Origin of the sequence: Cellulomonas sp. 73-92 (genome assembly GCF_001898175.1) — a bacterium.
GTDB lineage: Bacteria > Actinomycetota > Actinomycetes > Actinomycetales > Cellulomonadaceae > Cellulomonas.
On sequence record NZ_MKTH01000016.1, the window covers coordinates 1 to 114,140 of the forward strand.

Sequence of the window (114,140 nt, forward strand, 5' to 3'; positions counted from 1 at the left end):
TCATCGGCCCGAAGGGCAAGATGATCAACCAGATCCAGGAGGAGACCGGCGCCGACATCTCCATCGAGGACGACGGCACCGTCTACATCGGCGCGACCGACGGCCCGTCGGCCGAGGCGGCGCGGGCCGCGATCAACGCGATCGCCAACCCGCACATGCCGGAGATCGGCGAGCGCTTCGTCGGCACGGTCGTCAAGACCACGACGTTCGGCGCGTTCGTCTCGCTGTCGCCGGGCAAGGACGGCCTGCTGCACATCTCGCAGATCCGCAAGCTCGTCGGCGGCCGGCGCGTGGAGAACGTCGAGGACGTCCTCGCCGTGGGCCAGAAGGTCCAGGTCGAGATCGGCGAGATCGACCCGCGCGGCAAGCTGTCCCTGCACGCGGTGGTTGACGAGGAGCAGAAGGCCACCGAGCCGGAGGGTGCCGCCGAGGCGGCCACCGAGCCGGCCGACGCCTGACCGTGCCGCTGGACCTTCCGCTCGTCCGCTCCGGGCAACCCGGGGCTGAGCGGTCCGCCGGGCAGAACGGCGACGCCGTCGTGCGTCGGTCCGTCCTGCCCGGCGGGGTCCGCGTCCTGACGGAGCGGATGCCCGGGCTGCGCTCGGCGACCGTCGGGGCGTGGGTGGGCGTCGGCTCGCGGGACGAGACCGACGGCCACTTCGGCTCGACCCACTTCCTCGAGCACCTGCTGTTCAAGGGCACGGCGAAGCGCTCGGCGATGGACATCGCCGAGGCCTTCGACGCCGTGGGCGGTGAGGCCAACGCCGCCACCGGCAAGGAGGACACGTGCTACTACGCGCGGATCCTCGACGCCGACGTGCCGATGGCCGTCGACGTCATCGCCGACATGGTGACCTCGGCGCGGCTGGACGGCGGTGAGCTCGAGACCGAGCGCGGCGTCATCCTCGAAGAGCTGGCGATGAACGACGACGACCCGAGCGACGTCGTGCACGACGAGTTCGCGGCCGCCGTCCTCGGCACGCACCCGCTCGGCCGGCCGATCGGCGGCACGCCCGCCACGATCCGCGCCGTCCCGCGCGACGCGGTGTGGGAGCACTACCGCTGGCACTACCGGCCGGCCACGCTCGTCGTCACCGCCGCCGGGGGCATCGATCACGACGCCCTCGTCGCGCAGGTCGGCGAGGCCCTGGCGGCGGGCGGCTGGGCGCTGTCCGACAACGCCGCGCCGCAGGCCCGCCGCGCCGGCGCCCAGCGCGCCCTGCCCGTCGGCACCGCCGGCATCCCGGCGGCCGGGGTCGAGCGCAGCGTGCGGCGCCCCACGGAGCAGGCGAACGTCATCGTCGGCGGTGTCGCGCTGACGGCGACCGACCCGCGACGGTTCGCGCTGTCCGTGCTCAACGCGGTGCTGGGCGGTGGGATGAGCTCCCGGCTGTTCCAGGAGATCCGCGAGAAGCGGGGCCTGGCGTACTCGACGTACTCGTTCTCGTCCGGTCACGCCGACGCCGGCATCTTCGGGCTCTACGCCGGCTGCACGCCGGCCCGGGTCGACGAGGTGACCGGCCTCATGGTGGCCGAGCTCGAGAAGCTGGCCGACGGCGGCGTGGGTCCCGCAGAGCTCGCCCGCTGCATCGGGCAGCTGTGCGGCTCCCTCGTCCTCGGCCTGGAGGACACCGGCTCCCGCATGACCCGGCTGGGGCGCGCGGAGCTGGTCCACGGCGAGCTGCTCTCGCTCGACGAGACCCTCGAGCGGGTCCGCTCGGTCACCGCCGTGCAGGTGCAGGAGCTGGCCGCGGAGCTGGCGGCCGCGCCGCGGTCCGTGGTGCGCGTCGGGCCGTTCGGCGACTGATCGGGGACCAGGCGACACCGCCCTGACGGGGCCGCCGCTCAGCCGCCGGACGGGTGGGCGACGTCGATCGGCCTGGCGGGAGCCAGGGCGGGAGCGAGGACTCCGCCGGACCAGAGTGCCGCCGGCCGCCACGACGCGATCGCCGCGCAGGCGACGGTGATGCCTGCCGGGACCCCCAGCCAGACGGGGACGAGAACCTGCGCCGCCATCCAGGACAGGAGCGGCGGGACGACCGTCATCGCCGTGACAACCGCCGCGAGCACGCCCCCCACGATCCCGGTGCCCGACAGGAGGCCCACGGCCACCAGGGCGAGGACGAGGGGCGCGGCGACGTCATGGAGCAGCTCACCCCCGTGGGTGCCCGCCAGCGGATCGACCACCTCACCCGTGGCGTGCCGCGCGACCATTGCACCGGCCGTCGCGCCCAGCGCCGGCAGGCCGACGACGACGAGTGCCGCCAGGGCGCCCACGCGTGAGACGGGTGCGACCGGGTGCGACGACGCGTCGTCGGGCCGGCGGCCGGCGTGGGCGCCGAGCACCGCGGCGGCCACGACGAGGGCGGCCAGCAGCAGCGGGAACCCCCACGCCGGGTGCAGGACCACCAGGTGAAGCGCCGTCGGGTTGTCCCACATGTCCTGGATGCTGTACGGCGTCGCGGGTCCCGGCCACAGGTCCGACCACGACGCGGCGCCGACGCCGAGCAGGGGCAGCGCGGTCCGCAGCCCGACGGCGACGAGCCCGGCCGTCGCCGGCAGCCACACGGTGCGCAGCTGCGCGCGGGCGCGCGTCGCGCACCAGCAGACGGCCACCCAGACAACGACGTCACGGCTCCACTGCCAGCCGGTCTGCGCGACCTGGCTCCACACGAACGGCACGTCGATCGGAGTTCCGTCCAGCCAGGTGTGGGCGGCGTACTCACGCTGCACCACCCGGGTGCAGGCCGCTTCGACGGCGGTGGCGCCCAGGAAGGCGACGACGGTGAGCGCAAGGACGTCTCGGACGGCGATCACCAGCGATCGCGATGCTGCCCCCATGCCCGGTCATCGTCGTCCGGGCGCTCCTGCTTGAGCCCAGGGCGCGCCGGTAGGGTGGCTGACCGTGGCTGATGACCTGCGGGTGGCCGTGCTCGGCGCGGCCGGGCGGATGGGGTCGACCGTGCGCGCGGCCGTCGAAGCGGCGCCCGGCCTCGAGCTCGTCGCGACCGTCGACGCGGACGGCGACCTGTCGCGCGTGAGCGACGCCGGGGCACAGGTCGCGGTGGACTTCACGGTGCCGGCCGTCACGGAGCAGAACGTCCACGCGCTCGTCGACCGCGGGGTGCACGTCGTCGTCGGCACCACCGGGTGGACCGACGAGGCGTACGCGCGCGTGCGTGACCACCTGGTGCGGGCAGCCGGGATCGGCGTCGTCATCGCGCCCAACTTCGCCCTGGGCGCCGTGCTGGCGCAGGCGTTCGCGGCGCAGGCCGCGCGGTTCTTCGAGACCGCGGAGGTCATCGAGCTGCACCACCCCGACAAGGTCGACGCCCCGTCGGGGACCTCCCGCTCGGCGGCGCGGGCGATCGCGGCCGCCCGGGTCGCGGGCGGGCTCGGCGCGATGCCCGACGCGACGACGACGTCCCTCGAGGGTGCCCGCGGTGCGCAGGTGGACGGTGTCCACGTCCACGCGGTCCGGCTGCGAGGGCTCGTCGCGCACCAGGAGGTGCTGCTCGGCAACCCGGGGGAGCTGCTGACGATCCGGCACGACTCGTTCGACCGCGTCAGCTTCATGTCCGGCGTGCTCATGGCGGTCCGGGCGGTTCCCGGCCTGCCGGGGCTCACGGTCGGCCTGGAGCAGCTGCTGGGCCTGGGGCGCCCGTGAGCGAGCCGGTCCCCGCCCCCGCACGGCGCCGGTACGCGGGCCTCGTCGGCGCCGTGCTCATCACGGTGCTGCTGGCGCTGTACGTCGGGCTCGTCGTCGTGCGCGCCGTGCAGCTGATCGGCACCGGCAACGGGATCGGTGTGGGCCTCGGGGTCGCGCTGCTCGTCCTGCCGCTCTTCGTCATCGGGCTGGTGGCGCGTGAGTGGTGGCTGGCGGTGGACGTCCGCTCGATGGCCGACGTGCTCGCCACCTTGGGCGAGCTGCCGATCGACGACCTGCCGCGGTCGCCGGGCGGGCGCATCGACCGGGAGGTGGCACGCGAACGGTTCGCCGCCGCGCGCGAGGCCGTGGAGGCCGCGCCCGCGGACTGGCGCGCCTGGTACCACCTGGCGTTCGCCTACGACGCGGCGGGCGACCGGAAGGCGGCGCGCGGGGCGCTGCGCACAGCCAGCAGGCTCCACCGCGGCAAGGGTGCGCCGCCCGCCTAGCTAGCCCGGTGCGGCCCGCCTAGCCCCGGTATCGGCCGGCCTGGTCGACGACGAAGTCCACGACGACGTCGGGGTAGCCGTCGACGAACGCCGTGCTCCCCGGCCGGGACAGCCGATGACCGCCGCCGGGCAGCACCGCGACGTGGAGCCACGCGGGGTCGACCGCGTCCCGCAGCGCCGCGACGCTCGCGTCGACCGGCACCACCTCGTCGTCCGCGCCGAGCACGGCGAGCAGCGGTACGCGCACGGTGCGCAGCGCGGGCACCGGGTCGAACCTCGCCAGGCGCAGCAGGAGGTCCCAGACCGGCCGCGGCGGCAGCTCGTCGCCGAACGTGCGGCTGACCAGGGCGACGTCGTCGGCACGCGCGGGGTCGCCCGCCCAGGCGAGCAGCTCGTCGTAGCCGGCGCCGCGCTCGGCCAGCGCGTACATGCCGTCGGTCGCGGCGTCGATGCGGGCGGCGTCGTCGGCCGGCACGCCGAGCCTCCCGAGCGCGCGGTGCGTCGCGTAGCGCTCCTGGGCGCCCATCGGCACGGCCGGGCCGGAGCTGGCGACCCCGAAGGCGACGTCGGTGGGGGCGGCCCGCCGCAGGGCCTCGAGCACCACCCAGCCGCCCTGGCTGTGACCGAACACGCCAGCCGGGACGTCTGCCACGGCGGCGCGCGCCGCCGCCACGCCGGCCAGCAGGTCGTCGGCCTGCTCGCCGATGCCGGCCTCGAGCCAGGAGCCGCCGGAGCCACCGACCCCGCGCTTGTCGAACGAGGCCACCGCGACCCCGCGGGCGAGGAGCGCCGCGCGGATCGGCGGGAAGTACACGTCGTTGTCGCGGTCGGAGGGGCCCGAGCCGGGGTGCATCACGAGGAGGGCCGAGGCGGGGGACTCGGGCAGCCACAGGCTGCCCGCCAGGTCGAGGCCGTGGGATCGGGCGACGAGCTCGGTGGTCATGGGCCGATCCTGCCGGGTCTAGATCAGGGCGGCCCAGCGGTGCTCCCGCAGCACCGTCTGCTCGCCGTCCGGCCCAGGTCCCGACGCCAGCTCCCGCGCCGCGCCGTCGGGCGACAGGCCGGCGCCCGCCAGGAACCGGACGCGCGCCTCGTCGCCATCGGCGACCCAGGTGATCACCTGGTCGGCGCCGTCGGACCGCAGCGTGTCGACCGCCGCGGCGAGGAGCCGCGAGCCGTGCCCCGCGCGCTGCTCGGCGGGCGCCACCTCGAGCGCGAGCAGGATGCCGCCCGGCGCCTGATCGGTGGCGTTCGGTGGCGCGGGCACGGGCGCGACCGAGACGAATCCGACGAGCCGCGGACCGGCCATGGCGACGAGGACGTGGAACGTGCGCGACGGGGGGGTGGTGATCGCCGCCCGCCACCGGTCGACGACCGCGGCCTCGTCGAGCATCGTCAGGGCGCCGGCGCCGAGCGAGTCGGTGTAGGCGGCGCGCCACGCGCCGAGCTGGACCGCGGCGATCGCTCGTTCGTCCCCCGGCACGGCGGGGCGGACGGAGACATCGGCGGTGGGGTGGGGGTCGAACGGCACCGGGTGAGCCTAGGCCGTCACGGCAGCCCGGCCCACCGCAGGAGGGCGGTGACGACGGCGGCGACGAGGACCACGACGACGAACGGCGCCTTGGCGACCAGCGCGACCGCCGCCGCCCCGAGACCCGCCAGGCGGGAGTCGAGCACGACGTGCCCGCCCCTGGTCGCCGCCTGTACGGCGACGAGCGCGGAGAGCAGCGCCACGGTCACCAGCGCCGCGACCCGCGCGACCTGCGGCTTGGCCAGCCAGTGGCGCGGGAGCAGGTGGCCGACGAGCTTGATGGCGAACGTCGCCACGCCCGCGGCGACCACGGCCAGCCACAGCACCGCGCCCTTCACGACCCCGGCTCCTCAACTCGTCGCACGGACGCCCCCTCGCTCTGGTGGGACGCGACCGCGTCCGTCACGGCTGCGGCGGGCCGGGATCGCCACAGGACGCCCACGAGCACGGCGACCGCCGCCGCCAGCAGCACCGGGACGCCGGAGGGCAGCACCGGGGTGGTGGACAGCGCCACGACGACGGCGGCGCCCGCCACCGCCTGAGCGGTGCGGTTGGACAGGCGCGGCCAGACGAGGGCGAGGAACGCCGCGGCCGCCGCCGCGTCGAGGCCGTAGCGCCGGGGGTCGCCGGCCGAGTCGCCCACCAGCGCGCCGACCAGGGTGAACGCGTTCCACAGCAGGAAGACGCCGGCGCCGGTCCACCAGAAGCCCGCCCGGGCGGCCGCCGGGTCGCGCTGCGCCGTGCCGACGGCGGTCGACTCGTCGATCGTCAGCTGTGCGGCGAGCAGCCGCCGCGGCCCGGTGACCTCGATGAGCGGGGCGACCTGCGGCCCGTACAGCGCGTTGCGCAGCCCGACGAGCGCCGCCGTCGCGATCGCCGCACCCGGCGAGCCGCCGGAGCCGGCCACGCCGATGAACGCGAACTGCGAGCCGCCGGAGAACATCACCAGGGACAGCGCCATCGTCTGCCACACGTCCAGGCCGGCGACCACGGACAGCGCCCCGAACGAGACCCCGTACAGGCCCGTGGCGAGCGCCACCGAGACCGCCTGGCGGACGGCCGACGACACGGCGGGGGCCACCGCTCGTCGTCGCACCGGCACAGCCTGGCACGGCGGTGCCGGTGGGCGGCCGGCCGGCCCACGGATCAGACCGCGACGTACACCGTGTCGAGGTACTCGGCGAGGCCCTCGTCGCCGCCCTCACGCCCCAGCCCGGAGCTCTTGACCCCGCCGAACGGGGCGGTGGCGTCCGAGACCATGCCGCGGTTGACGCCGAGCATCCCGGTGTCGACCGCCTCGGCCAGCCGGAGCGCCCGCGCCAGGTCGCCGGTGTAGGCGTAGGCGACGAGGCCGAAGGGGGTCGCGTTGGCCATGGCGATGGCCTCCGCCTCGGAGCCGAACGTCACCACCGGCGCCACGGGCCCGAAGATCTCCTCGGTGACCACGGGCATGTCCGGCGTCACGCGGTCGAGCACCGTTGGCGCGTAGAACCAGCCGGGGCGCCGTGGCCGCTCACCGCCGATGCGGACCCGGGCACCCGCGCCGGTCGCGGAGGCGACGAGCTCGTCGACCCGCTCGACGGCGGCCCGCTCGATGAGCGGACCGACGGTGACGCCCGGCTCGGTGCCGTGGCCGACGACGAGCGACGCGAACGCCTCGGTCAGCCGCTCGGTGAACTCGGCGGCGACCTTCGCGTGGACCAGGAAGCGGTTGGCGGCGACGCAGGTCTGGCCGGAGTTGCGCATCTTCGCGGCGATCGCCCCGGTGACGGCCGCGTCGAGGTCCGCGTCCTCGAAGACGAGGAAGGGCGCGTTCCCGCCGAGCTCCATCGAGGTGCGCAGCACGTTCTGCGCCGCGCCGGCCAGCAGCGTGCGGCCGACCTCGGTGGACCCGGTGAAGCTCAGCTTGCGCAGCCGCGGGTCGGCGAGCAGCGGCTCGCTGATGGCACGCGCCGACGACGAGGGCACGACGTTGAGCACGCCGCCGGGCAGGTCCCGGCGCTCCAGCTCCTCACGGACGATCTCGGCGACGAGGGCCGTCGTCAGGGGCGCGAGCCGGGCGGGCTTGACGACGGCGGTGCAGCCCGCGGCGAGGGCCGGGGCGACCTTGCGGGCGATCATCGCGATCGGGAAGTTCCACGGGGTGATGAGCAGCGCGGGCCCGACGGGGCGGCGCAGCACCACCTGGTGGTGCGTGCCGGCCGGCGCGCGCCGGGCGAGGCCGTCGAAGCGCAGCGCCTCCCCGGAGAACCACCGGAAGTAGTCGGCCGCGTACGAGACCTCGGCGCGGGCCTCGGGCAGGGGTTTGCCGCCCTCGGCCGTGACGAGGGCGGCGATGTCCTCGGCGTGCGCGGTGACGGCGTCGTAGACGGCGCGCAGCAGCTCCGACCGCGCGTAGGGCGGGGTCGTGCGGTATCTCGCGAAGGCCTCGTCGGCCGCCGTCAACGCCGCCACCGCGTCGTCGCTCGTCGCGTCGGCGACGTCGAAGAGCACCTCGGTGGTGCCGGGGTCGTGCACCGGGAACGTCGCCCCGCCGGAGGCGGGGCGCCAGCCGCCGCCGACGAGCAGCCCCGTGGGGACGTGCGCGGCGACCGTGGGCGGCAGCGATGACGTCATGGGGCCAGTGTGGCCCGCATCCGGCGGGCCGCACGCAGAGCGCGACGCACCCGGGAGGTGGGCGCCCGGCGCCCGGCCGCCGTGCCTAGCATGTCGCCCGTGACCGGTATCCCCACCCCGTACGAGGACCTGCTGCGCCTGGTGCTCGAGACCGGGACGCCGAAGGCGGACCGTACCGGCACGGGCACGCGGAGCGTGTTCGGCCACCAGATGCGCTTCGACCTGTCGGCAGGCTTCCCCCTGGTGACGACCAAGCGCGTGCACCTGAAGTCGGTGGTGTACGAGCTGCTGTGGTTCCTGCGGGGCGAGTCCAACGTCGGCTGGCTGCGCGAGCACGGGGTGAGCATCTGGGACGAGTGGGCGGACGCCGACGGCGAGCTCGGGCCGGTGTACGGCGTGCAGTGGCGCAGCTGGCCCGCGCCGGACGGCCGGCACATCGACCAGATCGCGCAGGTGATCGAGAACCTCAGGCGCGACCCCGACTCACGCCGCCACATCGTCTCGGCCTGGAACGTGGCGGACATCCCGTCGATGGCGCTGGCGCCCTGCCACGCCTTCTTCCAGTTCTACGTCGCCGGCGGGCGCCTCTCCTGCCAGCTCTACCAGCGCAGCGCCGACCTCTTCCTCGGCGTGCCGTTCAACATCGCCTCGTACGCCCTGCTCACGCACATGGTCGCGCAGCAGACCGGGTACGACGTCGGTGACTTCGTGTGGACCGGCGGTGACTGCCACATCTACGACAACCACGTCGACCAGGTGCGCGAGCAGCTGAGCCGGGCGCCGTACCCGGCCCCCCGGCTGGTGCTGCACCCCGCGCCGTCGATCGGCGACTACACGTACGAGGACGTCGAGATCGTCGGCTACCAGCACCACCCGGCCATCAAGGCGCCGGTGGCGGTGTGACGCTCGGCCTCGTCTGGGCGCAGACGCCGACGGGCGTCATCGGGCGGGACGGCGCGCTGCCCTGGCGCCTGCCGGAGGACCTGGCGCACTTCCGCGAGGTCACCGACGGACACCCGGTGGTCATGGGCCGCGCCACGTGGCTCTCCCTGCCGGACCGGTTCCGGCCGCTGCCCGGCCGGCTGAACGTCGTCCTCTCCCGCGACCCGGCGTTCGTGGCGTCCGGCGCACGCGTCGCCGCGTCGCTGGAGGCGGCCCTGGCGGTCGCGCACGACGAGGCGGCATCGGCGGCGGGCGAGGTCTGGGTCATGGGTGGCGCCGCCGTCTACGCGGCGGCCCTGCCGCTGGCGGACGTGCTCGAGGTCACCGAGGTGGACCTCGACGTGCCGGGCGACGCCTTCGCCCCGGACGTCGACCCCGACGGGTGGCGGACGGTCACCGGACCGTGGCTGACCTCCGGGACGGGCCTGCGCTACCGGTTCGTGCGCCGCACCCGACGCTGACGAGGCGCGGACCACCAGGTGGAGCCGTTCGTTCGGGCGGTAGCGTGACCCCCATGCCGCCCGCCAGCACCGCCGCGCGGCCCTTCGGGTCCGTGCTCACCGCCATGGTCACTCCGATGACGCCCGACGGCGCCGTCGACCTCGACGTGGCGGTGACGCTGGCGAAGCACCTCGTCGACGCGGGCAACGACGGCCTGGTGCTCAACGGCACCACGGGGGAGGCGCCGACCACGCACGCCCCGGAGAAGGCCGAGCTCGTCGCCGCCGTCGTCGAAGCGGTGGGGGACCGCGCCTTCGTCGTCGCCGGCGCCGGCTCGAACGACACCGCGCACGCCGTCCGGATGGCCGAGCAGGCCGCCGAGGCGGGCGCCCATGGCCTGCTCGTCGTGAGCCCGTACTACTCGCGGCCCTCGCAGGCGGGGCTGGCCACCCACATCGAGACGGTCGCGGGCTCGACCGACCTGCCGGTGCTGGTCTACGACATCCCCGGCCGGGCCGGCGTCCGCATCGCGCCCGCCACGTTCGCGCGGCTCGCCGAGCACCGGCGCATCGTGGGCGTCAAGGACGCCGCCGGCGACGTCTACGGCTCGGCGAAGGTGATGCGCGACACACACCTGGCGTACTACGCCGGCGACGACGGCCTGTTCCTCGCGCTGCTCGCGTGCGGCGGCGTCGGCATCATCTCGGTCGCCGGCCACGTGGTCACGCCCCTGCTGGCGCGGGTCGCCGAGAGCTGGTTCGCCGGCGACACGGCCGGCGCGCTGGCGGCGTTCCGCACGGCGGCGCCCGCGATCGACGCGCTCAACGGCGCCGGCCAGCAGGCCCCGACCGCGAAGGCGGCCCTCGAGATGCTCGGGCTCATCCCGAGCCGCGCCACGCGCCTGCCGATCACCCCGCTGCCCGACGACGAGCTGCCCGCGCTGCGCGCCGGGCTGGCGGCCGCGGGCGTCATCGACCTCGTCGCCGGCTGACCCGGCGTCACCACCCCACCGCTCGCCCTGGAGACCCGTGAGCCACCCGCACCCCGAGCTGACCCTGCCCCCACCCCTGGCCCCCGGCGCCCTGCGCGTCGTCGCGCTCGGCGGTCTCGGCGAGGTCGGCCGGAACATGTCCGTCCTGGAGTACGACGGCCGCCTGCTCGTCCTGGACTGCGGCGTCCTGTTCCCTGAGGACAACCAGCCCGGCGTCGACCTGATCCTCCCGGACTTCGACTACATCCACGACCGGCTGGCCGACGTCGAGGCGATCGTCCTCACGCACGGCCACGAGGACCACATCGGCGCGGTGCCCTACCTGCTGCGGCTGCGCCCCGACATCCCGCTCATCGGCTCGCAGCTGACCCTGGCGTTCGTCGAGGCCAAGCTCAAGGAGCACCGCATCACGCCGTTCACGTTCGCGGTGAAGGAGGGGCAGCGGGAGCGGTTCGGCGTGTTCGACTGCGAGTTCGTCGCCGTCAACCACTCGATCCCCGACGCCCTCGCCGTCGCGGTCCGGACCCCCGCCGGGACCGTGCTCGACACGGGCGACTTCAAGATGGACCAGCTGCCGCTCGACGGGCGCATCACGGACCTGCGGGCCTTCGCCCGGCTCGGCGAGGAGGGCGTCGACCTCTTCATGGTCGACTCGACCAACGCCGAGGTGCCGGGCTTCGTCGCCGGTGAGCGCGAGATCGGCCCCGTGCTGGACCGGGTGTTCGCCGAGTCGGCGAAGCGGATCGTCGTGGCGTCGTTCGCCTCGCACGTCCACCGCGTGCAGCAGGTGCTCGACGCCGCCGAGCTCCACGAGCGGAAGGTCGCCTTCGTCGGACGCTCGATGGTGCGGAACATGGCGATCGCCGCGGAGCTGGGGTACCTGCGGGTCCCCGAGGGCGTGCTGGTCGACCAGAAGGAGGCCGGCACGCTGCCCGACGACGAGGTGGTGCTCATGTGCACCGGCTCGCAGGGCGAGCCGATGGCGGCCCTCTCGCGCATCGCGAACAACGACCACAAGATCAAGGTCGGCCCCGGGGACACCGTCATCCTCGCGTCGTCGCTCATCCCGGGGAACGAGAACGCCGTGTTCCGCGTCATCAACGGCCTGACCAGGCTCGGGGCGCGCGTGGTGCACTCCGGCAACGCGAAGGTGCACGTCAGTGGCCACGCGTCGGCCGGCGAGCTGGTCTACGTCTACAACGTGCTGCGGCCGCGCAACGTCATGCCGGTGCACGGCGAGGTGCGTCACCTCGTCGCCAACGGCGCGCTCGCCGTGCGGACCGGCGTGCCGCCGGAGCGGGTGATGCTCGCCGAGGACGGCGTCGTGGTCGACCTCGTCGACGGCAAGGCCTCGATCGTCGGCGCCGTGCCGTGCGGCTACGTGTACGTCGACGGCTCGAGCGTCGGTGGGGTGACCGAGGCGGAGCTCAAGGACCGCCGCATCCTCGGCGACGAGGGGTTCGTGTCGATCTTCGCCGTCGTCTCGTCGGCCGACGGCAAGGTGCTGGCCGGGCCCCAGATCCACGCCCGCGGCGTCGCCGAGGAGGACGAGGTCTTCGACGAGGTGATGCCCGAGCTGACGAGCGCCCTCGAGGCGGCGGTGGCCGGCGGCACCACGGACACCCACCAGCTGCAGCAGGTGGTGCGTCGGGTCGTCGGCCGCTGGGTGGCGTCGCGGCTGGGCCGCCGGCCGATGATCATCCCGGTGGTCGTCGAGGCCTGACGGCCGCCGGCCCGGTGACCGGGCCGACGGGACGCGTCAGCGGACGGTGCTGGCGTGGCGCTGCCGCGCGAGGTGCAGCGTGCCGAGCACGCGGCCGACGGCACGCTCGTCGTGGTGCCGCGGCGCGGTCTGCTGCGCGCGTCGGCGCTGCAGGTCGATGCGGCGCTGGAGCTCGGCGGCGCGGTGCCGCGCGAGGGTCTCGGCGGTGGTGAAGTCGGTGAACATCTGGCTACCCCCTGGTGCCCGCTTCTCGATGACACCGAGGACACTGCTCGTAAGGCCCTCCTCAGCCATCGGGCAGATGCCCTAGCCGGGGCCTCATTTCGGGAGCGGCACGGCCTCCTCGTGCGGCCGGGGCACCTCAGGCGCGCCGCCGGGCATCGACCGCGGGGTCGCCGTGGTCGACAGCATGATCGGCACCACCTCGTCGGCCGGCAGCGGGTGGCTGTAGCGGAAGCCCTGCGCCAGCGCCACGCCCGCGCACCGCAGCGTCATCTCGTCGAGCGGCAGCTCGACGCCCTCGCCGACGATCTCGAGCCCGAACCGCTGCGACAGGCGCACGACGAGCGAGAGCACCTCGGTGTCCACGGGCTCGCGGGCGCCGGCGCCCACCACCAGGCTCCGGTCCAGCTTGATCGTCTCGATGGGCAGCCGGTCGAGCACCCGCAGCGTGTCGAGCGACGCGCCGAGGTCGTCCAGGGCGATCCGGACGCCGGCGGCCGCGATCTCGTGGAGGCTGCCGAGCGCCCGCGTCAGGTCCGGCACCCCGGCCCGCTCGGACAGCTCCAGCCGCACGCAGCCGCGTGGCAGGCCGCTGGCGTCGATCGTGGTGAGCACCGACTGCACCAGGTCGGGGTGGGCGAGCGAGTCCGCCGCGAGGTTGACGTGCACCGCCGTGGGCGCGGCGTCGCCCAGCTCGTCGCGCCACGCCACCATGTCGCGGCACGAGCGCTCGAGCACCCAGCGGTCCAGGTCGAGGGTCATCCCCGCGCGCGCCGCGTCGTCCAGCGCGGTCGCCGGTCCGTCGAGGCCGCCGTCGGCGTTGCGGTGCCGCAGCAGTGCCTCGACCGCGACGATCCCGCCGCCCCGCAGGTCGACGATCGGCTGGTAGACCACCTCGAGGTGCCGGCCCTCGGCCCAGGCGCGCGGCCGCGGCGCCTCCGCGCCGGCCAGGCACGCCTGGTTGCCGCCCGCCTCCTTCGCGACGTACATCGCCTGGTCGGCGGCGTGCAGCACCGCGTCCGACGACGTGTCCGCCGTCAGCGCCACCGCGAGGCCGACGCTGGCCGTGGAGTGGGCGGCGCTCGGCAGGCGCGGGTCCTCCGCGGCGACGGCCGCGCACAGGTCCTCGCCCAGCTCGAGAGCCAGCCGCTCGGCGTCGGCGACGTCGTAGGCCGGCAGGCAGCGGACCACCGCGAACTCGTCGCCGCCGAGCCTGCCGAGCAGGTCGGTGGCGCGCAGCCGGCTGCCGATGCGACGCACGACGGAGCGCAGCAGCGCGTCGCCCCAGCTGTGGCCGAGCGCGTCGTTGACGGCCTTGAGCCGGTCGAGGTCGAGGTAGGCCACGACAACGGCGCCGACGCTCGTGCCGATGTCCAGCAGCCGCGCGGCCAGCAGCCCGACGAAGTGGCTGCGGGACGCGCCGCCCGTCAGCCCGTCCGTGGCGGCCTGCTGCACGGCCAGGTCCGCGAGCGCCTGCATCAGCCGCAGCGGCCGGATGATGCCGAGCGGCGCGCGCTGCTCGTCCACGACGACGAGGTCGTGGTCGCCGTCCTGGTCCGTGCCGAGCAGGGCGACGGCCTGGGGGAGCGTGGCCGAGGCCGGCAGGGCCGCGAGCTTCCAGGAGGCGAGGTCGCCGATGGGCCGGCTGTCCCACTGGAGGCGGCCGTACCCGCGATGGCCGGCCATCGTCGCGAGGAACCGCGACCGGCTGACGAGGCCGGGGTCGCCGCCCGGCTGCGGGGAGGTGACGACGATCGAGGTGGACGTCCAGCGGTTCCGGAACGAACGCTCGACCTCGCCGCACGTCGTCGTGGGCGCGACGACCTTCACCGTCTCGACCAACCCGCGCAGCGCAGGGCCCACCCCTGAACGTTCGTCGCTCACGCCAGCGTGTCGGCAGGCGCGCCGCCATCCTGAGGAGATGCACCCCGGGTGGGGGTGCCAGCGCCCACGTGGGGCCGCTCCCCGACACGCGCCGCGCTCACCGGGCAGCGGCACGCCCCCCGGCTACCGTGAGGACCATGGCCACGCGTACGTCCTCCCCAGGCGCCGCGCGGACCCAGGCACGCGCCGGCTCGGGCTCCCGTCCGCCGGCGTCGCGACCCCGGTCCGCCCCGCCGCCGCGCCGTCCCGCCCTGCCGGTGCGGATGGTCAGGGGGGCGTGGATGGGCGTGGCGCACCTCGTCGGCGGCACCGCCCGGCGGGTCGGGCGGGGGGCGCGCGACCTCGACCCGGCGCACCGCCGGGACGGGCTGGCCTTCTTCCTCCTCGCGCTCGCGGTCGTCGTCGCGGCCCGGGAGTGGTTCGGGCTGTCCGGCACGGCAGGCTCCGTCGTCCACGACGCCACCGCGGGGCTCGTCGGGCGCGTCGGCGTCGTCGTGCCGCTCGTGCTGCTCTGGGCGTCGGTCCGCCTCATGCGCCACCCGGAGGACTCCGCCGCGTCGTCGCGCATCGGGATCGGTGTGTCGGCCCTGGCCGTCGCCGTGTGCGCCATCTGGGAGGTCGGCGCGGGCGTGCCCGCGACGGACGCCTGGGACCGGCTCCGCGCGTCGGGCGGGCTCGTCGGCTACGTCGTCGGGACCCCGCTGGCGCACGCCCTGACACCCGTCGTCGCGGTGCTGCTGCTCGTGCTGCTCGCGGTGTTCGGGCTGCTCGTCGTCACCGCGACGCCCGTCAACCAGATCGTCCCGAAGCTGCGGGCCGGGTGGGACAAGGTGTCCGGCCACCGCGCGGCCGAGGACGACGAGGACGGGCCGCTCGTCATCAACGCCGGCCACACGGCACTCCCGGAGCCGCCCGCCCAGCAGGCGCGGCGCGGGCTGCTGGGCCGGCTGCGGCACCGGGGCGACCAGCCCGAGGGTGTCGACGACGGGCTCGACGGCTACGACGGCGACGAGGCGTTCGAGCGGGCCCACCAGGTCACGCCCGCGTTCGGCGAGCCAGGGCCGGACGCGGCCGAGGCGCTCGCCGTGGCGCGCTCGGCGGAGACCGTGCCGACCACCGTCGTGTCCGGCTCGCACCGGATCGAGGCGCCGCCGACGCGCCGCGTCCCGGCCGGCGAGCAGCCCATGCTGGGCGGTGACGTGCTCTACCTGCTGCCCGACGAGGAGATGCTCGCCAAGGGGGCGCCGCACAAGGTCCGCTCGGCCGCGAACGACCGCGTCGTCGAGTCGCTGACCAGCGTCCTCGAGCAGTTCGAGATCGACGCCCAGGTGACCGGCTTCACGCGCGGCCCGACGGTCACGCGGTACGAGGTCGAGCTCGGTCAGGCCGTCAAGGTCGAGCGCGTCACGGCCCTCTCGCGCAACATCGCCTATGCCGTGGCCAGCGCGGACGTGCGGATCTTGTCTCCCATCCCTGGCAAGTCGGCCATCGGCATCGAGATCCCCAACACCGACCGCGAGACGGTCGCCCTGGGCGACGTGCTGCGGTCGGCCGCCGCCAAGCGCAGCGAGCACCCGCTCGTCGTCGGCGTCGGCAAGGACGTCGAGGGCGGCTACGTCGTGGCGAACCTCGCGAAGATGCCCCACCTGCTGGTCGCCGGCGCCACCGGCTCCGGCAAGTCGAGCTTCGTCAACTCGATGATCGTGTCGGTGCTCATGCGCTCGACGCCCGACGAGGTGCGGATGATCCTCGTCGACCCCAAGCGCGTGGAGCTGACGGTCTACGAGGGGATCCCGCACCTCATCACGCCGATCATCACCAGCCCCAAGAAGGCCGCCGAGGCCCTCGAGTGGGTGGTGCGCGAGATGGACGCGCGGTACGACGACCTGTCGATGTTCGGCTTCAAGCACGTCGACGACTTCAACGCCGCGGTGCGCGCCGGCAAGGTCAAGCCCCTGCCGGGCTCCGAGCGCAAGATCGCGCCGTACCCGTACCTGCTGGTCGTCGTCGACGAGCTGGCGGACCTCATGATGGTCGCCCCGCGGGACGTCGAGGCGTCGATCCAGCGCATCACGCAGCTGGCGCGCGCGGCGGGCATCCACCTGGTGCTGGCGACGCAGCGGCCGTCGGTCGACGTGGTGACGGGCGTCATCAAGGCGAACATCCCGTCGCGGCTGGCGTTCGCCACGTCGTCCCTGACGGACTCGCGCGTCGTGCTCGACCAGCCGGGTGCGGAGAAGCTCATCGGGCAGGGCGACGCGCTGTTCCTGCCGATGGGTGCCGCCAAGCCGATGCGCACCCAGGGCGCCTGGGTCACCGAGACGGAGATCCACGCGGTCGTGGCGCACGTCAAGGGCCAGCTGAAGCCGGTCTACCGGCCGGACGTCACCGTCGCGCCCGCCAAGAAGCAGGTGGACGACGACATCGGCGACGACCTCGACCTGCTGCTGCAGGCGGCCGAGCTGGTCATCACCACCCAGTTCGGCTCGACGTCGATGCTGCAGCGCAAGCTGCGGGTCGGGTTCGCCAAGGCGGGCCGGCTCATGGACCTGCTGGAGTCGCGCGAGATCGTCGGGCCCTCCGAGGGGTCCAAGGCCCGCGAGGTGCTCGTCAAGCCCGACGACCTGGCCGGGACGCTGGCCCTGCTGCGCGGCGAGCCGCCGCTGGACGACGACGTGGCCGAGGACTGGCACGACGACGCGGACGAGGACTGGAACGACCGCTGAGGCGGTGCGTCAGCCGGTCGGCGTGACGCGGGGGACGACGACCGGCGGCTGCCCGGTCGGCGTCAGCGGCGTGGTCCGCTCGGGTGCGACCGTTCCGGCCGCCGCCGCGACACGCGCGGTGCGCGCTGCGACCTCCGCGGCGGACAGCGTCGCGGTCCCGTTGGGGATGTCCGGCATCGCGTAGACCTTGTGGCCGCCGAGCCGGTCGACGGTGATCGGCGTCCACTCCATGCCCGTGACGTGCGCCGGGCCGGCCTTGCGGCCCTGCGCGGGGAAGGCCCCCTGGCTCGTGACGTGCACCGTCAGCAGGATCCCCGAGTCGGTGCGCGCGATCCCCACCGTGCTCTGGTCCTGGTTGGAGATGTAGTTGCCCAGCCCGTAGGCCACCCACATGCCCTGGCCGCCAGGCCCGCCGGCGAGCTTGGCGATCGGCTGCGGCACGTGCACGTGGTGCCCGATGACCAGGTCGATGACGCCGGAGTCCGCCAGCTGCTGGTCGACCTCCTGCTGCTGCGCGTTCGGCGCGGTCTGGTACTCGTTGCCGGCGTGCACGGTGGCGATGACGAGGTCGGCCCCGGCGGCCCGGGCGGCCGTGGCCTGCGCCACGATCCGCGCCACGTCGATGCGGTCCACCGACCACGGCTTGTCGGCGTCGACCGGCATGCCGTTGGTGGCGTAGGTCGAGGCGATGTCGGCGACCGTGATCGTCTGCCCGCCGCGCTGCAGGCGGTACAGCTGGGGCGACTGCTCCTCCGCGGCGCTGCGCGCCGTGCCCGAGTGCCCGAGCCCGGCCGCGTCGAGGGCGTCGAGCGTGGCCTTGATGCCGGCGAAGCCGCGGTCCACCGAGTGGTTCGACGCGGTGGAGCAGCCGTCCCAGCCCTGCGCCTTGATCGCCGGGATGATCTGCGGCGGAGCCGCGAAGACCGGGTACCCGCTCGGCGCGGTGCCCGGCGGGGCGACCGGGACCTCGAGGTGGCACAGCGCGAGGTCTGCGCCCTGGATCCAGGGGTCGAGCGGCGCCAGCTCGGCGGAGTAGTCGTAGCCGCCGCCAGTGGTCCGCGCGTCGGCGTTGACCGGACCGTGCATGAGGAAGTCGCCGGCCGCCACGATGGTGAAGCTCGCGTCCGGGTCGGCCGTCGGCGTGGGGCTGGGCGTGACCGGAGCCGGCGGCGTGGTCGTCGCCGTCGGGAGAGGCACCCCGTTCCCGGCGAGCGCGGGCCCGCCTCCGTCGAGCGCCCGGTGCGCGGCGTACCCGGCGCCGCCGGCCGCCCCGAGGGCGACGACGGTCGCGACGACCACCGACAGCACCGGCCGCGGCCGGGAACGCGCGTGCCTCACGCCCGGAGGATAGTGGCGACCCGCCGCCGATTCCTCGGACCATCGGCGGAGCGTCCGTCGGCCCGGACCCCGCGGCGGCCTGCCGGGGGCCGCACGCGCTCGCCGTGCCCCTAGGCTGGCGGCGTGGTCGACGCAGCCCCCTCCGCCTGGAACCCGGCGAACGTCCTGACGGTGCTGCGCATCGTGCTGGTGCCGGTGTTCGTCGTGGCGCTGCTGTGGGACCACGGCCAGGGCGTGGCGCTGCGGCTCGTCGCGCTCGCGCTGTTCCTCGTCGCGGCGGCGACCGACCGGTTCGACGGCTGGCTCGCGCGCCGCAACAACCTCGTCACCGACCTCGGCAAGCTCCTCGACCCGATCGCGGACAAGCTGCTCATGGGCGCCGCGCTGGTCTGCCTGTCGATCCTGGACGACCTGCCGTGGTGGGTGACGATCGTCATCCTCGTCCGCGAGCTCGGCATCACCGTCATGCGGTTCTTCCTGCTGCGCTACCTGGTGCTGCCCGCCTCGAAGGGCGGCAAGCTCAAGACGGTGCTGCAGACCGCCGCGATCGGCGTGTTCCTGCTGCCGCTGGGCCACCTGCCGGGGTGGGTCCGGGCCGTGGCGTGGGTGCTCATGGTCGTCGCGGTGCTGCTCACCGTCGTCACCGGCCTGGACTACGTGCGCACCGCGGTGCGCGTGTGGCGCGAGGCCGCGGCGCTGCGGGCCAAGGCCGGCGACCTCGGGCCGGCGGCCGGTGCCGGCGATGCGCCGTCCGGTCTCACGGGCGGGGCGGCGCCGGGTCCCGCCGACGAGGCGGCGCCCGGTGACCCCGCCCGGCCGGCGGGCGTCTGAGGTGACGGTCCCGGCGGCCGACGCCGCGACGAGCGTCGCGGCCCGCCTGCTGGCGGCGCTGGAGCACCGCGGCTGGACGCTCGCCGTGGCGGAGTCCCTCACCGGCGGCGCGGTCTGCGCCCGGCTCGTCGACGTACCGGGTGCCTCACGCGTGCTGCGCGGCGGCGTCGTCGCCTACGCGACCGACCTCAAGGCGGCGCTGCTGGGGGTGGACGACCAGCTGCTCGCGGTGCGTGGCGCGGTCGACCCGGACGTCGCCGCGGCCATGGCGGCCGGAGTGCGGGAACGGCTGGGGGCGGACCTCGGGCTGGCGACGACGGGAGTGGCGGGACCCGACCCGCAGGACGGCCGGGCGCCGGGCACGGTGCACGTCGCCGTCGCCACCTCTGCCGGGACCCGCGTCGCCTCGTGGCGCATCGCCGGCGACCGCGTCGCGGTGCGGGCCGCGACCGTCCAGGGGGTGCTCGAGCTGGCGCTCGCCGCGGTGGGGGAACAGGAAGCCACCCCGCCACGTTGAACCCGCCGTGATGGTCAACCGGCCGATGGGACGCCGCGACGGGGCACGTGTCACAGGCGCACGGTACGGTGGACATCGTCCGGTGGAGGCGCGAGCCGCCGTCGCGACGAGTGGACGGACGGGTGTGCCGGGCATGGTCCCGGCTCGTGACACGAAGGGGGGAGCCCACATGGTGGTCCTACGACACCACATCGGTGATGTGCTGCGCGACGCTCGGCAGCGTCAGGGGCGGACCCTCCGCGAGGTGTCGTCCGCGGCCCGCGTGTCGCTCGGGTACCTCTCCGAGGTCGAGCGCGGGCAGAAGGAAGCGTCGAGCGAGCTCCTCTGGAGCATCTGCGACGCGCTCGACGTGCCGATGTCGCTGGTGCTGCGTGAGGCGGCCGACCGGATCGCCGTCGCCGAGGGCCTGCTGATCCCGGACACCGTGCCGGCGGACCTCGCGTTCGACGGCTGGGGTCGTCGCCCGGAGCTCGCTCCCGTCGGCTGACGGTCAGCCGCGCGGCGCCGGCTGGCAGCGCGGGCACCAGAAGACGGGTCGCTGCATGGGTGGCCGGCGCGCCTGGCCGCGCGCGATCAGGCCGCCGCAGCGCGGGCACCGCAGGCCTTCCCTGGCGTGCACGCGTCCCGGCGGCGTGCGCAGCCGGATCGCCTCGGACATGAGCCGGCGGGCGGTGCGCAGCAGCCTCGCCGGGTCCGTCACCTGATCGGCCGGGGTCCACGGCCAGATGCGCTCGGCGAAGAGCGACTCCGCCATGAAGATCGTCCCGATCCCCGCCACGACGTGCTGGTCCAGGAGCACCTCCGCGACCGGCGTCGCCCCTCGGGCCGCCCAGCGCTGCCGTGCCTCGTCGATCCCGGGCCCCGGCGCCAGCAGCGGCATGCCGCCGGGAGCGTCGATGCCGAGCGCGCCGGTGCGGCTCGGCGGGATCCCGGTGGCCTGGCCGTCGCCGGGGTCGAACGTGTCGTCGAGCAGGTCCGGCCCCAGCGTGCCGACGAGCGTGTGCTCGTCGCGCGTCCGGACGACGTCGAGCATCCCCAGCAGCACGCCGACCGCGATGCCGACGTCGCTGGCCAGCACGGCACGCACCTCCGGCCGGCCGATGGGCACCTGCCGGGCCCCGGTGCGGCGCACCCGCCACATCCCGTCCATCCGCAGGTGGGTCCGCAGCGTGCGGCCGTCGTCCAGCCGGGTCAGCAGGTGCTTGCCGTAGGGGCGCGTGCCGAGGACGGTGCGCCCGACGAGGTCGACGCCGCCCGCCGAGGGCCACCGCAGCTCGGCCCGGGTCAGCTCCCGCCCCGCGAGGACGCCGTCGAGCGAGGCGGCGGTGCGCCGCAGGATGTCGCCCTCAGGCACCGGCGCCACCCGGGCCGGTCACGCCGGCCCCCTCAGCCGCAGGCCGCTCGGCGTGGGCGTGAAGCCCGCCGCGACGAGGGCGGTCCCCAGCGTGCCGTGCAGCGCGCCGCCCAGCACCGGCACGCCGTCGACCTTGTCGATCGTCAGCCTGCCGGTCCGCCCCGCCCGCACCGCCTCGCCCAGCGCGTCGGCGGCCGCGTCCAGCGCCGCCCGGTCGGGCGTGAACGTCAGCGTGGTGCGCCCGCCGCGCTCCACGTACAGCGCGGGCGCGCCGTCGACGAGCACGACGAGCGCACCCGCCTTCCTCCCCGGCCGGTGCCGGGGCTGCTCGCCCGGCGGCACCCAGGGATCCGGCCACGCGAGCGCGGCGCCGTAGGGGTTGGCCGGGTCGGACGCCGCGAGCACGACGACGAGCGGCCTGGCCCCCGGCGCGACGTCCGTGCCGCTCGGCGCCTCGAGGCGCCGCCGCGCCGTGCCGTCCTCGACCGTCCCGTCCGCGGCCGCGTCGGCCGCCCGTGCCACGGCTCGCGCGACGACCTGGGCGTCCGACCGCAACCGGTCGACGGCCCCCGGGAGCGCGAACTGCGACCCGCCGAGGTGCTCGACGAAGTAGCCACGGCGCAGCTGCCCGCCCTGCTCCAGGGCTGACAGCACCCGGTAGACGTCCCCGAACCGGCCGCCGAGCCCTTCGGACGGCGCGACCGCCCGTGTGACGATCCCGTGCCGGTCCAGCAGCTGCGCCGCCGTCGCGTGCGCCAGGAGGGTCGGGTCCTGCTCGCGCGTCGGCAGCAGCGACCACCGGCCGGCCCCGCGACCCGTGGCGGCGTCGGCGGCCGAGCCGGGTCGCGCGGCCGCTGTCGAGGGCAGCGCGCCCACGCCGCGCAGCCCGAGCCGGGGCCGCAGGGACCGGCCGCGTGGCGTCGTCGGGCGCGTGCGATGGGCGGTGGTGCCCGTGCCGAGCCAGGCCCGCAACGGTGCCAGGCCGTCGTTCGTCACCCGGCCGGCCCACACCAGCGCCCACAGCTCGTCCAGCACGCGGCCCTGCGTCACCGGGGCGTCGTCGTCCACCGCGCCCTGCACGCGGGCCGTGAGCGCCGGCAGGAACCACGCCCCGCCACCGGCCAGCGCCTCGAGCACGGCCTGACGCAGCGGACCGCCGGGTTCGTCGTCCGCGGGCGGAGGCAGCGTCAGGTCGGCGACGGACGCCGGGTGGAGGCTGACCAACCCGTCGTGCCCGGCCAGGGCGGCGTGCCCCGCCCAGACCACCTCGCCGGCGCCGGTCAGCTCGTCGAGCATCGCGGGGGAGTAGTCGGCGACGCGCGACGGCAGCACCCACGTCTCCAGCGCCGAGGCGGGCAGCGCGGCTCCTGCCAGCTGCTCGACGACGCGCGCCACACCGTCGAGGCCGCGCAGCCCGGCTGACGTCCCGCTGCGGGCCGGGCGCACCCCCTGCCACGCGGGCAGGAACACCCCCAGCGCCTGCGGCGGCACCGGCTCGACCTCCGCCCGCAGCGCGGCGAGGGAGCGGCGCCGCAGCATCCGCAGCACGTCCGCGTCGCAGTACTCGTCGCCGGTGCCGCCGAGCACGTCCGGTCGCAGCCGCCCCTGGACCAGCACCCCGCGGCCGACGAGCCGCGCCAGCACCTCCGTCACGAGGGCGATGCCGAGCCCGAACCGCGCGGCGACGGCCGCGGCGGGGAAAGGCCCGTGCGTGCGCGCATGCCGGCGCAGCAGGTCGCCCAAGGGATCGGGGACCACCTCGGTGAACGCCTCCGGCACCCCGACCGGCAGGGCCACCCCTAACGCGTCGCGCAGCCGGCCGGCGTCCTCGACGGCGGCCCACTGCTCCGCGTGGGCGGCACCGAGCCCGCCGATGCGGACCCGGATCGCCCGGCGCGCACGTTCGAGCTCCGCCAGCCACGCCGCGGCCTCGTCCCGGCGCTCCTCGGTCACCCGCCGCGCCAGCTCCGCCTCGGGCAGGGGTCCCTGCCGGCGCAGCACGTCGGCGAGCTCCTCCAGCGAGCGCGCCTGCCGGTCCGGCGCCAGCGCTCCCAGCTCCGCCTCGGTCCGTTCGACCGCGTTCGGGTCCAGCAGGTCGGCCAGCTGCGACTGCCCGCCCTGGCCGAGCAGCTCCGCGAGCAGCGTCGGGTCGAGGCTGAGGGCGGCGGCGCGACGCTCGGCGAGGGGCGCGTCGCCGTCGTAGAGGAACTGCGCCGTGTAGCCGAACAGCAGCGAGGCGGCGAACGGCGACGGGTGCGCCGTGGTGACGTCGACGATGCGCACGCGGCCCGCGGCGACGTCGCGCATCAGCCCGGCGAGGGCGGCGGTGTCGAAGTCGTCCTGCAGGCACTCGCGGGCCGCCTCCAGCAGGATGGGGAAGTCGGGGTACTGCGACGCGACCTGCAGCAGCTGGGCGGCGCGCTGCCGCTGCTGCCACAGGGGCTGCCGGCGGTCCGGGCGGCGGCGCGGCAGCAGCAGCGCGCGCCCCGCGGCCTCCCGGAACCGCGCGGCGAACATCGCGGAGCTGCCGAGCTCGGTGCGCACCTCGTCGAGCACCGTGTCGGCGTCCACCAGCAGGTCGGCGATGTCGACCAGCGGGTCGCCGGCGGGCCCGTCCGCCGGGTCGTCGAGCGCGGACTCCAGCACGTCCGGCAGCCGCAGCACGATCCCGTCGTCGGCGTGCATCACCGCCGCGTCGACCCCGTACCGCTGCCGCAGCCGCGCGCCGAGCACCACCGCCCACGGAGCGTGGACCCGCGCGCCGTACGGCGAGTGCAGCACCACGCGCCAGTCGCCCAGCTCGTCCCGGAACCGTTCGAGGACCAGCACCGTGTCGGTGGGCACCTCGCCCGTCGCCTCGCGCTGCTCGCGCAGGTAGGCGAGGAGGTTGTCCGTGGCCCACTCGTCGAGGCCGGTGGCGGTGACCCGCTCGCGCGCCGCCGGCTCGGGGAGCGTCATGAGCTCGCGCACCCATGCGCCCATCGCCCTGCCCAGCTCGGCGGGCCGGCCGACCGCGTCGCCCTTCCAGAACGGCAGCCGCCCCGGCAGCCCCGGCGCGGGCGTGACGACCACCCGGTCCGGCGTGATCTCGCGGATCCGCCACGTCGACGAACCCAGCGTGAACGTGTCGCCGACCCGCGACTCGTAGACCATCTCCTCGTCGAGCTCGCCGACCCGCTTGCCGCCGCGGACCCGCCCGCCGCTCCGTTCCGGGTCGACCGGCACGCCGGCGTCGACGGACCCGTCGGCGAGGAAGACCCCGTACAGCCCCCGGTCCGGGATGGTGCCGCCGGAGGTCACCGCCAGCCGCAGCGCGCCCGGCCGGGCGGTCAGGGTGTCCTGGACCCGGTCCCACACCAGACGCGGGCGCAGCTCGCCGAACTCCTCGCTGGGATAGCGGCCCGCCAGCATGTCGAGGACGGCGTGGAAGGTGGCGGCGCCGAGCCCCGCGAACGGCGCCGCGCGCCGCACGGTCGCAGCCAGGTCGGGCACCGACCAGTCGTCGACGGCGACCATCGCCACGACCTGCTGCGCCAGCACGTCGAGCGGGTTCGCCGGGACGACGAGGGCCTCGAGCGCCCCCTCGCGCATCCGCTGCGCGGTGACCGCGGCCGGCACGAGCTCGCCGCGGAAGGTCGGGAAGACGATGCCGTGGCTCACCGCCCCGACCTGGTGGCCGGCACGGCCGATGCGCTGCAGCCCGCTGGCCACCGAGGGCGGCGCGCCGACCTGGACGACGAGGTCGACGGCGCCCATGTCGATGCCCAGCTCGAGCGACGACGTCGCGACGACGGCGGGCAGCAGCCCGGCCTTGAGCTCGGACTCGGTGCGGGTCCGCTCCGCCCGGCTCATCGACCCGTGGTGCGCGCGAGCGAGGATCGTGGCGGCGTGGCGGGTGTCGACACCGGCCGACGTGCCCGACTCCCCGGGGGCCTGCGCCGGTTGTGCGGCGCCGACGTCCGGCACGTCCAGCCCGTTGCGCGCCGCCCACACCTCGTTGATGCGGCTCGTCAGCCGCTCGGCGCCGCGCCGGGCGTTGGTGAAGACGAGCGTCGAGCGGTGCGCCGCGACCAGGTCGACCACGCGCTCCTCGACGTGCGGCCACACCGAGGGCTTGGCCGTGGTGACGTAGCCGCTGTCGTCGGGCTCGCCGACCGGCCCGACGGTCCCCGGCTCCGTGAGGTCGGGCACGGGCACCACGACGTCCACCTGGATCCGCTTGTCCGCCGGTGGCTGCACGACGACGACGCGCCGCCCGCCGTCGTCGAGCGGCCGGCTGCCGGACAGGAACGCCGCGACGGCGTCCACCGGGCGGACCGTCGCGGACAGCCCGATGCGCTGCGCCGGCCCGGGCCCGCCGGACCGCTCGAGCATCGCGTCCAGGCGCTCGAGCGACAGCGCCAGGTGGGCGCCCCGCTTGGTGCCGGCGACGGCATGGATCTCGTCGACGATCACCGTCCGCACGCCCACGAGCCCGGCGCGCGCGGACGAGGTCAGCACCAGGTACAGCGACTCCGGGGTGGTGATGAGGATGTCCGGCGGCGTCCGCCCGAACGCCCGGCGCTCCTCCGGCGGCGTGTCCCCGGTGCGCATGCCCACCTCGACCGGCGGGAGAGCGCGGCCGAGCCGCTGCGCCGCCTGCCGGATGCCGACCAGCGGGGAGCGCAGGTTGCGTTCCACGTCGACCGCCAGCGCCTTGAGCGGCGAGACGTAGAGGACCCGGCACCGCTCGAGCGGGTCCGCCGGTGCCGGCTCCGTCAGCAACCGGTCGAGCGCCCAGAGGAAGGCCGCGAGGGTCTTGCCGGAGCCGGTGGGCGCGACGACGAGCGCGTGGTCACCGCCGGCGATCGCGTCCCACGCCCCGCGCTGCGCCGCGGTGGGCTCGTCGAACGCACCCGCGAACCAGGCGCGGGTGGGCTCGGAGAACCGGTCGAGGGCCACCCGCCCATCATCGCCGCCACCGCCGACACGTGGCGCGCCCCATGGCCGCCGCCTCGGGTCGGTGCTGTCGCCGCGGGGTGGCAGGCTGGTGCCGTGCGGTACAGCGAGTTCTGGGGACTGGTCGACGAGGTGCTCGGCCGTGCCCACGGCCGGGTCCTGGCCACGTCGCTGCGCCTCGGCTCGCTCGAGGACCGCACCGCCGAGGCGGCCCTCGCGGACAACGTCGACCCGCGCGACGTGTGGCACGCCCTCTGCGACGAGCTCGAGATCCCCGACTCCCGACGTTGGGGCGCCAACCCGCGCCGCACGGCCCCGCCGCGGCGCGCACGGGCGTGAGCGCCGGCCCGCCGCCCGTGGCACGGCGGCGATGGCCCACCCGGGCCGACCTCGCGGAGGCCGGCTGGTCCCTCGTCGCGACGACGCTCGGGCTGTCCGTGGCGATCGGCGTCGTCGGCGGTGTCACCGTGCGCACCTGGTGGCCGGTGCTCCTGGCCGGTGCGATCGTCGCGGCCGGCGCGCTCCTGCTCGCCCCCGGGCTGCGGCTCGTCGCGCGGCTCGGCGGTGCCGGCGGCGCGCTCGTGGCCGGCCTGGCGGGCCAGCTGCTCGTCGCCTGGGCGGCGCTGCGGTTCCTGCCCGGCGTCGAGCTGAGCACCCCCTGGGCGGTCGTCTGGGTGCTCGTCGTCGCCGGGGTCGTCATGGCCGTCGGGCGGTGGGTCTGGGCGGCGCCGGGCAACGGCTACGTCGTCGAGGCCACGCTGCGCCGCGCGCGGCGCCGGGCGCTGGCGGAGGGCCGGGACGCGGGCGCGCCCGGCCGGCCCCCGGGCGTGCTCGTCGTGCAGCTCGACGGGGTGTCGGCGCCCGTCCTCGACCTGGCGCGGGCCGCCGGGCTCGTCCCGACGATGGACCGCTGGCTGACGAGCGGGTCCCACACGGTCGAGCCCTGGTGGGCGCGGGTGCCCGCGACGACGCCGGCGAGCCAGGCCGGGCTCCTGCACGGCGACTCCTCGCGCGTGCCGGCGTTCCGATGGTGGGACCGTGACCTCGCGCGGATCGTCGTCGCCAACCGGCCGGCCGATGCGGCGCTCATCGAGGAGCGCACGACGACCGGTGACGGGCTCCTGTCCGGCGGCGGCGTCGCGGTGGGCACGATGCTCTCGGGCGACGCGAGCACCGCCTACCTCGTCATGAGCCGGGGTCCGCGCCGGGGGGTCGGGCCGGGCGCCGGGTACCTGAGGTTCTTCGCGGACCCCTTCGTGCTGGTCAGGGCGCTGACCGTCACGATCGGCGAGATGGTCAAGGAGCTGTACCAGGCGCGGCGGCAGCGTGAGCACGGCGTGACGCCGCGCATCCGCCGCGGCGGCTGGTACGTCCCGCTGCGCGCGCTGACCAACGTCCTCCTGCGCGACCTGTCGACGTCGATCGTCGCGGCGTCGCTCGAGCAGGGGGCGCCGGTGGTCTTCGTCGCGCTCGTCGACTACGACGAGATCGCGCACCACGCCGGGCCGACCCGGCCGGAGTCGCTGCGCGCGCTCGAGGGGCTCGACGGTGTGCTCGGCACGCTGGAGCGCGTGCTGCCGTGGGCACCGCGCGAGTACGAGGTCGTCGTCCTCTCCGACCACGGCCAGACCCTGGGCGCACCGTTCTCGCAGGTGGCGGGTGCGAGCCTGCTCGACGTCGTCCGCGACCTCATGGCGGCGCCAGACGCCGCAGGCCTCGCGAGCGGTGGCGGGGAGGACTTCGGACAGCTGGACGCGCTGCTCACAAGCCTCTTCGGCCGGTCGTCGGCGAGGCTCCGGCGGGCGGGCACCGGCCGGGCGGAGCGAGGCCGTGACGACCGGGCGCACGACGAACGGGCGGCCGAGTCCGACGGCCCGCCGGAGGTCGTCGTCGCCGCCTCGGGGAACCTGGCGCTGGTCTGGTTCCCGCGGCTGGCGCGCCGGCCGGTGCTCGAGGACCTCCAGGCGCTGTACCCGGGGCTCGTCGCGGGGCTCGCCGCGACGCCGGGCGTCGGCCTCGTCGTCCTCGACACCGCCGACCGCGGTCTCGTCGTCGTCGGCCCGCGCGGCGTGCGGACGCTGGAGCGCGACGAGCCCGTGGAGGGCGACGACCCCCTCGCCGGCCACGGGCCGCGGGCGGCGGCGGACCTCGCCCGCGCCGCGCGCCTGCCCGACGCGGGGGACCTGCTGGTGGTCTCCGCGGTGACACCGGAGGGGCAGGTGCACGCCTTCGAGGGGCAGGTCGGCTCGCACGGCGGCCTGGGCGGCGACCAGAGCTGGGCGTTCCTGCTGCACCCGTCCGCCTGGCAGGTGCCCGACGACGCGCGCGAACCCGTCGCCGGCCGGCCCCTGCTGGTGGGCGCCGAGGCGGTGCACGAGTGCCTGCTGGCCTGGCTGCGTGCCGCGGAGCTCCGGGCCGAGGGCGCGGCGGGCGCCGCGCAGACGCACGGCGAGCAGGCGCCGGGGCAACCGACGCGGCACGACCGGGCGCAGGACGAGGGCACGCCGGACCGCTCCCGGCGGCCTGGCGACAGCCGTGACAGGGCGCCGTCACCATGACCGACGGACGCGTGACGTGGCTCGGGCACGCGAGCGTGGTCCTCGACGTGGCCGGTGCCCGGCTGCTCACCGACCCGCTGCTGCGCGAGCACGCCGGGCTGCTGCGGCGCCGGGGCGCGGCGCCGGACCCGCGGTCCTGGCGCGACCCGGACGCGGTGCTGATCTCCCACCTGCACTACGACCATGCGGAGATCGGCTCGCTCGAGCTGCTCGGGAGCACGCCCGTGGTCGCGGCACCGGCGAACGCGCACTGGCTGCGCGGGCACGGCATCCCGGGTGGCGTCGCGCTGCCGGAAGGCACCTGGTGGACCGTGCCGACCGCCCGTCACACGCGCGCGGTGCAGGTGCGGGCGATCCCGGCGGTGCACGGCGACCGGCCGATGCGGCGCCGTCCGAACGCCGCCTGCGGCTTCGTCGTGCGCGCCGGCGACCTGCGGATCTGGTTCGCCGGCGACACCGGCCCCCACCCCGCGATGGCCGCCGTCCCCGACCTGCTGGACGGGCGGGTGGACCTCGCGCTGGTGCCGGTCGGCGGGTGGGGCCCCCGGCTGTCCGGTGGGCACCTCGACCCGGTGGAGGCCGCGCGGGCGTGCCACCTCGTCGGTGCGCGCGCGGCGATCCCGGTGCACTGGGGCACCCTGCACGCGCCGGTGTCGCGGCGCCTGCCGCCGGGCTGGATGGACCGGGCGGGTCCGGCCTTCCTGCACGCCGCCCGGCACGAGGCCCCGGGGTGCGAGGTCGTCCTGCTGGCGCCGGGGGAGTCGGCCGTCGTCTCGTCGGCGGCCTGAACCGGGACGCGACACGCCCGGCACGAAGCGTGCGTCGAACACGTGTTCGGCCTACTGTGGCCCGCGGGCGACCAACCGCCCACAGCCCGTCCCGGGAGCGCCACGGCGCACCCGCCGCGGGAGGCGAGCGGTCGTGTCGGTGGTCGGACATACGGTCGCCCACGACGAGAAGACCAGCCCCAGCCGGCGCAGCGCGCACGCTGCTCGAGACGAACGAGGGAACCATGCCCGCAGCACCCCAGGATCGCGCGAAGGCCCTCGAGGCCGCGTTGAGCCAGATCGACCGTCAGTTCGGCAAGGGCTCGATCATGCGCCTCGGCGACGAGGGGCGTGCCCCCGTCGAGGTCATCCCCACCGGGTCGATCGCCCTCGACGTCGCGCTCGGCATCGGAGGCCTGCCGCGCGGCCGCGTCATCGAGATCTACGGGCCGGAGTCGAGCGGCAAGACGACGGTCGCGCTCCACGCGGTGGCCAACGCCCAGCGCGCCGGTGGCATCGCGGCGTTCATCGATGCCGAGCACGCCCTGGACCCCGAGTACGCCAAGAAGCTCGGCGTCGACACCGACGCGCTGCTGGTGTCCCAGCCGGACACCGGCGAGCAGGCGCTCGAGATCATGGACATGCTCATCCGGTCCGGCGCGATCGACATCGTCGTCGTCGACTCGGTGGCCGCCCTGGTGCCGAAGGCGGAGATCGAGGGCGAGATGGGGGACAACCACGTCGGGCTGCAGGCCCGCCTCATGTCCCAGGCGCTCCGCAAGATCACCGGCGCGCTCAACTCCTCGGGCACCACCGCCATCTTCATCAACCAGCTCCGGGAGAAGATCGGCGTGTTCTTCGGCTCGCCGGAGACGACCACCGGCGGCAAGGCGCTGAAGTTCTACGCGTCGGTGCGCCTCGACATCCGCCGCATCGAGACCCTCAAGGAGGGCCAGGAGGCGGTCGGCAACCGTACGCGGGTCAAGGTCGTGAAGAACAAGATGGCGCCGCCCTTCAAGCAGGCGGAGTTCGACATCCTGTACGGCGTCGGCATCTCGCGTGAGGGCAGCCTCATCGACATGGGCGTCGAGCACGGGTTCATCCGCAAGTCCGGGGCGTGGTTCACGTACGAGGGCGACCAGCTCGGCCAGGGCAAGGAGAACGCCCGGTCGTTCCTGCGGGACAACCCCGACCTGGCCGACGAGCTGGACAAGAAGATCAAGGAGAAACTCGGCATCGGCGCGAAGGTCGACAGGCCGGCCGACGACGCGCCGGTCAACTTCTGATCCGTGCCCGGCCGTGACGCAGCCGCCGGGGGTGGCGTGTCGGTGAGGACAGCGAGGAGGACGGGGTGAGCGGCGCCGGTCAGGGGCGGCTCCGCTCACCCGCCTCCGAACCGCCGCCCACCGGTCCGGCCGCGATCGACCCCGAGCCGGACGCGGAGGAGGTCGCACGGGCGATCCTGCTGCGCCTGCTCACGGGCGCGCCGCGCAGCCGCGCGCAGCTGGCGGAGGCGCTGGCGACGCGCGACGTGCCCGAGGCGGTGGCGACCCGCCTGCTGGACCGGTTCACCGACGTCGGACTCATCGACGACGCGGCGTACGCCGAGATGCTCGTGCGAACCCGGCACGCGGAGCGCGGCCTGTCCCGGCGCGCCCTGGCGGTCGAGCTGCGACGCCGCGGCGTGGACGACGCGACCGCCGCCGAGGCGCTGGAGCAGGTGGGGGACGACGCCGAGGTCGAGGCGGCCCGCCGGCTCGTGGAGCGGAAGCTGGCGTCCACCCGTGGGCTCGACGCGGCGACGCGGCAGCGCCGCACCCTGGCCGCGCTCGGACGCCGGGGGTACGCGCCGGGGCTCGTCGCCCGCCTGGTCCGAGAGACGCTGGGCCGAGAGGGTGAACCGGACGACGCCGAGGTCGTCGGCGTCGGGTGGGACGACCGCTCGGACGAGTGAACCCGTGCGCCGGAAAGGTGCGGGAGGTGCCGTCACGGGCGTGGCACCCCGTCGGCATCCCCGGGAGGGCCACAATGGGCGGAGGTCTGCCCGGCCGGGCGTCTGGAGGTGTTGATGAACTGGGCGCCCGTGCTCACGATCGTCGGGCTGCTCGGCGCCTGCCTGGTCGCGCTCGTGCTGGTCCAGCTCGCTCGTCGCGAGGCCGAGGCGGTGCGCCGCCGGGCCACCGAGGACGTCGCCACCATCAAGGAGGAGACGCGCACCAAGCTGGCCGACGCCGAGCGCCGCGAGCAGCGGCTCGAGGAGCGGGAGCAGGTGCTGGCCCAGGACCGCGGCGAGCTCGAGTCGCTGGAGCGCCGGACGCGCGAGCGCGTCGACGCGCTCGTCGCCGCGGAACGGAGCGCCGGGCGGGTCGTCGCCGATGCGGAGCGCTCGGCGGCCCGGACGCTGGCCGAGGCGGAGGCGAAGGCCCGGGCCGAGCTCGAGTCGGTAGCCGGCCTGTCGGCGGAGGAGGCGCGAGCCCAGCTCGTCGAGCGGATGACCGCGGAGGCGCGCAACGACGCCGCGGCGCAGGTGCGCCGTGCGGACGCCCAGGCCCGCCGCACGGCCGAGGCCCGGGCGCGTCGCATCGTGGCCACCGCGGTGCAGCGGCTCGCGGTGCCGACCAGCAGCCAGTCGGCCATCACCGTGGTCCCGCTGCCGTCGGAGGAGATGAAGGGCCGGATCATCGGCAAGGAGGGGCGCAACATCCGCTCCTTCGAGTCCCTGACCGGCGTCAACGTCCTCGTGGACGAGACGCCGGACGCGGTGGTGCTCTCGTGCTTCGACCCCGAGCGGCGGGAGGCGGCGCAGGTCGCCCTCGAGGCGCTCATGGCGGACGGCCGCATCCAGCCGCAGCGCATCGAGGCGGCCTACAAGGAGGCGCTGGCCGCCGTCGAGGAGCGCACGGAGGCCGCCGGCGGCGATGCCGCCGAGCGGGCCGGCGTGCGGGGACTGCACCCCGACCTCGTCCACACGCTCGGACGGCTGCGGCTGCGGACGTCGTACGGGCAGAACGTGCTGGAGCACCTCGTCGAGACCTCGCTCGTCGCCGGCGCGATCGCGGCGGAGATCGGCGCCGACGTGGACGTGACGAAGCGCGGGGCGCTGCTGCACGACATCGGCAAGGCGCTGACCGCCGAGCAGCAGGGGACGCATGCCGCGCTGGGTGCCGAGCTGGCGCGCCGGTGCGGGGAGTCGGCCGCGGTGGTCAACGCGATCGCCTCCCACCACGACGAGGTGCCCGCCGAGACGGTCGAGGCGGTGCTGGTCCAGGCGTCCGACGCGATCTCCGCCGCGCGTCCCGGCGCCCGTCGCGAAGAGCTCGACCAGTACGTCGAGCGCATCGACAAGCTCGAGGCGCTCGTCGCCGAGCACCCGGGCGTGCGGCGGGCGCTGGCGATGTCGGCCGGGCACGAGGTGCGGGTGGTCGTCGAGCCGAACGAGGTCGACGACGCCGCGCTGCCCGGCCTGGCGACGGCGATCGCGCGGCACATCGAGCAGGACCTCACGTACCCGGGCGAGATCAAGGTGACCGTGGTGCGCGAGCTGCGGGCGAGCGCCACCGCCGGCTGAGACGCGCCACTGCCGCCGCCCACGGGCGGAGCCGGCGGCGGGGACGCGCGGGGCGCAACGTACGCTTGACGGCGATGTCCGCACAGCCGACCGCGCCGCTCGTCGTCCCCGCCGCTCCCGGGCCGGACGGCGGGGGCCCACGCACCTACCTGGTCAAGACGCTCGGCTGCCAGATGAACGTCCACGACTCCGAGCACATGGCCGGGCTGCTCGACGCGGCCGGCTACGTCGCGGCGGGGCCCGACGAGGTGGTGGCGGAGGACGCCGACGTCATCGTCATCAACACGTGCGCCGTGCGGGAGAACGCCGCCGAGCGCCTGTACGGGACGCTCGGGCGCCTGGCGGCCGCGAAGCGTGCCCGGCCCGGCCTGCAGATCGCCGTGGGCGGCTGCCTGGCGCAGAAGGACCGCGCGGGCATCGTCGAGAAGGCGCCGTGGGTCGACGTGGTCTTCGGCACGCACAACCTCGACGTGCTGCCCGTGCTGCTCGAGCGCGCCCGCCACAACGCCCGTGCCCAGGTGGAGATCGCTGAGTCGCTGCAGGTGTTCCCCTCGACGCTGCCGACGCACCGAGAGTCGGTCTACGCCGGCTGGGTGTCCATCAGCGTGGGCTGCAACAACACGTGCACGTTCTGCATCGTCCCGTCGCTGCGGGGCAAGGAGCGGGACCGCCGGCCGGGGGAGATCCTCGCCGAGGTCGAGGCCCTCGTGGCCACGGGTGCCATCGAGGTCACCCTGCTCGGTCAGAACGTCAACTCCTACGGCGTCGAGTTCGGTGACCGCGGGGCCTTCGCCAGCCTGCTGCGGGCGGTCGGGGCGATCGACGGCCTCGAGCGCGTGAGGTTCACCAGCCCGCACCCCGCCGCGTTCACCGACGACGTCATCGCCGCGATGGCGCAGAACCCGGCCGTCATGCCGGCGCTGCACATGCCGCTGCAGTCGGGCTCGGACCGGGTGCTGCGGGCGATGCGCCGCTCGTACCGCAGCGAGAGGTTCCTCGGCATCCTCGACCGCGTGCGCGCCGCGATGCCGGACGCGGCGATCACCACCGACGTCATCGTCGGCTTCCCCGGCGAGACCGAGGAGGACTTCGCGGACACGCTGCGGGTCGTCGAGCAGTCGCGGTTCGCCAGCGCCTTCACGTTCCAGTACTCGCCGCGCCCGGGCACGCCGGCGGCCACGCTGGCGGACCGGGTGCCGAAGGCGGTGGTCCAGGAGCGCTACGAGCGCCTGATCGAGCTGCAGGAGCGGATCTCGCTCGAGGAGAACCGGGCGCAGGTGGGCCGCACCGTCGAGGTGCTGGTCGCCGAGGGCGAGGGGCGCAAGGACGGCGCCACCGCCCGCCTGTCCGGACGGGCGGCCGACAACCGCCTGGTCCACTTCGCGGTCCCGGCCGGCGCGGCACCCGACGAGCTGCCGCGGCCCGGTGACCTCGTCCGGGTCGACGTCACGCACGCCGCGCCGCACTTCCTCGTCGCCGACGGGGCGACCGGCGGCGGCTCCTTCGTCGTCCGCCGCACCCGCGCCGGCGACGCGTGGGCGGCACGCGGGCACGACGAGCACACGCACGACCACGGCGGCCCGGCCGCCGGTCCGGTCGCTCTCGGGATCCCGGCGGTCGGCGCGCCGACCCGCTGAGGCCTTCGGCGAGCACGGCGGCCGGACCCCAGCCCGGCAGTCCGGACAGCCGGGATCGACACCGGCTGCCGTGTGCGCGGGAGCGTGGGCGCGGGTCTTCGGTCCCGTCGGGCAGGGTCGGAGGCTGGTCGCCGACCTGGACGGCGTGGCGGGCGGGCCCTTCGGCCCCCGGGGCGGCGGCGCGCCGGTGCTGTCATGGCGGCACAGATCCGCGCCGCCCCTCCGTGGAGCATCGATGCCCCAGGTGCTGTCGTTCCTCGCCGGCCAGCCCGTCCTGCTGCTGTTCGTCGTCGTCGGGCTCGGCTCGGCGGTGGGTCGGCTCACGGTCAAGGGCGTCGGCCTGGGCGCCGCCGGCGTGCTCTTCCTCGCGATCGCCCTCTCGGCGTGGGCGGCGCGCTACGGCATCAACCTGCAGATCACCGAGGCGCTCGGCACGCTCGGGCTGACGCTGTTCACGTTCACGGTCGGCATCGTCTCGGGCGCGACGTTCTTCGCGTCGCTACGCCGCAGCCTGGGCCCGATCCTGGCGATGGTGGGCGTGGTCGTCGTCGGCGCGCTCGTCGCGGTGGGCCTCGGGCACGTGCTGCGGCTCGACGCCCCGACCGTCGCGGGCGCGTTCGCCGGCGCCCTGACGAACACCCCGGCGCTGGCCGCCGCCCAGCAGGCCGCCGGCGACCCGACGACGCCGACCGTCGGCTACGCCGTGACGTACCTCTTCGGTGTCGTCGGCATGCTCGCGACGGTCCAGCTGGCGCTCCGCCACCGTGCCCAGGACGCCGACACGCCGCCGCCGCTCGTCAACCGCACGATCCGGGTGGAGGTCGACTCGGCGCCCAGCGTGCGCGAGCTCGAGGAGCTGCACGGGCAGCGCATCACGTTCTCCCGCGTGCGGCACGGCGAGACCTCGCCCATCCTCACGGCGGACGACCGGGACACCCTCCTGCCCGACGACCTCGTCCTCGTCATCGGCCCCGCGAACGAGGTCGAGGAGGTCACGCGCGAGCTCGGGCACGCCTCGTCGCACCACCTCGACCTGGACCGCGCCTACCTCGACATGCGCCGCGTCACGGTCTCGTCGCCCCGGGTCGCGGGCAAGACGATCGGGGAGCTCGGCCTGGCGCAGCGGTTCGGGGCCACGGCGAGCCGCGTCCGCCGCGGCGACGTGGACGTGGTCGCGTCCGACGACGTGATGCTCCAGCTCGGCGACCGCGTCCGCGTCATCGCGCCGCGCGGCCGGATGACCGAGGTGTCGGGGTTCTTCGGCGACTCGGCGCGCGGCATGTCGGACATCACGCCGATCGTGCTCGGGGTCGGCATGACGCTGGGGATCCTGCTCGGCGTCGTGGCGTTCCCGGTCCCCGGGCGGGTGTTCTCCATCGGCTCGGCGGCGGGCACGCTCGTGCTGGGCCTCGTCCTCGGCCGCATCGGCCGCGTCGGGTCGGTCGTCACCGCGATGCCCTTCACGGCGGCACAGGCGATCTCCGAGCTCGGGCTGCTGATCTTCCTGGCGCAGGCGGGTTCGCGCGCCGGCTCGCAGATCGGCGTCGCGTTCGCCTCCGGGGAGTGGCTGCGGATCCTCGTGCTCGGCGTCGTCGTCACCACGGTGGTGGCGATCGGCCTCTACCAGGTGATGCGGCGGGTGTTCGGCATGGGGGGCACGCAGCTGTCCGGCGTCATCGGCGGCACGCAGACGCAGCCGGCGGTGCTCGCCTTCGCCAACGGCCGCACCGGGCACGACTCGCGCGTCGCCCTCGGGTACGCGCTCGTGTACCCGGCCGCCATGATCGTCAAGATCCTGCTGGGGCAGGTCCTCGGCGGCCTGTGACCTCAGTTGTCCGGCACGTCCGGCTGCTCGGGCTCGTCGACCGCCGGCAGGGTCGACTCGAACGACAGGAACATCTGCACGCCGGTGCCCAGCCCGCACGAGAGGATCTGCGCCAGCTGCGCGTCGTTTGCGCCGGCCTCGAGGTCGGCGGACGTCTCGGCGTACACGGCGAGCATGCCCTCCTCCTCGCGCAGGTACGCCTTCGGCCAGATCCGCTCCCGGTTCCAGTCGTTGATCACCAGGGCGATCGACGCGCGGGCGTCCAGCGGCAGGGTGCGGTGCCAGCGCCCGCGGACCTGCACGATCTCCTGCCCGTCGCCCAGCAGCAGGAACCAGAACCGGTTGCCGTCCCACGTGCCGGTCAGGTCGCCGTCGTCATCGACCACGAACCGGTAGCTGCGCCGGCGCAGGTAGTCCGCCACGCGCGCGCGGGTGACGGGCGCCGGCGGCTCGTCGTCCACGCGCGGAGCCTTGGCCGCGTTGGGGAGCCCGGACAGCGCCCGGAGCAGCCATCCCGGTGTGCTCATGGCGCGATCCCGACGGGGTCGGGGTACCGCTCGTCGAGCGCGTCGAAGAACATGCTGCCGGTCGACAGGCCGCAGAACAGCGCCTGGTGGAGCTGGGCGTCGGTCGCGCCGTGCTCCAGGTCGAGGGCCACCTCGGAGACGACGTGGACGCGGCCGTTGTCGCGCACCCGGACGTAGGCCTTGGGCCAGATCCGCTCGGCGTTCCACTCGTTGCAGACGTCGAGGATCTCGCTCATCCGCTCGATCGTCACCTCGCGCTGCCACTGGCCGCGGACCTGCAGGATCTCGGCGTGCTCCCCGAAGAGGAAGAAGTAGAACAGGCGGCCGCGCCACATCCCGCCCAGGTCGCCGTCGCTGTCGACGAAGTAGCTGAACCCGTTGTTGCTCATCCACGTGGCGAGGCGGGCCGGGGTCACCGCGACGGGGACGTCCTCGGCGGGCTCGACGACCCCGAGCTCGCGCGCCAGGAGGGCGGCCACGGAGTCGTGGAGGTCGGGGTCATCCTCGGCCGCAGGCTCGGCGGACCGCCCGATGCGGCGGAACCACTCTCGCGCCCGGTCGGCGAACGACGCCATGGTCCGAGACTACCTACCGATCCCGCGGGGGTGGTCCTCGGTTCGCCCGCAGCGCACCGGTGGGTGGCTCCCACGCCGGTCCCCGGGCCGTAGCCTGCAGGCATGCTCGTCGCCGCGGCGCTGATCCCGGACACCGCGCTGCTCGTGCCGGGTGCGGGCGGCGTGGCCGACCGCGGCGCGACGCTGCGCGCGGCAGCCCTGACGGCCCTCCGCGACGTCACCCGGCACGAGGGCAGGGTCGTGGTCGTCGCGCCGGGCCGGTCGGACCGGCGGCTCGGACCGTGGGCACGCGCCTCGCTCGGCGCCGCGGGCGTGCCCGACGAGCTCGTGGGCTGGCCGCCGCCCGCTCTCGAGCGGCCCGCTCCGACCATGACGGGGCCCGTCGCGGGGATCTCGGCCTCGGCCGCGCTCCTCCTGCTGGCGCACGATGGGGTCGCGGCCGCCGACGTGGTCGAGGTGGGCCCGGCCGAGGCGAGGCCGGGTCGCGGCGGCGAGCTGCGCGATCTCGGCCGCGAGCTGGCCGACGAGGGCCCGACGACGATGGTCGTGGTCGGCTCCGCCTCCGGCCGCCACGGCCCGGACGCCCCGCTGGCCGACGACGAGCGGGCGCCGGCGTACGACGAGCAGGTCGTGGCCGACCTCGCCGACGCCGGGCCGGCCGCCCGGGCGCGCCTGGGGTCCCTCGACCGGGTGCTCGCCGGTGAGCTCGCGGTCACCGGGTGGGGGCCCTGGCAGGTGCTGCTCGGCGCACTCGGGGCGGACGAGGTCGTGGCGCGGCGGGTGCACCGGGAGGTGCTCGCGGGTGCGACCCACGCGGTGCTCACCTGGGTGGCGGCCGGATGAGCGGCCAGTCCTCGTCGACCGCGCTCGTCGTGGCCGTCGTCGGGCCCACCGCGACGGGCAAGTCGGACCTCGGCATCGAGCTGGCGCTCGCCCTGGGCGGCGAGGTGGTCAACACCGACGCGATGCAGCTCTACCGGGGGATGGACGTCGGCACGGCCAAGGTGCCGGTGGCGGAACGGCGCGGCGTGCCCCACCACCTGCTCGACGTGCTCGACCCGCTCGAGGACGCCACCGTGGCCGACTACCAGGACTGGGGCCGCGCCGCGCTCGCGGACCTCGTCACGCGCGGCCGCGTGCCGGTCGCCGTCGGGGGATCGGGCCTCTACGTCCGCGCCCTGCTCGACCACCTGGACTTCCCGGGCACCGACCCGGCGCTGCGCGCCGCGCTGGAGGCCCGTGCCGACGCCGAGGGGCCGCGGGCGCTGCACGGCGAGCTGGCCGCCCGCGACCCTGTCGCCGCCGAGCGGATCGGACCCCACAACGCCCGCCGCATCGTCCGCGCGCTCGAGGTGATCGCCCTCACCGGCCGGCCCTACTCGTCGGCCTTGCCGGAGCACGTCTACGAGGTGCCGGCGATCCAGATCGGCCTCGACTGCGACCGCGCGGTGCTCGACGAGCGGGTCGCCGGGCGGGTGGCGCGGATGTGGGCGGGCGGGCTGGTCGACGAGGTCGACCGGCTGCTCGCTGCCGGCGGCCTGGGGCGGACCGCCGCGCGCGCCGTGGGCTACGCGCAGGTGCTCGCGCTGCGCGCCGGTCGGCTGTCGGAGCGGCAGGCGTACGACGAGACGGTCGTGGCCACCCGGCGCCTCGCCCGCCGGCAGATGGGCTGGTTCGGTCGCGACCCGCGGGTGCACTGGCTCGACGCCCAGGACCCGGACCTCGTCGCCCACGCCCGCGACCTCGTCGAGCGCGCTCGGGCGGGTGCCCTGGCGGACCCGGGGAGTGCGCCGACCAGCCGTAGGCTCGGCACGTGAACCCGCCGCTGCACGCCGTCAAGGGCCATGGCACGAAGAACGACTTCGTGCTCCTCGACGGCCGCGACGGCCTGGCACTGACGCCGGACCTGGCCCGGGCCCTGGCGGACCGCCGGGGCGGCATCGGCGGCGACGGCGTGATCCGGCTGGTCGCCTCGTCGCGGCTGGACGACGGCGCCGCCGTCCTGGCGGAGGATCCCGCCGCGACGTGGTTCATGGACTACCGCAACGCCGACGGCTCGCTCGCCCAGATGTGCGGCAACGGCGTGCGGGTGTTCGCCGCGTGGCTGGAGCGCCTGGGTCTGTGGGACCCGGCGGCCGAGCTCGCCGTCGGGACGCGCGCCGGGGTCAAGCGGGTACGGCGTGAGGCGGGGCCGGACGACGAGCCCTGGTACGCGGTCGACATGGGGCGGTGGTTCCTGCCGGGCGGGGACGCCGCCGGGGCGGCCGGCGGCGACGTCGAGGTGACCGTGCGGGGCCTGCCCGTGGCGCGGCCCGCCCTGCGGGTCGACGTCGGGAACCCGCACGCCGTGCTGGCGGTCGCGTCGGGCGACGAGCTCGCCGGGGCCGACCTCACCGCGGCGCCCGTCGTGACGCCGGCCAACCCCGAGGGCCAGAACGTCGAGCTCGTCCTGCCGCTGGGGGAGCGCGAGGAGGGCGGCCGGCGCATCGGGGTCGTCGCGATGCGCGTGTTCGAGCGGGGCGTGGGGGAGACGCAGTCGTGCGGCACCGGGGCCGTTGCCGCGGCGCTGGCCGTGCGTGCGTGGGCCGGGGAGGGGGCCCCCGACGTGTGGCGGGTCCAGGTGCCGGGCGGCGTGCTGCGCGTCACGGTCCTGCCCGACGGCCACGTCGAGCTGGCCGGCCCCGCGGTGCTCGTCGCCGACGTCGCCGTGGACTGGCTGGCCCTCGCCTGATGAGCGCGCAGCCGTCGGTGGTGGCGGTCACCGTCGAGCACCGCGAAGGATGGCATCGGCTGTTCGCGGATTACTGCATGGGGGGCGGCGGTGAAGCCGGGCCCGAGCACCTCGCCACCGTCTGGGGTTGGCTGATGTCGCCCGCGGCTCAGACCCGTGGCCTCGTCGCGCTCGCGGACGGCCTACCGGCGGGTCTCGCGAACTATCGGGTGTTCGAGCGGCCCATCACGGGGACGACTGGCGTGTGGATCGACGACCTGTTCGTCGATCGGGCGTACCGCCGTCGCGGGCTCGCGCGCGCCCTGGTCGAGGGGGTGCGGCTCGTCGCGCGCGAGGAGGGGCACGACGTGGTCCGCTGGACGACGAGGCGTTCGAACACCGACGCCCGGCGGCTCTACGACCGCATCGCCACCGAAGCGCCGGTCGTGGTGTACAACGCGACACCCGGATCAGCCCAGCGCGTCGGCCGGATCGACCCGACGGAGCCCTGCGACCACTCCGAAGTCCCGATCGGGTGAGACGACGGCGTCGAAGCCCGCGAGCAGTGCGGTCGCCGCGTGGACGGCGTCGCGTCCGCCGATCGATGTCGTCGCGGTGAGGTCGAGCGCCTTGGCCAGGACCTCGGCGTCGAAGGGGTGGAGCGTGCAGGCGCGCGCGACGGCGCGGCCCTCCGCCACCGCGTCGACGCGGTCGGTGCGCCGCATCCGATGGAACACCAGCTCCTGGACCAGCTCCACACTCGCGTGGAGCTCGACGTCACCGTGCTGCGCCGCTGCGATGAGCTCGCGACAGGCGCCGCGTTGCGGGTACTCGTCTCCTATCGCGTAGACCCACACGGCGGTGTCGAGGAACAGCGACGTCATCCGAGCCGCGCCTCGATCTCGGCGTCGAGCGCCTTCTTGGTGTCCGACCAGTCTGGGCCGTCTCCCGCGGGCCGAGCCAGCAGCCACTCGATGGCCGCGGCTCGCTGCGCGGCGATGTCCGCGACCGCGAAGTGGTCGTCGATGGCTCCGCGGACGATCGCGCCGACCGAGCGCCCCGTCCGCCTCGACTCCGTCTCCAGCAAGGCGAACCTTTGCTCGTCGACGAGCACCTGAAGCCTCCGTTCGAGGGCGGACATGCACATACCGTAGCATGTGCATACATGCTCAGGTCGGTAGCAGAAGACCGGCACGCAGCACGCGGAACCCCTTCGCGCTCGCGGCACGCTCGACGGCCACGCCCATCTTGTCGGCCAGCCAGTGCTGCAGCGGGTCGGCGCCCAGGTTGCGCCCGACGACCAGCCACGCCTCGCCGTCCGGCGACAGGCTCGGCAGCCAGCGGCGCAGCAGGTCGTGCAGCGCGTCCTTGCCGACCCGGATCGGCGGGTTGGACCAGATCGCGACGAAGCGGACCTCGTCCGGGACCTCGTCGGGCAGCACGGCCCGGACGTTCGCCAGGCCGAGTCGCACCGCGTTGACCCGCACCAGGTCGAGTGCGCGCTCGTTGACGTCGACGGCCCACACGCGAGCGGACGGCGACAGCAGCGCCATCGTCAGGGCGAGCGGACCCCAGCCGCAGCCGAGGTCGAGCAGGTCGCCCGACGAGGGCGGGTCGGGCACCTCGCGCAGCAGCACGCGCGTGCCGAGGTCGACGTGGTCGGGGGAGAAGACGCCGCCGGCGGTCTGCACCGTGACCACCCGGCCGGCCAGCTCGACGGTGATCGTCCGCCGCTCGTCGGGCGCCGCGGGCTGGGCGGTGAAGTAGTGGTCGGGCGCGGTCACGGCCCGAGGGTAGCCCGGGCGCGGCGCTCGGCCGGTGGCGAAATGCGTCGCCGACCCACCCGGGGCGTGCGAACCTAGAGGCAGAGAACGACGAGAGGAACCGCGTGAACGACCCCCAGCGCACCGACGGCCGCACGGCGCAGGAGGTGGCTGACGACGTCGTCGCGCGGGTCCTGGCACGGGCCGGGCGCTACGACGGCACGGCGCTGCAGTCCACCGCCGACGAGCACACCCGGTACGACGGCGACCAGATCGACCTGGAGGCGCGCACCTCGCTGCGCCGGGTGGCGGGCCTGTCGACCGAGCTGCAGGACGTCACCGAGGTCGAGTACCGGCAGCTGCGCCTCGAGCGCGTCGTGCTCGTCGGGATCACCGGCGAGGGCACGAACGAGGACGCCGAGATCTCCCTGCGCGAGCTGGCCGCCCTGGCCGAGACGGCGGGCTCCGTCGTGCTCGACGGGCTGCTGCAGCGGCGGCGGGTGCCGGACACCTCGACCTACCTCGGGTCCGGCAAGGCCGGCGAGCTGGCGCTGCTCGTCCGGTCGGCGGGCGCCGACACGGTCGTCGTCGACGGCGAGCTGGCCCCCTCGCAGCGGCGCGCGCTCGAGGACGTCGTCAAGGTCAAGGTGATCGACCGCACCGCGCTGATCCTCGACATCTTCGCCCAGCACGCGAAGTCCAAGGAGGGCAAGGCGCAGGTCGAGCTGGCGCAGCTGGAGTACCTGCTCCCCAGGCTCCGTGGCTGGGGCGAGTCGATGTCCCGGCAGGCCGGTGGCCAGGTCGGCGGCGCCGGGCAGGGCATGGGATCGCGCGGACCGGGCGAGACGAAGATCGAGCTGGACCGCCGCCGCATCCGCAACCGGATGGCCAGGCTGCGCCGCGAGATCAAGGAGATGGAACCCGCCCGTCTGACCAAGCGCGCGAGCCGCAAGCGCCACGCGATCCCGTCGGTCGCGATCGCGGGCTACACCAACGCGGGCAAGTCGTCCCTGCTCAACCGCCTGACGAACGCCGGCGTGCTCGTCGAGAACGCCCTGTTCGCCACCCTCGACCCGACGGTGCGCCGGGCCGAGACGGACGACGGCCGCGTCTACACGCTGGCGGACACCGTCGGTTTCGTCCGGGCCCTGCCGCACCAGCTCGTCGAGGCCTTCCGCTCCACTCTGGAGGAGGTCGCGGACGCGGACCTCATCCTGCACGTGGTCGATGCGGCGCACCCCGACCCCGAGGGCCAGATCGCCGCGGTCCGCGCGGTCTTCGCGGACATCCCCGGGGCGATGGACGTCCCCGAGATCGTCGTGCTGAACAAGGCCGACATCGCGGACCCCGACGTCGTGGCCCGGCTCCGGTCCCGCGAGGTGCACTCGGTGCTCGTCTCCGCCCACACGGGCGAGGGGGTCGACGAGCTGCGCGCGCTCATCGCCGACCAGCTGCCGCGCCCCGGCGTGCCCGTCGACGTCGTCGTGCCCTACCACCGTGGCGACCTGGTCAGCCGGGTGCACGAGCACGGTGACATCGACCACGAGGAGCACACCGAGCACGGCACGGCGCTGCGGGCGCGTGTCGACGCGCAGCTCGCCGCCGAGCTGCAGGCGGCCTCGGTCGCCTGAGCGGCCGGGCTCGGGTGGCGCACTAGCCTGTCCCGGTGCCCGACGAGCCCGACGCCACCGACGACGAGGCGAGGGCGGTCGGCGCGGCGGCGTCCGTCGAGGAGCTGCTCGACCTCGCGGTGACCGCCATCGGCGGCACCCGACGGGACGGCCAGCACCAGATGGCCGTCGCGGTGGCCCATGCGGTCGAGACCGGTGAGCACCTGGCGATCCAGGCCGGCACCGGCACGGGCAAGTCGCTGGCCTACCTGGTTCCCGCCGTGCGTCACGCCGTGCTCGCCGACGAACGCGTGGTGGTCTCGACGGCGACGCTCGCGCTCCAGCGGCAGGTGACCGGGCGCGACCTGCCGCTCGTCGTCGACGCTATCGGCGGGCGCCTGCCCCGACCGCCGCGCGTCGCCCTGCTCAAGGGCTGGCACAACTACCTCTGCGTCCACAAGGTCGCCGGCGGCTATCCGGAGGGCGACGGCTCGCTCTTCGACCTGCCGGAGCCGGCCGGGGCCGCCGACCACCCCGCGCTCGCCGGCCAGGGCGGCCCGGCGCGCGGCGAGTCGCTCGGCGACCAGATCGTCCGGCTGCGCGAGTGGGCCGACGAGACGGGCACCGGCGACCGCGACGACCTGGTCCCCGGCGTCACCGACCGCGCCTGGCGGCAGGTCTCGGTGACGGCACCCGAGTGCCTCGGGCCCTCCTGCCCCGCACGCGTCGCGTGCTTCCCGACGAAGGCGAGGGAGGCGGCGCACGCCGCCGACGTGGTCGTGACGAACCACGCGATGCTCGGCGTCGCCGCGGCCAGCCAGGCGCCCGGGGTGCTGCCCGAGCACGACGTCCTCGTCGTCGACGAGGCCCACGAGCTTGCGGACCGGGTCACGGCCCAGGCGACCGCGGAGCTGTCGGTCGGGGTCGTCGAGCACGCCGCCCGGCTGGCGCGTCGCCAGGGCGGGGTGCCGACGACGGACCTCGACAGCGCCGGCCACGCCCTGGAGCAGGTGCTGGCCGACCTGCCGGAGAGCCGCTTCCCCGCCGGCCTGCCACCCGTCGCCCAGGACGTGGTGGCGGCCGTGCGCGACGCCGCGAGGACGCTGCTGACGGCTCTGAAGCCGGACTCGAAGGACCCCGCCGAGGCCGCGGGCGGGCGCAAGATGGCCTACTCCGCGATGCAGGCGCTGTTCGAGACCGCGGAGCGGATGGCGTCGGACGCGAGCGAGGCGAACGGCACCGTGCTGTGGTGCGCCCGGACCGAGGACCGCCGGGGCGAGGTGGTGACCCGGCTGCACGCCGCGCCGCTGTCCGTCGCCGGCCTGATCGGCGGCCACCTCGTCGCCGGGCGCACCGCGGTCCTGACGTCCGCCACGCTCACGCTGGGTGGCACGTTCGAGCCGCTCGCCCGCTCGGTGGGGCTCGGCGACGACTGGCACGGCGTCGACGTCGGCAGCCCCTTCGACTACCCCAGGCAGGGCATCTGCTACGTCGCCCGCCACCTGCCGGCGCCCGGCCGTGAGCCGGCGACCGAGGCGCAGCTCGACGAGATCGCGGCGCTGGTGGAGGCCGCGGGCGGGCGCACGCTCGGCCTGTTCTCCTCGCGCCGTGCGGCGACGGCCGCCGCCACCGCGCTGCGGCCCCGGCTGAGCGTGCCGATCCTGCTCCAGGGGGACGACCAGCTGCCGACGCTCGTCCGGCGGTTCGCGGACGACGAGCCCACCTGCCTGTTCGGCACGCTGTCGCTGTGGCAGGGCGTGGACGTGCCGGGCCCGACGTGCCGGCTCGTCATCGTCGACCGCATCCCGTTCCCGCGCCCGGACGATCCCCTGACGGCGGCACGGACGCAGGCGGTGGCCTCGTCCGGCGGCAACGGCTTCATGGCCGTCGCCGCGACGCACGCCGCGCTCCTGCTCGCCCAAGGGGCGGGCCGGCTCATCCGCTCGTCGTCCGATCGCGGCGTCGTCGCGGTCCTCGACCCGCGGCTGGCCACCGCGCGCTACGCGTCGTTCCTGCTGCGCTCGATGCCGCCGTTCTGGCTGACCACCGACCTCGAGGTCGCCGTGTCCGCGCTGCGCAGGCTCGCCTCACCGGGCTAGCCTCGACCAGGCGACGGCGCCGGGTGGCGGACGGGTGGAGGAGCAGCCATGACCGAGATGGACGCGTTCGACGAGGGCGGCCTGGCACACATCGAGTTCTCGCCGCGGCGCGCGGCCAAGCTCGGCATCGTCGGCGCCGGAGCGGTCGGCTCGACGATGGCGTTCGCCGCGCTCATGGCCGGGGCGGCCCGCACCGTGGCGCTCTTCGACATCAACCGCGCCAAGGTGGAGGCCGAGGTCCTCGACCTGTCGCACGGCATCCAGTTCATGCCGATGGCGGAGGTGACCGGGTCCGACGAGATCGAGGTCCTCGCCGACTCCGACGTCATCATGTTCACGGCCGGCGCCAAGCAGAAGCCGGGGCAGTCGCGCCTCGACCTGGCCGGGGCGACGATCTCCCTCGTCTCCAAGGTGCTCCCGGGGCTGGTGCGCGTCGCGCCCAACGCCGTGTACGTCATGGTGACCAACCCGGTCGACGTCGTCACGTACGCCGCCCTGAAGATGTCCGGCCTGCCGCAGAACCAGCTCTTCGGATCCGGCACCGTGCTCGACTCCTCGCGGCTGCGGTACCTCGTCGCCGCCGAGACCGGGGTCGCCGTGCAGAGCGTCCACGCCTACGTGGCGGGCGAGCACGGCGACACGGAGATCCCGTTGTGGAGCCTCGCGAGCCTGGGCGGCATGCCGCTGCTCGAGTGGCGGGGCGTCGGCAAGCACGGTCCGCTCACCGCGGAGCTGCGCGAGCAGATCGCACGCGAGGTCGTCGAGTCGGCCTACAAGATCATCGAGGGCAAGGGCGCGACGAACTACGCCATCGCGCTGGCGGGCACCCGGATCGTCGAGACGATCCTCAACGACGAGCACGGCGTGCTCCCGGTCTCGTCCCTGCTCGACGACTACTACGGGATCAGCGACGTGTGCCTGTCGGTCCCCACGGTGGTCAGCGCGAGCGGTGTCGGCGAGCGCCTGGCCGTCCCGCTGTCGCCCGACGAGCTGGACGGGCTGCGCCGCTCCGCGGACGCGGTGCGCGAGGTGGCGCACCGCTTCGGCTACTGACCGCTACAGGCTCCGCAGCACGCTGACGACGCGCCCGAGGATCGTCGCGGCGTCCCCGTCGATGGGGGAGTAGGCGCGGTTCTGCGGCATCAGCCACACGTGCCCGTCGGTGCGCCGCAGGGTCTTCACGGTGGCCTCGCCCTCGATCATCGCGGCGACGATCTCGCCGTTCTCGGCGACCTGCTGGCGGCGCACGACGACCCAGTCGCCGTCGCAGATCGCGGCCTCGACCATCGAGTCGCCGCGCACCCGCAGGAGGAAGAGCTCGCCGTCGCCCACCAGCTGGCGCGGCAGCGGGAACACGTCCTCGACGACCTGCTCGGCCAGGATCGGCCCGCCGGCGGCGATCCGACCGACGACGGGCACGTAGGCGGCGGTGGGGGTGCGGACGTAGTCGGGGGCGTCGGCGTCGATGCCCGCCGCCCAGTCGCCGGCGCCCTGCCAGGAGCCGACCGACCGGGAGTCGTCCGGGTGGACGACCTCCATGGCGCGCGGCTTCATGGGGTCGCGGCGCAGGTAGCCCTTCTTCTCGAGCACGCCGAGCTGGTGCTTGACGCTCGACGGGCTCGTCAGGCCGACGGCCTCGCCGATCTCGCGCATGCTCGGCGGGTAGCCGCGCTGCTCCACCGACGCGCGGATCGTCTGCAGCACCAGGCGCTGGCGGGCGGTGAGGCCCTCGCCGTCGGGTGCCCCGTCCGGCAGCTCGTGCACGGAGGCGAGCGCCTCGTGGTCCGCGGTCCGTCGCGAGTCCGTCACCATCTGTCCTTCCCCCGGGCCGGTCCTCCGGCGCTTCCCGGGCCGCCGGCGACGACCCGTGTCAGTGGTGCGTGGTGCGCTGTGCGCGTGCCGCCAGCCTAGGGCCTGCGACACGCCGGATCAAACAACTGTTCGAGCGTGTCTCGACGGATGTCGGTCCGATCTGGTAGACACCGTACATGCGTTCGACGTACGCCTGTTCGACCGGCACGCCGCTGGTTCCGCAGGCGCGGGGGACAGGGAGGCAGTCATGACCACGCTCACACTCGTCGGCGGCGGGGCGGTCCGGGTTCCGGCGGTGCCGGGCCGGCGGCGCCGCGCGCCTCTCCACCTCACCCGCCGCGGCCGGTTGGTCCTCGTGGTGCTCGCGCTGCTCGTCGTGGTCGCCGGCAGCCTCGTCGCGACGCGGGCCGCGGCCGAGGGCCCGTCGAGCGGCATCGAGGTGCAGCGCTACGTGGTGTCGCCGGGGGACACGCTGTGGGGGATCGCCACGGGCGTGGCCCGGCCGGGCGAGGACCTGCGGGACGTGGTGCAGCGGATCGAGGTGCTCAACAGCATGACGTCGGCGTCGGTCATCGCGGGCCAGGAGATCCTGCTGCCGGTCGCCGGCTGACGCGCTTGCGTCCGGTCGGGCCGTCCCCTAGCGTCCCTGGGGTTCGCGCGTCCGATGACGGGTGCGGACGAGCGCCGGCGAGAGGACGATCCGTGCACTGCCCGTTCTGCCGTCACCCGGACTCGCGGGTCGTCGACTCGCGGACGTCGGACGACGGCTCGTCGATCCGGCGCCGCCGGCAGTGCCCCAACTGCGGGCGACGCTTCACGACGCTGGAGACGACGAGCCTCTCGGTCGTCAAGCGGTCGGGGGTCGTCGAGCCGTTCAGCCGGGAGAAGGTGGTCGGCGGTCTGCGCAAGGCATGCCAGGGTCGGCCCGTGAGCGAGGACGACCTGGCGCTGCTGGCGCAGGGCGTCGAGGAGACGCTGCGGGCGTCCGGGCAGGCGGAGATCGACTCCTACGAGATCGGTCTGGCGATCCTGGGGCCGCTCCGGGAGCTCGACGAGGTGGCGTACCTGCGCTTCGCGTCGGTGTACCAGGCGTTCAGCTCCCTCGAGGACTTCGAGGCGGCCATCACGCTGCTCCGGTCGGCGCACGGCGCCACCGACGAGCCGGTGCCCGCACCGGCCGGTGAGGTGCTCGCCGCCGACGAGGCCGTCGACGAGCCGCAGCAGCCTCGCTGACCGGGAACCGGGTTGGCGTCGCCGGGCCGGGTACGACAGGCTGGGGCGTGACCCGAGGTGGAGGAGACACGATGGCCGCCGGTGAGCACGATGAGGAACCCCGCCCGACCGTGAGCGAGGACGCGAAGGCGCGCTTCCGCGAGGCGCTCGAGCGCAAGAAGTCCGCCCAGCACCGGACCGCTGGCGGCGCGAGCGGCGCGGCCGCCGTGCACGGCTCGGAGACGAGCGGCCCGACGCAGCGTCGCTTCCAGCGCAAGTCCGGCTCGTCCTGACGGCCCCCGGGCCCGCCGGGCGGGAGTGGCAGCGGCCGGCTACCTCCGCCTAGGACAGGACGCGCAGGCGCACCGACTCCGGACGCGCGGCGAGGGCGGCGACCACGTCGTCGGACACCGCCGAACCGGCGTCCGTCACCACGTAGCCGATCTCGCCGCGCGTCGCGAGCAGCTGGCCCTCGATGTTGACGCCGTGCTCGGCGAGGGTGGCGTTGACCGCCGCCAGCACGCCCGGGACGTTGCGGTGCAGGTAGGCGAACCGGTGCACGTCGGGGATCGCCTCGAGGGCGACGTTCGGCAGGTTGACGGACAGGGTGGTCGACCCGGTGGCGAGGTAGTCACGCACCTTGTGCGAGACGAACTGGCCGATCGCCTCCTGCGCCTCCTCGGTCGACCCGCCGACGTGCGGCGTGAGGATGACGTTGGGCAGGCCGCGCAGCTCGGAGTCGAAGGGGTCGCCGTTGCGCTTGGGCTCGGTCGGGAACACGTCGACCGCCGCCCCGGCGATCTGGCCCGAGCCGATCGCCTCCGCGAGGGCGGCGTAGTCGACGACGAACCCGCGCGAGAGGTTGAGGAACACCGAGCCGGGCCGCATCCGGGAGAACTGCTTGGCGCCGAAGAGCCCCGCGTTGCCCGCGCGGCCGTCGACGTGGAGCGTGACGATGTCCGCGGCGTCGAGCAGCTCGTCGAGCGAGTGCATCCGCCGCGCGTTGCCGAGCGCGAGCTTCTCGGCCGTGTCGTAGAAGACGACCGACATGCCGAGGTTCTCGGCGAGCACCGAGAGCTGCGTGCCGATGTTGCCGTAGCCGACGATGCCGAGCGTGCGCCCGCGCACCTCGTGCGAGCCGGACGCGGACTTGTTCCATACCCCGGCGTGCATCTGCTTGTCGAACTCGGTGAGCCGGCGGGTCAGCGCGATGATGTCCGCGATCGCGACCTCGACGACGGACCGTGTGTTGGAGAACGGCGCGTTGAACACGGCGACGCCGAGGCTGGCGGCGGCGCGCAGGTCCACCTGGTTGGTGCCGATGCAGTAGGCGCCGATCGCGAGCAGGTCGGGCGCCGCCGCGAGGACCTCGGCGCTCACCTGCGTCTTGGACCGGATCCCGAGCAGGCTGACGCCGTCGAGGGCCTCGATCAGCTCGGCCTCGTCGAGCGCGCCGGATCGTGAGACCACCTCGAAGCCTGTCGACTGCAGGATCTGGCGGCCGAGGGGGTGGACGTTCTCGAGCAGCAGGGCCTTGGGCACGGCTCTATGGTGCCTCTGTCCGCCCGTTGGTCCGAATCCGTCCCGCAGGCCGGACCGTCCGTGTCTAGCCGAGGACCAGCCCGGGCGGCAGGGGCGCCGCGTGCACCACGTGGAGCGTGACCGTCGGGCGGGTCATGGCGACGTAGAGATCGCCGGCCGCCAGGTCGGCGGGCTCGACGAGCACCACGACGTCGAACTCCAGGCCCTTGGCCTGCACCGGGGTGAGGACGACGAGCGGCGCGTCGAGGTCGACGTTGTCGGAACCCACCGGGGTGCTCGCCCCGGCCGGCTGCCCCGCGGTGGCCAGCGACCGCCGCACGGCGTCGATCCGGCCCTCGGACGCCACGACGGCGACCCGCCCGGCTCCCGAGGCGTCGAGGACGGCCCCCGCCGCGGCGACGGCCTTCGCCGCAGCGGCGTCGGCGAGCTCGTCGTCGGGCACGCGCTGGACGACGAGCGCGTCGGGGACGTCACGGGCTGACGTCAGCGGTGACACGGGCAGCCCGGCGGCGACCGCGACCCGGCGCGCGGCGTCGGCCACGGCGGCCGGGGTGCGGTAGTTGACGGTCAGCTCGGCGAGCCGCCACGAGTCGCGGAGCACGGGCTCGAGCATCGTCGGCCACGCGTGCGCCCCGGCCGCGGTGGACGTCTGCGCCACGTCGCCGACGATCGTCATCGAGCGGGTCGGCACCCGCCGCAGCAGCGTGCGCCACGCCATCGCCGAGAGCTCCTGCGCCTCGTCGACGACGACGTGCCCGTAGGTCCAGGAGCGGTCGGTCGCCGCCCGTTCGGCGGTCGTCAGCGACGGCCCGGCCGAGGTGAACCGGTCGGCCAGCGTGTCGGCCGAGACGAACGCGCTCGCCCAGGTGGTGGCGAGCACCTGACGGGCATACTCCACCTCCTGCGCGCGACGCTCCGCGTCGGCCCGCGCTTGGGCCCGCGCCGCCTGGTCGTCCTCCCCGAGCAGCTCCGCGGCCTCGTCGAGCAGCGGCACGTCGGCCGGGGTCCACGGCGCCCCCTTCGGCCGGGCGAGCACCTCCCGCTCGTGCGCCGACAGCTCGGGCGCCGCCTCGGCCAGCCGGTGGGGCTTGGCGAAGAGGTCGCCGACGAGGCCTTCGGGGGTCAGGGGCAGCCACGCCAGGTTGAGCGCGACGCGGATGTCGTGCGCCGTGCGCAGCTCCTCGACGACGCCGTCGCGGTCGTCGGGCGAGATGCCGAACGCGAGCTGCTCGGTGTACTGGTCGGCCAGGCGCCCGAGCATGTCGCGCACGAAGGTCGCCCGCGCGAGGTTGTGCGGCCGGTGCTGGCGGCGGGCGCGGGCGATCGCGGCGGCCACGTCCCGCGGCCGGATGACGATCGTCCGGCCGTCCACCCGCACCTCGACCGGCTGTGCCGGCACGCGCTGGCGGGCCTGCACGGCGCGCTCGATGATGCGGGACCACTCGGGGCGGCCCTTGATCGCCGCGACCTCGTCGGGCTCGGCGCCGTGGGCCGAGACGCCCGGGTACAGCTCGGCGAGCGTCGTCGTGACGACGCCGTTCTCGCCGAGCGACGGCAGCACCTGGTCGATGTAGTGCAGGAACGTCCGGCTCGGCCCGACGAGCAGCACGCCCGAACGGTCGAGCACGCGTCGGTGCGCGTAGAGGAGGTAGGCCGCACGGTGCAGCGCGACGGCGGTCTTGCCCGTGCCGGGTCCGCCCTGCACGACGAGCGCGCCGGACAGCTCGGAACGGATGATCGCGTCCTGCTCCGCCTGGATGGTCGCGACGATGTCGCCCATGCGTCCCGTGCGCCGGGCGGCGAGCGACGCGAGGAGCGCGCCCTCGCCCGACAGGTGCTCCAGCGCCTCGCCGTCGGCGTGCTCGAGGTCGAGCAGCTCGTCCTCGACGCCGGTGACCGTGCGCCGCGACGTGACGAGGTGACGCCGGCGCAGCACGCCGTCCGGGTGAGCCGCCGTGGCGCGGTAGAACGGCTGCGCAGCGGGCGCCCGCCAGTCGGTGAGCAGCGGTGTCTGGTCCTCGTCGGTCAGCCCGATGCGGCCGACGTACCGCCGCTCCCCGTCGGCGAGGTCGAGCCGTCCGAACGCCAGCCGCTCCTCCACCGCCTCGAGCTGGGCGACGCGGTCCTCGTAGAGCGTGGCGAACGCATCGCGCTCGCTGCGGTTCTGCGGCGAGCCCGACGGCCCGGCCTTGCGGACGTCGGCGAGCCGCCGTCGCGTCTGGGCACGGAGCGAGTCGAGGCGGGTGTAGAGCTCGTCGAGGACCTTCTGCTCGTCGGCGAGCTCCTCCTGCCGTGCTGCCACCTGGCGTGCCCCCGTCCGGGTCGGATGTCGCGCCCGCGGCCGGCCGCGCACAACGGGCCGTCCATTATCCGCCGTGCGGAGGCCTGCCCACACCGGGTGCTCGCGCGCTGCCGGGAAGAGCCGGCGCCGCCGGGTGGTTGGGTGGGGGAGAGGACGACGAAGGAGCAGATGGGACATGCTGGATCCCGCCGAGATCTACGAGGTGGACGAGAACGTGGCCGCCGAGCTCGCCGAGCTCGCCGCCGCCGGCACCGGGCCGGTGCTGGTGCACGCCGTGCGCGGGTTCGTCGACGCCGGGCACGCGGGCGAGATCGCGGCCGAGCACCTGGTCGACGAGCTGCCCACCCGCCGGCTGGTGACGTTCGACGTCGACCAGCTGCTCGACTACCGCTCGCGCCGGCCGATGATGACCTTCGACGCGTCGACGTGGCGCGAGTACGAGGACCCCGAGCTCGTCGTCGACCTGGTCGACGACGCCGACGGGACGCCTTTCCTGCTGCTGCACGGCACCGAGCCGGACGTGCAGTGGGAGCGGTACGTGGCCGCTGTGCGGCAGCTGGTCGAGCGGTTCGCGGTGCCCCTGACAGTGGGCATCCACGGCGTGCCGATGGGCGTGCCGCACACCCGGCCGATCACCCTGACCGCGCACGCGACGCGCCCGGACCTCGTCGGCGACCTCCCGTCGTGGTTCGGCATGGTCCGCGTCCCGGCGTCCGCCCAGACCCTGCTCGAGCTGCGGCTGGGGCAGTCCGGCCACGACGCGATGGGCTTCGTGGTGCACGTGCCGCACTACCTGGCCCAGTCGACGTACCCGCAGGCGGCGATCGCGGCGCTGCGCCGGTTGGAGCGCGTCGCCGGGCTGGAGCTGAAGATCGGTGAGCTCGAGGGCGCCGCCCAGGAGGCGGCGCGGCAGATCGAGGAGCAGGTGGCCGGCTCGCCGGAGGTCGCATCGCTCGTGCAGGCGCTCGAGGAGCAGTACGACGCCTTTACGCGCGGCATCGGCCGGGCCGGTCTCCTCGCCGCGACGGACCTTCCGACGGCAGACGAGCTGGGTGCCGAGTTCGAGCGATTCCTGGCCGAGCAGGGCCCGGACGAGGGCTGACGCGCCGTTCCGCATTCCGGTGCGCGTTTACCAGATCGTTGTCGGGCTTTATCGGATCGTTGCGTAGCAGGACCTTTGCGCCTTCCGAAACGATGGCGGCGATAGCAGGCGTCATGCGAGGATGCCTGCGTTGCAGTGACGTGCGGACGCTCGACCGGCAGGCTTGCCCCACCGGGTCAGGACGTGAGGCATTGCGGCAGCGGGGCAGGCGCGGTGCCTGCACCGTCACCGGGCAGAAGGAAGCAGGACATGGCACAGGGTGCTGTCAAGTGGTTCAACGCCGAGAAGGGCTACGGGTTCATCGCCCAGGACGGCGGCGGCGCCGACGTCTTCGTCCACTACTCGGCCATCGAGTCGCAGGGCTACCGGACGCTGGACGAGGGCCAGCGCGTCGAGTTCGAGATCACGCAGGGCAACAAGGGCCCGCAGGCCGAGCACGTCAAGCCGCTCTGATCGACGCCGACGGTCCACGCGACCGTCGTGACGACATCGAAGGACCGTTCCCGCATCGGCGGGAGCGGTCCTTCGTCGTTCGCGGGGTGGTGGGTCAGGACGGCACGTCGTAGCGCACGGGCGCGCGCCCGACGAACTCGGCCAGCTCCTCGTCGACGAGGATGCGGGCCGGGACGGGAAGTGTCCGCAGCGCCCGCGCGAGGGCGGCGCCGCCGAGCAGGTCGGGATCGTCCGTCCCGGCGACCACGACGTTGCCGTACCGCCGGCCGCGCAGCACCGCGGGCTCGGCGACGAGGGCGCAGTGCAGGAAGACCGAGGCGATCGTCGCGCCTTCGCTGCGGGCGAGCGCGAGCGGCGGGCGGTCGGCGCAGTTCGCCAGGTAGACGCCGCCGCGGCGCAGCACGCGGGCGACCTCGGCGGTGAACTCCCGCGTGGCCAGGTGCGGCGGGGTTCCGTCACCCGCGAAGGCGTCGCGGACGACGAGGTCGGCGCCGCCGTCAGGCAGGGTGGCGAGCGCCTCGCGTGCGTCGCCGACGCGGATGCGCAGCGCCGGCGAGCGTGGGAGGTCGAACCAGCGCCGGACGAGCTCGGCGAGCACGGGGTCGACGTCGACGGCGAGCTGGCGCGAGCCGGGACGGGCGGCGTCGAGGGCGCGGGCCAGCGCGCAGCCCGCGGCGCCGAGGTGGACGGCCGCCAGGGGCCCGGCGGGCAGGCGTGCGGCGACCGCGGCCATCTGCTGCATGTACTCGAACTCGAGCCGCGTCGGGTCGACGAGGTCCAGGTGCGAGCTCGGCACGCCGTTGACCAGCAGCGTCACGCCGTCCGGGTCGTCGCGCTCCCGCTGCACCTCGGCGGTGCCGGTGGCGATCGGCACGGGCCCGGCCGGCCACGGGACCGGTGTCGGTGGCCGGTGCGACGCTGAGCGGGACATCGGGCAAGGCTACGGTCGTCGGCTGGTCGTGGCGGCGGGTTGGGGCTTGACGTGGGTCGAACAGGTGTTCGATGATGGGGGCGGAGGTGACGGACATGACGGTCGCGCAGTTGCTGGCGCGGGCCGACACCGAGCTGCTCGCGGCGCAGTTCTCGGGGGAGGCCTGGGAGCGGTTCACGCACGCGCACCTCGCGGCGGTGCGCGCGGCGGCCGCCGTCGTGGCCGCACGAGGCCGCCTGTCGCGGCGGGGGGCACCACGCACGGTCTGGGAGATGCTCGTGACGGTCGCCCCTGAGATGTCGCGGTGGGCGGCGCTGTTCGCGGACGGTGCCCGGCTGCGGGCCGCCCTCGAGGCGGGCCGGTTCGACGCGGTGTCGGCCGCGCGGGCCGATCAGGCGCTGTGCGACGCCGAGGACTTCGTCGACGACGCCCGCGCGGCGGCCCTCGACGAGTGGCCGGGCGCCGGGTCGTCGTCACGGATGCTCACCGTGAGGGCGTCGTGAGCCTCGGCTCGGTGGGCTCGGTGGGCTCGGTGGGCTCGGTGGCGTCGTGAGCCGGGGGCCGCGGTCGTCCGCGGCGCGCCGCGACTGGGGGCGGGACGAGGAGGGCTGTTCGATCCTCCACGTCGACATGGACGCGTTCTTCGCGTCGGTCGAGCTGGCACGGCGCCCGCAGCTGCGTGGCCTCCCGGTCATCGTCGGCGGGGCGCAGCGTGGCGTGGTGCTGGCGGCGACCTACGAGGCGCGGGCGTTCGGGGTCCACTCCGCTATGCCGATGGCGCAGGCCCTGCGGCTCGCGCCGCAGGCGGTCGTCGTGCCCCCCGACCACCGGACGTACCACGACGTCTCCGAGGGCGTCATGGGGATCCTGCGCGACGTGACGGCGCTCGTCGAGCAGGTGAGCATCGACGAGGCCTTCCTCGACGTCGCGGGCGCGCGCCGGCGTGCGGGGCCACCGACCGTCATCGCCGAGCTCATCCGGCGGCAGGTGCGCGAGCGCTACGGCATCACGTGCTCGGTCGGCATCGCGGCGACGAAGTTCGTCGCGAAGCTGGCATCCGGGCACGCCAAGCCCGACGGGGTGCTGCTCATCCCACGCGCCGCCACCGTGGACTTCTTGCGCGTGATGCCGGTCGGCGCGCTGTGGGGCGTCGGCGAGCGCACAGAGGCGGCGCTGGCGCGCTGGGGCATCACCACCGTGGCTCAGCTGGCGGACAGCGACCTGGCCACGGTGCAGCGGGCGGTGGGGAAGGTCGGTGGGGCGCACCTGCACGACCTCGCCTGGGGGCGCGACCCACGGCCGGTGCACCCGGGGCGGGAGGAGAAGTCGGTCGGCGCCGAGGAGACGTTCGCGGAGGACGTCGCGGACCCGGTGGTGGTGCAGGCCAAGGCGCTGCAGCTGGCGGACCGGTGCGCCGAACGGCTCCGCAGCCACGGGCTGGTGGCCCGCACCGTCGCCGTGAAGGTCCGGGCGAGCGACTTCCGCACCCTGACCCGGGCGAGGACCCTGGCGACCCCGACGGACGTCGGCCGCGAGATCTACCTCGCGGCACGCGAGCTGCTGGCCGGCGTCGATCTCGGTGGCCTGCCGGTGCGGCTCGTCGGCGTCCGGGCCGAGGGCCTGACGCCCGCGTCGGAGACGGTCCGCCAGCCGACGCTCGAGGAGGCGGCCGCCGAGGATGCGGGTGACCGCCGGCAGGCGGAGCGGGCGATGGACGAGGTTCGCCGCAGGTTCGGGGCCGGCGCGATCCGGCCGGCGTCGGCGCCCGCGGTCACCGGAGAGAGGTCGACTACCACCTTCGTTCCAGCGGACCTATCCTGAGGTTCCAGAGGGTTTCCGGGTGGGACGGGGGTTCCAATGCCTCTCTCCGAGTACGAGCAGCGCGTTCTCGAGCAGATGGAGCGTCAGCTCGCGTCCGATGACCCACGCCTGGCCAACACGCTGACGCAGCGCGGGCGACGGCCGGTGCTCCGGTATGTCCTGTCGGGAGTCGGTGCGGCGGCCGGCCTGCTCCTGCTCGTCCTCGGGGCAGCCACCGCCAAGCCGGCGCTCGGCGTGGTGGGCTTCGTCCTCATGTTCGCCGCCGTGGCGTACGTGTTCGCCGCGCCGCGCAGGCACAAGACGCCGGCCGAGGCCGGCGCGGCCCAGCCCGCTCAGCCCGCGGCCGCCCCGCACGGCCGGTCGGCCGGCCGGCGCCGCGGCTTCATGACTCGCTTGGAAGAGCGGTGGGATCGCCGTCGCGGCGAGTCCGGTCGTTGATCTGCCGCTCCACCGCGTGACGCACCGTCCCCAGCCAGTGGTGCAGGTCGGCTGAGGTGGTCGGCTGCGGCCGCGGCGCGTAGCGCTCCTGCTCCACGGCCGAGGCGAGGCGCGTCAGCGCCTCGAGGGCGGGTCCCTCGAGGGTCCGGCCGGTCCGCTCGGCCAGCCGGTCCTGCACGGTCCGCACCGCGGCCCGTGGGGTCGTCGCGTCGGACCACGTGATCGACGCCCGCCGCGACAGCAACCGCCGCAGGTGGTGCCACGCGCGCTCGCACGTCAGCTCGACGGGCCGCCGGCGACGGCGGACGACGAGGAGCACGCCGGCGGCGACCAGGCCGACGAGGACGACTCCCGCACCGGTCGGCAGCCACGGCCCGTGACCGGTGATGGCGCGGCCGATGCCGCCGGAGGTCGTCGGCCCGCCGCTCGTCTGCGTGCCGGTGGTCCCGCCGCCGCGGCCGATCTGCGCCGCATCGAAACCGGGTCCCGTGGACCCGCCCGACAGTCCGGCGAGGGGGTCGCTCCACACGGGCGGCTGACCGGTCTGCTGGGCCGGCGTCGGCTCGAACCGCACCCACCCGTAGCCGCGGAAGTACAGCTCCGGCCAGGCGTGGGCCTGCTTGCCGGTGACGACATAGGTGAAGCCGCCACCGTTCGGCTGCACCGTCCCCGGCAGGAAGCCGACGGCGACGCGCGTGGGGATCCCGAGCGTGCGGCCCATGATCGCCATGGCGGTGGCGAACTGGACGCAGTAGCCGCGACGGTCCTGCAGGAAGTCCCACACGGCGTCCTTCGTGGTCGCCGGTGGCACCCGGGTGTCGTAGGTGAAGTTCGCCGTGGAGCGCAGGTACGTCTGCAGCGCCATCGCCTCGTCGTACGGCGTCGCCGCGGTGCCGACGACCTGCTTGGCGAGCGCCCGGATGTCGGCGAGGTGCTGGGAGTCCGGCAGCTGCAGGTAGTCGTCCGGGCCGGGCGGCGTCTCGACGCCGGCCTTCTTCAGCTCGTCGGCGGTGAGGGTGGGGACGTAGACCTGCATGGAGTACTGCTGCCCGGCGGTCGTGGGCGTCCGCCCGTCCACCTCGTCCCGGGTCGCGTCGTACGTCCACTGCCCGTCGACCTGCAGGGTCCGGGCGAACGTGGTGATCGGGAGCTGGGACTGCTGCAGGTTGTTGAGCGTCACCGAGACGTCGAGGACGCGCGGGTTCGTCGGGTCGATCACCTGGGGCGTGCCGGCACCACCGCCGAGCACCTGGTCCGGGGCCCAGCCCCTCCCGAGGGTGGCGTCGCTCCGGTGCCACTCGCGGCCGTCGAACTGGTCGACGGTGAAGGCGCGCAGCGGTCCGACGGAGGTGGCGTTGGGCGGCAGGCCCGCCGTCGGGCTCGGGGTGGGGGTGGGCGCCCCGGGGGCCGCCGTCGCGGCCGCCGCGCGGGCGTCGGGCGTGGTGACGGTGTAGGTCAGGACCGCCTGCGACGAGCGCGTGCCCAGGCTGTCGCGCAGGTCGAGGGAGTCCGAGAGCTGGAGGGGTCCGGTGGGTCCGGAGCCGAGGTTGGGCAGGGCGACGGCGGCCCACGCCGGCAGCGACGAGAGGACGGGGGCCGCGACGAGGGCGACGACCACGGTGGCGACCGCGCCACCGACGATCGCGCTGCCCTGCCGCAGCCGCACGGCGTCGCTCACCGGAGGCGCCGCGCCGACGGCGAGCAGGAGCAGGTAGGACAGGCCGGTCCAGAACAGCCCCCAGCCGTTCGTCGGGAAGCTGAGGAACACCGCGGGCAACCAGAAGGCGACCAGCGGCAGGGCGGCGAGGGCCGGCACCGCGGCGCCCAGCGCCAGCGCGTCGACCAGGAGGAACACGCCGACGGCCGCGGTGACGACGATGACGTCGGCGGACCGCTGCGCGGGCATCGGCACCATGGAGTCCTGGATCAGCCGCAGGCCCTGGCGCCCGAGGCCCCACGTGCGCGAGACGGGGTTCGCCCCCGGCTGTGCGGGGTCACCGCCGTAGGCGAGGACGATCCCGACCACCCCGGCCGCGAGCCCGACCACGCTCGGCAGCCACGCCGACCGCGTGAGCGCGCGGACACCCGCCGTCACCATGGCGAGCAGCACCACCGCGGTGCAGGCCGACGACAGCCAGGAGCCGTGCTCGATCAGCCCGGACAGGGCGAGGAGGCTGCCGCACGTCGCGGTGACCGCGAGCACCGAGCTGAGCAGGGCGCGCGGGCCCCGGCCGATCGGTGCGGGCCGGTCCGACGCGCTCACGGTGCACCGCCCAGCAGCCGCATCCAGCAGTCGATCACCGGCTCGCCCGTCGACACGCGCGCGGCGTGCCAGCCGGCCCGCCGCAGCGCCCGCAGCGTGTTCTCGGTGGCGGCCGCCTCGCCCGGCTGGCGGGAGTCGGCCCGCACGAGGGCCCAGCCCTGGGCGGAGTCGCTGATGCGGGCCAGCTCGGTGCGCGCCCCCGGGGTCAGGGGTCCGAGGACGGCGAGCACGATGTCGTCGCCCTTGCCGGAGGTCTGGATCATCCGCACGGCGGCCGCGAGCCGCTGTTCCGCCTCGGGCTCGGTGCGTGGGCCGACGAGGTCGATGAGCGGGTCGAGCAGGGCGGCACGTGCCATCGGCCCCGACTTGGCGTGGAGGAACGCCGGGACCTCGCCGCTCTCGCCGAGGCCGGCGCCGAGCAGGCGCACCGGGTGCCCGGCCTCGAGCATCGCGACCGCCAACGACGCCGCCAGCGAGATCGACCACTCCACCGCCGCCGGCCGCGCCGGCTGGTCGAGCAGCACCGTGACCGGCCGCATGCCCGCGCGCTCGTCGGACCGCACGAGCAGGGAGCCGCGGCGCGCGGAGGAGCGCCAGTGCACCCGGCGCAGGTCGTCGCCCTCGCGGTAGTCACGCAGCGAGGCGTCGTCGGTGGAGGGGGAGCGGGCGCCGAGCGCGACGCGGTCCGGCTCACCGACGAGCGCCTCGCTCGGCGCCGGCAGCGCGACGATCGCGGGCCAGACCGCGACCTCCGCGACCGAGCCGACGTTGGCGGGGGCGCGGACGACGCCGAACAGGTCGCCGCGCGTGACGACGAGCGGGCCGAGCGTCCACCGGCCGCGCCGCGCGGCCCGCACCGTGTAGCGGACCTCGACGGTCGACGGTGTGCGCTCCACCCGGGCGCGCAGCGCCCGGCCCCCCGACAGCTCGCTCGACGCCTGCTCGGCGAACCGGAGCCCCGCGAGCCTGGCGCGCGCGGCGGCGTCGCCGGCCTGCACGTGGATCGCCACCTGCGCCGTCTCGCCGACGTGCAGCGGGTTGGGCGTCACGCTGCGCCGGACGTCGATGCGGTGCCGGTTGCGGGCCGGTGAGCGCCACGCGACGAACGCCCCGGCGCCGACGACGAGCACGACGGCCGCCAGGCCGATGCGGACCAGGTCCAGCGACCCCAGCAGGCCACCGAGCACGACGAGCGCGGCGCCGCACCCGGCGAGGGCCCAGCCGCGGACGGTCGGCCGCGGGAGCATCAGCCCGTCGCCCGCCGTGCGCGGGCGGTGACGGGCTCCGGGAGCGGCACGCGCGTCACCGCGTCCGCCACGAGGTCCGACGTGGTGCGTCCGGAGAGCCGCGACTCGGTGCTCGGCAGCAGGCGGTGCGCCAGGACCGGCACGGCCAGCTCCTGCACGTCGTCGGGCAGCACGTGGTCGCGCCCGGCCATCGCCGCGACGGACTTGGCGGCGCGCAGCAGCTGGATCGCCGCGCGCGGGGAGGCGCCCAGGCGGAGCCCGGTGTCCTCGCGCGTGGCGCCGACGAGCGCCACGACGTACCGCTTGACCGAGGGGGAGGCGTAGAGCCGGCGCACGACGTCCGCCATCCGCGCGACGTGCTGGGCGTCGGTGACGGGGGTGAGGTCGAGGAGGGGGTCCGACGTCTCCTGCCGGTCGAGCATCTCCAGCTCCGACTCGGGGCTCGGGTAGCCCACCGTCAGCCGTGCCATGAAACGGTCGCGCTGGGCCTCGGGGAGCGGGTACGTGCCCTCCATCTCCACCGGGTTCTGCGTCGCGATGACGAGGAACGGCCGCGGCAGCGGGTAGGAGCGCCCGTCGACGGTCGCCTGCGCCTCCTGCATGCACTCGAGCAGGGCCGACTGCGTCTTGGGGGAGGCGCGGTTGATCTCGTCGCCGATCACCACGTGGGCGAACACCGGGCCGGGGCGGAACTCGAACTCGTGCGTCTGGGTCCGGAAGATGTTGACGCCGGTCAGGTCGCTGGGCAGCAGGTCCGGCGTGAACTGGATCCGGCCCACCGCGCAGTCGATCGTCTTGGCGATCGCCTTGGCGAGGGTCGTCTTCCCGACGCCGGGGACGTCCTCGAGGAGCAGGTGCCCCTCGGCGAGCAGGACCGACAGGCTGACGCGCACGAGGTCCGGCCGGCCTGTCATCACCGACTCGATCCCCTGGCGCATGCGACCGGTGACGTCGACGACGTCGGCCAGCTCTGCCTCCGTGGGGACGGCAGCGAGCATGTGCACCTCCTCGGGCTTCCCCTGCAGCGTACGTGCTGACGGCCGGGAACGGGGCTGGTCGGCGAGGAAGGTTCACCGGGCCGGGAGCCGTTCCGGCGGCCTCGTCGGCCCCTCCACTTCCCTCCACACCCGGAGCCTCGCCGCGCTCCGGAGGGGCGCCGCTCCGGCGTGGACGGTCCCGTCGCCGGGATCCGGGGCCTGGGCCGGAGCGCAGACAGGGCCGTGGCCGTGCGATCCCCTCCACCCCGCTCCACCGGTCCTGACCTGTGCCGATGTGCGCCGCGCGGGTGAAACGAGGGCCATCTTCCGTGGATTGTGGAGGGAAGTGGAGTACGGTGGAGCGCACTGGAGCCGAACGGAGGCTGCGGGAAGGGGGAGGTGTGATGGACCAGGAGGCCGGCGGCGTCCTCGGCTCCGTCGCGCCGTTCCTCGGCACCCACACGCCGCGGCTCGACGAGAAGGGCCGGCTGATCCTCCCGGCCAAGTTCCGCGCCGCGTTCGCGCCCGGGCTCGTCATGACCCGCGGCCAGGAGCGCTGCCTGTACCTGCTGCCGCTGGACGAGTTCCGCCGCATGCACGAGCGGCTCTCGACCGCGCCGATCACCAACAAGCAGGCCCGCGACTACCTGCGCGTGTTCCTCTCGGGCGCGAGCGACGAGCAGCCGGACCGGCAGGGCCGCATCTCGATCCCGCCCATGCTGCGCCGCTACGCCGGGCTCGACCGGGACGTCGCCGTCATCGGCGCCGGCACCCGGGTCGAGATCTGGGACCTCGCGGCCTGGGACGCGTACCTCGAGGAGACCGAGTCCGGCTACGCCGACACCGCCGAGGAGGTCTTCCCGAACGGTCCGTTCTGACCGTCCGCCGCCCACCGCAGCACCCCGAACCGACCGCCCGACGAGACCTCCCCCCGGAGCTGGCGCACTTCCCCGGTGCCAGACACCGGAGGGGGATCTGGTCGGACGGTGGAGGGACCGTCCGACCATCCACTTCGCGAGAGGAGCACCGACGTGGCCGAGCCCGACGCCGCCGCGCGGCACGTGCCGGTGCTCCTGCGGCGCTGCCTGGACCTGCTGGGCCCGGCGCTGCAGGCTCCGGACGCCGTCATGGTCGACTCGACGCTCGGCATGGGCGGCCACACCGAGGGCGTGCTCGCCGCGTTCCCGCACGTGCGCGTCGTCGGGCTGGACCGCGACCCGCAGGCCCTCGACCTGGCCGGCCGGCGGCTCGCGCCGTTCGGGGACCGGTTCGTCGCGGTGCACGCGGTGTACGACGAGGTCCGGGCCGTGCTGGACCGGCTCGGCATCCCGGCGGTGCAGGGCGTGCTGATGGATCTGGGCGTCTCGTCGTTGCAGCTCGACGAGGGGGGACGCGGGTTCTCCTACGCGCAGGACGCGCCGCTCGACATGCGCATGGACCCCACGACCGGCCCGACGGCCGCGGACGTGCTCAACACGTACGACGAGCACGACCTGGTCCGTGTGCTGCGGACGTACGGCGAGGAGCGGTTCGCGCCGCGCATCGCGCGCTCGATCCTGCGGGCCCGGGCGAAGGCGCCGCTGGAGCGCACCGCGGAGCTCGTCGAGCTGGTCCGCGAGGCCATCCCGGCAGCCGCCCGCGCCACGGGCGGGCACCCGGCCAAGCGGACCTTCCAGGCGCTGCGCATCGAGGTGAACGGCGAGCTCGACGCCCTGGCCCGCGCGCTGCCGGAGTCCGTCGAGGCGCTCGCCGTCGGCGGCCGCATCGTCGTCGAGGCGTACCAGTCGCTGGAGGACCGGATGGTCAAGCGGACCTTCGCCGCGGGCGCGATCTCGAGCGCCCCGCCGGACCTCCCGGTGGAGCAGCCCGAGCACGCGCCCTACCTGCGGCTGCTCACCCGTGGCGCCGAGCAGGCGGACGCCGCCGAGGTCGCGGCCAACCCCCGGGCACAGTCCGTCCGGCTCCGGGCCGCCGAGCGGGTCCGTCCCACCCCGGCCCACGTCGCGCGGAGCGCGGCATGAGCGCAGCCACCGCCCGGGCCGCCGCCCCGCAGCAGGCCCCCCGCCCCCGGCCCTCCGCGCCGGCCACCCCGCCCGCCCCGCGGCTGCGGGTCGTCGCCACCCCCGCGCAGGCGCGCACGCGCGTGCCGTTCGTCCTCGCCTGCATGGCGGTCCTGGCGGCGGCACTGCTGGCGGCCCTCCTGCTCAACACGTCGACGGCCGCGCAGGCCTTCGAGCGCTACACGCTGACCAACAAGCTCGCCCGCATGCAGCAGGACCAGGCGGAGCTGCAGGCCCAGCTCGACGCGAAGTCGTCGCCGGCCAACCTGGCGGCAGCGGCGCGCGCGATCGGGATGGTGCCGGCCAACGGCACCGGCTGGCTGCGCCTGTCGGACGGCAGCGTGCAGGGCGCGCCCGCCCCCGCGAAGGCGGCCGGGTGACCCCCGGCGGGACGCGGACCGCCGCGCCCGTGCGGCGTGCCGCTCCCGGCCGGCAGGCGGCGGTCGCACGTCAGGGCGTCGGTCGCGGCATGGCACCGCGGGAGGCCCGGCGGCAGCCGAGCCGGGCGGTGCGACCGTCGGCGGGGCGCCCCTCGGCGGCGCCCGCCGTCACCGTCGCCGGTTCCCGGCAGCGCGTGACCGCGATCGTCGTCGTCGTCGCGCTCGTCCTGGCGGTCTTCGGGCTGCGGCTGGTGTACCTGCAGGGCATCAACGGCCCGGCGATCGCCCAGGAGGCGCTCAAGGACCGGCTCGTCTCGGTGAGCTCCGTCGGCGCGCGGGGCCAGATCACCGACGTGAACGGCGTGCCGCTGGCGGTGTCCGTCGAGCGGTACGACGTCGCGGTGAACCAGAAGCAGGTCGCGACCTACAAGGGGACCAAGGACGTCCCGGGCGGGGCGGCGGGCGTCGCGCAGCTGCTGGCGCCGATCCTCGGCGCGAACCCGGCCGAGCTCGGCGGCACGCTGGTCGGGACCTCGACCTACAGGTATATCGCCAAGTCCGTGGTGCCCGACGTCGCGCGCCAGATCAGGGCGCTGGTGCTGCCCGGCGTGCAGCTGGAGAAGGTCGCCAGCCGCGTCTACCCCAAGGGGACGCTCGCCGGGAACATCGTCGGGTTCGTCGGCGCGGACGGGAAGGGCGCCCAGGGCCTGGAGTACTCCCTGCAGGGCAGGCTCGCCGGCACCGGCGGCAGCGAGACCTACGAGATCGGCGGGCACGGCCAGACGATCCCGGGCGGCTACGACGTCGCGACCCCCGCGGTGCCCGGCTCGTCGGCCCGCCTGACGCTCATCTCGGACGTGCAGTGGAAGGCCCAGGAGGCGGCGAACGCCCAGAAGGCCGCCACCGGCGCGGACGCCGTGACGATCGTCGTCATGGGCGCGCGCACGGGCGACGTCTACGCCATCGCGGACTCCGACTCGATCGACCCGAACAACCCCGGCGCCGGCGCCGCAGGTGCCCTCTCGCGGGCAGTGACGCAGGTGTTCGAGCCCGGGTCCACCGGCAAGGTCGTGACGATGGCGGCCCTCCTGGAGAACGGCCTGGCCACGCCGACGAGCCAGTTCCAGGTGCCGAACCAGTTCACCACGCCCAACGGGGCAGGGGTGATCACCGACGCCGAGAACCACGGGGTCGAGCACCTCACGCTCACCGGCATCCTCGCGCAGTCGTCCAACGTCGGCACCGTCACCGCCGGCCAGACCCTGACGGTCCAGCAGCGTTACGACTACCTCACGAAGTTCGGCTTCGGGTCCCGGACCGGCATCGAGATGCCGGGAGAGTCGGGGGGCATCCTGCGGCCCTTCGCGAAGTGGGACGGACGGACCCAGTACAACGTGCTGTTCGGGCAGGGTCTCGCCGTCAACGCGCTGCAGGCCGTCAGCGTCTACGGGACCGTCGCCAACGGCGGTGTCAAGGTGACGCCGCACGTCGTGGCGGGCTGGACGTCGCCCGACGGGACCTACACCCCCGTCGCACGTCCCGCCGGCGACCGTGTCATCTCCCAGAACACGGCGGGTGAGCTCATGACGATGCTGCAGTCGGTCGTCGACGCCGGCTCCGGCACCGGCAACGCGGCCGCCATCCCCGGGTACCGCGTCGCCGGCAAGACGGGCACCGCGCAGGAGCTGAGCAGCAACGGCATCACGGCGTCGTTCGTCGGGGTGGTCCCCGCCGATGCGCCGCAGGTGGTCGTCGGGGTCTTCGTCACCAACCCGAGGACCTCGGTGTACGGCGGCGTGGTGGCCGCGCCGGTGTTCGCCGACGTCGCCGGCTTCACCCTCGCATCGCTGGGCGTCGCGCCGTCGGACACCTCCGCTGCCCCGGCGCTCTATCCGACCACGTGGTGAGCGCGGGCGCCGCGTCCCCACGCCGCGTCCTCCGCACGCCGACGGCCCGCTGCGCGGCCGGGGTATCCGGTCCGGGTAGATTCGTCGCCATGTCCTCCCCCCAGGGCCGGATGCGCCCGCAGCATCCGACCCCCCACCGGGTGGTCGACCTCGCGGGCGACTTCGGCCTCGTCGGCGCCGTCCCGGAGGACCTCGTCGTCACCGGCGTGACGGTCGCCTCGGGCGATGCGCAGCCCGGTGACCTGTTCGTCGCCGAGCCCGGCCTGAGGGTCCACGGCGCCCGCTACGCGGCGCAGGCGGCGGCGGCCGGCGCCGTGGCGGTGCTGACCGACGCGGCCGGCGCAGCGGACGCCGAACAGGGCGGCGTCCCGGTGCTCGTCGCCGACGACCCGCGCGCCCTGGCCGGGCCGATCGCGGCCCGGGTCTACGACGAGCCGGCGCGGCGCCTGGTCACCGTCGGGATCACGGGGACGAACGGCAAGACCACCACGAGCTACTTCGTCGACGCGGCGCTGCGCGCGGCGCACGCCACCACCGCCGTGCTCGGCACGGTCGAGCTCCGGATCGGCGACGAGGCGATCGAGAGCCCACGGACCACGGTCGAGGCGCCGGTGCTGCAGGCGATCTGCGCGCTCGCCGTCGAGCGGGGTGCGACCGCGCTGACCACCGAGGTCTCGTCGCACGGGCTCGCCCTCGGGCGCCTGGCCGGCATGTCCTTCGACGTCGCCGGCTTCACCAACCTCCAGCGCGACCACCTCGACTTCCACGGCGACATGGAGGGCTACTTCGCGGCCAAGGCGAGGCTGTTCGAGCCGAGCCTCTCGCGCCGCGGCGTCGTCGTCGTGGACGACGAGTGGGGCCGCCGGCTCGCCGCGCGGGCGCCGATCCCGGTGACGACCGTCTCCACGCACGCCGGCGACCCGCACGCCGCCGACTGGACCGTCACCCAGGCGCAGATCGGGCTGGACGGCGTCGGGTCGTCGTTCGTCCTGCGCGGCCCGGACGGCACCGCGCACGCGGCGACCAGCCCGCTGCCCGGCCTGGTCAACGTCTCGAACGCGGCCCTGGCGATCGTCGTGGCGCACGCGGCCGGGGTCGGTCTCGACGTCGCGATCGACGCCGTGGCGCACGCGCACGAGATCCCCGGCCGGATGGAGCGCGTCGTCGAGCGGGGGGACGGTCTCCCGCTCTGCCTCGTCGACTACGCCCACACCCCCGACGCGCTGGTGCTGGCGCTCGAGGCCGTGCGGCCGATCACGCCGGGGCGGCTGATCATCGTCTTCGGCTCCGACGGCGACCGGGACCGCGGCAAGCGGCCGATCATGGGGCAGATCGCGGCGCGGCTGGCCGACGTGCTCGTGGTCACCGACGAGAACCCCCGGTCGGAGGATCCCGCGAGCATCCGCCGGGCGATCCTCGACGGCGTGCTGGGCGAGCGCCCCGACGGTCGCGACGTGCACGAGGTCGAGCCGCGCTCCGCCGCGATCCGGCGCGCGCTGGCGCTGGCGGGCGACGCCGACACGGTCATCGTGACGGGCAAGGGGCACGAGCCGACGCAGGAGATCGCCGGGGTGTTCCACCGCTACAACGACCGCGACGTGTTCCTGGCGGCGCGCGACGAGCGGGCCGGGGCCGCCCGGTGATCGCGCTCACGGCAGCCGAGGTCGCGCTCGTCACCGGCGGCGCGCTCCACGCGATCGACCCGTCGACGGTCGTCGCCGGGCCGGTCGTCACCGACTCGCGCGAGGTCATCCCGGGTGCTCTGTTCGTGGCCATCGCCGGGGAGCACAGCGACGGGCACGCCTTCGCCGCCCGGGCCGTGGCGGCGGGCGCGTGCGCCGTGCTGGCGGCGCACGAGGTCGTGGCCGAGGACGGGACACCGGTCCCCGCGGTCGTCGTGCCCGACGTCGTCGCGGCGCTGGGCGCGCTGGCGCGCGAGGTGCTGTGCCGGCTGCGCGAGGCCGCCGCGGAGCCCGGCGGGTCCGGCCTGCGCGTGGTCGCGGTGACCGGGTCGGTCGGCAAGACGACGACGAAGGACCTCCTGCTCCAGGTGCTCGGCGCGGCGGGGCCGACCGTCGCCCCGGTGCGCAGCTTCAACAACGAGATCGGGCTGCCGCTGACGGTGCTGCGGGCCGACGAGGACACCCGCTACCTCGTGCTGGAGATGGGCGCCAGCGGCATCGGGCACATCGCCTACCTCACCGACATCGCGCCGCCCGACGTCGCGATCGTGCTCGTCGTCGGCCGGGCCCACGTCGGGGAGTTCGGTGGCATCGAGGCCACGGCGAGGGCGAAGTCGGAGCTCGTCACGGGGCTCGTGCCGGACGGGGTCGCCGTGCTCAACGCCGACGACGCCCGCGTGGCCGCCATGGCGGACCTCGCGCCCGACGACGTGGTGACGTTCGGCCTCTCACCGGCCGCGCAGGTGCGCGCCACCGACGTGCGGCTCACCGACGGCGGGCACCCGCAGCTGACGCTCGTCGACGCCCGCGGCGCGCAGCCCCGGTCGGTGCCGGTGCGGCTGCGCCTGGTGGGCGAGCACCACGTGCACAACGCGCTCGCCGCCGCGGCGGCCGCCCTCGTCGTCGGGCTCGACCTGGAGGCCGTGGCCGACGGGCTGGCCGGCGCCGACGCCCTGAGCCCGCACCGCATGCACGTCGCGGACCGGCCCGACGGCGTCACCGTCGTCGACGACTCCTACAACGCCAACCCGGACTCGATGCGGGCGGCCCTCAAGGCCCTGGCCGCGCTGGCGGGCCGCGACCGGCGCTCCGTGGCCGTCCTGGGGGAGATGCTCGAGCTCGGCCCCGAGGCGCGCTCCGCGCACGACGCCGTCGGCCGGCTCGCCGTGCGGCTCGACATCGGCCTCACCGTCGTCGTCGGCGCCGGGGCGCGCGCGATCGCGGACGGCGCGGCCCACGAGGGCTCGTGGGGCGACGAGGTCGTGCTCGTGGACGACGTCGACGCCGCCGCCGCGCTGCTCGACAGCGAGCTGCGCCCCGGGGACGTCGTCCTCGTCAAGTCCTCGTACGGCGCCGGGCTGTGGCGCCTGGGAGACCGGCTGCTGGGGGTGGGCGCGTGAAGGCGCTCCTGCTCTCGGGCGGCCTGGCGATGCTCATCTCGCTGCTCGGCACGCCCCTGTTCATCAGCTTCCTGGTGCGGCGGCAGTACGGGCAGTTCATCCGGCAGGACGGCCCGACGGCGCACTTCACGAAGCGCGGCACGCCGACCATGGGCGGCGTCGTCATCATCCTGGCGACGATCTTCGGGTGGGCCGGAGCGCTCCTGCTGACGGGGACGAAGCCGACCGCGTCCGCCGGCCTGGTGCTGTTCCTCATGGCCGGCCTGGGGCTCGTCGGCTTCCTCGACGACTTCATCAAGATCTCGCGGCAGCGCAGCCTGGGGCTCTCCCCGCTGGCGAAGGTCATCGGCCAGGGCGTCGTGGGCATCACGTTCGCCGTCGCGGCCCTGCAGTTCCCGAACGCGCACAACCTGACCCCGGCCTCGACGCACGTCTCGTTCATCCGGGACACGCGGCTCGACCTCGCGTTCGCCGGCGCCGGCGTGGGGCTCGTGCTGTTCGTCGTCTGGGCGAACTTCCTCATCACGGCGTGGTCGAACTCGGTCAACCTGACCGACGGCCTGGACGGCCTGGCGACGGGCGCGTCGCTGTTCGTCTTCGGCGCGTACGTCATGGTCGGCGTGTGGCAGAACAACCAGACCTGCCAGCGCCTGGCCACGCTGGGCCCGCGCTGCTACGAGACGCGCGACCCCCTGGCGATGGCGACGCTCGCGGCCGCGCTGACCGGGGCCCTCTTCGGCTTCCTCTGGTGGAACGCCAGCCCGGCCAAGATCTTCATGGGGGACACCGGCTCGCTCGCGCTGGGCGGCGCGCTGGCCGGCATCTCGATCCTCACCCGCACGGAGATCCTGGCGGCGGTCATCGGCGGCCTCTTCGTCCTCGAGGTCCTGAGCGACGTCATCCAGATCGGGTTCTTCAAGATGACCCGACGCCGCGTGTTCCGGATGGCGCCGCTGCACCACCACTTCGAGCTGGGCGGCTGGGGCGAGGTGACGATCGTCATCCGGTTCTGGATCATCGCCGGCCTGTTCGTCATGTTCGGCGTGGGCATCTTCTACGCGGAGTGGGTGACGGGGTAGGTGACGTGGGACGGGGCCCGGGTGCTGGTGGCCGGGCTGGGGATCTCCGGACGGGCGGCGGTCCAGGTGCTCGCCGCCCGCGGTGCGCTGGTGACGACGTACGACGACGCGGCTCCGGACGCCGACGAGCGTGACGCCGACACCTTCCTGACGCGCGACGGGCTGGCGGGGGTCGACCTCGTCGTCACGTCGCCGGGGCTGCGCCCGGACCACCCGGTGCTCGCGGCGGCGCTCGCGCGCGGCCTCGAGGTGCTCTCGGAGGTCGAGCTCGCCTGGCGCCTGCGCGTGGACCGCGCCGCGGGCGGCGGCCCGGCCCCCTGGCTGGCCGTCACGGGTACCAACGGCAAGACGACCACGGTCGGCATGCTCGCCTCGATCCTGGACGCGGGCGGCGAGCGCGTGGCCGCGGTCGGCAACGTCGGCACCCCCATCGTGCTCGCCGCGACCGACCCGTCCCTCGACGTCCTGGCGGTCGAGCTGTCGAGCTTCCAGCTCCACTTCACGCACACGATGTCCGTCGAGGCCGGGGCCGTGCTCAATGTCGCGCCGGACCACCTCGACTGGCACGGCTCCCTGGCCGCGTACGCGGCGGACAAGGGCCGGATCTTCGCGCGGGCGCAGGTGGCGTGCGTCTACAACGCGGCCGACGAGGCGACACGTCGGCTCGCCGAGGAGGCGGACGTCGTCGACGGCGCCGTCGCGGTGGGCTTCACGCTCGGCACGCCGGCGGTGGGCCAGGTCGGGATCGTCGAGGACGTGCTCGTCGACCGCGGCTTCGCCGCGCTCCGGCACACGCATGCCCAGGAGCTGGCGACGCTCGACGACCTCGCGCAGCTGGCCGGACCCGACGGCCGCGTCGCGCCGCACGTCGTCGCGGACGCGCTGGCGGCGGCCGCGCTGGCGCTGGCGCACGGGGTCCCGCCGGCGGCCGTGCGCGACGGGCTGCGTGCGTTCGGGCCGGGCGAGCACCGGATCGCGACGGTCGCCGAGGTCGACTCGGTCGCCTACGTCGACGACTCCAAGGCGACCAACGCCCACGCGGCCGCGGCCTCGCTCGCGGCCTTCGCGCCGCACTCGGTCGTCTGGATCGCGGGCGGCCTGGCGAAGGGCGCGACGTTCGACGCCCTCGTCGCCGCGCGTGCCGACCGCCTGGTCGGCGCCGTGCTCATCGGCGTCGACCGCGCGCCGCTGGCGGGTGCACTCGCCCGACACGCGCCGCAGGTGCCCATGATCGAGGTCGACTCGACCGAGACTGGCGACGTGATGACCCGCGCCGTGCACGCCGCCCGCGAGCTGGCCGCCGGCGCTCGGCCCGGCGCCCCGCTGACCGTGCTGCTCGCGCCGGCGTGCGCGTCGATGGACCAGTTCGTGTCGTACGCGGACCGGGGCGACCGGTTCGCGACCGCGGTCCGGGACCTGACCGAGGGGGCGTGAGGCCGGTGGCGGCGACACGGCCGGCCCCGGCGCCCGCCGCGCCCACGGCCACGCGGCCGACGAGGTCGGCGCTGGGCCAGTGGAACAGCGCGGTGACGAGCTACTACGTGCTGGCCGGCGCGACGGCGCTGCTGCTCGTGCTCGGCCTCGTCATGGTGCTGTCGAGCTCGAGCGTGGACTCCCTCGCGGCGAGCCGGTCGCCCTACGCGCAGTTCGTCGCCCAGACGAAGTTCGCCCTCGTCGGGCTGCCGGTCCTCGTGATCCTCTCCCGGATGTCGCTGCGTCGGCTCAGGGCGTTGGCGTGGCCGGCTCTCGTCGGCGCCGTGCTGTTCCAGGCGCTCGTCTTCACCCCGCTGGGCGCGACCGAGAACGGGAACACCAACTGGGTGCGGCTTCCCGGGTTCCAGGCGCAGCCGTCGGAGATGATCAAGTTCGCCCTCGCGCTCTGGCTGGGCGCCGTGCTGGCCCGCAAGCTGCCGCTGCTGCACGAGTGGAAGCACGCGCTGATCCCGGCGGTCCCGGTCGCGGCGGGCGCGATCGGCGTCGTGCTCCTCGGCGGCGACCTGGGGACGACGTTGGTGCTGTTCCTGCTCGTCTTCGGGGCGCTCTGGGTGTCGGGGATGAGGCTGCGCATGTTCGCGGTGCCGGCCCTGGCCGTCGGCGTCGTCACGCTGCCGCTCGTCATGCTCAGCGGCAACCGCTCCGGCCGGATCAAGGCCTGGCTCCACCCGCAGACCGTCGACCAGGGCGGTCTCGGCGTCACCTACCAGTCGAAGCACGGCATCTGGGCGCTCGGCACCGGCGGCTGGGGCGGGCTGGGGCTGGGCCAGAGCCGGGAGAAGTGGGGCTACCTGCCGGAGGCGCACAACGACTTCGTGTTCGCCATCATCGGGGAGGAGCTGGGCCTGCTCGGCACGCTCCTGGTGGTCGCGCTCTTCGGTCTGCTGGCGTTCGCGATGGTCCGGATCATCCGGCGGCACGACGACGCCTTCGCCAAGATCACGACGGGCGCGATCATGCTGTGGCTCATCGGGCAGGCGATGATCAACATCGCCGTCGTCCTGGGCCTGCTGCCGGTGATGGGCGTGCCCCTGCCCCTGGTCTCCGCCGGTGGGTCGGCGCTCATCATGACGATGGCCGCCCTGGGGGTGGTGCTGGCGTTCGCGCGCACGGAACCGGGCGCCGCCGAGGCGCTGGCGGCGCGGCCCTCGGTGTTCCGCCGGTCGCTGGCCGTGCTCGGGCGTGCCCGTGGCTGAGCCCACCGTCCTCCTGGCGGGCGGCGGCACGGCGGGTCACGTCAACCCCCTGCTGGCGGTCGCCGACGCGCTGCGCGCGCAGCGACCGGGCATCGGGCTCGTCGCGCTCGGCACGGCCGAGGGGCTCGAGTCACGACTCGTGCCGGAGCACGGGCTGGAGCTGGCCCTCGTGCCGCGCGTGCCGCTGCCGCGCCGGCCCACCCTCGACTGGCTGCGCCTCCCCGGCCGCCTGCGCGCGGCCGTGCGCGCCGCGGGCCGGGCCATCGACGAGTCGGGCGCCGGCGTCGTCGTCGGCTTCGGCGGCTACGTCTCGACCCCGGCCTACCTGGCCGCGCGCCGGCGCCGGGTGCCCGTCGTCGTGCACGAGCAGAACGCCCGCCCGGGCCTCGCGAACCGCCTCGGCGCGCGGTGGGCGGCCGCGGTCGCCACGACGTTCCCCGCGACACGGCTGCCGCGAGCGCAGGTGACCGGCCTGCCGTTGCGCGCCCCGATCGCGCGCCTCGCCGCCGCCCGGGCGGCCGACCCCGTCGCGACGCGCACCCGCGCCGCCATCGAGCTCGGCCTCGACCCGTCGCTGCCGACGCTGCTCGTCACGGGCGGCTCGCTCGGCGCCCTGAGCCTCAACCGCGCCGTCTCCGGCGCGGCGGCCGACCTGCTGGCGGCCGGTGTCCAGGTGGTGCACCTCACCGGCGCCGGCAAGGCCGACGCGGTCCGGGCGGCCCTGACGGGCATCCCGGGCGCCGAGCGGTACCACGTGCTGGAGTACCTCGGCCGCATGGAGCTGGCCCTGGCCGTCGCCGACCTCGTGCTGTGCCGCGCCGGCGCCGGCACGGTGTGCGAGCTGACGGCGCTCGGCATCCCTGGGGTGTACGTGCCGCTGCCGTTCGGCAACGGGGAGCAGCGCCTCAACGCCGCCGGCGTCGTCGAGGCGGGCGGGGGCCTGCTCGTCCAGGACGAGACGTTGACGCCGGCGTGGGTCCGCACCCGCCTCGTGCCGCTCCTCGCCGGCGAGTCGTCGGCGGCGACGCGGTCGCGGATGGCCGCGGCCGCCGCGCGGGTGGGCGTGCGCGACGCCGCGGCCCGCGTGGCCGGCCTGGTGATGGCGCTGCTGGCGCCGCGGCCCGCCGCCCCGCCCGAGCCGGTGGACCTGCGGCGCGACGACGCGTACGTGCCGCCGCCGCTGGACGCGCTGGGTCACGTCCACCTCGTGGGGGTGGGCGGCGCCGGGATGTCCGCGGTCGCCACGCTGCTGGCGGCCCGGGGCCTGCCCGTCTCGGGCTCCGACGCGGCCGACGGGCCGGCGCTGCCGGGCCTGCGGCGGGCGGGCGTCGACGTCCACGTCGGCCACGACGCCGCCCACGTGGCGGGCGCCGACACCGTCGTCGTCTCCTCGGCCGTCCGCGAGACGAACCCCGAGCTGACCGCCGCCCGGGCGGCCGGCCTCCGCGTGCTGCACCGGTCGCAGGCGCTGGCCGCGCTCATGGCGGGCCGGGACGCCGTGGCCGTGGCGGGCGCGCACGGCAAGACGACGACCTCGGCGATGGTCGCCTCGGCGCTCCTGGCGGCGGGGAAGGACCCCGCGTTCGCGATCGGTGGCGTGGTCGTCGGCCCGGACGGCCCGCTCGGTGGGGCGAGGGACGGCGCCGGACCCTTCGTCGCGGAGGCCGACGAGTCCGACGGTTCCTTCCTCAACTACGCGCCGCTCGTCGCGATCGTCACCAACGTCGAGCCCGACCACCTGGACCACTACGGCACCCGGGAGGCCTTCGAGGACGCGTTCGCCAGGTTCACCGCGCGGATCCGCTCCGGCGGCCTGCTCGTGGCCTGCGCCGACGACGAGGGCGCGGCGCGGCTGGTGGCGCGGGTGGCCGGACCGCTGCGCCGTTCGGGCGTCGCGGTGACGACGTACGGCCGGTCGCCCGAGGCCGACGTTCGGGTGGGGCCGACCACCCGCGGGCCGGACGGCTCGTGGACCACCCCGGTGGTGACCGCCGAGGCGAGCGCGCGGCTGCGGCTGGCCGTCCCGGGCGAGCACAACGGCCTCAACGCCGCGGCCGCCTGGGTCGCGCTGCGCCGGCTGGGCGTGCCCGACGAGGTCGCGGCCGAGGGGCTCGCGGCGTTCCGCGGCACCGGCCGGCGCTTCGAGGACCGGGGCAGCGCCGGCGGCGTGCGGGTGGTCGACGACTACGCGCACCACCCGACCGAGATCGCCGCGCTCCTGCGCGCCGCCCGTCAGGTGGCCGGGGGGCGGGTCCTCGTCCTGTTCCAGCCGCACCTGTTCTCGCGGACCAAGGCGTTCGCCGACGAGTTCGCCACCGCGCTGGCGGCGGCCGACGAGGTCGTCGTCACGGACGTCTACGCGGCGCGCGAGGACCCCGACCCCGCCGTCACCGGCGCGCTGATCACCGACCGGATGGGCGGGCACGCCCGCTTCGTCGCCGACCGGCTGGAGGCGGCCCGGGCCGTCGCCGCCCTGGCCCGCCCTGGCGACCTGCTGCTCACCGTCGGCGCGGGGGACGTCACCGCCCTGGTGCCCGTGGTGCTCGAGGCGCTCGGCGGCGGAGGCTCGTCGTGAGCCCGTCCCGGCCGCCGGCGCCGCGGCCCGCCCCCACCCGGCGCGGTTCGCCGGCTGTGCCCACCGGCTCGCCCGCCACGCCGCGTGCCACGCCCGCCGCACCTCCCCCCACACCGTGGGTGGCCCCACCGCGCAGCGGCTCCTCGGGTCCCGCCGCCGACGGACCGGGTCCGCGCGAGGCCTCCCGGCAGCCGACTCCGTCGACGCCGGAGCCGGCCGCCGGCACGTCGACGGTTCCCGTCCGCACGGCCGCGCCCGCCACCTCGCGCACCACCTACGAGGTCAGGCGCTTCCGTGGCCCCGTGCGCCCGGCGGTCGTCTCGACGCGGTCGGCCGAGCGGTTCGCCGAACGCGCGCGGGCGGCCCGGAACCTCGCCCGCCGGCAGATCGCGTACGTCGTCGGCGGCACGCTGCTCCTGCTGGGCCTCGGCTACCTCGTCCTGTTCTCGCCGGTCTTCGCGCTCGATCCGGCCAGGGCGACGGTCACCGGCGCCGGGACGGTCGTGGCGGTGGACCAGGTGACCGCCGTCGTCGCCCGGCACGAGGGCACGCCGCTGCCGCGCCTCGACGTCGGCCGGCTGCGTGCGGAGATCCTCCAGGTGCCGGGCGTGCGCGACGCCACCGTCTCTCGCGACTGGCCGAGGGGGCTGACGGTCGCGCTGGTCAGCCGCGAGCCGGTCGCGGCCGTCCCGGAGCAGCAGGCGCCGCAGGGCGTGGCCGCCGTGGGCTTCGCCCTGCTCGACCAGGACGGCGTCCAGGTGGGGCGCACCGACAAGGCCCCGGCCGGCCTGCCGGTGGTCACCGTGCCGGTGGACGACCCCCGCACGCTGCAGGCCGTGCTCTCGGTGGTGCGGCAGCTGCCACCCGCCCTGGCGGCCGCGATCGGCGGCGTGTCGGCCCAGACGCAGGACACCATCACCATGAAGCTGCGCGACGGCGTGAACGTCGAGTGGGGGAGCGCGGACGAGACCGCGCTCAAGGCAGCGGTGCTCACGGCGCTGCGCGCCTCGCCCGCGGCGGCCGGCGTCCACACCATCGACGTGTCGGCGCCGCGGATGCCCATCACGAAGTAGCGCGACACGCGCGCCGCGGTCGTTGCCGCGGTCGGGGTGCGGACCTACCTTCACACCCGAAGGACCTGACATAACTCTAACCCTCCACCTGAGGGTGAAGGTTGAACGCAGGACCCCGGAACGAGAGGCGTGAACCGTGGCAGCTCCGCAGAACTACCTGGCGGTCATCAAGGTCGTCGGCATCGGCGGGGGCGGCGTCAACGCCGTCAACCGGATGATCGAGGTCGGCCTCAAGGGCGTGGAGTTCATCGCCATCAACACCGACGCCCAGGCGCTGCTGATGTCGGACGCGGACGTCAAGCTCGACGTCGGCCGCGAGCTGACGCGCGGCCTGGGCGCGGGCGCCGACCCGGAGGTCGGGCGCAAGGCCGCCGAGGACCACGTCGAGGAGATCGAGGACGTCATCCGCGGCTCCGACATGGTGTTCGTCACCGCGGGCGAGGGCGGCGGCACCGGCACGGGCGGCGCGCCCGTCGTGGCGCGCGTCGCGCGCTCCCTCGGCGCCCTGACCATCGGCGTCGTCACGCGCCCGTTCACGTTCGAGGGGCGGCGTCGGGGGGTCCAGGCGGACTCGGGCATCGAGGCGCTGCGCGCCGAGGTCGACACGCTCATCGTCATCCCCAACGACCGCCTGCTGTCGATCTCGGACCGGTCCGTGTCGGTGCTGGACGCCTTCCGCTCGGCGGACCAGGTGCTGTTGTCCGGCGTCCAGGGCATCACGGACCTCATCACCACCCCCGGGCTCATCAACCTCGACTTCGCCGACGTCAAGTCCGTCATGCAGGGCGCCGGATCGGCCCTCATGGGCATCGGGTACGCCCGCGGCGAGGACCGTGCGGTCCAGGCGGCGGAGATGGCGATCTCCTCCCCGTTGCTCGAGGCGAGCATCGACGGGGCGCACGGCGTGCTGCTGTCGATCCAGGGCGGCTCCGACCTCGGCCTGTTCGAGATCAACGAGGCGGCCCGCCTGGTCCAGGAGGCCGCCCACGCCGAGGCGAACATCATCTTCGGCGCGGTCATCGACGACGCCCTGGGCGACGAGGTGCGCGTCACCGTCATCGCCGCCGGGTTCGACGGCGGCACGCCGACCGTGCGTCGCGACGCCCGCGCGCTGGGACAGGTCAGCGCCGGCGCGGCGCCGGCCGCGACGGTGCCGCCCCAGCCCCGCCCGGCCCCGGTCCAGGCGCCGGTGCCGGTCGCGGCCGAGCACCAGCCGGTGGCGTCGCGTCCGGCGCCCGAGGTCCCGGCGTTCCTGTCGAGCGACCTCGATCCGGTCCCGCTGACGGGCTCGCTCGAGGTGCCGAAGCTCTTCACCGAGCCGGTGCCGCGCGTCGAGCACGACGAGCTGGACGTCCCGGACTTCCTCAAGTAGGCCGTGACCGCCGCCCCGGCCTGGGAGGCCGTCGACCTCGGGCCGGGCGTGCTGGCCGCGTTCACCGGGCGGGCCGGCGGCGTGAGCCGCGCGCCGTGGGACTCGCTCGACCTCGGTCTGGGCGTCGGGGACGACGAGGCCGACGTGCTGGCCAACCGGGCCCGCCTGGCCGGCTGGGCGGGCGCGCCGGTGGCGTTCGGCACGCAGGTGCACGGCGCCGGGGTGCTCGTCGTCGGCGGCGGCCGGTACGACGAGCGGACGATCGGCGAGGCCGACGCCTACGTGACCGCCGACGAGGACGTCGCGGTGGCGGTGCTGGTCGCCGACTGCGTGCCGGTGCTGCTGGCGGACCCGGAGGCGCGGGTCGTCGCCGCGGTCCACGCCGGGCGGGCCGGGCTCGTCGCGGGCGTCGTCGGGGCAGCGGTCGCGACCATGCTGGCGCAGGGCGCGCAGGCCGAGCGCCTCCGGGCCGTCGTCGGCCCGTCGATCGCCGGCTCGTCGTACGAGGTGCCGGGCCCGATGCGCGACGAGGTGGGCCGGCGCCTGCCCGAGGCGCCGACGACCACCTCGTGGGGCACGCCCGCGCTGGACCTGCCCGCGGCCGCGGCCGGCGAGCTGGCCCGGGCCGGGGTCCGCGACGTCGCACGCATCGACCGGGACACGTTCACGGACCCCGGGCTGTACTCCCATCGCCGGGCGACGGCGGCCGGCACGACGACGGGCCGCTCCTGCGGGCTCGTCCGGCTCCTGCCGATGTGACCGGCGCCGCCGGGCGTGTCTTCCCAGGACAGCGGGCACACCGTTGCTAGCGTGAAACGCGGTACGTGCCGACGACGCACGCACGGATGGGGAGAGGGCTGATGGCCGGAGCGCTGCGCAAGACGATGCTGTACCTCGGTCTGGCCGAGCCTGGCGCCGACGACCACGAGGAGTGGGTCGAGGACGACGGACAGGAGGTCGAGGTGGCTGAGCAGTTCGTGGGTCAGGTGACCCCGCTGCGGCGGCCCGAGCGGTCGAGCGCGCCCGCGCCCGCCGCCGAGCTGCGCCGCATCACGACCGTGCACCCGCGGTCGTACAACGACGCGCGGACCATCGGAGAGGCGTTCCGCTCCGGCATCCCGGTGATCATCAACCTCACCGACATGGACGACGCCGACGCCAAGCGGCTCGTCGACTTCTCCGCCGGGCTGATCTTCGGCCTGCACGGCGCGATCGAGCGGGTCACCAACAAGGTCTTCCTGCTCTCGCCGGCGACGGTCGAGGTGTCGGCGCAGGGGGCGACGGCCGAGGCGCCCGCGCGCGCCGGTTTCTACAACCAGAGCTGAGACGTGCAGAGTTAGCGCGTGCCGCTCCTGGTCATCCGCGAGGTCCTGAGCCTCGTCGTCGTCGTCTTCCTCATCTTCCTGCTCGCGCGGGCCGTGCTGGACTGGGTCCAGTTCTTCGCGCACGACTGGCGTCCGAAGGGCGCCGTGCTCGTCCTCGCCGAGGCGGTCTACACGGTGACCGACCCGCCGCTGAAGCTGCTGCGGCGCCTCATCCCGCCGCTGCGGCTGGGCAACGTCAGCATCGACGTCGCCTACATGGTCCTGTTCGCGGTGTGCTGGGTGCTGCTCGCCGTCCTGTGACGATGCGGTGTGTCGCGGGAGTTCCCGGGCGGCCGAATTCCGCTACGGTGGCCCGAGGCGGTCGGTGACTGCCGCCAGCTCCAGCAGCACGACCGACAGAGGTGACGACGATGGCACTGCTGACCGCAGACGACGTCCTGAACAAGAAGTTCCAGTCGACGAAGTTCCGCGAGGGCTACGACCAGGACGAGGTCGACGACTTCCTGGACGAGGTCGTCAACTCGCTGCGCGAGCTGCAGAACGAGAACGACGACGTCAAGACGAAGCTGGCCGCCGCCGAGCGGCGGATCGCCGAGCTGAGCCGTGACGGCGCCACCGCCGCGGTCGCCGCGCCGGCCCCGGTTGCCGCCCCCGAGCCCGAGCCCGCGCCGGTCGTGGCCGCGCCGGCCCCGGCACCCGTCTTCAGCGCCCCGGCCCCGGCCCCGGCCCGCAACGAGCCCGAGTCCGCCACCGGCATGCTCGCCCTCGCGCAGAAGCTGCACGACGACTACGTGCGCAGCGGCCAGGAGGAGTCGGACCGCCTGGTCAACGAGTCCCGCGTGCGCGCGTCGCAGATCGTGCGCGAGGCGGAGGAGACCAGCCAGCGCACGCTCATGCAGCTGGAGCAGGAGCGCAGCCTCCTGGAGCGCAAGATCGACGAGCTGCGGGTCTTCGAGCGGGACTACCGCACGCGCCTCAAGAGCTACCTCGAGAACCTCCTGGGCGACCTGGACAACCGTGGCAACGCGCTGCCGCCGCGGGCCGGCCAGGCGCAGCCCGTGGGCGACAACCTGTAGATCGGACCATCGACACGCGGTCCCCGGTATGCCGGGGGCTGCGTGTCGTGTTGTGCGGTGCATGGCGTGCGATTACAGTCGCGTGACTTCCGAAGGGGGGGTGACCGAGCGTGAACGAGGTGCTCAACACGCTCACCGTGGGTGGTGAGCCGAAGGACCTGGCCAAGATGGTCAAGAACTTCCCTGTGCGTGCCGGCGAGAAGCCGTGGACGGCCAAGGAAGTGACGGCCGTGGCCGACGAGCTGGTCGCGGAGCGGCAGCGCCTCGAGGGCGAGCTCGCGAACGCCGACGCCGACCTGACGGACCTCCTGCGGAACGCGGGCGACGGTGCCGGCGACGACCAGGCGGACTCGGGCGCCTCCGCGCTCGAGCGTGAGCACGAGCTGACGTTGGTGAACAACACGCGCGACCTGCTGCTGCAGACGCAGCACGCGTTCGAGCGGATCACCGCCGGCACGTTCGGCACGTGCGAGTCGTGCGGGCAGCCCATCGGCAAGGCGCGCACCCAGGCCTTCCCGCGGGCGACGTTGTGCGTCGAGTGCAAGCAGCGCGAGGAACGGCGCTGAGCCACCCGTACACTCCTGCGGTGCCCGAGAACCCGATCGACGCGACCGACGACGCGACGCAGACCCCGACGGGGGCGGCCCGCGGCACCCGGCTGCTTCCCCTCGTCGCCGTGCTCACGCTCGTCGTGCTCGCGGTGGACCAGCTGACGAAGTGGCGCGTGCTGGACACCATGGTTCCCGGCGAGCGGATCGACCTCATCGGGTCCCTGCTCGGGCTCGAGCTGGTGTTCAACCGCGGCGCGGCGCTGTCCATCGCCACGGGCATGACCTGGGTCCTGACGCTCATCGCGGTCGTCGTCGTCATCGTCGTGGCGCGCGCGTCGCGGCGGCTCGGCTCCCGGCTGTGGGCGGTGGCCTTCGGGCTGCTGCTGGGCGGCGCCCTGGGCAACCTGGTCGACCGGTTCTTCCGGCCGCCGGCGCCCGCCCGCGGCCACGTCGTCGACTTCATCGCGTACGGCAACTGGTTCGTGGGGAACGTCGCCGACATCGCGATCGTCGTCGCCGCGGTGCTCGTCGTGCTGCAGACGCTGCGCGGCGTGCGGCTGGACGGCACGCACGAGACGCACGACGGAGCGGCGGCCGCGGCGGTCGACGCCCCGGACGGGACGTCCGGCACGGCCGGGACGGTCGTCCGCGAGCCGTGACGACCCGTCGCACGCTGCCCGTGCCGGACGGGCTGGCCGGCGAACGCGTCGACGCGGGGCTGGCACGCCTGCTGGGGCTCTCGCGCACGCGCGCCGCCGAGGTGGTCGAGGCGGGCGGCGTGGCGCTCGACGGGCGCGTGGTCGGCAAGTCGGACCGGCTGACGGCAGGGGGCTGGCTCGAGGTCGAGCTGCCGGAGGCGCCCGTGCCTGCCCCGACGCAGCCGCCGGAGCCGGTGCCCGGGATGGCGATCGTGCACGACGACGAGGACGTCGTCGTGGTCGACAAGCCGGTGGGCGTCGCGGCGCACCCCTCGCCGGGATGGACGGGCCCGACCGTCGTCGGCGCGCTGGCCGCGGCCGGCTACCGGGTGTCCACGTCCGGCGCCGCCGAGCGGCAGGGGGTGGTGCACCGGCTCGACGTCGGCACCAGCGGGCTCATGGTGGTCGCCAAGACCGAGCACGCCTACACGGTGCTCAAGCGGGCGTTCAAGGAGCGGACGGTCGACAAGGTCTACCACGCGGTGGTCCAGGGCCACCCCGAGCCGACCGTGGGGACGATCGACGCCCCGGTCGGTCGGCACCCGAGCTCCGACTGGAAGTTCGCCGTCGTCGCGAGCGGCAAGCCCGCCGTGACGCACTACGAGGTCGTCGAGATGCTGCCGGCCGCCTCCCTCGTCGAGGTCCACCTGGAGACCGGGCGCACGCACCAGATCCGCGTCCACTTCGCGGCCCTGCGGCACGTGCTCGTCGGCGACCTGACGTACGGCGCGGACCCGGTGCTGGCGGAGCGGCTGGGCCTCACACGGCAGTGGCTGCACGCGGTCCGCCTGGGGTTCGAGCACCCCGCCACGGGCCGCTGGGTCGAGTTCACCAGCCCCTACCCGGGCGACCTGCAGGTCGCCCTCGACCGGCTGCGCGAGGCCTACCGCTGAGGCTGCCGACACGGGTCGGCGGGCGGTCCGGGAGTGTCCGAGGGGCGACGTAGGATCGCCCGCATGGCACCGGCGGACGGCTCCGACTACGTCCACCTGCACGTGCACACCGAGTACTCGATGCTCGACGGCGCGGCCAAGATCGGCGACCTCGTCGCCGAGGTGGCGCGGCACGGCCAGACCGCGGTGGCCATGACCGACCACGGCTACCTGTTCGGCGCGTACGAGTTCTGGAGCAAGGCCCGCGCGGCGGGCGTCAAGCCGATCATCGGCCTCGAGGCGTACGTCACGCCGGGGACCAGCCGCTTCGACCGGACCCTGGTGCGCTGGGGCGACGAGAGCCAGCGGGCGGACGACGTCTCCGCGCGCGGTGCGTACACGCACCTGACGCTGTGGGCCCGGGACAACGAGGGGCTGCACAACCTCTTCCGCCTCGGCTCCATGGCATCGCTCGAGGGTCAGATGGGCAAGTGGCCGCGGATGGACCTCGAGCTGCTGCAGCGCTATTCCGGCGGGCTGTCGGTCGGTACGGCGTGCCCGTCGGGCGAGGTGCAGACCCGGCTGCGCCTCGGGCAGCGCGACCAGGCGGCGCGCGCCCTCGGCGAGCTGCAGGACGTGTTCGGGAAGGAGAACGTCTACGTCGAGCTGATGGATCACGGCGCGGAGATCGAGACCCGCGTCGCGAAGGACCTCATCCTGCTCGCCCGGGACCTGGGTGCGCCCCTGCTGGCCACGAACGACTCGCACTACGTCCGGCCCGAGAACCACAGCTCGCACGACGCGCTGCTGTGCATCAACTCCGGGTCGACGCTGGCTGACCCGGACCGCTTCCGGTTCGACGGCGACGGCTACCACGTGCGCTCGAGCGAGGACATGCGGCGGCTCTTCGCGGAGGTGCCCGAGGCGTGCGACGCCACGCTGCGCCTGGCGGAGCAGTGCGACGTCACCTTCAACACCAGGGCGAACTACATGCCGCGGTTCCCCTGCCCGCCGGGGGAGGACGAGACGAGCTGGTTCGTCAAGGAGGTCGAGCGCGGGCTGCACCGGCGGTTCCCGCAGGGGATCTCCGACGAGGTGCGGGCGCAGGCCGAGTACGAGACCGGCGTCATCACGCAGATGGGCTTCCCGGGGTACTTCCTCGTCGTCGCCGACTTCATCAACTGGGCGAAGGACCACGGCATCCGCGTCGGGCCGGGACGTGGCTCCGGCGCCGGGTCGATCGCCGCCTACGCGATGAAGATCACCGACCTCAACCCGCTCAACCACGGCCTGATCTTCGAGCGGTTCCTCAACCCCGACCGCGTCTCGATGCCCGACTTCGACGTGGACTTCGACGAGCGCCGGCGCGGCGAGGTGATCAGGTACGTCACCGACAAGTACGGCGAGGACCGCGTCGCCCAGATCGTCACGTACGGCACCATCAAGGCCAAGCAGGCCGTCAAGGACTCCGCCCGGCTGCTGGGCTTCCCGTTCGCCATGGGCGACAAGCTGACCAAGGTCATCCCGACGCCGAACCAGGGCCACGACATCGGGCTGGCGAACATCTTCGACCCGAGCGACCCGCGCTACGCGGAGGGCGACGAGTTCCGCCAGCTGCACGCGGCCGACCCCGACGCCCAGCGCGTGGTGGCGCTGGCGCGCGGCATCGAGGGGCTGAAGCGGCAGTGGGGCGTGCACGCGGCCGGCGTCATCATGTCGAGCCACCCGCTCATCGACATCATCCCGATCATGCGCCGGCCGCAGGACGGCGCCGTCATCACGCAGTTCGACTACCCCACCTGTGAGGGCCTCGGCCTGATCAAGATGGACTTCCTCGGGCTGCGGAACCTGACGATCCTGGACGACGCCCTCGCCAACATCGTCGCCAACGGCAAGGCGCCGCTGACGCTCGAGGAGCTTCCGCTCGACGACCCGAGGACCTACCAGCTGCTCGCGAACGCCGACACGCTGGGCGTCTTCCAGCTCGACGGGAGCGGCATGCGGGCGCTGCTGCGCCTCATGCGGCCCGACAACTTCGAGGACATCTCGGCCGTCGGCGCCCTCTACCGCCCGGGGCCCATGGGCGCGAACTCCCACACGAACTACGCCCTGCGCAAGAACCGGCTGCAGGAGATCACGCCGATCCACCCCGAGCTGGCCGAGCCGCTCAAGGACATCCTCGACCAGACGTACGGCCTGATCGTCTACCAGGAGCAGGTCATGGCGATCGCCCAGCGGCTCGCCGGGTACTCGCTCGGCCAGGCCGACCTGCTGCGCCGCGCGATGGGCAAGAAGAAGAAGTCCGAGCTGGACAAGCAGTTCGAGACGTTCTCGGGCGGCATGAGGGACCGCGGCTACTCGATGAACGCCGTCCAGACGCTGTGGGACATCCTCGTGCCCTTCTCGGACTACGCGTTCAACAAGGCGCACTCCGCCGCGTACGGCCTCGTCTCGTACTGGACCGCCTACCTCAAGGCGAACTACCCGGTCGAGTACATGGCGGCGCTGCTGACGTCCGTGCGCGACGACAAGGACAAGTCGGCGCTCTACCTCGGCGAGTGCCGCCGCATGGGCATCACGGTGCTGCCCCCGGACGTCAACTCGTCGGTCGCGAACTTCACGGCCGTGGGCGACGACATCCGGTTCGGGCTGACAGCGGTGCGCAACGTCGGCGCCAACGTCGTCGAGGCGATCGTCGAGACCCGGCACGCGAAGGGCGCGTACACGAGCTTCACCGACTTCCTCGACAAGGTCCCGGCGGTCGTCTGCAACAAGCGGACCATCGAGTCGCTCGTCAAGGCCGGCGCCTTCGACAGCCTCGGGCACACCCGCCGCGCGCTGCTGCTGGTCCACGAGCAGGCGGTCGACGCGGTGATCGGCGTCAAGCGCCGGGAGGCGGAGGGTCAGTTCGACCTGTTCGCCGACATGACGAACGACGGCGACGCCGGCTCAGGCTTCTCGGTCGTCGTGCCGGACGTGCCGGACTGGGACAAGAAGCAGCGGCTGACGTTCGAGCGCGAGATGCTCGGCCTCTACGTCTCGGACCATCCCCTGGCGGGCATCGAGCACGTCCTCACCGCGGCCGCTGACGTCCCGATCGCCACCCTGCTGGCGGACGAGCAGCGGCCCGACGGCTCGACGGTCACGGTCGCCGGCCTGGTGACGTCGCTGCAGCGGCGCCTGTCCAAGCAGGGCAACCCGTGGGCGTCGGTGGTCCTGGAGGACATGGAGTCCTCCGTCGAGGTGATGTTCTTCGGCGAGACGTACCAGAGCTACTCGACGGTGCTCGCGGAGGACGCGGTGCTCGTCATCCGCGGCCGCGTGCGGCGGCGCGACGAGACCATGCAGCTGCAGGCGATCGAGGTGAGCGTGCCCGACGTCGTCGCGCACGGCGTCGATGCGCCGCTGCTGGTGCAGATGTCCGTGCAGCGGTGCACCCCACCGGTCGTCGAACGGCTCAAGGAGGTGCTCGCCAGCCACCCCGGGACCACGGAGGTGCGGCTCAAGCTGACGAGCCCGGGGCGCGCGACGCTCATGAAGCTCGGCGACGCGCTGCGCGTCGAACGCTCCACCGAGCTCTTCGGCGACCTCAAGGCGCTGCTCGGCCCCGGCTGCCTGCCGTCCTGACGCGGCGGCGGACGGGGCGGCGGACGCCCCGGCGGCCGATCGGCGGGCGCACCTAGACTCACGAGTCGTGATCCGGATCGACCTGCGCGGCCGCACGCTCGGCCGGCGAGAGCTGCACGACGTCCTGCCGCGCGCCGAGCTGGACGTGGAGCACGCCACCGCCACGGTGGCCCCGATCGTCGCCGACGTCCACGAGCGGGGCGCGGCCGCGCTCCGCGACCTCGCCGAGCGCTTCGACGGCGTGCGCCCCGAGCACCTGCGGGTGCCGGTCGCCGAGCTCGCGCGGGCGGCCGCCGAGCTCGACCCCGCGATCCGCGACGCGCTGGCGGAGGCGATCCGGCGGGTCCGCCAGGTGCACGCCGCGCAGCTGCCCTGGGGCGGCACGGTGTCGGTCGCTCCGGGAGCCCGCGTGCGGCAGCGCTACGTGCCGGTGCGCCGGGTCGGCCTGTACGTGCCCGGTGGGCTGGCGGTGTACCCGTCGTCGGTCGTCATGAACGTCGTCCCCGCGCAGGCCGCCGGCGTCGGGTCGCTCGCCGTCGCGTCCCCGCCCCAGCGGGACACCGGCCTGCCCCACCCGCTCGTCCTGGCGACCTGCGCGCTGCTCGGTGTCGACGAGGTCTACGCCGTGGGCGGCGCCCAGGCGGTGGCGGCGTTCGCGTACGGCTTCGCGGACGACGACGACGCCGTCGTGTGCGAGCCGGTGGACGTCATCACCGGCCCGGGCAACGTCTACGTCGCGGCGGCGAAACGGCTGGTGCGCGGGCTCGTCGGGATCGACGCCGAGGCGGGTCCGACGGAGATCGCGGTCCTCGCGGACGACACCGCCGACCCCGACCACGTCGCCGCCGACCTCGTGTCGCAGGCCGAGCACGACCCGCTGGCCGCGGCCGTGCTCGTGACGCCGTCCGTCACCCTCGCGGACGCCGTCGAGGGCCGGGTGGCCGCCCGCGCGGCGGCCACCGCGAACGGCGAGCGCGCGACCACCGCGCTGCGCGGGACGCAGTCGGCGATCGTGCTCGTCGACGACCTCGAGGCGGGGCTCGCGGTGGTCGACGCCTACGGCGCCGAGCACCTCGAGATCCAGGCCGTCGGCGCGGCCGCCCTCGCCGAGCGCGTCAGCTGTGCGGGCGCGATCTTCGTCGGGCCCTACTCGCCGGTGTCGCTCGGTGACTACCTCGCGGGCTCGAACCACGTGCTGCCCACCGGCGGCTCGGCGCGCTACGCGTCCGGCCTCGGCGTGCACGCCTTCGTCCGGTCGGTCCAGGTCATCGAGTACGACGAGCCCGCGCTGGCGGCCGTCGCGGACCAGATCGTGGCGCTGGCCGACGCCGAGCGGCTGCCGGCGCACGGCGAGGCCGTGCGTGCCCGCGTGCCCGGGGCGGCGTCGTGACCGCGCTGCCGCTGCGCCCGGAGCTGGCGGGGCTGGCGGCATACGGCGCGCCGCAGCTCGACGTGCCCGTGCTGCTCAACGTCAACGAGAACCCCTACCCGCCGTCGCCCGCCGTGGTCGAGGACATCGCGACGGCGGTCCGGGCGGCCGCCACCGGCCTCAACCGGTACCCCGACCGCGACTTCGGCGCGCTGCGCGCCGACCTGGCGGACTACCTGGCGGTGGAGTCGGGCGTGCGGCTGGGGCCGGAGCGGATCTGGGCGGCCAACGGCTCCAACGAGGTGATGCTCCACCTGCTGCAGGCGTTCGGCGGCCCGGGCCGCACGGCGCTGAGCTTCGACCCGACCTACTCGATGTACCCGGAGTACGCGCGGGACACCATGACGGGCTGGGTGACGGGCCGACGCGCGGAGGACTTCACGCTCGACCCCGCGGCCGCGGCGGCGCTCCTGGCCCGCGTGGCGCCGACGGTCGTGCTGCTCGCCAGCCCCAACAACCCGACCGGGACGGCGCTGCCGGCGACGACCGTCGTGGCGGTCCTCGACGCCGCGCGCGACGTCCCGGGCGGCTGCGTCGTGGTGGTCGACGAGGCCTACGCCGAGTTCCGTCGCGCGGGGACGCCCTCGGCGCTGGAGCTGCTCGACGCGCACCCGCACCTGGCGGTGTCGCGGACGATGTCCAAGGCGTTCGCCCTGGCCGGCGGCCGGGTGGGCTACCTGGCCGCCTCGGTGGAGATCGTCGACGCGCTGCGCGTGGTGCGGCTGCCGTACCACCTGTCGGCGGTCACCCAGGCGGTCGCGCGCGCCGCGCTGGCGCACCGCGACGAGCTCATGGCCGAGGTGGGGACGCTGCGCCGGGACCGCGACGCCCTCGTCGCCTGGCTCCGCGAGCGCGGGCTGAAGGTCGCCGACTCCGACGCCAACTTCGTGCTGTTCGGGCTGTTCCCCGACCGGCACGCGGTCTGGCAGGGTCTGCTGGATCGGGGTGTGCTCATCCGCGAGGTCGGTCCGCCGGGCTGGCTGCGGGTCTCGGTGGGCACGCCGGAGGAGACGGCGGCGTTCCGCGCCGCGCTGACGGAGGTGGTGGGGCTGTGAGCGGGACACGGGTCGCTCGGGTCGAGCGCACGACGAGCGAGTCCAGCGTCGTCGTCGACCTCGACCTCGACGGCACGGGGCGCACGTCGATCGACACGACGGTGCCGTTCTTCGACCACATGCTCACCGCGCTCGGCAAGCACGCGCTGCTGGACCTCACCGTCACGGCGTCGGGCGACACCCACATCGACGCGCACCACACCGTGGAGGACACCGCGATCGTGCTGGGGCAGGCGATCCGGCAGGCCCTCGGCGACCGGGCCGGCATCGCGCGGTTCGGCGACGCCACGGTGCCGCTCGACGAGGCCCTGGCGCAGGCCGTCGTCGACGTGTCCGGGCGCCCGTACTTCGTGCACAGCGGCGAGCCGGCCGGCCAGCAGTACCACCTCATCGGCGGGCACTTCACGGGCTCGCTCACCGCTCACGCGCTGGAGTCGATCGCCACGCACGCCGCGATGACGGTGCACGTCCGCGTGCTGGCGGGCCGCGACCCGCACCACATCGTCGAGGCCCAGTTCAAGGCGTTCGCACGCGCCCTGCGCGCCGCGGTCGCGCTCGACCCGCGGGTGGTGGGGATCCCCTCGACGAAGGGCGCGCTGTGACGGAGATCCACGTCCCCGACGACCTGTCCGGGCTGGACGACGAGCGGCCCACGGTCGCCCTCGTCATCACGCCCGTCGCGTCGGCGGCGCCGCTGGCGGCGGCGTGCTCGCTGGCGAAGGTCGACGCCGACGTGGTGCCGAGCGACGTCGGTGCGATCGCGGTGCTGCGCGACCCGGTCTCCGGGCGCGCGGGTGCGGCCGCGGTGTCGCAGCTGCTGCGCCAGGTGCCCGTGGTGCTCCTCGAGCGCCGCGAGTCGCAGATGACGGCGACCCAGTGGGTCTCCGGCGTGCACGACCGGGACCTGCCCCCGGGTCTCGTCCTCTCGGACGCCCCCGAGGTGCTCGAGGACCTGCTGCTCGACGGGCGCGACCCGTCCACGGTGGACGGAGTCGTGACCAGCGTCGGGATGTCGAAGCTCAAGGCGATGCGGGTGCTGGCGGCGCACCGGCCGCGCCGCTGGGCACGCCGTTCAGCTCGCCCGGTAGCCTGAGCCAATGCCCTTCGTCGTCGTCCTCGACTACGGCTTCGGCAACGTCCGGTCGGCCGTGCGGGCGCTCGAGCGCGTCGGGGCCGAGGTCGCGCTGACCGCCGACCGGCACGCCGCGCTGGAGGCCGACGGGCTCGTCGTGCCCGGCGTGGGCGCGTTCGCCGCGGTGATGGACGGGCTGCGGGCCGTCGGCGGCGACGAGATCGTCGACAAGCGCCTGGCCGGTGCGCGGCCCGTGCTCGGGATCTGCGTGGGGATGCAGGTGATGTTCGCCGAGGGCGTCGAGCACGGCGAGCACAGCCAGGGCCTCGCGCAGTGGCCCGGCGTCGTCGACCGGCTCGAGGCGGACGTCGTGCCGCACATGGGCTGGGCGACCGTGAGCCCGCCCGCCGGGTCGGTCCTGTTCCACGGGCTCGAGGACGAGAGGTTCTACTTCGTGCACTCCTACGCCGCACGGTCGTTCCCGCTGCCGACCTCCGACGCGATGCCGCGGCCCCTGGTGACCTGGGCGGAGCACGGCGGCGCGTTCGTCGCCGCCGTGGAGAACGGGCCGCTGGCGGCCACGCAGTTCCACCCCGAGAAGTCCGGCGACGCCGGCGCGCAGCTGCTCGAGCGCTGGGTCGGCACGCTGTGAGCGCGTCGTCGGGCCCGCGGCTGGAGCTGCTGCCCGCCGTCGACGTCGTCGACGGCCAGGCCGTGCGGCTCGTGCAGGGCGAGGCCGGCTCGGAGACCGGCTACGGCGACGCGCTCGGCGCCGCGCTGGCGTGGGCCGACGGCGGCGCGGAGTGGCTGCACCTCGTCGACCTCGACGCGGCGTTCGGCCGCGGCTCCAACGCGGCGCTGCTGGCCGACGTCACGGGCGCCCTGGTCGCGCGGGGCGTGCGCGTCGAGCTGTCCGGGGGCATCCGCGACGACGGCTCGCTCACCCGTGCACTGGGCACCGGCGCCACGCGCGTCAACCTGGGCACCGCGGCCCTCGAGGACCCGTCGTGGACCGCCGACGCGATCGCCGCGCACGGCGACCGGGTCGCGGTGGGCCTCGACGTGCGCGGCCGCACGCTCGCCGCTCGCGGGTGGACGCGCGAGGGCGGCGACCTCTGGGAGGTGCTGGCGCGGCTCGACGAGGCCGGCTGCGCCCGCTACGTCGTCACCGACGTGGCGAAGGACGGCACGTTGCGCGGCCCGAACGTCGAGCTGCTGCGCGAGGTCTGCGCGCGCACGGACGCGAAGGTGGTCGCCTCCGGGGGCGTCTCGAGCCTGGACGACCTCGTCGCGCTGCGCGCGCTCGTCCCGCTCGGGGTCGAGGGGGCGATCGTCGGGAAGGCGCTGTACGCCGGGGCGTTCACGCTGCCGCAGGCGCTCGACGTCGCCGGGCGACCGTGAGCGCGCCCCGGTCGTTGCCGTCGTCCTCGCCGTTCGCGTACGACGACGGCTCCGCCGACCCCGCGCTGGCGGCCGTCCTCGCCGACCACGCCGCCGGGCGGGCAGGTGTCGCGGACGTCCTGACGGCCCTGACCGGCACGCGGCTGCTCGTCGCGATCCTGCCGCACGGGCGCGAGGCCGCCCCGACCGACGAGGCGACGCGTGCCGCGTACGACCCGGCGGCGAGCCAGGCCGCGGTCATCGGCATCGCGGCGGGCGACGGCCGCGCGGCCATGCCCGTGTTCACGTCGGTCGCGGCGCTGGCCGCCTGGCGCGCGGACGCCCGGCCCGTGCCGACGCCCGCCGCGCAGGCGGCGGCCGGCGCGCTGGCCGAGGGCTGGCAGCTGCTGGTGCTCGACCCGGCCGGGCCGGTGACGGTGCGGCTGGGTCGCCCGGCGGTGATGGCGCTCGCGCACGGCGAGCAGTGGCGGCCCGCGGTCCGGGACGGGGTCGTGGACGACGAGGTGGCGACGGCCGTCGGCTCGGCGCTGGCCGGGATCGACGCGCTCGCCGGCTGCGGCGTGGCACCGGGGGAGCGCGGGGAGGTCGCGGTCGAGATCGCGGTGCTGCCCGGGCTCGACCGCGCCGGGCTCGATGCCGTCGTCGCGCGGGTCAACGAGGCGCTGGCCGCGGACGCGACCGTCGCGGAGCGGGTCGACTCGCTCGAGCTGCGGGTGCGGCCGGCCGGCTGACGCGGGTCAGCGCCGGGCGATGGCCTTGGCGAGGGCCATCGTCGAGCCGACGATCGTGACCGCCAGGCCCGCGCCGAGCAGCACGAGGTTTGCGTCGACCGCCGGCAGCCAGCGCGTGCCCTTGGCGTCGACGACGTAGACGCCCAGCGGGTGCACCCACGTGCCGAACCCGCCGCCGCCGCCGTGGCCGTGGCCGTGGGTGTCGGGGGACTCGGCCGACGAGGTGTCCGCCGCGGGCTCGTCGTGCGCCGCCCAGCGCCCGGCCCGGGGGAAGCGGCCGATCCACGCCGTGCTGGTGTTGCCCTCACCCGCGCCGGCGCCGGTCCCGAACACGCCCATGACGCGCGCGACCGGGATGATCGTCGCGCCGCCACGCTCGTAGGCCTCGCCGAACACGCGTCGGACGGTGAAGGTGTCCTCGGCGGCCTTGGTCAGGTTCGCGGGGTCGAACGTCTGCTCGTCGGCCATGGCCGCCTCCTCGCCTCATCCCGCACAGGTCGGCGCGGGCTCGAATCCGGTCTCGTCGCCCAGCATGGCGCGCAGCGTGCTCACCGGCACGAGGAAGGAGTAGCCCGCGGCGTTCTTCGCGTAGACGACGCCGATGACCTTGCCGTCGGCGCCCAGCGCCGCCGACCCGGAGGAGCCCGGCTCGACGCGTGCGTCGGTGACGAGCACCTGGCCGAGGTTGGAGTTGAGCGGGTCGGTGGTGGTGCCGATCACGTGGCCGTTCGTCACGGTCAGCTGCCCGCCGAGCGGGTAGCCGACCACCGTCACCGGGTCGCCCTGCCGCGGGTCCGTGGCGGCCAGCTCCGGCGCGGACGGCAGGTTCTCCTTCGTCCGCACGAGCGCGAGGTCGGCGAGGCCGGCGGTGCTCGCCGTGGTGACGTCGACGTCGTGACCGTCGTACGTGGACACCTGGAGCTGAGCGGAGTCCTGGACCACGTGCTTGTTGGTGACCAGCGTCGTCGCGGTGAGCGCGAAGCCGGAGCCGGTCGACACCTGGCCGCAGCCGACGTTGCGGATGCGCACGGCCATGCGGCGCACCGCGTCGAACCCGTCGGGGGAGAGCTGGTCGCTGCCCGCCGAGATCGTCGGGACGGAGTCCACCGTGGGGACCACGCCCGTCGGCACCGGCGGGGGCATCGGGGGCAGCACGGCGCAGCCGGCCAGCAGCGCGACGACCGCGGGCGGCACCCACCAGCGGCGCAGCGTCACTTGGCGAGCTCCGACTGCAGCGTCGTGTTCGCGTCCCGTGCCTGACGGCAGTAGTCCTGCACCTGCTGCTTGTAGGCGGTGAGCTGGTCGGGTGCGTACCTCGACGGGTCCGCGAGGTAGCCGATGAGCTGCTGCTGGCCGTCGATGCAGTTCGCCAGCGCGGTCGCGACCTGGCCGGCCGCCTTGGACACGCGGGCCTGGTAGTCGGCGAGCTGCTGCTGCGCCGCCGTCTGGTCCCCGAGCTGCGCCTTCTCGTCCGCGAGCTGCGTGATGCGCCCCTGCGCGGTGGTGAGCTGCTCCTGCACCCCCGCGAGCTCGGTACGCGTCTGCTCGAGGTCGGACCGCGCCTGCGCCAGGTCGGCGCCGTGCTGCTCGGCGAGCGCCTCCCACTGCTGCGAGTGCTCCTGCCACGCGGCGTTGACCCGCAGCAGGTACCAGGTGAGGGTGCCGGACGCCGCGAGGACGACCCCGAGGAGGACCGCCAGGACGACGACGGCGGTGCGCCGCGGCCGCGCCGGCACGGGTGCGATGGTCTCGGCCCCGTCGTGCAGCCACACCGGCAGGGCCACCGTCGGCGCGTCGACGGCGTGCAGCTGCTCGGGCTGACCGGGCCGCCAGGGTGCATCGGTCACGTCCGCCAGGATAGGCGGCGGCGACGTCCCGGGCCGTGGAACGGGGGCCCAGGGCAGGACCGGGGGCCCAGGGCAGGACCGGGGTGCGAGAGAATCGGGCCCGTGCCCCGTCGATCGCCGTACTCGGCGCTGTTCGCGCTGCCCGGCGTCGCCCGGCTGTTCGCGATCGCGTTCGTCGCACGGCTGCCGCAGGCGATGACGGGTGTCGTGCTGACGCTGCACGTGGTGCGCACGCTGCACCGCGGGTACGGCGAGGCGGGCCTCGTCACCGCGGTGATGACGGTGGGCATGGCGATCGGCGCCCCCTGGCGAGGCCGGCTGGTGGACCGCCTCGGGCTGCGCCGCGCGGTCGCGCCGTCGGTCGTCGTCGCCTCGCTCGTGTGGTTCACCGCGCCGCACCTGCCGTACCAGGCGCTGCTCGTCGCCGTCTTCGTCGGCGGCGCATACGCGGTGCCGGCGTTCTCCGTGACGCGCCAGTCGTTGTCCGTCATCGTGCCGGTGCGCCAGCAGCAGACGGCCTTCGCGGCCGACTCGGTCTTCGTCGAGCTCAGCTTCATGGTGTCGCCGCTGGTGGGCGTCTGGCTGGCCACGTCGGTGTCCACCACGGTGGCGCTGACGACCACCGCCGTGGTGACCGTCGTCGGCGGCCTCCTCCTGGCGTGGGCGAACCCGCCCACGCGCTCGCCGCGGGCGACGCCGGTCGACGAGCACGCCCACCAGGGCGGCGTCCGTGGGCTCGTCACGCCCGGCATCGTCGTCGTGCTGCTCGCCGGCGTCGCGGCGGCGTTCATCCTCGTCGGCACCGACGTGTCGCTCGTGGCGGCGCTCAACGAGGCCGGCCGCGCGCAGGACCTCGGCTGGATGGTCGCCCTGTGGTGCCTCGGCTCGGTGGTCGGCGGCGTGGTCTACGGCATGCGGGCTCGCGGCGTGCCGCCGCTGGTGCTGGTGGCGATCCTCGGTGCGGCGACCGTGCCCGCCGCGTTCGCCGACGGGCAGCCGTGGCTCGCGCTCGCGGTCGTCCTCGCGGGCGTGCCGTGCGCGGCGTCGCTGTCCGCGATCAACGCGGCGCTCGTCCGCCAGGTGCCGGAGCACCGCCGGGGCGAGGTCATGGGGTGGAGCGGCGCGACGTCGACCGCCGGGAACGCGCTGGGCGCGCCGCTCGTCGGTCTCGTCCTCGACCACGGCCGGCCCGGCGCCGGGTTCCTCACCGCCGCGTGCGTCGGCGGGGCCGTCGCGCTGACCGGGCTCGTCGTGCAGCGCGTCGTGCGGGCCCGGCGCGGGGACGCGGCGGGCGGGGACGCGGCCGGCGCCGACGAGCCCGTCGCGACCGCGGCGAACGTCAGCTGACCGGGCCGGTGTACTTCTCGCCCGGGCCCTCGCCGGGCGCGTCGGGGAAGGGCGACGCCTCTCGGAAGGCCAGCTGGAGCGAGCGCAGGCCGTCGCGCAGCGACCGCGCGTGCTGGTTGCCGATGTCCGGCGCCGAGGCGGTCACCAGGCCGGCGAGGGCCGTGATGAGCTTGCGCGCCTCGTCGAGGTCCCGCAGCTCGTCGCCCTCCTCGGCCAGCCCGCACTTGACGGCGGCCGCGCTCATGAGGTGGACCGCGGCGGTGGTGATCACCTGGACGGCCGGCACGTCGGCGATGTCGCGGGTGACCTCGGCGACGTCGCCGGGCGCGGGGACGGGATCGGAGGAGGGCGTCGACATGAGGGGATCCTCTCATCGGCCGTGAGCGAGGGCGCCGGCCGGGCCGTCTGGTAGCCTTGGCGGTCGACTGACCTGGCGGGCGTCCGCGCGCGCCAGGTGCACAAGTGGAGATCCTCCCACCTGGGACCGAATGGCCCGCGCGAGCGGGACGACAGGGACCGGGTCACAGTCCGCAGCGTGCGGCATGCCGTACGCGACCGTCCGGCGTCCGCGCCGAGCGGTGCGGTGCTACCGAGGCCTCCGCCTGTGCCCAGGGCGGGGGCCTTCCTCGTTCCCGGCGGTCGCCACGACGACATCGAGGAGCACCACATCAGCGAGCCCCGCATCAACGATCGGATCCGCGTCGCCGAGGTCCGACTGGTCGGACCCAACGGCGAGCAGGTCGGCATCGTCCGCGTGGAGGACGCACTGCGCCTGGCCCAGGACGCCGACCTCGACCTGGTCGAGGTCGCCCCCGACGCCCGGCCGCCGGTCGTCAAGATCATGGACTTCGGCAAGTTCAAGTACGAGGCCGACATGAAGGCCCGTGAGGCTCGCCGGAACCAGACGAACACCGTCCTCAAGGAGATCCGGTTCCGCCTGAAGATCGACCCGCACGACTACGGCACCAAGCTGGGCCACGTCGAGCGGTTCCTCAAGGGCGGCGACAAGGTCAAGGTGATGATCATGTTCCGCGGGCGCGAGCAGTCGCGCCCGGACGCCGGCGTCCGGCTGCTGCAGCGGCTCGCCGACGACGTGCAGGAGTTCGGCTTCATCGAGTCCATGCCCAAGCAGGACGGCCGCAACATGATCATGGTGCTCGGCCCGGTGAAGAAGAAGGCGGACCAGCGCTCCGAGGCTCGTCGTGCGGCCGCGTCCCAGGTCAGGCCGAACGAGGCGCCCGCCGCCGGATCGGTGGCCGACGAGGCCGAGGCGGCTCCGGCCGCGGCGGCCCCCGCCGAGGTCGTGGCGCCGGTCGAGGTCCCCGCCGAGGTCGTGGCGCCGGTCGAGGTCCCCGTCGAGGCCGCCGCCCCGGCGTCGCCCCGACCGCCGGCCCCGCGCCCCGCCGCCACCGCGACGGCCGCCCGTCCTGCGCCCCGCCCGCCCGTCGCCCGTCCCGCGGCTCCCGCCGCGGCGCGCGCCGCCACGGCCGCGAGCCCGTCGTCGGAGACCCCTGCTGTGCCGCGCCCGCCGCGCCCGGCCGCACCGCGTCCGGCCGCCCCGCGCACCGCGACCCCTCGCACCGCGACCCCTCGCACCGCGAAGCCTCAGCCCGAGAGCTAGCACCACCCGAGCCGGACGGTCCCGTGCGGCGCGAACGACAAGGAGACACGGCAGCCATGCCGAAGAACAAGACGCACTCCGGTGCCAAGAAGCGCTTCCGCGTGACGGGCACCGGCAAGCTCATGCGTGAGCAGGCCAACGCCCGGCACCTGCTGGAGCACAAGTCGAGCCGTCGCACCCGCCGCCTGGCCGGCGACCAGGTCGTCTCGGCCGTGGACACCCCGAAGATCAAGAAGCTGCTCGGGAAGTGACCGCGGCCCGCCCCACCGGGGCGGCACGGCACGACGAGCCTGGACGAGCAAGGAGCATCACGTGGCACGCGTGAAGCGGGCGGTCAACGCCCAGAAGAAGCGCCGGACGACCCTCGAGCGCGCCAGCGGTTACCGCGGGCAGCGCTCCCGTCTCTACCGGAAGGCGAAGGAGCAGGTCACCCACTCGCTCGTCTACGCCTACCGCGACCGCAAGGCGAAGAAGGGCGACTTCCGCAAGCTGTGGATCCAGCGGATCAACGCGGCGTCGCGGGCCGAGGGCCTGACGTACAACCGCCTGATCCAGGGCCTCAAGCTCGCGGGTGTCGAGGTGGACCGCCGCGTGCTGGCCGACCTCGCGGTCAACGACGCGCCGGCCTTCGCCGCGCTCGTCAAGGTCGCCAAGGACGCCCTTCCCGAGGACGTCAACGCGCCCACCGCGGCGTGACACCTCCTCCCTTCGGGGAGTCCGGACGCCCGGACCAGGAGCCGATGACCAACCCCCGCGCGGAGCGGGTGCGGCAGGTCGCGGCGCTGGCCGGGCGTCCGGCGCGTGCGCGCTCCGGGCTGTTCCTGGTCGAGGGGCCGCAGGCGGTGCGTGAAGCGGTGCGGTTCGCCTCGTCGTCCGTCCGCGCGCTCTACCTGTCCGACGAGGCCGCGGCGCGCCATCCGGAGATCGCGGTCGCGGCCGACGACGCGGGGCTGCCCGTGCGGCTCGGCACGGGAGTGGTGCTCGAGGCGATGAGCGCCGACGCGCAGGGCGTGGTGGCGGTCGCCGAGCAGCTGTCGGCGACCCTGGACGGCGTGGTGGCGGCCGCGCCTCGGCTCGTCGCCCTGCTGGCGCACGTGCGCGACCCCGGGAACGCCGGGACCGTCATCCGCGTCGCCGACGCCGTCGGCGCCGGTGCGGTCGTCCTGTCCTCGAGCAGCGTGGACGTGCACAACCCCAAGGTGGTCCGCTCGACCGCCGGGTCCCTGTTCCACCTGCCCGTGGTGACGGGGTCCGGGCTGCCCGAGGCCGTCGCGGCGCTGCGGTCGCGCGGGACGACCGTGCTGGCCGCCGACGGGGCGGGGGACCTCGACCTCGACGACCTGCTCGACGCCGCAGGGACGGCGCCCGAGGGCGGGCCGGACCTGGCGTTGCCGACCGCGTGGCTGTTCGGCAACGAGGCCTGGGGCCTGCCCGACGAGGTCCTCGCGCTGGCCGATGCGGCCGTGCGCGTGCCGATCCGGGGGCGTGCGGAGTCCCTCAACCTCGCGACCGCGGCCGCGATCTGCCTGTACGCGAGCGCCCGCGCGCAGCGCTGACAGACTGGCCGGGTGCGGTTGTTCGCGGCCGTGTGGCCGCCGGAGGACGTCCTCGACCACCTGGACCTCGCGCTGGGCGCGGTGCGGCGCACGCTGCCGGGCGACGGGACCGGGCCGGTGCGCTGGTCGGCGCGCGACACGTGGCACCTCACGTGCGCGTTCTACGGCGACGTGCCCGACGGACGGGTGGCCGAGCTGGAGTGTGCGTTGGCCGTGGCCGCCGCGAGCTCGGGGCCGTACCGGCTGCGGCTGCGCGGCGCCGGGGTCTTCTCCCACCGGACGCTGTGGGTGGGTGTCGGTGGCGACACCGGGGCGCAGCTGGCGCTCGCGCACGCGGCGGTCGCGGCGGGCGACCGCGTCGGCGCCCGGCCCGACGACCGGCCGCGTGAGCGGGCCCACCTGACCATCGGGCGCGTCCGCGACCCCGGCGGACGGCGCGGGCGGGGGAGCGCGGCGCGCGCGGGCGCCGCGGGGCGGCCGAGGAGCGAGAACGGCTGGGTGCCGTTCGACGCGGAGACGCTCGTCGGCGCGCTGGCCGTGTACGAGGGCCCGGAGTGGACCGTCGACGCGCTGCTGCTCATCGCCTCGCGCCCCGGCGAGGGTCGCGGCGGCGGCCCGCTCTACACCGCCGTCGACGCCTTCCCGCTGGCCGGGATGAGCGACGAGGGCGGTGTGGCACCATGGGCGCCGTGACGACGCGTGCGGCAGGCGGCCGCCGATTTCGCCGGCCCGTGCCCGGGCCGGTTCGCTGACGCGTTCGTCGGACGCGCGACCAGGCCCGGGGACGGGCGCCGCTAGATTTCTCCCCGGTCCCACCTGGAAGGCTCGCCATGTCCACCCCTGAGCTGTCCCCGCTCGATGCCGCTGCCGTCGCCGCGGCGCTCGACGAGGCGTTGGCCGCCGCCGCCGGCGCCGCCGGCCTCGACGACCTCAAGGCCGTCCGCGTCGCCCACGCCGGCGACCGCAGCCCCCTCGCGCTGGCCAACCGCGCGATCGGCGCCCTCGCGCCCGCCGACAAGGCGGCCGCCGGCAAGCTCGTCGGGCAGGCCCGTGGCCGGCTGAACGCCGCCCTGGCCACCCGCGAGGCCGAGCTCGAGGCGCAGCGCGACGCGCGCGTCCTCGTCGAGGAGGCAGTCGACGTCACGCTGCCGGCCGACCGTCGCCCGCTCGGCGCCCGCCACCCGCTCGACACGGTCGCCGACCGCATCGGCGACGTGTTCGTCGCGATGGGCTGGGAGATCGCCGAGGGTCCCGAGGTCGAGGCGGAGTGGTTCAACTTCGACGCCCTCAACCACGGGCCCGACCACCCCGCGCGGCAGATGGCGGACACGTTCTTCGTCGACCCGCCGGGGTCCGGGCTCCTGCTGCGGACGCACACGTCGCCCGTGCAGGCCAGGTCGCTGCTGAGCCGCGACCTGCCCGTCTACGTCGTCTGCCCGGGGCGGGTGTACCGCAACGACGCCCTCGACCAGACCCACACGCCGGTGTTCCACCAGGTCGAGGGGCTGGCCGTGGACCGCGGCCTGACGATGGCGCACCTCAAGGGCACGCTCGACCACTTCGCGCGGGCGATGTTCGGGCCGGAGGCCCGCACCCGCCTGCGGCCGAGCTACTTCCCCTTCACGGAGCCGAGCGCCGAGATGGACCTGTGGTTCCCGCAGAAGAAGGGCGGGGCCGGCTGGATCGAGTGGGGTGGCTGCGGCATGGTCAACCCCAACGTGCTGCGGGCGACCGGCGTCGACCCGGACGAGTACTCGGGCTTCGCGTTCGGCATGGGTATCGAGAGGACGTTGATGCTGCGCAACGGCATCGCCGACATGCACGACATCGTCGAGGGCGACGTGCGCTTCTCCGAGCAGTTCACGGCGGTGATCTGAGATGGTGCTCGTCCCGCTCGCCTGGTTGGGCGACCACGTCGCGCTGCCGGCCGGCCTGACCGCCGAGAAGCTCGCCGCCGAGCTGGTGCGCGTCGGGCTCGAGGAGGAGGCGATCCACAGCACCGGCGAGGTCGCCGGCCCCCTCGTCGTCGGCCACGTCCTGTCCCGGAGCCCCGAGGCGCAGTCCAACGGCAAGACGATCAACTGGTGCCAGGTCGACGTCGGCGAGCAGTCGCCGCGCGGCATCGTCTGCGGCGCGCACAACTTCGAGCCCGGCGACCACGTCGTCGTCGCGCTGCCGGGAGCGGTGCTGCCCGGCGGCTTCGCGATCGCCGCGCGCAAGACGTACGGGCACGTCTCCGACGGGATGATCTGCTCCGCACGCGAGCTCGGCATCGGTGAGGACCACAACGGGATCATCGTGCTGTCCCGGCTCGGACTGGCCGACGAGGCGACCCCGGCGGGCCTCGACGCCAAGCCGCTGCTCGGCATCGGCGAGCAGGTGCTCGAGATCAACGTCACGCCCGACCGCGGCTACTGCTTCGCCATGCGCGGCATCGCCCGCGAGTACTCGCACGCGACCGGCGCCGACTTCACGGACCTCGGCGCCCCCACGCCGGCCGACCTGGCGCCGGCCGCCGGCGGGTTCCCCGTCGAGGTCGACGACGAGCCGCTCGACGGCGTGGCCGGCTGCGACCGGTTCGTCGCGGTGACGGTGCGCGGGGTACGCGCCACCGAGTCGTCCCCGGCGTGGATGCAGCGGCGGCTGCAGCAGGCGGGCATGCGGCCCATCAACCTCGCGGTCGACGTGACGAACTACGTCATGCTCGACCTCGGGCAGCCGCTGCACGCGTACGACGCCGCCGGCCTCGTCGGCCCGATCGTCGTGCGTCGCGCGCGTGCGGGGGAGCACCTGGAGACGCTCGACGGCGTCGACCGCACCCTCGACCCGCAGGACCTGCTCATCACGGACAGCCCGTCCGGCCGGGCGTCGCGCATCATCGGCCTCGCCGGTGTCATGGGCGGCGAGACCAGCGGCGTGAACGACGAGACCACGGACGTCGTCGTCGAGGCGGCGCACTTCGACCCGATCACGGTCGCCCGGTCCGCACGCCGGCACAAGCTGTCGTCGGAGGCGGCCAAGCGGTTCGAGCGGGGGGTCGACCCGCAGCTGCCGCGCGTCGCGGCCCGCCGGGTCGCCGAGCTGCTCGTCGAGTTCGGTGGCGGGACGATCGACGCGGCCGTCACCGACGTCGACCGGACCGTCGCGCCCGCGCCGATCGCGCTCGACCCGACGCTTCCCGCGCGGCTCGTCGGCGTCCCGTACGCGCGCGACGAGGTGCGGACGACCCTGGCCTCGATCGGGTGCGCCGTGGCCGACGACTTCACGGTCACGCCGCCCACGTGGCGGCCGGACCTGTCGGTCGGCGTCGACCTCGTCGAGGAGGTCGCGCGGCTGCGCGGCTACGACGCGATCCCGTCCGTGGTGCCCGCCGCGCCGCCCGGAGGCGGCCTGACACGGTCGCAGCGCGTGCGCCGCGCCGTCGCGGAGCGGCTGGTGTCCGAGGGGCTCATCCAGGTCCTCTCGTACCCGTTCGTCGGGGCCGAGCAGTGGGACGCCATGGGGTTGCCGGCCGACGACCCGCGCCGCACCGCCGTGCGCGTCGCCAACCCGATCGCCGAGCAGCAGTCGTTCCTGCGGACGGACCTGCTGGTCTCGGTGCTCGAGACGGCGCGACGCAACGTGGCTCGTGGCGTCGGCGACGTCGCGCTGTTCGAGGCCGGGCTCGTCGTGCACCCGGTGCCGGGGGCGCCCGCGGCACCCCAGCTGCCCGGAGGCCTCCGCCCGTCGGACGAGCAGCTCGCGGCCATCGCGGCGGCGATCCCGGACCAGCCGCGGCACGTCGCCGGCCTGCTGGCGGGCGCCCGTGACCGCGCCGGATGGTGGGGCGCCGGGCGCGCTGCGGACTACACCGACGCGTTCGCGCTGGTCCGAGCCGTGGCGGAGGTCGTCGGTGCGCCCGTGACCCTCGTCGCCGAGGCCTATGCGCCCTTCCACCCGGGTCGGTCGGCGAAGGTCGTCGGCCCGTCGGGCGAGACCCTCGGGCACGCCGGGGAGCTGCACCCGTCGGTCGTCGCCGCGCACGACCTGCCTGCGCGCACGGTGGCCTTCGAGCTGGACCTCGACGGGCTGCTGCAGGCGGCCGGCGACGACGTGACGCAGGCGACGCCCGTCTCGACGTTCCCCGTGGCGAAGGAGGACGTCGCGCTCGTCGTCGACGCCGCCGTGCCCGCGGGCGACGTGCTCGAGGCCGTCCGGGCCGGCGTTGCGGGGAGCCCGGCCGGGGACGTGCTCGAGGAGGTGCGGCTGTTCGACGTGTACACGGGCGAGCAGGTGGGGCCGGGCCGCAAGTCGCTGGCGTTCTCGCTGCGGCTGCGTGCGGCCGACCGCACCCTGACGGCGGCCGAGACGGCCGCGGTGCGGGAGTCCGTCGTCGCCGAGGCTCACCGGCGGTGCAGGGCCACGCTGCGCGCGTGACCAGCCGTGGAGGCGGGGCCCCCCGAGCCGAGACCGGCCGCGGGGCCTCGCCCGTCTGAGGAGGCACGGCCTGGGCGGGACCGTCATGCCCTCGGCCGAGGCGGGCCGACCACTCCGGCGCCATCGCGCAGCCGCGCGCGCGGGCGGTCAGAAGGGTGGGGTGTCGGGGATGGTCGCGCGGTGCTTGTCGAGCTTCTCGGTTCGCCCGTGGTTGCCGGGGGTGACGCGGTAGGTCAGGCCGGCTGGCGTGCGCCACTCGAAGAGGCCCGACCGCACCTGTCGCAGGGTGAAGCCGCCGTCGGTCTTCAGCCGGTGGCACCGGCTGGACAGGGGTCCGAGGTTGGCGGCGCTGGTGGTGCCGGGCTGTGGGGAGCCGTTGGCAGGCACGCCGTAGAACTCGGTGGTGTGGTCCAGGTCGCAGCGGTGCCCGGGCACGCTGCAGCCGGGGCCGACGCAGACCTGGTCGCGGGCCAGGACGTGCTCGGCCAGGGCTGCTGGTGGCCGGTAGCGGGTGCGTCCGACGTCCAGCACGGTGCCGGTCAACGGGTCGGTGACGATCCGACGCCACGTGCCGCCGGCCGCCAGAGCGCGGGCCTGCTCGGCGGGGATGGGACCGAGGCCGGCCAGCGCACCGGGCTGGTCGTCCAGTCCCATGAGGGTGGACAAGGCGACGGTGACGTCGATGCGGACCTTGGGGATCCGGATGCCCGGCGCGGCCCGCCCCGGCGGACGATCCGCCGCCGCAACGCTGTCCGTCTCAGCCACCATCCCCGGCCCGATCGGCCCGACCGGCTCGTCCGGCTCGGCCGCCTCGTTCGGCGCCACCATCTCGTGGGGCCCGCCTGGCGGGAAAAAGCGTGCGCCCCACCCAGGCGTGCGTCGTCGAGGTGACTGGCCGCCGTCAGCGGAGCATCCGTGACGATCCCCGATGCTGGGTCACTCATCTCGCGGCCGGCCGCCTCGCCGCCGGCGGGGCGGTTCAGGCCGGCGCCGGCGGGCGGGTCGAGGCGTGCCCCGGCGAGCAGGGCGGTGCCGGTGGCCAGGTCGGTCAGGGTGTCGGCGCGTAGCTGGTCCAGGGTGCGCGGGTCCCCGGCCGCGCGCGCAGCGCGGGCGGTGGCCTCCAACGTGCCGTCGATCCGCGCCGCGTCGGTGGCGGGCAGCACGGCCCACAGGCCGGCCATCCCGTCCGGCAGACGGCGGGGGTGGCACACGTGCCGGGAAGCGATCGCCTTCGGCAACCGGATCGCCGCATCCAGCGGATCGATCGCCAGCAGGGCCCGGTCGACGTCGGCGGCCAGCTGGGTGGGGGTGCGGGTCGCCGCGTCCGGGAGGACCTGGTCCAGCACCGGCCACGACAGCTGGTCGGGCCGGTCGTGCAACCGGTCGGTCAACACCCGCAGCTTGGCCGTGTCCAGCAGTCCGTCGCGCACCGCGTCGGCCACCGGCAGCAGCTCGCACTCCAGGGCGCGTCCGTCGCGGACCAGCCGGTTGGCGGCCGGACGTGACCAGCCCAACCGCATCGCCAGCTCATCACCGGCCACACACGTGCGGGCCGGGACCGGCTGATGCCACAACGGGTTCATCGACGCCCGATGCGACAGCTCCCCCGCCGCCAGGGCGGCACCGAGGTGCGCCCACGCCGCCAGCCGCTCACCCGCCGCCACCGTCTCCACCAGCAGCTCGTCGTCCGCCGAAGGCAGGTCGATCCGCTCCAGCACACCCGCCAACCCCGCCCCCGGCACCATCGCCGCCAGGCACGCCGCGGACAACCACCCCGTCAGCTCAGCAGGCGCCTCGGCCCGCGGATCGACCGCGAGACCCGGGGCCGCGCCCAGCAGCGCCGCCAGCTCCGGGTCGACCTCGATCCCCGGCTCGGCACCGGTGTCCGCCGAATCCCACCAGGCATCACCCAGCGGATCGGGCCACGCCCACTCGTCCACCCCCGGCCCGTCGGACGGTGCCACGCCGCCATCGACAACCACCGCCGCACCCAGGTCGTCGGACAGCAGCACGCCGTCCTCCACGACTCCGACCGGTGCGAACATGTGTTCGAGTATACGCTCAACCGGAGATATTCGTCCAGGTCAAGTGGCAATTTGCGCGAGACCTCTGGGGTAAGGCGCGTTCGGTGTCCGCTCGACGCGAGGCCGGGTGGCGGCGCCGGCCCGGCTTTTGCGGAAACCGCGGCCCCCCGGTCGCGGCTCCCGATGGCCTTCGCTGCGCCGTTGTCAGAGGTCGAACGTACGTTCGAGCCAGGGAATACGACGAGCGAGGGGGGCGCCATGTGCGCGATGTGCGACGGCCAGTCGGCGGACGACTTCATGGCGGATGTCATCGACGACATCGGGCGGGTGGGGTGGGCGATCATCGCCGTGGAGGCCGAGCAGGGTCGGCACCTCCACACGTACACCGCCGGGCTCACCCGGTACCACGGGCATCCGGAGCTGATCTTCAGCGGCGCGGACTTCCACACCGCTCACCACGTCCTGGACGTCCTGGCCGACGGCGTGCGCGCCGGGCGCAGGTTCGAGGCCGGCCAGGTGCTGGCGCCGGAGGAGGTCGGGCGGAGCTGCGTCATGGCTCGCGTGGACGGGTCGCGCCTGCCGTTCGCGCAGCGGCTCTACGGCTCCCCGGTCACCACTGTCGCGGCCCTCCAGGTGGTGTGGTCGGACGCTGATGGCCGATGGCCGTGGGAGATGTGCGACCACCACCGCGACGGGCAACAGCTGTTCGGGGTGGTGTGGCCGCCGCCGCGGCCGGGCGTCACACCGTGAGCAGCACCTTGCCGGTGGTGGCGCGGCCCTCGAGCGCGCGGTGAGCCTGCGCGGCGTCGGCGAGCGGGAAGCGCGCGCCGATACGGACCGTGAGCTTCCCCGCCCGGACCAGGTCGAACAGCTCGCCGGCGCGCCAGTCGATCTCCTCGCGGCTGCGCATGTAGGCGTTGATCGACGGCCGCGTGACGTACAGGGAGCCGGCGGCGTTGAGGCGCTGCAGGTCGAACGGCGGGACCTGCCCGGACGAGCCGCCGAACAGCACGAGCGTGCCGCGCTGGCGGACCGACGCGAGGGAGGCCTCGAACGTGTCCTTGCCGACGGAGTCGTAGGCGACGCGCACGCCGACGCCGGCGGTGAGGTCCCGCACCAGGGCAGGGAGGTCGCGCGTGAGATCGGCGAGCTCGCGGTAGCGGATGACCTCGGCCGCGCCCGCGCCGCGCGCGAGGGCCTCCTTCTCGACCGAGCCCACGGTGCCGATCACCCGAGCGCCCCGCAGCGCCGCCAGCTGTGTCGCGAGGAGCCCGACCCCACCGGCCGCGGCGTGCAGCAGCACGTCGTCGCCGGGCTCGAGCGGAACCGTGGAGGCGGTGAGGTAGTGCGCGGTGACGCCCTGCATCGCCAGGGCGGCGGCGGTCTCGTCGTCGATGTCGGCCGGCACGACGATCGCGTCCGCGGCCCTGACGACGGCCAGCTCGGAGTACGAGCCGCGGGCCGACGACCAGCACACCCGCTGGCCGGTGGTGATCTCGTCGACTCCGGTGCCGACGGTGACCACTTCGCCCGAACCCTCGGCGCCCACGACGTGCGGGTAGCTCATGGGGTAGACGCCCGCTCGTCGGTACGTGTCGATGAAGTTCACTCCTGCCACCGCGACGCGGACGAGGAGCTCGCCCGGACCGGGCACGGGATCGGGCAGGTCGACGAGCTCGAGAACCTCGGGACCACCGGGACGCTGGGCGACGACGGCACGCATGGAACCGTCGTACCACGGCGTGGACGTCCGCGGCGGAGCGGGCGTGTGCCGTCGGCGTTCTCGGTGGTCGCCCTCGGGCCGGGACGGGGTGCCCACGGCCCGTGAGGGAAGCGCCACGACGAATCGCCGTGCATACCCTTGTATGCTCATGCAATGACCTTCACCGTGGCCGTCGCCGGCGCCAGCGGGTATGCCGGGGGCGAGATGCTCCGGATGCTGCTCGGCCATCCGCAGGCGCAGGTCGGGGCACTGACCGCGCACGGGAACGCCGGCAGCAGGTTCGGCGAGCACCATCCGCACCTGCGCGCGCTGGCCGGCCGTGAGCTGGGCCCGACGAGCGTGGACGCCCTCGCGGGCCACGACGTCGTCGTGCTGGCGCTGCCGCACGGGGCGAGCGGCCAGGTGGCCGCGGAGCTCGAGGCCAGGGGAGACGGCGCGATCGTCGTCGACCTGGGCGCCGACCACCGGCTCGTCGACCCCCAGGCCTGGACCCGGTTCTACGGCACCGAGCATGCGGGCACGTGGCCCTACGGCCTGCCGGAGCTCATCCACGCCGACACCGGGACGAAGCAGCGCGACGTGCTCGCCGGTGCGAACCGCATCGCCGTGCCGGGCTGCAACGTCACCGCCGTGACGCTGGCGATGCAGCCGGGTGTCGCGGCGGGCCTCGTCGACACGACAGACCTGGTCGCCGTGCTGGCGGTCGGCTACTCGGGCGCGGGCAAGGGCTACAAGCCGCACCTCATGGCGGCCGAGGCGTTCGGTGCCGCGCAGCCCTACGCCATGGCCGGCACGCACCGTCACATCCCGGAGATCGCACAGAACCTGCGGGTGGCCGGCGCGGCCGACGTCCGGCTGAGCTTCTCGCCCGTGCTCGTGCCCATGTCGCGCGGGATCCTCGCCACGGTGACGGCGCCGGCGGCGGCCGGCGTGACCGGCCCGGCCCTGCGCGCCGCGTGGGCGCAGGCCTACGCGGACGAGCCCTTCGTCGAGCTCCTGCCCGAGGGTGTGTGGCCGACGACCGCCTCGGTCGCGGGTGCGAACACTGCCCTGATCCAGGTGGCGCTCGACGAGGCAGCGGGGAAGGTGGTCGCCGTCGCCGCCATCGACAACCTCGTCAAGGGCACGGCCGGCGGCGCGCTGCAGTCGCTCAACCTGGCGCTCGGCCTGCCGGAGACCCTGGGTCTGCCGACGGAGGGCGTCGCCCCGTAGGGACGGGGGGCGTCGCCCCCGTCAGGAAGGCCCGTCGGCCCCGAACGCATAGGTATGTATGATCCTGCATATGGTCAACACCCACACCGTGGTCGGCGGGGCCGCCTCGCCGGGCGTCACCGCCGCGGCGGGGTTCCGCGCCGCCGGCATCACGGCAGGCCTCAAGGCGTCCGGCCGTCCCGACCTCGCGCTCGTGGTCAATGACGGCCCGCGTGACAACGCCTGCGCGGTCTTCACGTCGAACCGTGTCGTCGGCGAACCCGTCAAGTGGTCCCGCCTGGCGGCCGCCGACGGCCACGTCTCGGCCGTGATCCTCAACTCCGGCGGCGCCAACGTCTGCACCGGCCCGCAGGGCTACGCGGACGTCGAGGCGACGGCCGGGACGCTCGCCGCGCAGCTGGGGATCGAGAGCACCGGGGTCCTCGTCGCCTCGACCGGCCTCATCGGCGAGCGGCTCCCGATCGACGCACTGCTGGCGGGCATCGCGCCGCTCGTCGGTGCGCTGTCCGACGACGGGGGCGGCGACGCCGCCACGGCGATCATGACGACCGACACCGTCGCGAAGACGGCGCACGTCACGCTGCACACCGCGCACGGCACGTTCACCGTCGGCGGCATGGCCAAGGGCGCGGGGATGCTCGCACCGGCGCTGGCGACGATGCTCGTCGTCCTCACCACCGACGCCGACGTCGACCCGGGCGGTCTGCGCACCGCCCTGCGCGGCGCGACGAGCGCCACGTTCGACCGCCTCGACTCCGACGGCTGCATGTCCACGAGCGACACCGTCGCGATCCTCGCCTCCGGCGCCAGCGGCGTGCTCCCGGACTACGTCGAGTTCGCGGACGCGGTGAAGGCCGTCTGCGCCAGCCTGGCGCGCCAGCTCATCGCCGACGCCGAGGGCGCCAGCCACGACATCGCGATCACGGTGACGCACGCGACCACCGAGGACGCGGCGGTGGCCGTGGCCCGGTCGGTCGCGCGCGGCAACCTCTTCAAGGCCGCGATGTTCGGCAACGACCCCAACTGGGGCCGCGTCCTCGCCCAGCTCGGCACGGTCCCCGTCAGCGTCGCGCCGTTCGAGGCCGACGAGGTCGACGTCACGATCAACGGCGTCATGGTCTGCCGGGGGGGCGGCGCGCACGAGGACCGCAGCCTCGTGGACCTGGCGAAGGCCCGCGAGATCACGGTCGACATCGACCTGCACGCCGGCTCGGCCACGGCCACGGTGTGGACCAACGACCTCACCCACGACTACGTCCACGAGAACAGCGCCTACTCGACATGACCGACGACGTCTTCGACACCCGTACCGACCTGCGCCCCGACCAGAAGGCGGAGGTCCTCGTCCAGGCGCTGCCCTGGCTGCAGAAGTTCTCCGGCGCGCTCGTCGTCGTCAAGTACGGCGGCAACGCGATGGTGGACGACGAGCTCAAGCGCGCCTTCGCGCAGGACATGGTGTTCCTCCACCAGGTGGGGCTCCGGCCGGTCGTCGTGCACGGCGGTGGCCCGCAGATCAACGCGATGCTCGACAAGCTCGGCATCGCCAGCGAGTTCCGCGGCGGCCTGCGCGTGACCACGCCGGAGGCGATGGACGTCGTCCGCATGGTGCTCACGGGGCAGGTGTCGCGCGAGCTCGTCGGGCTCCTCAACACCTACGGCCCGGTCGCGGTCGGGCTGTCCGGGGAGGACGGCGGCCTGCTCCAGGCGCGGCGCCGGCCCGGGCTCGTCGACGGCGCGGAGGTCGACCTCGGGCTCGTCGGCGACGTGGTGCAGGTCAACCCCGGCGCCGTGCTCGACCTGCTGGACGCCGGCCGGATCCCGGTGGTCTCCACGGTCGCCCCGGACATCGACGACCCGACCCAGGTGCTCAACGTCAACGCCGACTCGGCCGCGGCGGCCCTCGCGATCGCGCTGGGCGCCCGCAAGCTCGTCATCCTCACGGACGTCGAGGGGCTCTACACGAGCTGGCCGGACCGGTCGAGCCTCGTGCGCCGGCTGCGGGCGTCCGCCCTCGCCCGGCTGATCCCGACCCTCGACGCCGGCATGCGCCCCAAGATGGAGGCGTGCTGGCGAGCCGTCACGGGCGGCGTCGGTCGCGCCCACGTCATCGACGGCCGCGCGGCGCACTCGATCCTCGTCGAGGTCTTCACGTCCGACGGCATCGGCACCATGGTGCTCCCCGACGAGGAGGCGCCCGATCGTCCCCTGACCGCACCGATCCCGGTGGTGGCGTGATGAGCGAGGTCATGCCCGCCCAGTCCGGCTCCGTCGCAGCGTGGACGGAGCGCTACGGCCACGCGCTCATGGACACGTTCGGCCCGCCGCAGCGCGTGCTGGTGCGCGGCGAGGGCCCGTACGTGTGGGACGCCGACGGCAAGCGCTACCTCGACCTGCTCGGCGGCATCGCCGTCAACGCGCTCGGGCACGCCCACCCGACGCTCACCGCGGCGATCGCGGCTCAGCTGGGCACGCTCGGCCACGTCTCCAACTTCTTCGCCAGCCCGACCCAGGTCGCCCTCGCCGAGACGCTGCTGCGCCTCGCGGACGCCCCCGCCGGCTCGCGGGTCTTCCTCGCCAACTCCGGCACCGAGGCCAACGAGGCGGCGCTCAAGCTGACCCGCCGGCACTCGGCCGGTGCGCGCCCGCGGCTCATCGCGATGGAGCACGCGTTCCACGGCCGCACGATGGGCGCGCTGTCGCTCACGCACAAGGCCGCCTACCGGGAGCCGTTCGAGCCGCTGCCGCCGGGCGTCGAGTTCGTGCCCTACGGCGACGCCGCCGCCCTCGAGGCGGCGATGGGCCCGGACGTGGCGGCGGTGTTCGTCGAGCCGATCCAGGGCGAGGCCGGCGTGCAGATCCCGCCGCCCGGCTACCTCGCCGCGGTGCGCGAGCTCACCGCCCGGCACGGCGCCCTCCTGGTGCTCGACGAGGTCCAGTCGGGCATGGGGCGCACCGGGCGGTGGTTCGCCTACCAGCACGAGCACATCGGCGGCGGCATCATCCCCGACGTCGTCACCGTCGCCAAGGGCCTCGGCGGCGGCTTTCCGGTCGGCGCGCTCATCGCGTACGGCGAGCACGCGGCCGGGCTGCTCGGCCGGGGCCAGCACGGCACGACGTTCGGCGGCAACCCCGTCGCCTCGGCCGCGGCGCTCGCGACCATCGGCGTCATCGAGCGCGACGGCCTCCTGGCCCACGTGTCGCAGCTCGGTGCGTGGTGGCGGGCGTCCCTGGCCGGCCTGCACCATCCGCTCGTGGCGGCCGTGCGCGGCGAGGGGCTCCTCATCGCGGTCGAGCTGGCCAGCGCCGTCGCCCCCCGCGTCGCGGAGCTGGCCCTGGAGGCCGGCTTCGTCGTGAACCCCTGCACACCGACGACGATCCGCCTGGCCCCGCCCTACGTCCTCACGCAGGGCCAGGCCCAGACCTTCGTCGACTTCGTCGCCGGCCTGCCGGTGGAGGTGACCGCGTGACCAGCCCCCTGCGGAACTATCTGCGAGACGACAACCTGTCGCCCGACGAGCAGGCCGACGTCCTGCGCCTGGGCGACCTGCTGAGCAAGGACCGGTTCGCCCGGCGGCCGCTGGCGGGACCGCGCGCGGTCGCCGTCATCTTCGACAAGCCGACCCTGCGCACCCAGGTGTCGTTCACGACGGGCATCGTCGAGCTGGGCGGGTACCCGCTCGTCGTCGACGGCAACCTCGCGCAGATCGGCACCCGGGAGTCGATCTCCGACGTGGCCCACGTCATCGGGCGGCAGGTGGCGGCGATCGTCTGGCGCACGCACGCGCAGGCGCGTGCCGAGGAGATGGCGGCGGTCGCGGGCGTCCCGGTCGTCAACGCGCTGACCGACGACTTCCACCCGTGCCAGGTGCTCGCCGACCTGCTGACCGTGGCCCAGCACCGCGGCGGCGTCGAGACGCTGCCCGGCACCACGCTGGCCTACGTCGGCGACGGCTCGAACAACATGGCGCACTCCTACCTGCTCGGCGGCGCGACCGCCGGCATGCACGTGCGCATCGGCACCCCCGAGGGCTTCGCCCCGAACCCGGCGATCGTGGCCGACGCCCGGCGCATCGCCGCGGCGACGGGTGGCTCGGTGTCGGTGCACGGGGACCGTGACGCGGCGCTCGACGGCGCGGACGCCGTGGCGACCGACACCTGGGTCTCGATGGGCCAGGAGTCTCAGGCGGCGGACCGCGCCGAGCCGTTCGTGCCGTTCCGGCTCGACGCCGAGGGCCTCGCGAAGGCCGCCCCCGGCGCCCTCGTCCTGCACTGCCTGCCCGCCTACCGCGGCAAGGAGATCACCGCCGAGGTGCTCGACGGCCCGCAGTCGGTGGTCTGGGACGAGGCGGAGAACCGGTTGCACGCGCAGAAGGCGCTGCTGACGTTCCTGCTGGAGGAAGCGTGAGCTCCACGGTGCCCCCGACGAAGGCCGCCCGGCACGCGCAGATCACGGCGCTGCTGATGCGGGAGCAGGTGCGCTCCCAGGTGGAGCTGGCCGAGCTGCTGGCGCGCGCCGGCGTCAACGTCACGCAGGCGACGCTGTCGCGGGACCTCGTCGAGCTGCAGGCGGTGAAGGTTCGCAACGGCAGCGGCGCGCTGGTCTACGCCGTGCCCGCCGAGGGCTCGGCGCGGGTCGCCCCGACCGGCGAGGCCACCGAGGTGCTCGCCGCCCGGCTCGCGCGGCTCGCCGCCGAGCTCGTCGTCACCGCGGAGGCGTCCGGCCCGCTCGTCGTGCTGCGCACCCCGCCCGGCGGTGCGCAGTTCCTCGCCTCCGCGATCGACCACTCGATCGTGCCGGGCGTGCTGGGCACGATCGCGGGCGACGACACCGTCCTGGTGATCGCCGCCGAGCCCGACTCCGGCCAGACGGTCGCGCAGCGATTCCTCGACCTCGCGGCCGGCCGCGAGTCCGCACGAGACAAGGACGAGATGTGAGCAAGGTTCTGACGCAGCTTCCGGTCGGCGAGCGGGTGGGCATCGCGTTCTCCGGTGGGCTGGACACCTCGGTGGCGGTGGCGTGGATGCGGCACAAGGGCGCGATCCCGTGCACCTACACGGCGGACCTCGGCCAGTACGACGAGCCGGAGATCGAGCAGGTCCCCGGCCGCGCCATCGCGTACGGCGCGGAGCTGTCCCGAGCCGTGGACTGCAAGGCGGCGCTCGTCGAGGAGGGGCTGGCCGCCATCGCGTGCGGCGCGTTCCACATCCGCAGCGGCGGCCGCGCGTACTACAACACGACGCCCCTGGGCCGGGCAGTCACCGGCACCCTGCTGGTGCGCGCCATGCAGGCCGACGGCGTGGACATCTGGGGCGACGGCTCCACGTTCAAGGGCAACGACATCGAGCGGTTCTACCGCTACGGGCTGCTGGCCAACCCCGGCCTGCGGATCTACAAGCCGTGGCTCGACCAGGACTTCGTCGCCGAGCTGGGCGGGCGCGCGGAGATGAGCCAGTTCCTGGTGGACCACCACCTGCCCTACCGCGACAGCGCCGAGAAGGCGTACTCGACGGACGCGAACATCTGGGGCGCCACGCACGAGGCCAAGACGCTCGAGCACCTCGACGTGTCCCTGGAGACCGTCGAGCCGATCATGGGCGTGCGGTTCTGGGACCCCGCCGTGGCGATCGAGCCCGAGGACGTGACGATCCAGTTCGAGCGCGGCCGGCCGGTGGCGATCGACGGCGTGCGGTACGACGACCCGGTGGCCCTCGTCCGGCAGGCGAACGCGATCGGGGGCCGGCACGGCCTGGGCATGTCCGACCAGATCGAGAACCGGATCATCGAGGCCAAGTCGCGTGGGATCTACGAGGCCCCCGGCATGGCGCTCCTGTTCGCGGCCTACGAGCGGCTCGTCAACGCGATCCACAACGAGGACACCATCGCCACCTACCACGCGGAGGGCCGGCGGCTCGGCCGGCTGCTCTACGAGGGCCGGTGGCTCGACCCGCAGGCACTCATGGTGCGCGAGTCGATCCAGCGGTGGATCGCCTCGGTGGTCACGGGCGAGGTGACGCTGCGGCTGCGCCGTGGGGAGGACTACACGATCCTGCGCACCGACGGGCCCGGCTTCTCCTACCGCCCGGAGCGGCTGTCGATGGAGCGCACTGAGTCCGCCGCGTTCGGCCCGACCGACCGCATCGGCCAGCTGACGATGCGCAACCTCGACATCGCCGACTCGCGCGCCAAGCTCGAGCTGTACGCGAGCCAGCCGATCGACCAGGGCCAGGTGCTCGTCGAGCACGGCACGCTGTTCGGCGCGCTGCCCGCCGGCGGCGCGGACGTCATCGCGACGAACCCGGCGGTCGCCGGCGACGAGGAGGCGGCGCTCGAGGCCGCCGCGATGGAAGTCGGGACGGACTGACGTGGGCGCACCCGAGTCCGGCACCCACG

At 74.9% G+C, this 114,140-nt stretch carries 108 protein-coding genes and 1 pseudogene (1 of these 109 running past the window's edge); 79 read left to right on the forward strand and 30 right to left on the reverse strand.

Translation table 11 applies throughout. From position 1 onward, the window contains the following. Positions 1-458, forward strand: a 458-nt coding sequence (locus BGO37_RS12080; protein WP_291755225.1) for a S1 RNA-binding domain-containing protein, incomplete at its 5' end; no start/stop codon positions are given. A gap of 2 nt (positions 459-460) precedes the next feature. Continuing rightward, positions 461-1,807 (forward strand): pitrilysin family protein, encoded by a 1,347-nt coding sequence (locus BGO37_RS12085; protein WP_291755227.1) that lies wholly within the window; start codon positions 461-463, stop codon positions 1,805-1,807. Positions 1,808-1,845: 38 nt separating this feature from the next. On the opposite strand, the gene BGO37_RS12090 is transcribed toward BGO37_RS12085, so the two are convergent. Then, entirely contained in the window at positions 1,846-2,817 is a 972-nt protein-coding gene (locus BGO37_RS12090; protein WP_291755229.1) for a hypothetical protein, read from the reverse strand. A gap of 88 nt (positions 2,818-2,905) precedes the next feature. Between BGO37_RS12090 and dapB the strand changes: the two genes are divergently transcribed. Further along, positions 2,906-3,667, forward strand: coding sequence for a 4-hydroxy-tetrahydrodipicolinate reductase (gene dapB / locus BGO37_RS12095; protein WP_291755230.1), 762 nt, complete (start codon positions 2,906-2,908; stop codon positions 3,665-3,667). Then, positions 3,664-4,155, forward strand: coding sequence for a hypothetical protein (locus BGO37_RS12100; RefSeq protein ID WP_291755231.1), 492 nt, complete (start codon positions 3,664-3,666; stop codon positions 4,153-4,155). The genes dapB and BGO37_RS12100 overlap by 4 nt, the downstream gene beginning before the upstream one ends. 19 nt (positions 4,156-4,174) lie before the next feature. Here the strand turns inward: BGO37_RS12100 and BGO37_RS12105 are convergent, their stop codons facing one another. The 5 genes from BGO37_RS12105 to BGO37_RS12125 form a co-directional block, all read right to left on the reverse strand. Beyond that, entirely contained in the window at positions 4,175-5,098 is a 924-nt protein-coding gene (locus tag BGO37_RS12105) for an alpha/beta hydrolase (RefSeq protein ID WP_291755232.1), read from the reverse strand. A gap of 18 nt (positions 5,099-5,116) precedes the next feature. Continuing rightward, complete coding sequence (locus BGO37_RS12110) at positions 5,117-5,686, reverse strand: GNAT family N-acetyltransferase (protein ID WP_291755233.1); 570 nt, start codon at positions 5,684-5,686, stop codon at positions 5,117-5,119. A gap of 17 nt (positions 5,687-5,703) precedes the next feature. After that, the gene (locus BGO37_RS12115; protein ID WP_291755234.1) at positions 5,704-6,024 is read right to left on the reverse strand and encodes an AzlD domain-containing protein; all 321 of its coding nucleotides are present in this window, start codon (positions 6,022-6,024) and stop codon (positions 5,704-5,706) included. Further along, entirely contained in the window at positions 6,021-6,767 is a 747-nt protein-coding gene (locus BGO37_RS12120; protein WP_291755236.1) for an AzlC family ABC transporter permease, read from the reverse strand. The genes BGO37_RS12115 and BGO37_RS12120 overlap by 4 nt, the downstream gene beginning before the upstream one ends. A gap of 65 nt (positions 6,768-6,832) precedes the next feature. Beyond that, complete coding sequence (locus BGO37_RS12125; RefSeq protein WP_291755238.1) at positions 6,833-8,302, reverse strand: NAD-dependent succinate-semialdehyde dehydrogenase; 1,470 nt, start codon at positions 8,300-8,302, stop codon at positions 6,833-6,835. Between the two features lie 90 nt (positions 8,303-8,392). Here BGO37_RS12125 and BGO37_RS12130 point away from each other — a divergent pair, with 90 nt between their 5' ends. From BGO37_RS12130 to BGO37_RS12145, 4 genes are read left to right on the forward strand one after another with little or no spacing between them, the layout of a single operon-like run. Then, entirely contained in the window at positions 8,393-9,205 is an 813-nt protein-coding gene (locus BGO37_RS12130) for a thymidylate synthase (RefSeq protein WP_291755240.1), read from the forward strand. Next, positions 9,202-9,705, forward strand: a complete 504-nt coding sequence (locus BGO37_RS12135; RefSeq protein ID WP_291755241.1) for a dihydrofolate reductase — start codon at positions 9,202-9,204, stop codon at positions 9,703-9,705. The genes BGO37_RS12130 and BGO37_RS12135 overlap by 4 nt, the downstream gene beginning before the upstream one ends. A gap of 53 nt (positions 9,706-9,758) precedes the next feature. Further along, on the forward strand, positions 9,759-10,676 hold the full coding sequence (gene dapA, locus BGO37_RS12140) for a 4-hydroxy-tetrahydrodipicolinate synthase (RefSeq protein ID WP_291755243.1): 918 nt from the start codon (positions 9,759-9,761) through the stop codon (positions 10,674-10,676). A gap of 37 nt (positions 10,677-10,713) precedes the next feature. Further along, complete coding sequence (locus tag BGO37_RS12145) at positions 10,714-12,399, forward strand: ribonuclease J (RefSeq protein WP_291755244.1); 1,686 nt, start codon at positions 10,714-10,716, stop codon at positions 12,397-12,399. A gap of 36 nt (positions 12,400-12,435) precedes the next feature. Here BGO37_RS12145 and BGO37_RS12150 read toward each other — a convergent pair whose 3' ends face one another. Both BGO37_RS12150 and BGO37_RS12155 read right to left on the reverse strand, forming a co-directional pair. Beyond that, entirely contained in the window at positions 12,436-12,624 is a 189-nt protein-coding gene (locus BGO37_RS12150; protein ID WP_291755246.1) for a hypothetical protein, read from the reverse strand. A 93-nt stretch (positions 12,625-12,717) separates the two neighbouring features. Next, positions 12,718-14,484, reverse strand: a complete 1,767-nt coding sequence (locus tag BGO37_RS12155) for an EAL domain-containing protein (protein ID WP_291755249.1) — start codon at positions 14,482-14,484, stop codon at positions 12,718-12,720. A gap of 302 nt (positions 14,485-14,786) precedes the next feature. Here BGO37_RS12155 and BGO37_RS12160 point away from each other — a divergent pair, with 302 nt between their 5' ends. Then, complete coding sequence (locus BGO37_RS12160; RefSeq protein WP_291755250.1) at positions 14,787-17,231, forward strand: DNA translocase FtsK; 2,445 nt, start codon at positions 14,787-14,789, stop codon at positions 17,229-17,231. 9 nt (positions 17,232-17,240) lie between these two features. On the opposite strand, the gene BGO37_RS12165 is transcribed toward BGO37_RS12160, so the two are convergent. Then, complete coding sequence (locus BGO37_RS12165) at positions 17,241-18,569, reverse strand: CapA family protein (RefSeq protein WP_291755251.1); 1,329 nt, start codon at positions 18,567-18,569, stop codon at positions 17,241-17,243. A 123-nt stretch (positions 18,570-18,692) separates the two neighbouring features. On the opposite strand from BGO37_RS12165, the gene pgsA reads away from it, so the two are divergent. The 3 genes from pgsA to BGO37_RS12180 all read left to right on the forward strand — a co-directional run bounded on the left by pgsA (position 18,693) and on the right by BGO37_RS12180 (position 20,404). Then, positions 18,693-19,400, forward strand: a complete 708-nt coding sequence (gene pgsA / locus BGO37_RS12170; RefSeq protein ID WP_291755253.1) for a CDP-diacylglycerol--glycerol-3-phosphate 3-phosphatidyltransferase — start codon at positions 18,693-18,695, stop codon at positions 19,398-19,400. 1 nt (position 19,401) lies between these two features. Then, on the forward strand, positions 19,402-19,917 hold the full coding sequence (locus BGO37_RS12175; protein WP_291755255.1) for a CinA family protein: 516 nt from the start codon (positions 19,402-19,404) through the stop codon (positions 19,915-19,917). Positions 19,918-20,086: 169 nt separating this feature from the next. Then, entirely contained in the window at positions 20,087-20,404 is a 318-nt protein-coding gene (locus BGO37_RS12180; RefSeq protein WP_291755256.1) for a helix-turn-helix transcriptional regulator, read from the forward strand. Positions 20,405-20,407: 3 nt separating this feature from the next. Here the strand turns inward: BGO37_RS12180 and BGO37_RS12185 are convergent, their stop codons facing one another. Further along, entirely contained in the window at positions 20,408-21,271 is an 864-nt protein-coding gene (locus tag BGO37_RS12185; RefSeq protein ID WP_291755259.1) for a DNA-formamidopyrimidine glycosylase family protein, read from the reverse strand. An 18-nt stretch (positions 21,272-21,289) separates the two neighbouring features. Continuing rightward, positions 21,290-26,212, reverse strand: coding sequence for an ATP-dependent helicase (locus tag BGO37_RS12190; RefSeq protein ID WP_291755260.1), 4,923 nt, complete (start codon positions 26,210-26,212; stop codon positions 21,290-21,292). A 93-nt stretch (positions 26,213-26,305) separates the two neighbouring features. Here BGO37_RS12190 and BGO37_RS12195 point away from each other — a divergent pair, with 93 nt between their 5' ends. The 8 genes from BGO37_RS12195 to BGO37_RS12230 all read left to right on the forward strand — a co-directional run bounded on the left by BGO37_RS12195 (position 26,306) and on the right by BGO37_RS12230 (position 36,564). Continuing rightward, positions 26,306-26,548 carry a DUF3046 domain-containing protein gene (locus BGO37_RS12195; RefSeq protein WP_291755261.1) on the forward strand — a complete coding sequence of 81 codons (243 nt, stop codon included), beginning with the start codon at positions 26,306-26,308 and terminating at the stop codon, positions 26,546-26,548. Further along, a complete protein-coding gene (locus tag BGO37_RS12200) occupies positions 26,545-28,767 on the forward strand; it encodes an alkaline phosphatase family protein (protein WP_291755263.1) in 2,223 nt (740 codons plus the stop codon). Before BGO37_RS12195 ends, BGO37_RS12200 begins: the two co-directional genes overlap by 4 nt. Then, entirely contained in the window at positions 28,764-29,555 is a 792-nt protein-coding gene (locus BGO37_RS12205) for an MBL fold metallo-hydrolase (protein ID WP_291755264.1), read from the forward strand. Before BGO37_RS12200 ends, BGO37_RS12205 begins: the two co-directional genes overlap by 4 nt. A gap of 224 nt (positions 29,556-29,779) precedes the next feature. After that, the gene (gene recA, locus BGO37_RS12210) at positions 29,780-30,820 is read left to right on the forward strand and encodes a recombinase RecA (RefSeq protein WP_291755265.1); all 1,041 of its coding nucleotides are present in this window, start codon (positions 29,780-29,782) and stop codon (positions 30,818-30,820) included. Positions 30,821-30,885: 65 nt separating this feature from the next. Then, complete coding sequence (locus BGO37_RS12215; RefSeq protein ID WP_291755266.1) at positions 30,886-31,488, forward strand: regulatory protein RecX; 603 nt, start codon at positions 30,886-30,888, stop codon at positions 31,486-31,488. Between the two features lie 114 nt (positions 31,489-31,602). Then, positions 31,603-33,102, forward strand: a complete 1,500-nt coding sequence (gene rny / locus BGO37_RS12220) for a ribonuclease Y (RefSeq protein WP_291755267.1) — start codon at positions 31,603-31,605, stop codon at positions 33,100-33,102. Positions 33,103-33,176: 74 nt separating this feature from the next. After that, the gene (gene miaB, locus BGO37_RS12225) at positions 33,177-34,739 is read left to right on the forward strand and encodes a tRNA (N6-isopentenyl adenosine(37)-C2)-methylthiotransferase MiaB (RefSeq protein ID WP_291755268.1); all 1,563 of its coding nucleotides are present in this window, start codon (positions 33,177-33,179) and stop codon (positions 34,737-34,739) included. Positions 34,740-34,974: 235 nt separating this feature from the next. Then, a complete protein-coding gene (locus BGO37_RS12230; protein WP_291755269.1) occupies positions 34,975-36,564 on the forward strand; it encodes an aspartate:alanine exchanger family transporter in 1,590 nt (529 codons plus the stop codon). A 2-nt stretch (positions 36,565-36,566) separates the two neighbouring features. Here BGO37_RS12230 and BGO37_RS12235 read toward each other — a convergent pair whose 3' ends face one another. Together BGO37_RS12235 and BGO37_RS12240 are read right to left on the reverse strand one after the other, a co-directional pair. Next, positions 36,567-37,091, reverse strand: a complete 525-nt coding sequence (locus BGO37_RS12235; RefSeq protein WP_291755271.1) for a YbjN domain-containing protein — start codon at positions 37,089-37,091, stop codon at positions 36,567-36,569. Further along, a complete protein-coding gene (locus tag BGO37_RS12240; protein ID WP_291755272.1) occupies positions 37,088-37,666 on the reverse strand; it encodes a YbjN domain-containing protein in 579 nt (192 codons plus the stop codon). Before BGO37_RS12240 ends, BGO37_RS12235 begins: the two co-directional genes overlap by 4 nt. 102 nt (positions 37,667-37,768) lie before the next feature. Here BGO37_RS12240 and BGO37_RS12245 point away from each other — a divergent pair, with 102 nt between their 5' ends. From BGO37_RS12245 to BGO37_RS12260, 4 genes are read left to right on the forward strand one after another with little or no spacing between them, the layout of a single operon-like run. Further along, complete coding sequence (locus BGO37_RS12245; protein WP_291755274.1) at positions 37,769-38,509, forward strand: hypothetical protein; 741 nt, start codon at positions 37,769-37,771, stop codon at positions 38,507-38,509. After that, entirely contained in the window at positions 38,506-39,483 is a 978-nt protein-coding gene (gene miaA / locus BGO37_RS12250) for a tRNA (adenosine(37)-N6)-dimethylallyltransferase MiaA (RefSeq protein ID WP_291755275.1), read from the forward strand. Before BGO37_RS12245 ends, miaA begins: the two co-directional genes overlap by 4 nt. Then, entirely contained in the window at positions 39,480-40,397 is a 918-nt protein-coding gene (gene dapF, locus BGO37_RS12255; protein WP_291755277.1) for a diaminopimelate epimerase, read from the forward strand. The genes miaA and dapF overlap by 4 nt, the downstream gene beginning before the upstream one ends. Further along, complete coding sequence (locus BGO37_RS12260) at positions 40,397-40,915, forward strand: GNAT family N-acetyltransferase (protein WP_291755278.1); 519 nt, start codon at positions 40,397-40,399, stop codon at positions 40,913-40,915. The genes dapF and BGO37_RS12260 overlap by 1 nt, the downstream gene beginning before the upstream one ends. On the opposite strand, the gene BGO37_RS12265 is transcribed toward BGO37_RS12260, so the two are convergent. The 3 genes from BGO37_RS12265 to BGO37_RS12275 are packed head-to-tail and all read right to left on the reverse strand — an operon-like array spanning position 40,847 to position 42,160. After that, a complete protein-coding gene (locus BGO37_RS12265) occupies positions 40,847-41,260 on the reverse strand; it encodes a type II toxin-antitoxin system VapC family toxin (protein ID WP_291755279.1) in 414 nt (137 codons plus the stop codon). The two genes, BGO37_RS12260 and BGO37_RS12265, sit on opposite strands and share 69 nt — an antisense overlap. Beyond that, positions 41,257-41,517: a hypothetical protein gene (locus BGO37_RS12270; protein ID WP_291755280.1), complete on the reverse strand. Its 261-nt coding sequence runs from the start codon at positions 41,515-41,517 to the stop codon at positions 41,257-41,259. Before BGO37_RS12270 ends, BGO37_RS12265 begins: the two co-directional genes overlap by 4 nt. A 28-nt stretch (positions 41,518-41,545) precedes the next feature. Then, the gene (locus BGO37_RS12275; RefSeq protein WP_291755283.1) at positions 41,546-42,160 is read right to left on the reverse strand and encodes a methyltransferase; all 615 of its coding nucleotides are present in this window, start codon (positions 42,158-42,160) and stop codon (positions 41,546-41,548) included. A gap of 104 nt (positions 42,161-42,264) precedes the next feature. Here BGO37_RS12275 and hflX point away from each other — a divergent pair, with 104 nt between their 5' ends. Genes hflX through BGO37_RS12290 form a run of 3 tightly spaced genes read left to right on the forward strand, consistent with a single transcriptional unit; the run spans position 42,265 to position 46,901 of the window. Further along, positions 42,265-43,770, forward strand: coding sequence for a GTPase HflX (hflX, locus tag BGO37_RS12280; RefSeq protein ID WP_291755284.1), 1,506 nt, complete (start codon positions 42,265-42,267; stop codon positions 43,768-43,770). A gap of 35 nt (positions 43,771-43,805) precedes the next feature. After that, positions 43,806-45,848 carry an ATP-dependent DNA helicase gene (locus tag BGO37_RS12285; protein ID WP_291755286.1) on the forward strand — a complete coding sequence of 681 codons (2,043 nt, stop codon included), beginning with the start codon at positions 43,806-43,808 and terminating at the stop codon, positions 45,846-45,848. Between the two features lie 57 nt (positions 45,849-45,905). Beyond that, the gene (locus BGO37_RS12290; protein ID WP_291755399.1) at positions 45,906-46,901 is read left to right on the forward strand and encodes an L-lactate dehydrogenase; all 996 of its coding nucleotides are present in this window, start codon (positions 45,906-45,908) and stop codon (positions 46,899-46,901) included. 3 nt (positions 46,902-46,904) lie between these two features. On the opposite strand, the gene lexA is transcribed toward BGO37_RS12290, so the two are convergent. Continuing rightward, positions 46,905-47,660, reverse strand: a complete 756-nt coding sequence (gene lexA, locus BGO37_RS12295; protein WP_291755288.1) for a transcriptional repressor LexA — start codon at positions 47,658-47,660, stop codon at positions 46,905-46,907. A gap of 247 nt (positions 47,661-47,907) precedes the next feature. On the opposite strand from lexA, the gene BGO37_RS12300 reads away from it, so the two are divergent. The 3 genes from BGO37_RS12300 to BGO37_RS12310 all read left to right on the forward strand — a co-directional run bounded on the left by BGO37_RS12300 (position 47,908) and on the right by BGO37_RS12310 (position 49,165). Beyond that, the gene (locus tag BGO37_RS12300; protein ID WP_291755290.1) at positions 47,908-48,270 is read left to right on the forward strand and encodes a LysM peptidoglycan-binding domain-containing protein; all 363 of its coding nucleotides are present in this window, start codon (positions 47,908-47,910) and stop codon (positions 48,268-48,270) included. A gap of 92 nt (positions 48,271-48,362) precedes the next feature. Continuing rightward, entirely contained in the window at positions 48,363-48,893 is a 531-nt protein-coding gene (gene nrdR / locus BGO37_RS12305) for a transcriptional regulator NrdR (protein WP_291755293.1), read from the forward strand. Positions 48,894-48,964: 71 nt separating this feature from the next. Continuing rightward, a complete protein-coding gene (locus BGO37_RS12310) occupies positions 48,965-49,165 on the forward strand; it encodes a DUF5302 domain-containing protein (RefSeq protein WP_291755294.1) in 201 nt (66 codons plus the stop codon). 49 nt (positions 49,166-49,214) lie between these two features. Here BGO37_RS12310 and serA read toward each other — a convergent pair whose 3' ends face one another. Both serA and BGO37_RS12320 read right to left on the reverse strand, forming a co-directional pair. Next, positions 49,215-50,414 carry a phosphoglycerate dehydrogenase gene (gene serA / locus BGO37_RS12315; RefSeq protein ID WP_291755296.1) on the reverse strand — a complete coding sequence of 400 codons (1,200 nt, stop codon included), beginning with the start codon at positions 50,412-50,414 and terminating at the stop codon, positions 49,215-49,217. Positions 50,415-50,478: 64 nt separating this feature from the next. Beyond that, positions 50,479-52,716 carry an AAA family ATPase gene (locus BGO37_RS12320; protein WP_291755299.1) on the reverse strand — a complete coding sequence of 746 codons (2,238 nt, stop codon included), beginning with the start codon at positions 52,714-52,716 and terminating at the stop codon, positions 50,479-50,481. Between the two features lie 175 nt (positions 52,717-52,891). Here BGO37_RS12320 and BGO37_RS12325 point away from each other — a divergent pair, with 175 nt between their 5' ends. Both BGO37_RS12325 and BGO37_RS12330 read left to right on the forward strand, forming a co-directional pair. Further along, the gene (locus BGO37_RS12325; RefSeq protein WP_291755300.1) at positions 52,892-53,818 is read left to right on the forward strand and encodes a proteasome assembly chaperone family protein; all 927 of its coding nucleotides are present in this window, start codon (positions 52,892-52,894) and stop codon (positions 53,816-53,818) included. Between the two features lie 249 nt (positions 53,819-54,067). After that, entirely contained in the window at positions 54,068-54,271 is a 204-nt protein-coding gene (locus tag BGO37_RS12330) for a cold-shock protein (RefSeq protein WP_291755301.1), read from the forward strand. Between the two features lie 94 nt (positions 54,272-54,365). Here the strand turns inward: BGO37_RS12330 and BGO37_RS12335 are convergent, their stop codons facing one another. Continuing rightward, the gene (locus BGO37_RS12335) at positions 54,366-55,202 is read right to left on the reverse strand and encodes a spermidine synthase (protein ID WP_291755302.1); all 837 of its coding nucleotides are present in this window, start codon (positions 55,200-55,202) and stop codon (positions 54,366-54,368) included. A gap of 95 nt (positions 55,203-55,297) precedes the next feature. On the opposite strand from BGO37_RS12335, the gene BGO37_RS12340 reads away from it, so the two are divergent. From BGO37_RS12340 to BGO37_RS12350, 3 genes are read left to right on the forward strand one after another with little or no spacing between them, the layout of a single operon-like run. Continuing rightward, the gene (locus tag BGO37_RS12340; protein ID WP_291755303.1) at positions 55,298-55,705 is read left to right on the forward strand and encodes an SAV_6107 family HEPN domain-containing protein; all 408 of its coding nucleotides are present in this window, start codon (positions 55,298-55,300) and stop codon (positions 55,703-55,705) included. A gap of 46 nt (positions 55,706-55,751) precedes the next feature. Further along, on the forward strand, positions 55,752-57,023 hold the full coding sequence (locus BGO37_RS12345) for a DNA polymerase IV (RefSeq protein WP_291755304.1): 1,272 nt from the start codon (positions 55,752-55,754) through the stop codon (positions 57,021-57,023). A gap of 36 nt (positions 57,024-57,059) precedes the next feature. Continuing rightward, positions 57,060-57,461, forward strand: a complete 402-nt coding sequence (locus BGO37_RS12350; RefSeq protein ID WP_291755305.1) for a DUF3040 domain-containing protein — start codon at positions 57,060-57,062, stop codon at positions 57,459-57,461. On the opposite strand, the gene BGO37_RS12355 is transcribed toward BGO37_RS12350, so the two are convergent. From BGO37_RS12355 to BGO37_RS12365, 3 genes are read right to left on the reverse strand one after another with little or no spacing between them, the layout of a single operon-like run. After that, a complete protein-coding gene (locus tag BGO37_RS12355) occupies positions 57,406-59,724 on the reverse strand; it encodes a DUF3488 and transglutaminase-like domain-containing protein (protein ID WP_291755306.1) in 2,319 nt (772 codons plus the stop codon). The two genes, BGO37_RS12350 and BGO37_RS12355, sit on opposite strands and share 56 nt — an antisense overlap. Continuing rightward, positions 59,721-60,971 carry a DUF58 domain-containing protein gene (locus tag BGO37_RS12360; protein ID WP_291755307.1) on the reverse strand — a complete coding sequence of 417 codons (1,251 nt, stop codon included), beginning with the start codon at positions 60,969-60,971 and terminating at the stop codon, positions 59,721-59,723. Before BGO37_RS12360 ends, BGO37_RS12355 begins: the two co-directional genes overlap by 4 nt. Continuing rightward, positions 60,971-61,969 carry a MoxR family ATPase gene (locus tag BGO37_RS12365; RefSeq protein ID WP_291755308.1) on the reverse strand — a complete coding sequence of 333 codons (999 nt, stop codon included), beginning with the start codon at positions 61,967-61,969 and terminating at the stop codon, positions 60,971-60,973. The genes BGO37_RS12360 and BGO37_RS12365 overlap by 1 nt, the downstream gene beginning before the upstream one ends. 383 nt (positions 61,970-62,352) lie before the next feature. Between BGO37_RS12365 and mraZ the strand changes: the two genes are divergently transcribed. The 27 genes from mraZ to BGO37_RS12505 all read left to right on the forward strand — a co-directional run bounded on the left by mraZ (position 62,353) and on the right by BGO37_RS12505 (position 92,003). Continuing rightward, positions 62,353-62,826, forward strand: a complete 474-nt coding sequence (gene mraZ / locus BGO37_RS12370) for a division/cell wall cluster transcriptional repressor MraZ (RefSeq protein WP_291755309.1) — start codon at positions 62,353-62,355, stop codon at positions 62,824-62,826. 153 nt (positions 62,827-62,979) lie between these two features. Then, positions 62,980-63,969 (forward strand): 16S rRNA (cytosine(1402)-N(4))-methyltransferase RsmH, encoded by a 990-nt coding sequence (gene rsmH, locus BGO37_RS12375; RefSeq protein WP_291755310.1) that lies wholly within the window; start codon positions 62,980-62,982, stop codon positions 63,967-63,969. After that, a complete protein-coding gene (locus BGO37_RS12380) occupies positions 63,966-64,388 on the forward strand; it encodes a hypothetical protein (RefSeq protein WP_291755312.1) in 423 nt (140 codons plus the stop codon). The genes rsmH and BGO37_RS12380 overlap by 4 nt, the downstream gene beginning before the upstream one ends. Positions 64,389-64,477: 89 nt before the next feature. Continuing rightward, positions 64,478-66,295, forward strand: coding sequence for a penicillin-binding protein 2 (locus BGO37_RS12385; RefSeq protein ID WP_291755314.1), 1,818 nt, complete (start codon positions 64,478-64,480; stop codon positions 66,293-66,295). 89 nt (positions 66,296-66,384) lie between these two features. Beyond that, entirely contained in the window at positions 66,385-67,938 is a 1,554-nt protein-coding gene (locus tag BGO37_RS12390) for a UDP-N-acetylmuramoyl-L-alanyl-D-glutamate--2,6-diaminopimelate ligase (protein WP_291755316.1), read from the forward strand. Next, the gene (gene murF, locus BGO37_RS12395) at positions 67,935-69,377 is read left to right on the forward strand and encodes a UDP-N-acetylmuramoyl-tripeptide--D-alanyl-D-alanine ligase (protein ID WP_291755318.1); all 1,443 of its coding nucleotides are present in this window, start codon (positions 67,935-67,937) and stop codon (positions 69,375-69,377) included. The genes BGO37_RS12390 and murF overlap by 4 nt, the downstream gene beginning before the upstream one ends. Then, complete coding sequence (mraY, locus tag BGO37_RS12400) at positions 69,374-70,456, forward strand: phospho-N-acetylmuramoyl-pentapeptide-transferase (protein ID WP_291755319.1); 1,083 nt, start codon at positions 69,374-69,376, stop codon at positions 70,454-70,456. Before murF ends, mraY begins: the two co-directional genes overlap by 4 nt. Next, on the forward strand, positions 70,457-71,890 hold the full coding sequence (murD, locus tag BGO37_RS12405) for a UDP-N-acetylmuramoyl-L-alanine--D-glutamate ligase (RefSeq protein ID WP_291755320.1): 1,434 nt from the start codon (positions 70,457-70,459) through the stop codon (positions 71,888-71,890). Positions 71,891-71,895: 5 nt separating this feature from the next. Next, positions 71,896-73,146 (forward strand): putative lipid II flippase FtsW, encoded by a 1,251-nt coding sequence (ftsW, locus tag BGO37_RS12410; protein WP_291755321.1) that lies wholly within the window; start codon positions 71,896-71,898, stop codon positions 73,144-73,146. Continuing rightward, on the forward strand, positions 73,139-75,721 hold the full coding sequence (gene murC / locus BGO37_RS17860) for a UDP-N-acetylmuramate--L-alanine ligase (RefSeq protein WP_367188108.1): 2,583 nt from the start codon (positions 73,139-73,141) through the stop codon (positions 75,719-75,721). The genes ftsW and murC overlap by 8 nt, the downstream gene beginning before the upstream one ends. A gap of 302 nt (positions 75,722-76,023) precedes the next feature. Continuing rightward, positions 76,024-76,794, forward strand: coding sequence for a cell division protein FtsQ/DivIB (locus tag BGO37_RS12425; RefSeq protein WP_291755322.1), 771 nt, complete (start codon positions 76,024-76,026; stop codon positions 76,792-76,794). 136 nt (positions 76,795-76,930) lie between these two features. Beyond that, positions 76,931-78,166 carry a cell division protein FtsZ gene (gene ftsZ, locus BGO37_RS12430; protein ID WP_291755323.1) on the forward strand — a complete coding sequence of 412 codons (1,236 nt, stop codon included), beginning with the start codon at positions 76,931-76,933 and terminating at the stop codon, positions 78,164-78,166. A 3-nt stretch (positions 78,167-78,169) separates the two neighbouring features. Continuing rightward, entirely contained in the window at positions 78,170-78,925 is a 756-nt protein-coding gene (gene pgeF / locus BGO37_RS12435; protein ID WP_291755325.1) for a peptidoglycan editing factor PgeF, read from the forward strand. Between the two features lie 101 nt (positions 78,926-79,026). After that, complete coding sequence (locus BGO37_RS12440; protein WP_291755327.1) at positions 79,027-79,491, forward strand: cell division protein SepF; 465 nt, start codon at positions 79,027-79,029, stop codon at positions 79,489-79,491. Positions 79,492-79,509: 18 nt separating this feature from the next. Continuing rightward, positions 79,510-79,791 (forward strand): YggT family protein, encoded by a 282-nt coding sequence (locus tag BGO37_RS12445; RefSeq protein ID WP_291755328.1) that lies wholly within the window; start codon positions 79,510-79,512, stop codon positions 79,789-79,791. A 110-nt stretch (positions 79,792-79,901) separates the two neighbouring features. Beyond that, positions 79,902-80,567, forward strand: coding sequence for a DivIVA domain-containing protein (locus tag BGO37_RS12450; protein ID WP_291755330.1), 666 nt, complete (start codon positions 79,902-79,904; stop codon positions 80,565-80,567). 167 nt (positions 80,568-80,734) lie between these two features. Then, positions 80,735-81,133 (forward strand): TraR/DksA family transcriptional regulator, encoded by a 399-nt coding sequence (locus BGO37_RS12455; RefSeq protein WP_291755402.1) that lies wholly within the window; start codon positions 80,735-80,737, stop codon positions 81,131-81,133. 20 nt (positions 81,134-81,153) lie between these two features. Next, the gene (gene lspA / locus BGO37_RS12460; RefSeq protein ID WP_291755332.1) at positions 81,154-81,777 is read left to right on the forward strand and encodes a signal peptidase II; all 624 of its coding nucleotides are present in this window, start codon (positions 81,154-81,156) and stop codon (positions 81,775-81,777) included. Then, complete coding sequence (locus tag BGO37_RS12465; RefSeq protein ID WP_291755333.1) at positions 81,774-82,709, forward strand: RluA family pseudouridine synthase; 936 nt, start codon at positions 81,774-81,776, stop codon at positions 82,707-82,709. The genes lspA and BGO37_RS12465 overlap by 4 nt, the downstream gene beginning before the upstream one ends. 63 nt (positions 82,710-82,772) lie before the next feature. Further along, the gene (gene dnaE / locus BGO37_RS12470) at positions 82,773-86,315 is read left to right on the forward strand and encodes a DNA polymerase III subunit alpha (RefSeq protein ID WP_291755334.1); all 3,543 of its coding nucleotides are present in this window, start codon (positions 82,773-82,775) and stop codon (positions 86,313-86,315) included. A 67-nt stretch (positions 86,316-86,382) separates the two neighbouring features. After that, positions 86,383-87,705 carry a histidinol dehydrogenase gene (gene hisD, locus BGO37_RS12475; RefSeq protein ID WP_291755336.1) on the forward strand — a complete coding sequence of 441 codons (1,323 nt, stop codon included), beginning with the start codon at positions 86,383-86,385 and terminating at the stop codon, positions 87,703-87,705. Continuing rightward, the gene (locus BGO37_RS12480) at positions 87,702-88,799 is read left to right on the forward strand and encodes a histidinol-phosphate transaminase (RefSeq protein WP_291755338.1); all 1,098 of its coding nucleotides are present in this window, start codon (positions 87,702-87,704) and stop codon (positions 88,797-88,799) included. Before hisD ends, BGO37_RS12480 begins: the two co-directional genes overlap by 4 nt. Next, positions 88,796-89,401, forward strand: a complete 606-nt coding sequence (hisB, locus tag BGO37_RS12485) for an imidazoleglycerol-phosphate dehydratase HisB (protein WP_291755341.1) — start codon at positions 88,796-88,798, stop codon at positions 89,399-89,401. The genes BGO37_RS12480 and hisB overlap by 4 nt, the downstream gene beginning before the upstream one ends. After that, positions 89,398-89,892 (forward strand): hypothetical protein, encoded by a 495-nt coding sequence (locus tag BGO37_RS12490; RefSeq protein ID WP_291755344.1) that lies wholly within the window; start codon positions 89,398-89,400, stop codon positions 89,890-89,892. The genes hisB and BGO37_RS12490 overlap by 4 nt, the downstream gene beginning before the upstream one ends. A gap of 4 nt (positions 89,893-89,896) precedes the next feature. Further along, a complete protein-coding gene (hisH, locus tag BGO37_RS12495) occupies positions 89,897-90,523 on the forward strand; it encodes an imidazole glycerol phosphate synthase subunit HisH (protein ID WP_291755346.1) in 627 nt (208 codons plus the stop codon). Continuing rightward, the gene (priA, locus tag BGO37_RS12500; protein WP_291755348.1) at positions 90,520-91,272 is read left to right on the forward strand and encodes a bifunctional 1-(5-phosphoribosyl)-5-((5-phosphoribosylamino)methylideneamino)imidazole-4-carboxamide isomerase/phosphoribosylanthranilate isomerase PriA; all 753 of its coding nucleotides are present in this window, start codon (positions 90,520-90,522) and stop codon (positions 91,270-91,272) included. Before hisH ends, priA begins: the two co-directional genes overlap by 4 nt. After that, positions 91,269-92,003 (forward strand): SseB family protein, encoded by a 735-nt coding sequence (locus BGO37_RS12505; RefSeq protein ID WP_291755350.1) that lies wholly within the window; start codon positions 91,269-91,271, stop codon positions 92,001-92,003. The genes priA and BGO37_RS12505 overlap by 4 nt, the downstream gene beginning before the upstream one ends. A 6-nt stretch (positions 92,004-92,009) precedes the next feature. Here BGO37_RS12505 and BGO37_RS12510 read toward each other — a convergent pair whose 3' ends face one another. From BGO37_RS12510 to BGO37_RS12520, 3 genes are read right to left on the reverse strand one after another with little or no spacing between them, the layout of a single operon-like run. Continuing rightward, the gene (locus BGO37_RS12510) at positions 92,010-92,471 is read right to left on the reverse strand and encodes a GerW family sporulation protein (protein ID WP_291755352.1); all 462 of its coding nucleotides are present in this window, start codon (positions 92,469-92,471) and stop codon (positions 92,010-92,012) included. A 15-nt stretch (positions 92,472-92,486) separates the two neighbouring features. Next, positions 92,487-93,218 carry a S1C family serine protease gene (locus tag BGO37_RS12515; protein ID WP_291755353.1) on the reverse strand — a complete coding sequence of 244 codons (732 nt, stop codon included), beginning with the start codon at positions 93,216-93,218 and terminating at the stop codon, positions 92,487-92,489. Next, positions 93,215-93,850, reverse strand: a complete 636-nt coding sequence (locus tag BGO37_RS12520; protein WP_291755355.1) for a hypothetical protein — start codon at positions 93,848-93,850, stop codon at positions 93,215-93,217. Before BGO37_RS12520 ends, BGO37_RS12515 begins: the two co-directional genes overlap by 4 nt. A 102-nt stretch (positions 93,851-93,952) precedes the next feature. Here BGO37_RS12520 and BGO37_RS12525 point away from each other — a divergent pair, with 102 nt between their 5' ends. Next, positions 93,953-95,197, forward strand: coding sequence for an MFS transporter (locus BGO37_RS12525; protein WP_291755356.1), 1,245 nt, complete (start codon positions 93,953-93,955; stop codon positions 95,195-95,197). Here the strand turns inward: BGO37_RS12525 and BGO37_RS12530 are convergent. Next, positions 95,190-95,555 (reverse strand): DUF1844 domain-containing protein, encoded by a 366-nt coding sequence (locus BGO37_RS12530; RefSeq protein WP_291755358.1) that lies wholly within the window; start codon positions 95,553-95,555, stop codon positions 95,190-95,192. The two genes, BGO37_RS12525 and BGO37_RS12530, sit on opposite strands and share 8 nt — an antisense overlap. A 246-nt stretch (positions 95,556-95,801) precedes the next feature. Between BGO37_RS12530 and infC the strand changes: the two genes are divergently transcribed. The 7 genes from infC (at position 95,802) to pheT (ending at position 102,790) form a co-directional block, all read left to right on the forward strand. After that, positions 95,802-96,818, forward strand: a complete 1,017-nt coding sequence (infC, locus tag BGO37_RS12535) for a translation initiation factor IF-3 (RefSeq protein WP_291755360.1) — start codon at positions 95,802-95,804, stop codon at positions 96,816-96,818. Positions 96,819-96,874: 56 nt separating this feature from the next. Then, a complete protein-coding gene (rpmI, locus tag BGO37_RS12540) occupies positions 96,875-97,069 on the forward strand; it encodes a 50S ribosomal protein L35 (protein WP_291755363.1) in 195 nt (64 codons plus the stop codon). Positions 97,070-97,130: 61 nt separating this feature from the next. Beyond that, complete coding sequence (rplT, locus tag BGO37_RS12545) at positions 97,131-97,514, forward strand: 50S ribosomal protein L20 (RefSeq protein WP_291755365.1); 384 nt, start codon at positions 97,131-97,133, stop codon at positions 97,512-97,514. Positions 97,515-97,558: 44 nt separating this feature from the next. Next, positions 97,559-98,374 (forward strand): RNA methyltransferase, encoded by an 816-nt coding sequence (locus tag BGO37_RS12550; protein WP_291755367.1) that lies wholly within the window; start codon positions 97,559-97,561, stop codon positions 98,372-98,374. A 12-nt stretch (positions 98,375-98,386) separates the two neighbouring features. Next, positions 98,387-99,067 carry an RNA 2',3'-cyclic phosphodiesterase gene (gene thpR, locus BGO37_RS12555; RefSeq protein ID WP_291755368.1) on the forward strand — a complete coding sequence of 227 codons (681 nt, stop codon included), beginning with the start codon at positions 98,387-98,389 and terminating at the stop codon, positions 99,065-99,067. A 137-nt stretch (positions 99,068-99,204) separates the two neighbouring features. Beyond that, a complete protein-coding gene (pheS, locus tag BGO37_RS12560) occupies positions 99,205-100,251 on the forward strand; it encodes a phenylalanine--tRNA ligase subunit alpha (RefSeq protein ID WP_291755369.1) in 1,047 nt (348 codons plus the stop codon). Position 100,252: 1 nt separating this feature from the next. Beyond that, complete coding sequence (gene pheT / locus BGO37_RS12565; protein ID WP_291755372.1) at positions 100,253-102,790, forward strand: phenylalanine--tRNA ligase subunit beta; 2,538 nt, start codon at positions 100,253-100,255, stop codon at positions 102,788-102,790. A 147-nt stretch (positions 102,791-102,937) separates the two neighbouring features. On the opposite strand, the pseudogene BGO37_RS12570 reads toward pheT, so the two are convergent. Beyond that, a pseudogene (locus BGO37_RS12570) lies at positions 102,938-103,447 on the reverse strand (hypothetical protein); the annotation flags it as partial. Next, entirely contained in the window at positions 103,330-104,835 is a 1,506-nt protein-coding gene (locus BGO37_RS12575) for a DUF222 domain-containing protein (protein ID WP_291755374.1), read from the reverse strand. The pseudogene BGO37_RS12570 and the gene BGO37_RS12575, both read right to left, overlap by 118 nt. A gap of 237 nt (positions 104,836-105,072) precedes the next feature. On the opposite strand from BGO37_RS12575, the gene BGO37_RS12580 reads away from it, so the two are divergent. Next, entirely contained in the window at positions 105,073-105,564 is a 492-nt protein-coding gene (locus tag BGO37_RS12580) for a DUF4262 domain-containing protein (RefSeq protein ID WP_291755377.1), read from the forward strand. Here the strand turns inward: BGO37_RS12580 and BGO37_RS12585 are convergent. After that, entirely contained in the window at positions 105,554-106,537 is a 984-nt protein-coding gene (locus BGO37_RS12585; protein WP_291755378.1) for a quinone oxidoreductase, read from the reverse strand. The two genes, BGO37_RS12580 and BGO37_RS12585, sit on opposite strands and share 11 nt — an antisense overlap. 153 nt (positions 106,538-106,690) lie before the next feature. On the opposite strand from BGO37_RS12585, the gene argC reads away from it, so the two are divergent. The 8 genes from argC to argH form a co-directional block, all read left to right on the forward strand. Next, complete coding sequence (argC, locus tag BGO37_RS12590) at positions 106,691-107,749, forward strand: N-acetyl-gamma-glutamyl-phosphate reductase (protein WP_291755380.1); 1,059 nt, start codon at positions 106,691-106,693, stop codon at positions 107,747-107,749. A gap of 70 nt (positions 107,750-107,819) precedes the next feature. After that, on the forward strand, positions 107,820-109,034 hold the full coding sequence (gene argJ / locus BGO37_RS12595) for a bifunctional glutamate N-acetyltransferase/amino-acid acetyltransferase ArgJ (RefSeq protein WP_291755381.1): 1,215 nt from the start codon (positions 107,820-107,822) through the stop codon (positions 109,032-109,034). Beyond that, positions 109,031-109,984 (forward strand): acetylglutamate kinase, encoded by a 954-nt coding sequence (gene argB, locus BGO37_RS12600; RefSeq protein WP_291755382.1) that lies wholly within the window; start codon positions 109,031-109,033, stop codon positions 109,982-109,984. Before argJ ends, argB begins: the two co-directional genes overlap by 4 nt. Beyond that, positions 109,984-111,216 carry an acetylornithine transaminase gene (locus tag BGO37_RS12605; protein ID WP_291755383.1) on the forward strand — a complete coding sequence of 411 codons (1,233 nt, stop codon included), beginning with the start codon at positions 109,984-109,986 and terminating at the stop codon, positions 111,214-111,216. Before argB ends, BGO37_RS12605 begins: the two co-directional genes overlap by 1 nt. Continuing rightward, a complete protein-coding gene (gene argF / locus BGO37_RS12610; protein ID WP_291755385.1) occupies positions 111,213-112,154 on the forward strand; it encodes an ornithine carbamoyltransferase in 942 nt (313 codons plus the stop codon). The genes BGO37_RS12605 and argF overlap by 4 nt, the downstream gene beginning before the upstream one ends. After that, positions 112,151-112,684 carry an arginine repressor gene (locus BGO37_RS12615; RefSeq protein ID WP_291755387.1) on the forward strand — a complete coding sequence of 178 codons (534 nt, stop codon included), beginning with the start codon at positions 112,151-112,153 and terminating at the stop codon, positions 112,682-112,684. Before argF ends, BGO37_RS12615 begins: the two co-directional genes overlap by 4 nt. Continuing rightward, entirely contained in the window at positions 112,681-114,111 is a 1,431-nt protein-coding gene (argG, locus tag BGO37_RS12620; protein ID WP_291755388.1) for an argininosuccinate synthase, read from the forward strand. Before BGO37_RS12615 ends, argG begins: the two co-directional genes overlap by 4 nt. Before the next feature lies 1 nt (position 114,112). After that, positions 114,113-114,140, forward strand: partial view of an argininosuccinate lyase gene (gene argH / locus BGO37_RS12625; RefSeq protein ID WP_291755391.1) — the start only. Its footprint extends 1,412 nt past the window's final position; the window shows 28 of its 1,440 coding nt (coding positions 1-28); the start codon lies at positions 114,113-114,115; its stop codon lies beyond the right edge, outside the window.

What these genes read in the sequence shown, in the direction of transcription:
- rny (WP_291755267.1), top strand. Translation starts at nt 31,603, where the DNA reads ATGAACTGGGCGCCCGTGCTCACGATCGTCGGGCTGCTCGGCGCCTGC.
- BGO37_RS12310 (WP_291755294.1), top strand. Translation starts at nt 48,965, where the DNA reads ATGGCCGCCGGTGAGCACGATGAGGAACCCCGCCCGACCGTGAGCGAG.
- BGO37_RS12575 (WP_291755374.1), bottom strand. Translation starts at nt 104,835, where the DNA reads ATGTTCGCACCGGTCGGAGTCGTGGAGGACGGCGTGCTGCTGTCCGAC.
- recA (WP_291755265.1), top strand. Translation starts at nt 29,780, where the DNA reads ATGCCCGCAGCACCCCAGGATCGCGCGAAGGCCCTCGAGGCCGCGTTG.
- BGO37_RS12605 (WP_291755383.1), top strand. Translation starts at nt 109,984, where the DNA reads ATGAGCGAGGTCATGCCCGCCCAGTCCGGCTCCGTCGCAGCGTGGACG.
- BGO37_RS12290 (WP_291755399.1), top strand. Translation starts at nt 45,906, where the DNA reads ATGGACGCGTTCGACGAGGGCGGCCTGGCACACATCGAGTTCTCGCCG.
- BGO37_RS12300 (WP_291755290.1), top strand. Translation starts at nt 47,908, where the DNA reads ATGACCACGCTCACACTCGTCGGCGGCGGGGCGGTCCGGGTTCCGGCG.
- BGO37_RS12105 (WP_291755232.1), bottom strand. Translation starts at nt 5,098, where the DNA reads ATGACCACCGAGCTCGTCGCCCGATCCCACGGCCTCGACCTGGCGGGC.
- BGO37_RS12330 (WP_291755301.1), top strand. Translation starts at nt 54,068, where the DNA reads ATGGCACAGGGTGCTGTCAAGTGGTTCAACGCCGAGAAGGGCTACGGG.
- BGO37_RS12340 (WP_291755303.1), top strand. Translation starts at nt 55,298, where the DNA reads ATGACGGTCGCGCAGTTGCTGGCGCGGGCCGACACCGAGCTGCTCGCG.
- argJ (WP_291755381.1), top strand. Translation starts at nt 107,820, where the DNA reads ATGGTCAACACCCACACCGTGGTCGGCGGGGCCGCCTCGCCGGGCGTC.
- BGO37_RS12580 (WP_291755377.1), top strand. Translation starts at nt 105,073, where the DNA reads ATGTGCGCGATGTGCGACGGCCAGTCGGCGGACGACTTCATGGCGGAT.
- BGO37_RS12455 (WP_291755402.1), top strand. Translation starts at nt 80,735, where the DNA reads ATGGTCAAGAACTTCCCTGTGCGTGCCGGCGAGAAGCCGTGGACGGCC.
- hisH (WP_291755346.1), top strand. Translation starts at nt 89,897, where the DNA reads ATGCCCTTCGTCGTCGTCCTCGACTACGGCTTCGGCAACGTCCGGTCG.
- dnaE (WP_291755334.1), top strand. Translation starts at nt 82,773, where the DNA reads ATGGCACCGGCGGACGGCTCCGACTACGTCCACCTGCACGTGCACACC.
- BGO37_RS12265 (WP_291755279.1), bottom strand. Translation starts at nt 41,260, where the DNA reads ATGACGTCGCTGTTCCTCGACACCGCCGTGTGGGTCTACGCGATAGGA.
- argB (WP_291755382.1), top strand. Translation starts at nt 109,031, where the DNA reads ATGACCGACGACGTCTTCGACACCCGTACCGACCTGCGCCCCGACCAG.
- BGO37_RS12260 (WP_291755278.1), top strand. Translation starts at nt 40,397, where the DNA reads ATGAGCGCGCAGCCGTCGGTGGTGGCGGTCACCGTCGAGCACCGCGAA.
- BGO37_RS12160 (WP_291755250.1), top strand. Translation starts at nt 14,787, where the DNA reads ATGGGCGTGGCGCACCTCGTCGGCGGCACCGCCCGGCGGGTCGGGCGG.
- BGO37_RS12510 (WP_291755352.1), bottom strand. Translation starts at nt 92,471, where the DNA reads ATGGCCGACGAGCAGACGTTCGACCCCGCGAACCTGACCAAGGCCGCC.
- lexA (WP_291755288.1), bottom strand. Translation starts at nt 47,660, where the DNA reads ATGGTGACGGACTCGCGACGGACCGCGGACCACGAGGCGCTCGCCTCC.
- dapA (WP_291755243.1), top strand. Translation starts at nt 9,759, where the DNA reads ATGCCGCCCGCCAGCACCGCCGCGCGGCCCTTCGGGTCCGTGCTCACC.
- argC (WP_291755380.1), top strand. Translation starts at nt 106,691, where the DNA reads ATGACCTTCACCGTGGCCGTCGCCGGCGCCAGCGGGTATGCCGGGGGC.
- BGO37_RS12180 (WP_291755256.1), top strand. Translation starts at nt 20,087, where the DNA reads ATGGTGGTCCTACGACACCACATCGGTGATGTGCTGCGCGACGCTCGG.
- BGO37_RS12350 (WP_291755305.1), top strand. Translation starts at nt 57,060, where the DNA reads ATGCCTCTCTCCGAGTACGAGCAGCGCGTTCTCGAGCAGATGGAGCGT.
- BGO37_RS12550 (WP_291755367.1), top strand. Translation starts at nt 97,559, where the DNA reads ATGACCAACCCCCGCGCGGAGCGGGTGCGGCAGGTCGCGGCGCTGGCC.
- BGO37_RS12230 (WP_291755269.1), top strand. Translation starts at nt 34,975, where the DNA reads ATGCCCCAGGTGCTGTCGTTCCTCGCCGGCCAGCCCGTCCTGCTGCTG.
- BGO37_RS12335 (WP_291755302.1), bottom strand. Translation starts at nt 55,202, where the DNA reads ATGTCCCGCTCAGCGTCGCACCGGCCACCGACACCGGTCCCGTGGCCG.
- BGO37_RS12450 (WP_291755330.1), top strand. Translation starts at nt 79,902, where the DNA reads ATGGCACTGCTGACCGCAGACGACGTCCTGAACAAGAAGTTCCAGTCG.
- miaB (WP_291755268.1), top strand. Translation starts at nt 33,177, where the DNA reads ATGTCCGCACAGCCGACCGCGCCGCTCGTCGTCCCCGCCGCTCCCGGG.
- BGO37_RS12235 (WP_291755271.1), bottom strand. Translation starts at nt 37,091, where the DNA reads ATGAGCACACCGGGATGGCTGCTCCGGGCGCTGTCCGGGCTCCCCAAC.
- BGO37_RS12240 (WP_291755272.1), bottom strand. Translation starts at nt 37,666, where the DNA reads ATGGCGTCGTTCGCCGACCGGGCGCGAGAGTGGTTCCGCCGCATCGGG.
- BGO37_RS12150 (WP_291755246.1), bottom strand. Translation starts at nt 12,624, where the DNA reads ATGTTCACCGACTTCACCACCGCCGAGACCCTCGCGCGGCACCGCGCC.
- BGO37_RS12360 (WP_291755307.1), bottom strand. Translation starts at nt 60,971, where the DNA reads ATGCTCCCGCGGCCGACCGTCCGCGGCTGGGCCCTCGCCGGGTGCGGC.
- BGO37_RS12440 (WP_291755327.1), top strand. Translation starts at nt 79,027, where the DNA reads ATGGCCGGAGCGCTGCGCAAGACGATGCTGTACCTCGGTCTGGCCGAG.
- BGO37_RS12585 (WP_291755378.1), bottom strand. Translation starts at nt 106,537, where the DNA reads ATGCGTGCCGTCGTCGCCCAGCGTCCCGGTGGTCCCGAGGTTCTCGAG.
- BGO37_RS12365 (WP_291755308.1), bottom strand. Translation starts at nt 61,969, where the DNA reads ATGCTCGCTGCCGTCCCCACGGAGGCAGAGCTGGCCGACGTCGTCGAC.
- BGO37_RS12380 (WP_291755312.1), top strand. Translation starts at nt 63,966, where the DNA reads ATGAGCGCAGCCACCGCCCGGGCCGCCGCCCCGCAGCAGGCCCCCCGC.
- BGO37_RS12385 (WP_291755314.1), top strand. Translation starts at nt 64,478, where the DNA reads ATGGCACCGCGGGAGGCCCGGCGGCAGCCGAGCCGGGCGGTGCGACCG.
- mraZ (WP_291755309.1), top strand. Translation starts at nt 62,353, where the DNA reads ATGGACCAGGAGGCCGGCGGCGTCCTCGGCTCCGTCGCGCCGTTCCTC.
- BGO37_RS12325 (WP_291755300.1), top strand. Translation starts at nt 52,892, where the DNA reads ATGCTGGATCCCGCCGAGATCTACGAGGTGGACGAGAACGTGGCCGCC.
- BGO37_RS12245 (WP_291755274.1), top strand. Translation starts at nt 37,769, where the DNA reads ATGCTCGTCGCCGCGGCGCTGATCCCGGACACCGCGCTGCTCGTGCCG.
- BGO37_RS12205 (WP_291755264.1), top strand. Translation starts at nt 28,764, where the DNA reads ATGACCGACGGACGCGTGACGTGGCTCGGGCACGCGAGCGTGGTCCTC.
- pheS (WP_291755369.1), top strand. Translation starts at nt 99,205, where the DNA reads ATGTCCACCCCTGAGCTGTCCCCGCTCGATGCCGCTGCCGTCGCCGCG.
- rpmI (WP_291755363.1), top strand. Translation starts at nt 96,875, where the DNA reads ATGCCGAAGAACAAGACGCACTCCGGTGCCAAGAAGCGCTTCCGCGTG.
- pheT (WP_291755372.1), top strand. Translation starts at nt 100,253, where the DNA reads ATGGTGCTCGTCCCGCTCGCCTGGTTGGGCGACCACGTCGCGCTGCCG.
- BGO37_RS12125 (WP_291755238.1), bottom strand. Translation starts at nt 8,302, where the DNA reads ATGACGTCATCGCTGCCGCCCACGGTCGCCGCGCACGTCCCCACGGGG.
- BGO37_RS12390 (WP_291755316.1), top strand. Translation starts at nt 66,385, where the DNA reads ATGTCCTCCCCCCAGGGCCGGATGCGCCCGCAGCATCCGACCCCCCAC.
- BGO37_RS12530 (WP_291755358.1), bottom strand. Translation starts at nt 95,555, where the DNA reads ATGTCGACGCCCTCCTCCGATCCCGTCCCCGCGCCCGGCGACGTCGCC.
- BGO37_RS12130 (WP_291755240.1), top strand. Translation starts at nt 8,393, where the DNA reads ATGTCGCCCGTGACCGGTATCCCCACCCCGTACGAGGACCTGCTGCGC.
- miaA (WP_291755275.1), top strand. Translation starts at nt 38,506, where the DNA reads ATGAGCGGCCAGTCCTCGTCGACCGCGCTCGTCGTGGCCGTCGTCGGG.
- BGO37_RS12270 (WP_291755280.1), bottom strand. Translation starts at nt 41,517, where the DNA reads ATGTCCGCCCTCGAACGGAGGCTTCAGGTGCTCGTCGACGAGCAAAGG.